Below are 113262 nucleotides of genomic sequence, written 5' to 3' on the forward strand. Positions count from 1 at the left end.
CCGCCCGAGTCAGCCCACAAGAGGAATACCCCATCATGAAGACATTCACCCTCCCCATGACTCATCTGATGGCCGCTGGTGTGGCTGGTCTATTCATCGCCGGCTGTGCCCAGGCGGAACACCACGGCATGAAGCAGAAGGACATCGTCGACACGGCCATCGAGGCAGGACAGTTCGAGACGCTGGTCGCCGCGGTGCAGGCGGCGGACCTGGCCGATACCCTGAAGGGCGAGGGTCCCTTTACCGTCTTCGCCCCCACCGACGAGGCATTTGCCGCCCTGCCGGAGGGCACCGTCGAGGAGCTGCTGAAGCCGGAGAACAAGGAGACCCTGCAGGATGTTCTTACCTATCATGTCGTGTCCGGCGAGATCATGGCCGCCGACGCCATGGCCGCCGATAGCGCCACCACCGTGCAAGGCCAGGACATCACCATCACCACCATGGATGGCAGTGTGATGATCGATGGTGCCACCGTGATCTCGGCCGATATCGAGGCCAGCAACGGCGTTATTCATGTCATCGACAGCGTGCTGATGCCCCAGTGAGGCTCAGCGAATTGACCTTGTATCAAGATTTGTTGTTGATCGTCTTATTGCAGCGTTGTGTATTGTCCCTGCTTGCCGCCCGCCCCGGGCGGCTTTTTTAGCGTGCGGTATCGAGGCTGGAGGTCGAGACGCGTTAGGCCAGCATGAAGGTGAGTGATCGCGACCTTTGAGTCGTCCTAGGTCGCTTGCAGGGCGAGGAAGCGTCGAATCGGCTCGACCTGGCTGGCGCGGTCGAGATAGGGGGCGTGGCCACAGCCGGCCGCTTCCAGAGTGATGAGCCGGGGCTGTGTTTCGGCCATGCGCTCGAGCGTGGTCGCGGCGAGCAGGGTAGAGTGCGTGCCGCGGACCACCATCAGCGGGCAGGTGAGGGCGCCCCAGTCGGCCCATAGGTCTCGCGGCGTGTCGTGGACAAACTGCGCGGTGATCTGCGGGTCGTAGTGAAAGCTCCAGCGCCCGTCGGGCAGGCGCCGTGCGCTCTCCAGCGCCAGTCGCCGCCAGCTGTCGTCGCCTTCGATGCCGAATCCTGCATAGTGGTGGCACAGCTCGGCCTCGAGGTCGTGGAAGCTCGCGAATTCATGGGTGCGCGAGAAGTAGTCGCCCAGCTCGGCTAGCCCATCGGGCGCCAGCTCGGGGCCGATATCGTTGAGTATCAGGCGCTCGATGCGCCCGGCGGTGTCGGGCTCGGCGGCCAGGCGCAGGCCCAGCAGGCCGCCCATGGAGGTGCCCAGCCAGGGCACCCGTTCCAGGTCGAAATGGTCGAGGATGCCCCGGGCGATGCCGGCGTAGGCGGCGTAGGTGTAGTCACGCTCGGGGTGGGGCGACCAGGTCGAGAGGCCGCGCCCGGGGGTGTCCGGTGCCAGCACCCGCCACTCAGGCCCCAGGCGATGGGCCAGCTCGGCGAAGTCACCCCCATGGCGAGCCAGACCATGCCAGGCAATCAGGGTGCGAGGGGCGTCGGGATGCCATACCCGCACTGCCACGTCGAGATCGTCTACGCTGACCCAATCAAGGTGTTGCATGCTTCGCCTCCGCCGCTGGGGTGACCACGATATGCCATATTGTTCCTCGATGATAAGGTGGAATCGAGGTCTGAACATGCGACAATGTATGTAAATATCCCATCGATCGAGGATGAGCCGATGACGTCTTCCTGCCCGTCGCGTTGTTCCCGCCCGTCGCGCGTCCTGCGCCGTGCCCTGTTGCCGATGATGGTGGCCACCATCATGTCGACACCCGCCCAGGCGGCGGACCTGCTGACCATCGCCAACGATGCCCTGATGAACAACGCCGAGCTGGCCTCGGCTCGTGCCCTGACCCGTAGTACCGAAGCCGGGCGTGATGTGGAGGGGGCGGATCTGCTGCCCCAGGTCACGGCCTCGGGCAATCTGACCCACAACCGTCAATATGAGGCGCAGTCGATTCCCGGTCAGCCCCAAGGGGATGACAACGTCAATCGTGTCGGCGTCACTCTCGAGGCCACTCAGGCCCTCTTCAATGCCATCGCCACACGGCAGGTAGAGCGCAGCGCACGTCAGGTCGATCAACAGCTTTATCAGCTGGCGGCTACCGAGCAGGGCGTATTGATCAGTGTATCGACCGCCTACTTCGAGATCCTGCGCGCCCATGAGGTGCTCGAGGCGCGTCGTGCCCAGGAGCGGGCCATCAACCGCCAGCTGGAGCAGGCCCGCGAGCAGTTCGAGGTGGGGTTGATCGCCATTACCGAGGTAGAAGAGGCCAAGGCGGCCTTCGACCAGGCCAGGGCGATCCGCATCGGCGCCGAGAGCGATCTGCAGGTGCGTTTCGAGGTGCTCGAACGGCTCACCGGTCAGCGTTACGAGAGTATCGATGCCCTGGGCGAGGAGCTGACCATCGCTCCGCCCATGCCGTTGGAGCGCAGCGCCTGGGTGGAGCTGGCCATGCAGAACAATCCCCGGGTACTGGCCAGCCAGGCCGGTGTCGAGGTGTCGCGCAGCGCGGTGGAGATCGCCCGCGCCGGCCGCCTCCCTCAGGTCAATGCCTTCGCCAGCTACAACTATGCCGATAGCGATGCCGATCGCATCGATGGCCATGACTCCAGCAGCCAGGTCGGGGTAGGCGTCAGCATGCCTCTCTATACCGGGGGGCGTACCAGCGCCTCGGTACGCCAGAACACCTACTTGCTGGAGGCCTCCCAGTACGACTTCGAGGACCAGCGTCGCAGCACCATCCAGGACGTACGCTCCAGCTATACCCGGGTGACCAACGATGTGGCGACGGTGGAGGCCCGTGCCCAAGCCGTAGTCTCCAACCAGAGCGCCCTGGATGCGACCCGCGCCGGTTACGAGGTCGGTACCCGCAATATCGTCGATGTGCTCAATGCCGAGCAGAATCTCTACAACGCCATCGCCGAGCTGGCCAGCGCGCGTTACGACTACGTGATCAACCTGCTGACCCTGCGTCAGCGTGCGGGCACCCTCGATGAGGAGGCCCTGGCCGAGATCAACGCCTGGCTGGACGGCGGCAGCGTCGACCTTCAGTTGCCGGATGCTGCGGGCAAGGATCCAGTAATGAACATCGGTGAGCGCCCTACGCCCCAGTGAGTCTTCTGGGCCCTGGACAGTCGCTCGATAGCCACTGCCCCTGAGCACTGGCTATTGATGCATGACTGGCCATCGCGAGCAGCTGATCAATGGCAGGTCAGCAATAACAGGTCAGCGATAACAGGTCAGCGCCAGCCGATTATCCAGGGCGGTGCCCCGAGCCTTGCTTAGGCAGCTAAGTTTTACATCCATACACTGGTGAATGTAAAATTCGTTCATCCGCTATTTCCCAAGGAAACCCCACGCGCATGAAAACTGCATACCGAATCGGCCGGGCGGGCCTTCTTGCCCTGGCCGCCGGCCTGATGCTGGCCGCCTGTGGTCAAGATGAGTCGCCTCAGCAGGCCCAGCAGGGCGGCGCCCAGGAGCGTCCCCCACACCCGGTGGAGGTCGCCGAGCTGGCCCGACAGGATCTCGACCTGGAGCGCTCCTATCCCTCGTTGCTGCGCAGCGATGATGAGGTGACGCTGGTGGCCCGCGTCACCGGCACCCTGGAGAAGCGTCACTTCGAGCCGGGTGAGATGGTCGAGAAGGGGCAGGTGCTCTACTCCATCGAGCCGGATGTGTATCAGGCGGCGGTCAGGCAGCGTGAGGCCGACCTGCAGAGTGCCCGCGCCCAGCTGGAGCGTGCCCAGCGCGATGCCAATCGTTTCGAACGGCTGTTGAGTCAGAACTCGGTGAGTCGCCAGCAGGTCGACCAGGCGCGCTCGGAGCTGAGCGTGGCACGCGCGTCGGTGGTCCAGGCAGAGGCGGCACTGGCCACCGCACGGATCGATCTCGACTATGCCGAAGTCACCGCCCCGGTATCGGGCATGATCAGCCTCAGCCGGATCAATGTCGGCAATGTGGTGGGCAATGGCACCGAACTTGCCACCATCACGCCGCTGGATCCGCTCGAGGTGCGTTTCCAGCTGCCCCAGCGCGACGCCTTCGAGCTGCGTCGCCAGATGGAGGAGCGTGACGGCACCGAGGAGATTCGTGCGGTCCTTCAGCTGCCCGGGCTCGAAGGAAGCGAGCGGCTCGTGGGTCGGCTGACCTTCCTCGGTTCGCGCGTGGAGGAGGGCACCAGCACGGTGCAGGCCAGCGCCACCTTCGACAATCCCGAGCACCGCGTGCTTCCCGGGCAGTTCGTGCGTGTCGAACTCGAGGGCCTCAAGCGCTTCGATGTGCTGGCAGTCCCCGAGATCGCCATCGGCCAGGGCCTGATGGGGCCCCAGGTATTCGTGCTCGACGAGGATAACGTCGCCCGCGCTCGGCCCGTTGGCCTGGGCGAGGTGGCCGGGTCCTGGAACATCCTGCGTGACGGGGTCGAGCCGGGTGAGCGTGTGGTGGTCGGGGATCTCGCCGGGATCGAGCCGGGCGTGACCATCAAGCCGTTGTCCTTCGATGGCGATGCCCAGGCGCTGGTCGAGCGCTCCATGCAGCAGGGCGCGGCGGCAGCGGGTGGCTCGGCTGCCCAGCCCGGCCAGGAGGGCCAGGCGGCCCAGGAGGCAGCGGCCGAGAGCGAGTCGGGGCCGGCCGAGGCCGGTGAGGGCGACGCCTGATGAACTTCTCCAACTTCTTTATCAAGCGGCCGATCTTCGCCACGGTACTGGCGATCATCCTGACCCTAGTCGGGGTGGTCAGCCTGCGTGTGCTGCCCGTGGAGCAGTATCCCAGTGTGGTGCCGCCCACCGTCTCGGTTAGCGCCCAGTTCCCCGGCGCCGATGCCGAAACGGTGGCGCAGACGGTGGCGGCTCCCCTGGCCGAGGCCATCAACGGTGTCGAGGACATGCTCTACATGACCTCGACCAGTGGCGACAACGGCTCCATGAGCCTCAACGTGGCCTTCAATATCGGCACCGAAGGCGATATCAACACCATCAACGTCAACAACCGGGTGCAAGGGGCGCTTTCTCAGCTGCCCGAGGCGGTGCAGGCCCAGGGCGTGACCGTGGAGCTGCGCTCCAGCTCGATTCTGATGCTGGTCGCGCTGATCTCGCCACAGGGCGACTACGACAACATCTTCATGCAGAACTACGCCACCCTCAATATTCTCGATGAGCTGCGTCAGCTCCCGGGGGTGGGGGATGCCTCGGTACTGGGTGGCGGCGAGTTTGCCATGCGCATCTGGATGGACCCGGACAAGCTGGCCCAGTACGATCTTACCCCAACCGAGGTGGCGACGGCGATTCGCACCCAGAACACCGAGGTCCCCGCGGGGGGGCTGGCCGCCACTCCGCAGAGCGACCCGAGGGCCTTCTCCTATACGATCACCGCCGGTGGGCGCCTCAACAGCGTCAACGATTTCCGTGAGATCCTGCTGCGCACCAACCCCGATGGCTCGTCGCTGCGTCTCAGCGACGTGGCACGCATCGAGCTGGGCGCCTCCTACTACGGGGTCAACGCCAAGCTGAACGGTGGCGCCATGACGCCCATCATCATCAACCAGCAGCCTGGTGCCAATGCCCTCGAGACCGCCCGACTGGTCCACGAGACCATGGCCGAACTGGAGGCGCGCTTCCCGCCGGGGCTCGAGCAGGTGGTGCCCTATGACACCACGCTGTTTATCGGCGCCTCCGTCGATACCGTGACCAAGGTGTTTATCGAGGCGTTTCTGATCGTCGGGGTGATCCTGTTCGTCTTCCTGCAGAACTGGCGCTTCACCCTGATCGCCATGTCGGTGGTGCCGGTGTCGGTACTGGCGACCTTCGCCGGCTTCTACCTGTTCGGCTTCTCGATCAACCTGCTGACGCTGTTCGCGCTGGTGCTCGCCATCGGCATCGTGGTGGACGACGCCATCCTGGTGGTGGAAAACGTCGAGCGGGTGCTGGGCGAGGATGAGGAGATCACGGTCCCCCAGGCGACCATCCAGGCCATGAAGGAGGTGGGTGGCCCGGTCATCGCCACCTCCTTGATCATGGCCGCGGTGTTCCTGCCGGTGGCCTTCCTGGGGGGCTTCACCGGCCAGATCTATCAGCAGTTTGCCCTGACCGTGGCGATCTCGGTGGCCTTCTCGGCGCTGATGGCGTTGACCTTCACGCCGGCCCTGTCGGCCGTGTTCATCAAGCACAAGCCGCAGATGGGGCAGTCGAAGCTGGCGCGCGCCCTTCACACCCCGCTGCGCCTGTTCGACAGCCTCTTTGCCGGTATCACCGCCGCCTACATGTGGGTGGTCAGGTCGCTGGTGCGTTTCTGGGGAGTGGCCCTGCTGCTGACCGGCCTGGTGGTCGGCGGCTCCTGGTGGCTCTACCAGATCACCCCCTCGACCCTGGTGCCCGAGACCGATCAGGGCCTGGTGCTGGCGGCGGTACAGCTACCCGACTCCGCCTCCCTGGACCGTACCCGGGCCTATATGGATGAGCTGAGCGCCCGTGTCGAGGAGATCGAGGGGGTCGAGTTCAGCTCCGCCGTGGCGGGATATGACATGCTCTCCAGTGCGGTCAACTCGGCCCGCGGCATCATGTTCATCAATATGCTGCCCTGGGATGAGCGGACGCTGACCGCGGATGAGCTGGTCGGCAGGATCATGCAGCTGGGCGCCCAGGTTCCGGGGGGCTCGGCGATGGCCTTCAACATGCCGCCGATCATGGGGCTCTCCACCACCGGTGGCTTCACGGGCTATCTGCAGTCCTTCGAGGGAGCCACGCCCAAGGAGCTGTTCCAGGCGTCGCTTAAGGTAATGCAGGCGGCGGGTGAGCACCCGGCACTGCAGCGTGTCTTTACCACCTTCAATGTCAATGTGCCGGGCTACCGCGCCGAGATCGATCAGCAGAAGGCGTTGAGCTACGGGGTGTCGTTGCAGCAGCTCAACGCGACGCTCTCCAATACCTTCGGTACCGGCTTCGTCAACTTCTTCAGTTATCAGAACCGCAACTTCCAGGTCTATCTGCAGAACGAGGATGAGTTCCGCAAGACACCCGATGATATCAGCAGTGTCTATGTGCGCGGTGGCAATGGGGAGCGTATTCCGTTGTCGGAGTTCGTGACCCTGGAGCGCCAGGCCAAGCCCGCGGTGGTGTCGCGCTTCGGTGTCTATCTGGGGGCGCAGTTCCAGGGTGGCCCGGCGCCTGGCTACAGTTCCGGCGAGGCGATCACCGCCATGGAGGAGGTCGTTGCCGAGACCCTGGGCAGCAACTGGGGGATGGGCTGGACCGGTACCGCCTATCAGGAGAGTCAGATGGGCAGTGCCGCCAGCCTGGCGATCATCTTCGGCCTGCTGATGGTGTTCTTGATTCTGGCGGCCCAGTACGAGAGCTGGTCGCTGCCGCTGGCGGTGTTGACCGCCACCCCCTTCGCCTTCCTGGGAGGGATCGGCGGCATCGCGCTGCGCGGGCTGGATTCCAGTGTCTATGTGGAGATCGGCATGCTGGTAGTGGTTGGCCTTGCGGCCAAGAACGCCATCCTGATCGTCGAGTTTGCCGAGCTGCAGCGCAAGGAGTTGGGCAAGACGATCCGCGAGGCGGCCATCAGCGCGGCGGAGCTGCGCTTCCGGCCGATCGTGATGACCTCGCTGGCCTTTATCTTCGGTACCCTGCCGCTGGCCCTGGCCAGTGGGGCGAGCGATGTCAGCAGCCACCATATCGGCACCACGGTGGCGGTGGGCATGGCGTCTGTCGCGGTGCTGGGAAGCTTCTTCATTCCCAGCTTCTACGCCATGATCGCCTCGGTCTCCGACTGGCTGGGACGCAAGCTGCGCGGCAAGGAGGCGCCGCGCCAGGTCGCAGGGTCCGAGCAGGGCTAGTCATCGCCTGACTCGGCCGGCTGTTACAAGGGGCGCCTCTTATGAGGCGCCCCTTGTCTTTCCGGGGAAACCGCTCCCGCCGACGAGGCTCACTGTGCTACCTGACCGTGCTGCCGGTCCTTGGCCTTCGTCCGGAAGGAGAGGCTATAGTGATTCTCAGGGTCCCATTCGTTGGCTAAGTAGTGTCGGGGAGGTGGCCATGGAGTTCGTCATGATGGTTGCGCTGAGCTTTCCGGTGGTGGTGTTCAGTGTGCTGATGCCGCTGCTGCTGCTCTACTGGGTGCTGGTGGCGCTGCGCCTGGCACCGCTGGAGCTGTTCGAGCATGACAGCCTGAAGGGTGACTATCTGGCCAGCTCGCTGGTCGCCCTTGGCTTTGTGGGTGTGCCGGCCAGCGTCTCGCTCTCGGTGCTGCTGGGGCTGGCGGCGGCCATCACCCTGACGGTGGAGCTCGTGGCGCTGCGCTGGATGGAACTTGGCCTGTTCCGGGTCCCGCTGGGGATCGTGGTGCTGTGGGGGGCCTTCGCGGTCGCCTCGCCGCTCGCCGCCACGCTCTGCGCGGCGATGAGGCGCTGGTTTCACCGCCATTCGCACAGCCATCGGCGCTGTCTGCTGGGTGAGCGTGTCGAGGTGCGCTCGGCGCCGGATGCCGAGGGGGTGGCCAGTGCGATCCTGCTCGATGATCCCCAGTGCGAAGTGCGCCTGCAGGGCAAGCCTGACAGCATGCCCCGGGCCGGCGAGCGGCGGGTGCTGGTGAAGTATCTGGTGGAGGAGGGCGCCTATCGCAGCGTCGAGGATGGAGAGTTTCGCGAGGCCCGCGCTCACCTCAGGCGGCTGCGGCTGGGTGGGCGACGCTCGACCACGGCGGCCTAGGGCCGGCGCATCAGCTCGAGCTGGAGAGCCACCAGCTCGCTGCCCTTGATCGCGATCGAGAAGCGCTCGTGGTTGCGCAGCCAGTCATGGAAGAGTCCACCGAGCAGCGCCTGCATCAGTTCGGCGGCGTTCTCGGGGGAGAGGTCTTCACGCAACTGCCCCAGGCGCGCCGCACAGGTGAAGTGGTCGGTCAGGGCCCCACAGGCCTCATTGGCCATCTCGTTCTGCATGGCCAGCGGGTCGATATCGCCGAACACCTCGCAGTGATGGACCAGGATGGCATGTACGCGCCGATGGCGGGGTTGCTCCAGGCGTTCGAAGCCGTTCTGGATGGCCAGGCGGATGGCCTCCAGGGGACGCTCCATCAGGCTCGGCTCGGCAATCTCCGCGATCAGCTCCTGGAAGGGCATGCGCACCCGGCACAGCATGGCCTGGAAGAGGTCCGCCTTGTTCTTGAAGTGCCAGTAGACGGCGCCCCGGGTCATTCCGGCGTGACGGGCAATCTGCTCCAGGGAGGTGCGTGCGACACCCTTTTCGAGGAAGACCTCTTCGGCAGCGTCGAGCAGGGCCTCGCGAGTCGCGGCGGCCTCGGCCTTGGTGCGTCGAGCCATGGTCAGGTCTCGTGAGAAGTGGATACCTTCATTCTACCCGATGCGTCCGAGATTTACATTCATTCCTGTATGTCACGAGGCTCGTCTTTCGCCGCGCACTGCCGTATAAAAGGGCGCCAGGATCGGCACCTCTGCCGCAGGAGTTCCCATGCCTCGAGCCCCCTTCGACCTTGCCGGTGTCGCCATCGCGCCGGGCAGTCGTACCCAGGTCGACGTGCCCGCCGCGCGCCTGTACACCCACGCCCCGCTCTCCATCCCCGTGGAGGTGGTCCATGGCCGCCAGGCGGGACCGACCCTGCTGGTATGCGGCGGCATCCACGGCGACGAGATCAACGGCGTGGAGATCGTGCGTCGTCTGCTGCGTTCCAGGCAGCTGCAGGGCCTGCGTGGGACCCTGGTCGCCGTGCCGATCGTCAATGTCTTCGGGTTCGTGCAGAACAGCCGTTATCTGCCTGACCGCCGCGACCTCAACCGCTGCTTTCCGGGCAGTGAGTCGGGCTCCCTGGGAGGCCGCATGGCGGCGCTGTTTCGCGAGGCGATCGTCGATCAGGCGACACATATCGTCGATCTGCATACCGGTGCGATCCATCGTACCAACCTGCCCCAGATCCGCGCCCAGCTGGTGACGGGCGGGGAGACCGAGCGCATGGCCAATGCCTTCGGGGCGCCGGTGATTCTCAATGCCGAGCTGCGCGAGGGGAGCCTGCGACACTATGCCCAGAACCGCGGGATACCGGTGCTGACCTATGAGGCCGGGGAGGCGCTGCGCTTCGACGAATGGGCGATCACCCCCGGGGTGCGCGGGGTGCTCCGGGTGATGCGTCGCCTGGGCATGCTGAGCGGGGAGCATCGCCGCCGTGAGCCCCCGGCCGCCGAGGTGGCCAATGGCTCAAGCTGGGCGCGGGCGCCCATCGATGGCATCCTGCGCCCCAGGGTACGCCTGGGGGCGCGGGTGGCCAGGGGCGAAGTGCTGGGCCGGGTGGCCGACCCCTTCGGCAACGCGGAAGGGGAGGTGCTGGCCATGGCGGACGGTATCGTGATCGGCATGAGTCGCCTGCCACTGGCCAACGAGGGCGAGGCGCTGTTTCATATCGCCCGCTTCGATGCCATCGAGGAGGCCCAGAGCGCGATCGAAGGCTTTCACTCCAGCCTGGAACCGCCCCCCGACCCGCTGTACTGAAGAGTGTGCCGAGCGGCCTCAGGCCACGGCGGGCGTCTCGCGCTCGGCGACCAGGCCCAGGGCATCATCGAACACTGCCAGGCCGGCCCCCTCGCGATGGGCATTCTCCGACAGGTGGCGGCGGAACTTGCGCCCGCCAGGCTGGCCCTGGAAGAGTCCCAGCAGGTGGCGGGTCAGGTGGTTGAGCCTGGCCCCCTCAGCGAGGCGGCGAGCGATATAGGGGCGCAGGGCGCGGGCCGCGGCATGGCGGCTGGCTGCCGGTCCGGGGACGCCATAGAGCGCCTGGTCGACGCCGGCCAGCAGCCAGGGGTTCTGGTAGGCCTCGCGACCCACCATCACGCTGTCGACGAACTCGAGCTGCTCCTGGCAGGCGTCGAGCGTCTTGAGGCCGCCGTTGATGCCGATATGCAGCTCGGGGCGGCTCGCCTTGAGACGATGCACCCGGGGGTAGTTGAGCGGCGGCACGTCACGATTCTCCTTCGGGGAGAGGCCCTCCAGCCATGCCTTGCGCGCATGCACGATAAAGGTGTCACAGCCGGCGTCGGCAACGGTATCGATAAAGCGCGAGAGGTCGGCATCCTCGTCCTGGTCGTCGATGCCGATGCGGCACTTGACCGTGACCGGAATGGATACCGCCTCGCGCATCGCCTTGACCGCCGCGGCGACCTTCTGGGGGTGCCCCATCAGGCAGGCGCCGATCAGGTTGTTCTGGACCCGGTCGCTGGGGCAGCCGACGTTGAGGTTGACCTCATCATAGCCCCACGCCTCGGCGATGGCAGCACACTCGGCGAGCGCTCCGGGGTCGCTGCCGCCCAGCTGCAGGGCCAGTGGATGCTCGACCTCGTCGAACCCCAGGAAGCGCTCCCGGGGACTGCCATGGAGAATGGCGCCGGTCGTGACCATCTCGGTATAAAGCAGGGCGTGACGGGTGAGGGTCCTGGCGAACGCGCGGTAGTCGCGGGTCGTCCATTCCATCATGGGGGCCACGGAGAAGGTGCGGTCAAGCTGAGGCATCGGCATCACGGAGGTCGGGCGGGGAGGAGGACGCATTCTACCAGCCCGCAGGCGTCAGGCCGAGGGGTGGACGACGCAGACACCGAGCGGTGGTAGCCTGAAGGCTGATGATGCTGTCTGGAGAGAGTGGATGACAAGGGCACTGTGTAAGGCAGTCCCGTTGGTGCTGGCGATCATGCTGGCCGGCTGTGGTGGCGAGGAGACGTCGTCGCCGGACTCTACCGAGACGGACGCCGACAGGACGACGGCCGCTGAGGTGAGTTCGGCCAGCGACAGCCGTGAGATGGCCTCCACCGAGGAGGCGCCCGAGGTGCCGCCCTTCGATGAGCCGGTGATGTTCGAACTGAGCTCTCGGCTGGGAAGCGACCGGCGCCTGACGGTGGAGGGCGAGACCAACCTGCCCCAGGCGACCCGCCTGCAGGTGATCGTGGAGCGCGAGCTTAGCGGGGTGCGCTGGCGGGAGCGTGTGTCGGTGGCGGAGGGGGGCTTCGTGGCAGGCCCCTTCGGCCCCGGCAGTGGACTGCCGGATGGTGGCTATCGCGTTACGGTCGATGTTCAGGAGGGCAGCGTCCAGCCGCGTTCGGTGCGTGAGCGCCTGGGTGAGGAGAATGAGCACCTCAGCGGGCCTCTGGTTCAGCAGTCGCGGCACGGCCTGGGGCAGGTGGCCCGCTACAGTCAGCGTTTCCTGGTGGGGAGCGAGACACGGCGCACCCACGATCAGGTAGAGGTGATCCGGGTCGAGTAGCCCCGTCGGTAGTTACCAGGGGACGGGCTTGCCTGCCCAGTCGAGAAAACTGCCGCTGGACTCCGGGCCGCACTCGCCCAGCACCGTCAGCAGGCGTGAGGCAACGAAGCGCGGAGAGAGTAGCTGTTCGGCGGGCACCCGGGCCTGGAAGGGGCGCGAGAGGCCGGTGTCGGTGGTGCCGGGGTGCAGGCAGACTACCGCCAGCTTAGGGTTCAGGCGCCTCAGCTCGATGGCGGCGGTTCGCATCAGCATATTGTGGGCCGCCTTGCTGGCACGGTAGGCGTACCAGCCTCCCAGCCGGTTGTCGCCGATGGAGCCCACCCGCGCCGAGAGGCTTGCCACCAGTGCGGTGTGCTTCCCCTTCAGGTTGGGCTGCAGGGCCTGGAGCAGAAGGGCCGGTGTCACGGCGTTGATGTGAAACAGATGTGTCAGGCTTGCAGGGTCCAGATCATCCAGCTTCTTTTCCGGGTGGATCCCCAGATTGGCATCGTGCAGGGTGCCGATGGCATTGAACAGCAGATGCAGTGGACCTTCCCCCATCCGCTCGGCCAGTGTCTGGTAGCCCTCCTCACGAGTGAGGTCGATGGCCAGCGCCTCATGGCGAGGGTTATCCATGGCGGGCGGGCAGCGGCCGACGGCGATCACTCGGCCCAGGCGTGGGTCTGCCAGCAGCGCCTCGACCAGTGCGCCACCGATGCCGCCGGAGGCGCCGGTGACCAGGGCAGTATAGTCTGGGGGAAGTGTGGGCAGCATGGGGGGCTCCTCGTCGGGTTGCCAGACATTGACCCCCGATCCCGCCGATGATTCCCGGGCCACGGCTGCCGAGGCGTCGGCAGGTGCGTATAATGCGGTCACTCACTCATCCATCCACCTCGGATCCGGGACACCGCAACGACATGACCGTACGCACGCGTATCGCGCCGTCACCGACCGGCGATCCTCACGTCGGCACCGCCTATATCGCCCTGTTCAATCTCTGCTTCGCTCGCCAGCACGGCGGGCAGTTCATCCTGCGAATCGAAGACACCGATCGCGTGCGCTCCACCGCAGAGTCGGAACAGATGATCCTCGACTCGTTGCGCTGGCTGGGCGTCGAGTGGGATGAGGGGCCCGATGTGGGAGGCCCCCATGGGCCCTATCGTCAGAGCGAGCGGGGGGAGATCTATGCCGAGTATGCCCGCCAGCTGATCGAGTCGGGTCATGCCTTCAAGTGCTACCGCACCAGCGAGGAGCTCGATGAGTTGCGTGAGTCGCGCAAGGCCGCCGGCATGCATCTGGCGCTCAAGCCAGCCGATCTCGCCCTGCCTGCCGACGAGCAGGCGCGTCGTGAGAGCGAGGGCTGGCCCCATGTCGTGCGCATGCAGGTGCCGGCGACCGGTACCTGTGTCATTCATGACATGCTGCGCGGCACCATCGAGGTGGACTGGGCCCAGGTCGATGCTCAGATTCTGCTCAAGTCCGATGGCATGCCCACCTACCACCTGGCCAACGTGGTCGACGACCATCTGATGGGCATCACTCATGTGCTGCGCGGCGAGGAGTGGATCAACTCGGCGCCCAAGCATCAGCTGCTCTACGAGTACTTCGGCTGGGAGATGCCGGAGCTGTGCCATATGCCGCTGCTGCGCAATCCGGACAAGTCGAAGCTCTCCAAACGCAAGAATCCAACATCGATCAATTACTATCGGCGCATGGGTTATCTGCCGCAGGCGGTGACCAACTACCTGGGTCGCATGGGCTGGTCGATGCCCGATGAGCGTGAGAAGTTCAGCCTTGATGAGATGATGGCCCACTTCGATATCCAGCGGGTCTCACTGGGCGGGCCGGTCTTTGACCTGGAAAAGCTGACCTGGCTCAACGGCCTCTATATTCGTGAGGAACTCGACGATGAGGGGTTCCTCAAGGCGCTGATGGAGTGGGCCTTCAACGAGCAGTACGTGAAGGAGATCCTGCCTCAGGTACGCCCGCGGGTCGAAACCTTCTCGGAGGTTGCCCCTCTGGCCGGCCACTTCTTCTCCGGCGTGCCGGCGATCAGCGAGACCAGCTTCGACGCCGTCAAGCTGGGGCGCGAGGACCTGGTCAAGCTGCTGCAGTTCCTGGTATGGCGATTCGAGGTCCTGCCTGCCTGGCACAAGGAGGCGCTGCTTGGTGAGGTGAAGGCGCTCTCCGCACACTTCGAGCTGAAGATGAAGGATCTACTGGCGCCTGTCTTCATTGCCATCACGGGCTCCAGTGCCAGCACATCGGTCATGGACGCCATGGCGATACTGGGCTCCGACATGACCCGGGCGCGATTGCGTCACGCCATCGCGGTGCTGGGAGGCGTTTCCAAGAAGCAGGCCAAGCGCTTCGAGAAGGAGTTCCGGGAGCTGTAAGCTTGAAGTGCTCGGCTTCGCCGAGAACTGGGAGAGCGTCGCTTCGCTCCAGGAAGCGAGAAGCTTGAAGAAAGGGCTTGAGATTCGAGTCGGCGAACTCTCAAGCTGCTTTTAGCTTCCAGCTTAAATATCTCGTGCAAAGCACGAGGGGGTTGACGAAGGGGAGGGGAATCAGTACTATACGTCTCGTCTTCACGGCACACGGGGCCTTAGCTCAGCTGGGAGAGCGCAACACTGGCAGTGTTGAGGTCAGCGGTTCGATCCCGCTAGGCTCCACCAAACGTGCCATGCGTGAAGATAACGTCCCATTCGTCTAGTGGCCTAGGACACCGCCCTTTCACGGCGGGAACAGGGGTTCGAACCCCCTATGGGACGCCACCTTCCTTCGAGAAAGGGCATCCAGCAGGATGCCCTTTCTTGTTCTCCGATGTCTATCCCCGGCGGCGATCACTCTTCGAGGCTGCCTGCCATCGATCGCGATTCCACGACGATTTTCACTTGACTTGTCCACTTTGCGGCGTTCCGGCCGGCTGTCTGTGTGCAGCCGACCGGAAATGCCCATGTCGCCGGGCTTTGTCTAAAAAGCCTTATAAAACAACAATTTAAATTAGGTCAAAAAATGATCAATCTAAGCTCAGGCCGCTTCCCATGGCGATTGTGCGACCTTTTGGAGGGGTTTTGAACAGGGTTATCCACAGAAAGTGTGGAAAACGCCAGGGCGGTGGGAAAGTCATGCTGCGGCGGCCGTGACGGACCGCCGCGAAGGGGTCAATCGAGCTTCATGGAGCGCAGGCGGCGCAGCAGGGAGGAGGTGTCCCAGCGACCGCCGCCCAGCACCTGGAGGTCGGCATAGAACTGGTCGACCAGCGCGGTCACCGGCAGGCGAGCCTGTAGCCGACGTGCCTGTTCCAGACAGATGCCGAGATCCTTGCGCATCCAGTCCACGGCGAAGCCGTGCTCGTACTCATCGGCGATCATGGTGGCGTGGCGGTTTTCCATCTGCCATGAGCCGGCCGCGCCCTTGGCGATGACGTCCACCACGCGTTGCCTGTCGAGGCCGGCCTGCTCGGCGAAGTGCAGTCCCTCGGCCAGTCCCTGGACCAGACCGGCGATGCAGATCTGGTTGACCATCTTGGTCAGCTGGCCGCTGCCGACAGGCCCCATCAGTGTCACCGCGCGGCCGAAGTGGCCGAGCAGTGACTCGACGCGAGTGAAGTCGGCCTCGTCGGCGCCGCACATGATGGTCAGGGCGCCATTCTCGGCGCCCTGCTGGCCGCCGGAGACCGGGGCGTCGATAAAGCCGATACCCTGCTCACGGCAGGCGGCATCGAGCTCCTCGGCGAGGTCGGCCGAAGCGGTGGTGTGGTCCACCAGCAGGCTGCCTGGGGCCATGCCGTGCAGGGCGCCATCCTCGCCGCGGATAACCTGGCGGACATCATCATCATTGCCGACGCAGACCAGCACCAGGTCGGCTCCGCTGGCGGCTTCACGCGGTGTGGTGTGGTGGCTGCCACCGTACTCCTCGCTCCAGGCCTCGGCCTTGGCCGGGGTCCGGTTGTAGACGCGCACGTCGAGGCCGGCACGGGCCAGGTGGCCGGCCATGGGATAGCCCATGACGCCCAGGCCGATAAAGGCGACTGTCGAGATAGTATTGCTCATGGCTCTCTCTTCATGTGGGTGGTCGAACGCTGTCAGGATGCAGAAAGCCGCCCGAAGGCGGCTCTCTGCAGCATAACGTGTGCGGCAACGGGGCGCGCGCAACCGGGCTTACTTGCCAGGGTAGTCGCGCTGGTCGTGGCCGGTGTAGAGCTGGCGGGGGCGACCGATCTTGTAGCTGTCGCTGAGCATCTCGTTCCAGTGGGAGATCCAGCCGATGGTCCGGGAGACCGCGAAGATCACCGTGAACATGTTGGTGGGGATGCCCATCGCCTTGAGGATGATGCCGGAGTAGAAGTCGACATTGGGGTAGAGCTGGCGCTCGACGAAGTACTCGTCCTCGAGAGCGATCTGCTCCAGACGCTTGGCGATCTTCAGCTGAGGATCGTCGATGCCGAGCTCCGCCAGAACTTCGTCGCAGGTCTCCTTCATCACCTTGGCGCGCGGGTCGAAGTTGCGATAGACGCGGTGACCGAAGCCCATCAGCTTGAACGGATCGTCCTTATCCTTGGCCTTGTCGATAAAGCGCTGGATGTTCTCCTCGGAGTCATCTCCGATCTCGTCAAGCATCTTCAGCACGGCCTCGTTGGCGCCGCCGTGGGCCGGTCCCCACAGCGCGGCGATACCGGCGCTGATGCAGGCGAAGGGGTTGGCACCGGTGGAGCCCGCCAGACGCACCGTGGAGGTGGAGGCGTTCTGCTCGTGATCGGCGTGAAGCATGAAGATGCGGTCCATGGCACGCGCATAGACCGGGTTGATCTTGTAGTCCTCGCACGGGGTGCTGAACATCATGTAGAGGAAGTTCTCTGCATAGTTCAGATCGTTGCGCGGGTAGTTGAACGGCTGGCCAACATTGTACTTGTAGGACATCGCCGCGATGGTCGGCATCTTGGCGATCAGGCGGATAGCGCTGATGGTGCGATCCTGCTCGACGTTGATGTCCATATGGTCGTGATAGAAGGCAGCCAGGCCTCCAACCACACCGCAGAGGATCGACATCGGGTGGGCGTCGCGGCGGAAGCCCTTGAAGAAGTTGATGATCTGGTCGTGGACCATGGTGTGGTTACGCACACGGGACTCGAAGTCCGCGTACTTGTCATCATCGGGCAGCTCCCCGAACAGCAGCAGATAGCACAGCTCGACGAAGTTGGACTGCTTGGCCAGCTGATCGATCGGGTAGCCGCGGTGCAGAAGTACACCTTTGCCGCCATCGATGTAGGTAATGGCGGACTGGCACGAGGAGGTGGCCATGAAGCCGGGGTCATAGGTGAACAGACCCTCGGCGCCGAGTCCGCGGACATCGATAACGTCGGGGCCTAGAGAACCCGAATAGACGGGCAGTTCGATCGTCTTTTCCAGGCCGTCAACCGTAAGCGTCGCTTTCCTGTCAGCCATGGAAGGCCTCCTCTCGAGTTCGTGTTAGGGCGATAAGTCATTCATTCTTGGGCATCTTCGCTGGGGGAGCCGGCGAAAAAGGTTTGCCCACTATAGAAGCGTCCCAGCGATTGTCAATTGGTCAATGGTGCGCTGCCGCATGTGCAAGGGTCCTGCTCCTGTCCAGGAGTTGTCTAGGAATTGGTGCATAGCACCATGTTGGGCTGCGGGGCGCCAACGGCGCAATAAAACCTGCGCTAAAGGGAGAGCAGCAGGCTTTGCACCATTGTCTAGTCAAGGCGCTCCCGGTTTGTCATGGGGCGGTCGGGCCCCTATAATCCACCCCGCGCGACTGGCAGGTAAAGCCGGTCTTGCCGCCCCCCGGCAACGGCCGATGCCTTCCCGAAACCACCGCCCGCCCGGAGCCACCCGAAGCTTACCGTGTGGGCCATAGAGAGTGTGTAGAGAGCCGTGAATAGCAAACGACCCGTAAATCTGGATCTGTCCACGATACAGTTTCCGCTACCCGCCCTGACGTCGATCGCTCACCGCATCACCGGCGTCATCCTCTTCATCGGTACCATCTTTGCCTTCTGGGCACTGAGCGAGTCGCTCTCATCGCCGGCAGGCTTTGCCGCGGTAAGCGATGCGCTGGCCGGCAATTTCCTGGCCAAGCTGATCGCCTGGGGCCTGCTGTCGGCTCTGGCCTTTCACTTCGTGGCCGGCATCAAGCACCTGGTCATGGATATGGATATCGGTGTGACCCTCGAGGGCGGCCACAAGAAGGCGCAGATCACCGTGGTGGCCAGCGCCGTACTGATCATTCTGGCGGGAGTCTGGGTATGGTAACCAACATCACGAACCTCGGCCGCAGTGGCCTCTCCGACTGGCTGATCCAGCGGGTCTCCGCCGTTATCCTGGCGGCCTATACGCTCTTCATCGTTCTCTATCTGCTGTTCAATCCGGATCTCGACTACCTGACCTGGAGCGGCCTGTTCGCCCAGACCTGGATGCGCATCTTCTCGCTGCTGGCCTTTATCTCTCTGGCTGGCCACGCCTGGGTTGGGCTGTGGACCGTGACGACCGACTACCTCAAGTCGACCGCCACTCGCCTGACCGTTCAACTTCTTGTCATCCTGGCCATCTTCGCCTTCCTGGTCTGGGGCATTCAGATTCTGTGGGGAGCTTGATTCATGTCCAACATGCGTAGCCTGTCCTTCGACGCGATCATCATCGGCGGTGGTGGTGCCGGCCTGCGAGCCGCCCTCGAGCTGGCCAAGTCCGGCAAGAAGACCGCGGTGCTCTCCAAGGTCTTCCCGACGCGCTCGCACACCGTGTCTGCCCAGGGTGGCATCACCTGTGCCATCGCATCGGCCGACCCCAATGACGACTGGCGGTGGCACATGTACGACACCGTCAAGGGCGGCGACTATATCGCCGACCAGGATGCCGCCGAGTACATGTGCTCCGAGGGCCCCAAGGCCGTCTTCGAGCTCGAGCACATGGGTCTGCCGTTCTCGCGTTTCGACAATGGCCGCATCTATCAGCGCCCCTTCGGCGGTCAGTCCAAGGACTTCGGTGCCGGCGGCCAGGCCGCGCGTACCTGTGCCGCGGCCGACCGTACCGGACACGCCCTGCTGCACACGCTTTATCAGAACAACCTGAAGAACAATACCACCTTCCTCAACGAGTGGTACGCCGTCGATCTGGTCAAGAATGCCAATGGCGACGTGGTGGGCTGCATCGCCATGGATATCGAGACCGGCGAAGTGGTGCACGTCAAGTCCAAGGCCACCGTCCTGGCGACCGGCGGTTCCGGTCGCATCTATGCCTCCACCACCAATGCCCTGATCAATACCGGTGACGGCGTCGGCATGGCGCTGCGTGCCGGCTTCCCGATGCAGGACATGGAGATGTGGCAGTTCCACCCGACCGGTATCTACGGTGCGGGTACCCTGGTGACCGAAGGCTGCCGCGGTGAGGGTGGCTACCTGGTCAACAAGGATGGCGAGCGCTTCATGGAGCGTTACGCTCCCAACGCCAAGGACCTGGCCGGTCGTGACGTGGTGGCCCGCTCCATGGTCATGGAGATCCTCGAGGGGCGTGGCTGCGGCGAGAACGGCGATCACGTCTACCTCAAGCTGGATCACCTGGGCGAGGAGGTCCTCGGCAAGCGTCTGCCCGGCATCGTCGAACTCTCCAAGACCTTTGCCCATGTGGATCCGGCCAAGGAGCCGATCCCGGTGGTGCCGACCTGTCACTACATGATGGGTGGCGTGCCGACCAACGTGCATGGCCAGGCCATCATGCGGGGTGAGGATGGCAAGGATCAGATCGTCAACGGCCTGTTCGCCTGCGGCGAAGTGGCCTGTGTGTCGGTTCACGGTGCCAACCGTCTGGGCGGCAACTCGCTGCTCGACCTGGTGGTGTTCGGTCGCGCGGCCGGCATGTTCATCGAAGGGGCGCTCAACGAGGGTATCGACTACCTCGATGCCTCCGAGTCCGATATCGAGACGGCGATGAAGCGCATCACCCGCTGGAACGAGTCCGAGAGCGGCGAGACGGTGCCGGAGCTCAAGCGTGAGCTGCAGGCCATCATGCAGAACTCCTTCGGCGTGTTCCGCGAAGAGGAGAACATGCAGAAGGGCGTCAAGCAGCTGGCCGAGCTGCGTGGGCGTATCGACAATGCCTACCTGCCCGACAAGTCCAACGCCTTCAACACCGCTCGTGTCGAGGCTCTCGAGCTCGATAACCTGATGGAAGTTGCCGAGGCGACCGCCATCGCGGCACTGGAGCGCAAGGAGAGCCGTGGCGCACACTCTCGCTACGACTACCCGGACCGTGACGATGTCAACTGGCTGAAGCACTCGCTCTACTTCCCGGCCGACAAGACGATTGGCAAGCGCGACGTCAACTTCGCGCCGAAGACCGTCGACACCTTCGAGCCGAAAGTCCGTACCTACTAATTCAGCTAACACGAGGGTGAGTCACGATGCTTCAGGTATCCATCTACCGCTATAACCCGGAGACCGACTCCGCGCCGTACATGCAGGAGTTTCAGGTCGACACCCAGGGCCGCGACATCATGGTGCTCGATGTCCTGCACATGATGAAGGAGCAGGACAACGGCCTGGCCTACCGTCGCAGCTGCCGCGAAGGCGTGTGTGGCTCCGATGGCATGAACATGAACGGCAAGAATGGCCTGGCCTGCATCACCCCGATCTCCGAGGTGGCGAAGGGCAACAAGCTGGTGCTGCGCCCGCTGCCGGGTCTGCCGGTCATCCGTGACCTGGTGGTCGACATGGGGCTGTTCTACCAGCAGTACGAGCGTATTCAGCCGTACCTCCAGAATGACGAGCCGGCGCCGGCCATCGAGCGCCTGCAGTCGCCGGAGGATCGCGACAAGCTCGACGGCCTCTACGAGTGTATCCTGTGCGCCTGCTGCTCCACGTCCTGCCCGTCGTTCTGGTGGAACCCGGACAAGTTCGTGGGGCCGGCGGGGCTGCTGCAGTCCTATCGCTTCCTGGTGGACTCCCGCGACACGGCTACCCGCGAGCGTCTGTCCGAGCTCGAGGATCCGTTCAGCGTGTTCCGCTGCCGCGGCATCATGAACTGTGTGGCGGTGTGTCCCAAGGGGCTCAACCCCACGCGCGCGATCGGCAAGATCCGCGAGATGCTGCTGGCCGACAGTACCTGAGCCGATGGCACTTAAATCGAGCTCCGTGGCTTGTTATCATATGCCGCAGCTCACCCCCTGTGACCCCGTGTCGCAGCGGGTGATGACATAGTGTCGGAAGCCGGTGCCCTGGGCGCCGGCTTTTGACCATGGGTTCAGTGACCACAGGTTCAGTGACCACAGGTTCCGTAACCACAGATTCAAGGTTTCCGGCCCATGATGGCCGGAGATGCCGGAAACGCATGGGCCCCAGCCGGCAGGGCACCACCGATGTCGCCGTGGCCGCGTCGCGGTGACGCCGATCACACCCCATCAGTGCAGGGTGACCGAGAGATGCAACAAGGCATAATGGAGTTGATGTGGCGCTCCTCGCACGTCAGTGGCAGCAATGTCCACTACGTGGAAGCGCTATACGAGCAGTACCTCGATGATCCCTCCGCCGTTCCCGACGAGTGGCGCCAATACTTTGACGAGCTGCCGCGCCCCGATGACGGCCCCCACCATGATGTTCCCCTGACCCCCGTCCGCGAACAGTTCCATCAGCTGGCCAGGCAGCGCCGTACGGCACTCGCGCCCGCTGCCGCCGATGGCGAGGAGAACCGTAAGCAAGTCAGGGTTCTGCAGCTGATTAACGCCTACCGCTTCCGCGGTCACCAGAAGGCTGATATCGATCCCCTCAAGCTGCGTAGCGAGACGCCGGTCCCCGACCTCGACCTCTCCTTCCACCAGCTGACGAAGGCCGATCTCGATACCGAGTTCCAGACCGGTTCGTTCTTTCTGGGCATGGACAAGGCACCGCTCAAGGAGATCGTCGACGCCCTGGAGAAGACCTACTGCCGCTCCATCGGCTGCGAGATCATGCACATCGTCGATACCGAGGAGAAGCGTTGGCTGCAGCAGCGCTTCGAGTCGGTACGCAGTGCGCCCGCCTTCAGCAACGACGTGCGTCAGCACGTGCTGGAGAGGCTGACCGCCGCCGAAGGCCTGGAGAACTATCTGGCCTCCAAGTATCCGGGGACCAAGCGCTTCGGCCTGGAGGGGGGCGAGTCCTTCATTCCGATGATGGATGAGTTGATCCAGCGTGGCGGTGGCTATGGCATCAAGGAGGTGGTGATCGGCATGGCCCACCGCGGGCGCCTCAACCTGCTGGTCAACATCCTTGGCAAGAACCCCGGCGAGCTGATCGACGAGTTCGACGGCAAGAAGGTCATAGAGCGTGGCTCCGGCGACGTCAAGTACCACCAGGGGTTCAGTTCCAACGTCATGACGCCGGGTGGCGAGGTGCACCTCGCACTGGGCTTCAACCCCTCTCATCTCGAGATCGTCGCCCCGGTGGTCGTGGGCTCGGTGCGCGCCCGTCAGGATCGCCGTGACGATAGTGAAGGCAACAAGGTACTGCCGATCAACATCCATGGTGATGCCTCGTTCGCCGGACAGGGCGTGGTCATGGAGACCTTCCAGATGTCCCAGACCCGTGCCTACAAGACCGGCGGCACGGTGCACATCGTCATCAACAACCAGATAGGCTTTACCACCTCGCATCCCGAGGACTCGCGTTCCACGGAGTACTGCACGGATATCGCCAAGATGGTTCAGGCGCCGGTCTTCCACGTCAATGGTGATGATCCCGACGCCGTGCTGCACGCGACCCAGGTGGCCTTGGATTATCGCCAGCAGTTCAAGAAGGATGTGGTGATCGATCTGGTCTGCTACCGCCGTCGTGGCCACAACGAGGCCGACGAGCCCAGCGGCACCCAGCCGATGATGTACCGCAAGATCAAGGATCATCCCACCTCGCGGGCGATCTATGCAGAGCGACTGGTGGCACAGGGCGTCCTCACCGAGGAGGAAGCCAAGGCCATGGTCGAGACCTATCGCGAGGACTTGATCGCCGGCAACCATGTGGCCAACGCCCTGGTGCAGCAGCCTAATACTTCGCTGTTCGTCGACTGGAAACCCTATCTGGGACATGAGTGGACGGGCTACGCCGACACCACGGTGCCGATGAAGAAGCTGCAGCGCCTGGCGGCGAAGATGTGCGAGATTCCCGATGGCATCGAGGTACAGCGCCAGGTGGCCAAGATCTACGCCGATCGGCGCAAGATGCAGGCCGGTGGCCTGGCCCTCAACTGGGGCTTCGCCGAGACCCTGGCCTACGCCACGCTGATCGACCAGGGGCACCCGGTGCGCATCACCGGCCAGGACGTGGGACGCGGTACCTTCTCACATCGCCACGCGGTGGTGCATAACCAGAAGGATGGCAGCGCCTATGTGCCGCTGCAGCACATGGCTGATGGTCAGCCACGCTTCACCATTCACGACTCCTTCCTCTCCGAGGAGGCGGTGCTGGCCTTCGAGTATGGCTATGCCACCACCGCGCCCAACGATCTGGTGATCTGGGAGGCGCAGTTCGGCGACTTCTTCAACGGCGCCCAGGTCGTGGTCGACCAGTTCATCTCCTCTGGCGAGACCAAGTGGGGACGCCTGTGCGGGCTGACCATGCTGCTGCCCCATGGCTATGAGGGGCAGGGGCCTGAGCACTCCTCGGCACGCCTGGAGCGCTTCCTGCAGCTGTGTGCCGAGCACAACATGCAGGTCTGTGTGCCGACCACCCCGGCGCAGATCTTCCATCTGCTGCGCCGTCAGGTGATTCGCAAGGTCAGGAAGCCACTGGTGGTGATGTCGCCCAAGAGCCTGCTGCGCCACAAGGATGCGACATCGAGCCTGGATGAGCTGGCCGATGGCGGGTTCCAGATGGTGCTGGCCGACCAGGCCAGACTGGAGGCCGAGAAGGTCGAGCGCATCATCCTGTGTGCCGGCAAGGTTTACTATGACCTGGCCGCCTGGCGGGAGGAGAATGCCCGTGATGATGTCGCCATCCTGCGTGTCGAACAGCTCTACCCCTTCCCCAAGGAGGAGCTCTTCGAGGCGATCAAGGCGTACACCAACGTCACCGACATCGTGTGGTGCCAGGAGGAGCCGCTCAACCAGGGCGCCTGGTACCCGAGTCAGCACCATATGCGTGCCGTAGCGGAAATGCTCAAGGACGGTCTGGGTGGCAAGCTCAAGTTTGCCGGTCGTCCGGCATCGGCGGCACCCGCGGCCGGTTACATGTCCGTGCACACCGAACAGCAGCGCCAGCTGGTGGAAGACGCCTTCAATCTGTAATGGCGCCCACCGGGACGAGAGAGAACTTACAAGGGATACGACATGGCTACCGAGATCAAGGCCCCAACCTTTCCGGAATCCGTTGCCGAAGGCAGCGTCGCTGCCTGGCACAAGAAGCCGGGTGACAGCGTCGAGCGTGACGAGCTGATCGTCGAGATCGAGACCGACAAGGTGGTGCTCGAAGTGCTGGCCCCTGAGGCGGGCGTTCTCTCCGAGACACTGGTCGAGGAGGGCGACACCGTGGAGTCCGAGCAGGTGCTGGGACGTATCGGTGAAGGCGAGGCCAAGGGCGGCAAGGCGTCGGCAGAGAGCGGCGACAAGCAAGACGCCAAGGCCGAGAAGTCGTCCGAGGCCAAGGCCGAGAAGCCGGCTGCCGGCGGCGGCGAGAAGCATGAGGTGAAGGCGCCGACCTTCCCCGAGTCGATCCAGGAAGGCACCGTGGCCAGCTGGAACAAGCAGGTCGGTGAAGCGGTCAAGCGCGACGAGGTGCTGGCCGAGATCGAGACCGACAAGGTGGTGCTGGAAGTCGTGGCGCCCGCCGATGGCGCCCTCGTCGAGATCAAGGCCGAGGAGGGCAGTCAGGTCGAGTCCGAGGCGGTGCTTGGCATCTTCGCCGAGGGTGCCGGCGGTGAGGGAGCCACGGCCGCCGATGTCGAGCCGGCTGCCTCCGCCGATGATGGCGCCAGCGACGAGCAGGTGGGGGACAAGATCCTGGCCCCGGCCGCACGCAAGCTGGTGGCCGAACATGACCTCGATGTCAGCAAGATCGAAGGGACCGGCAAGGGCGGTCGCATCCTCAAGGAGGATGTGCAGCGCGCCGTCAAGGAGGGCTCTGCCGCCAAGGGCGCCAAGGCGTCCACCGGTGCCGCCAAGGCAGCCTCTCCGGCGCCTGCCGTCGAGGGCGAGCGCCCCGAGAAGCGTGTGCCGATGAGTCGCCTGCGCCAGACCATCGCCAAGCGTCTGGTTCAGGCCCAGCAGACCGCCGCCATGCTGACCACCTACAACGAGGTGGACATGGGCGCGGTGATGGCGCTGCGTGCCCAGTACAAGGACACCTTCGTCAAGACTCACGACGTCAAGCTCGGTTTCATGGGCTTCTTCGTCAAGGCGGCCAGCGAGGCTCTCAAGCGCTTCCCTGACGTCAATGCCTCCATCGACGGTACCGACATCGTCTATCACGGCTACCAGGATATCGGCGTGGCGGTCTCCACTGATCGTGGCCTGGTGGTGCCGGTACTGCGTGATACCGACAGCATGAAGATCGCCGATGTCGAGAAGGGCATCGTCGACTTCGGCAAGCGGGCGCGTGACGGCAAGCTCGGCATCGACGAGATGCAGGGTGGTACCTTCACCATCACCAACGGCGGTATCTTCGGGTCGCTGATGTCCACGCCGATCATCAACCCCCCGCAGACGGCGATTCTGGGCATGCACAAGATCCAGGAACGCCCCATGGCGGTGAACGGCAAGGTCGAGATCCGTCCGATGATGTACCTTGCGGTCTCCTACGATCACCGCATGATCGACGGCAAGGACGCGGTGCAGTTCCTCGTCACCATCAAGGAGCTGCTGGAAGATCCGGCACGCCTGCTGCTGGATATCTGAGCGGCACGAGCCGCCGGCTGATCCCGGCGGCGCCTGAACCCAAGACATGCAACAGGAGCCAATATGGCCGACAAGTTTGATGTGATCGTGATCGGTGCGGGCCCCGGTGGCTACGTGGCCGCCATTCGTGCCGCCCAGATGGGTCTCAAGACGGCCTGTGTCGAGAAGTGGATCGGCAAGGAAGGCAAGGTCGTGTTCGGTGGCACCTGCCTGAACGTGGGCTGCATCCCGTCCAAGGCGCTGCTCGAGGCCTCCCACAAGTTCGTCGAAGCCAAGCACGACTTCGATGATCTGGGTATCCAGGCCAGCGACGTCCAGATGGACGTCGAGAAGATGATCGCCCGCAAGGACAAGATCGTGAAAAACCTCACCGGTGGCATCGCCGGCCTGTTCAAGGCCAATGGCGTGACCGGCATCGAGGGAACCGGCAAGGTGACCGGTGGCAAGCAGGTCGAGGTCACCGACCAGGATGGCAAGGCCACCACCTACGAGGCCGATAACATCATCATCGCCGCTGGCTCCGTGCCGGTGGAGATCCCGCCGACTCCGCTGACCGACGACATCATCGTCGACTCCACCGGTGCCCTGGAGTTCACCGAGACGCCCAAGCGCCTGGGTGTGATCGGCGCCGGCGTGATCGGTCTCGAGCTGGGCAGCGTCTGGAACCGCCTGGGCTCCGAGGTCACCGTGCTTGAGGCCATGGACAGCTTCCTGCCGATGGTCGACGGTGCCATCGCCAAGGAGACCCAGAAGCTGCTCAAGAAGCAGGGGCTGGATATCAAGCTGGGCGCCCGCGTCACCGGCTCCGAGGTCAAGGATGGCGAGGTCACCGTCAAGTACAGCGACGGCGACAACGACCAGGAGATGACCTTCGACAAGCTGATCGTCTGCGTCGGCCGCAAGCCCTACACCCAGGGTGTGGTTGGCGACGGCGTTGGCGTGGAGACCGACGAGCGCGGCTTTATCCAGGTCGATGACCAGTGCCGCACCAGCGTGCCGAACGTCTACGCCATCGGCGACTGCGTGCGCGGCCCGATGCTGGCTCACAAGGCGTCCGAAGAGGGCATCATGGTGGCCGACATCATCGCCGGCCATAAGGCCGAGATGAACTACGACGCCATCCCCAACGTCATCTACACCTTCCCCGAGGTGGCCTGGGTCGGCATGACCGAGCAGGATGCCAAGGCCAAGGGCATCGAGGTCAAGACGGGCGCCTTCCCGTTTGCCGCCAGCGGTCGCGCCATGGCTAACAATGCCACCGAGGGCCAGGCCAAGATCATCGCCGATGCCGAGACCGACCGCGTGCTGGGTGTGCATATCGTCGGCCAGCATGCCGGCGAGATGATTGCCCAGGGGGTCATCGCCCTGGAGTTCGGTTCAAGCGCCGAGGATCTGGCGCTGACCTGCTATGCCCACCCGACCATGTCGGAGGCGGTGCATGAGGCCGCGTTGGCCGTGGAGGGCCATGCCATCCACATGGCCAATCGCAAGAAGAAAAAGAAGTAAGGATAACAAGCGCCGCCCACCGGGCGGCGTGCCCCTTCCGGCGATGCATCGGAGGGGACGGTGGTGCCTCCTGAGTCAGACCGCCGAGGTCGAGCCGGGGGTGCCGTTCGAGTCACATGCAACCAATGGCATGAATCGATGAACCTTCACGAGTATCAAGGCAAGCAGCTGTTTGCCGACTATGGTCTGCCGGTGTCCAAGGGCTTTGCCGTGGATACCCCCGAAGAAGCCGCGGAAGCCTGCAAGAAGATCGGCGGCGACATGTGGGTTGTCAAGGCCCAGGTCCACGCTGGCGGTCGCGGCAAGGCCGGTGGTGTCAAGCTGGTCAAGAGCGCGGAGGAGGCCAAGGCCTTCGCCGAGCAGTGGCTGGGCAAGAACCTGGTGACCTTCCAGACCGACGCCAATGGTCAGCCGGTCGCCAAGATCCTGGTCGAGACCTGCACCGATATCGCCGACGAGCTGTATCTGGGTGCCGTGGTCGACCGTGGCACCCGCCGCGTGGTCTTCATGGCCTCCACCGAGGGCGGTGTCGAGATCGAGAAGGTCGCCGAGGAGACCCCCGAGAAGATTCTCAAGGCCGAGATCGATCCGCTGGTGGGTGCACAGCCCTACCAGGCGCGTGAGCTGGCCTTTGCCCTGGGCCTGAAGGGTGACCAGGTCAAGCAGTTCACCAAGATCTTCCTGGGCCTCTCCAAGATGTTCCACGACAAGGATCTGGCGCTGCTCGAGATCAACCCGCTGGTGATCACCGACGAGGGCAACCTGCACTGCCTCGACGCCAAGATCGGCCTGGACGGCAACGCCCTCTACCGCCATCCGGACCTGCAGGCCATGCGTGACCCCTCCCAGGAGGACGAGCGTGAGGCCGAGGCCGCGGCGTGGGAACTCAACTACGTGGCCCTCGACGGCAATATCGGCTGCATGGTCAACGGTGCCGGCCTGGCGATGGGTACCATGGACATCGTCAACCTGCACGGCGGCAGCCCGGCCAACTTCCTTGACGTTGGCGGCGGCGCCACCAAGGAGCGCGTGGCCGAGGCCTTCAAGCTGATCCTCTCCGACGACAACGTCAAGGCCGTGCTGGTCAACATCTTCGGCGGCATCGTGCGCTGCGACATGATCGCCGAGGGCATCATCGGTGCCGTCGAGCAGGTCGGTGTCAATGTGCCGGTCGTGGTGCGTCTGGAAGGTACCAACGCCGAACTGGGCGCCGAGAAGCTGGCATCCAGCGGACTCAACATCATCGCTGCCGAGAGCCTCACCGATGCGGCTCAGCAGGTAGTCAAGGCAGCGGAGGGCAAGTAATGAGCATCCTGATCGACAAGAGCACCAAGGTCATCTGCCAGGGCTTCACCGGTGGCCAGGGGACCTTCCACTCCGAACAGGCCATCGCCTACGGTACCCAGATGGTCGGTGGCGTGACCCCGGGCAAGGGCGGCCAGGAGCACCTCGGTCTGCCGGTGTTCAACACCGTCAAGGAAGCCGTGGAGAAGACCGGCGCCGAGGCCAGCGTGATCTACGTGCCGGCCCCGTTCTGCAAGGACTCGATCCTCGAGGCTGCCAACGCCGGCATCAAGCTGATCGTGTGCATCACCGAAGGCATCCCGACCCTCGACATGCTCGATGTCAAGGTCAAGTGTGATGAGCTGGGCGTGCGCCTGATCGGCCCCAACTGCCCGGGCGTTATCACTCCCGGCGAGACCAAGATCGGCATCATGCCGGGCCATATCCACAAGCCCGGTCGGGTCGGCATCGTGTCGCGTTCCGGCACCCTGACCTACGAGGCGGTCAAGCAGACCACCGATCACGGCTTCGGCCAGTCCACCTGCGTGGGCATCGGCGGCGACCCGATCCCGGGCTCCAGCTTCATCGACATCCTCGAGATGTTCGAGAAGGACCCGGCCACCGAGGCGATCGTGATGATCGGCGAGATCGGCGGCACCGCCGAGGAAGAGGCGGCCGCCTACATCAAGGCCAACGTCTCCAAGCCGGTGGTCTCCTACATCGCCGGCGTCACCGCGCCTCCCGGCAAGCGCATGGGCCACGCCGGTGCCATCATCTCCGGTGGCACGGGTACCGCGGACGAGAAGTTCGCCGCCCTGGAAGATGCCGGTGTGAAGACCGTGCGCTCCCTGGCTCAGATCGGCGACGCGCTGAAGGAAGTGACCGGCTGGTAAGTCAGTTGCTGCTCATGTAGAGCGATAGCCAAAGGGCACCTTCGGGTGCCCTTTTTCGTAGGCCTTTTTCGGGGCGAGGGGCAGGGGATCTATGCCTCGGCGAGGCAGCAGCGGTCGCGCCCCTGGCGCTTGGCGGCCAGCAGGGCCCGGTCGGCGCGCTCGATGGTGGCCTGATACCCCTCGCCGGGCTGCCATTCGGCGATGCCGGCGCTGGCGGTGATAAAGACCGAGAGGGTATCGCCATCGGCTGGTATTCTGAGGTCTCGTAACTGATCGGTCAGTCGCTGCACCAGGAGGTGGGCCTTGTCGAGTGGCGTCTCTGGCAGCACCAGCAGGAACTCTTCCCCGCCCCAGCGCCCGCACATGTCATGCTGTCGCAGCGACCCCATCAGGTGCTTGGCGAGGGTCACCAGGACCCGGTCGCCGGTGACGTGCCCATGGCAGTCGTTGACGGCCTTGAAGTGGTCGATGTCCAGCATCACCAGGCTCAGCGTACCGCTCTGGCGAGCGGTACCGACGGTCAGCCCTTCCAGCCGTTCATGCAGACAGCGTCGGTTGGCCAGGCCGGTCAGGGGGTCCTGGCGCGAAACATCCCGGAGCGCCTGGTTGCGCTCGTGCAGGAGGTCTTGAAACCCGTCGGCGATGCGCGATAGCTTGTGCTGGCGTCGGTGTTGACGCTCGAGCTGCTGCCGTGTCTCCTGCAGGTCCTGCTGGGCCCCCTTCTGAAAGCCGTCGGCGATGGTGACCAACCGTTCCAGCCGCTCCTGCTGCGACAGGTGATGCCGATAGAGGCGCTGCAGCGCCGAGTGCAGCCTGTGGCCCCGGTACTCCTCCGTCGCCAGCAGGTCCGCCACCTCCTCCAGCAGCTCCCGCTCGCGTTGGCTCACGTGGACACTTCCAGGGCACGAATGGTGAAGGGGTAGCTGCAGTCCTCCTTGAACTCCTCGGCCAGCTCGGCGATGCGGTCGTTGCGGACATCGTAGTGCCACACGACCTCGACCCGGCGGCCCCCCTGGTAGGCCTCCTCGAGGAGGTCGAAGATATCCATCATGACCTTTACCGAACTGGTGTTGAGATAGACCAGCTCGAGGCGGAGTTCGAGAGGGCGTGACTCCTGGGTAAGATAGCTCTCGACCCAGTCGATCACCGGGCCGAACAGCTCATAGGAGTTCTCCGGATAGGAGTCTCCCTGCATGCAGAGGCGTCCCGCCTGCCAGTCACTCTGGATGGCGGGGGTGGACACGCTACCCGCCAGGTTCAGGTCCTGGTTCATGATCACTCTCCCTTTAGATGGTCGCCGTCAGGTTGAAGAAGCTTCGGCCTGAGGATAGTGGCTGCAGAGACGCCACCAGCGGGCGGGTCGACTTGCGCGCCATGTCGATCAGCCCCAGGCCCGCGCCGCTGTCGGCCGACTCGTCGCGGGGGCGTCGCAGCTGCTGCTTGTAGGCACGCTTGAGAGCCGCCGCATCCAGGGGGGCCAGGCTCTCCACGGCCTCGACCAGGCGTTGGCCGTCGGCGTCTTCCACCAGGTTGCCGGCCGATACCTGATAGTGCCCTTCGCTGTCTCGCGCCACGGCGATGGTCGCGGTCGCATCCTCCTCCCCATACTCGCGGCGGGTCGCATAGTGACGGATATTCTGGGTCATCTCGATATAGACGGCGAAGACATCCATGGCCGCCGATGGCGCCGCAGACTGATGGTTCAGGTAGTTGCGCAGCGCGTGCCCGATCTCCTCGATCAGGCTGCGTGAGATGGGGCCGTTGAAGCACAGCATGATGCGCTGCTGGAGATAGGTGTTACGCAAGGTCAGAAGGTCCATGGCCTCTCCGCGTATGAGGTTGGTGATGGCGCCGTGATCAGGTATCCGCTGACGCGGCCGGCGTGAAGCGAAAGCATAGCAGGGTAATGTCGTCGCGCTGGGGATGCTGGCCACGATAGGCATCGAGCTCCGCTTCGTAGCGGGCGATCTGCTGATCAAGCGGGGCGGTGGCATGGCGCTTGAGCATCTGCTCGAAGCGGGCATTGCCGAAGCCGAAGCCGTGTTCGCCCCCCGCCTGGTCGAGGAAGCCATCGGAGCAGAGGGAGTAGGTCCAGTGACCATGCAGCGGCAGGGTGCGATTCTCGTAGGTCATGGCGCGCCTCTGGCCCAGGGCGCGGCGGCCGCCGGGGTAGATCGCCAGCTCCTCACCGTCGCTGGCATAGAGCGACATCTTGGCGCCGGCGAACGTCAGCTGTTCGCCGTCGCGCTCTATCCAGACCAGGCCGATATCCATATTGGTGGCGATGGAGGCGGGCAGGCTCTCGTGATGCAGCGTCTCGCGACTCTGGCGGTGGGTCTCGTTGAGGATGCCCGCCGGGTCGTCGGCTCCCACCTTGAGGATGGCGTGGTCGATGATCGCTCGAGCCAGCATGGTCATCAGCGACCCCGGCACACCATGCCCGGCACAGTCGACCACCCCCATCAGATAGCCACCGTCGGTGGCGTGAAAGATGTAGAAGTCACCGCCGACCTGGTCTCGCGGGCGCCACAGAAGCGCATGGCGGTCGGCCAGGTGGCGTGCCAGTTGTCGGTCGGGAAGGATGGCGCGCTGGATGATGCTGGCATACTCCAGAGAGGCGTCGATCTGGCGGCGGGCCGCGGTCATCCTCGCGTTGCTGGACTCCAGGGCCTGGGTCCGCCGGCGAACCTTCTCTTCCAGTTCGCGAGTGTGACGCTGTACCTGACCCGCCATATGCGAGAAGGCCCTCGACAGCTCGCCGATTTCGTCACGGCGCTCGGTCGGCAGACGGCTGTCGTAGTCGCCGCTGGCGATGGCCTGGGCCGAATGCTGCAGCCGGCGCAGGGGGGCGAGAACCAGGCGTTCGATACCGTAGGCGAATCCCGCCATCAGGATCAGGAATACCAGCAGCAGGGCACTCGCCAGGGGCAGAAGCCAGCGGCTGTCGATAAGCGGGGCGCTCTTCAGGTCCAGGGCCGTCACCACCAGCCACTTGAGCTCGGGGATATAGCCCAACGTGACCAGGCGCGGTGCACCCTCGAGCTCCGCTTCCAGGGTGACTACCGTGCCGGGATGTCGCTGCACATCGGCGATTGACGCCTCCAGCCGGTTGCGCTGGGCATCGTTGCCGAGCAGCGCCTGCAGACGGGGGGCGTCATCGTTGAGGTCGGTCAGTGCGCCGGAACTCAGCGCCAGCTGGCTGCGGTCGGGGTGGGCCTGAATGGCACCCCGGGCATCGATGATAAGCGGCGTCAGACCGGGGGCGCTGCTGCGCATGAAGTCGTCGAGGAAGCGGCTCAGGTCGAGGCCGCCGCCGGCCAGACCCAGGGGGCGGTCGCCGTCCATGATCTTGACGTTGAACCAGACCTTGGCCAGCTCCAGCTTGGCGTCGAGGTTGACGTTGATGTTGTAGCCGTCGCCGCCGGCCATGGTCGCGAAGTACCAGGCGTTGTCGGGATCGTCGGGAACGACCCGGTAGCGAGGAAGACGGCTCTGAGGGGCAAGGCCGTCATTGTAGTAGTAGTTGCCGGTCTCGTGATTGACGATGAAGTAGGCGTCACCACTGAACTGCTGGCGAAACCCTCTGGCCTCGCGGAAGAAGCGGTCACGGCGTGCCGCGTGATCCGGCTCGCCGAGCCATTCGCGGGTCACTACCGAGTCGGCGAAGCGTCGGGAGAGAGCCAGCTCACGGGAAACGGGGGTCAGAATCTTCTGCATGTGCAGAAGGGTGTACTGCTCGGCGTAGCGTGTGGCGAAGTGGTGACGGACATTGTCGAGGGCCAGCCAGCCGATCAGAAGGGCTGGAATCAGGGCCAGCAGACAGGCCAGCAGCAGGCTCAGGGTGGACTGTCCGCGCAGTCCCCAGCGATAGGCCATGGGGTTTCCCTTGCGTCGATCCCGAAGCGGCCTGGCATGACCGGCCTATTCGGAACCCTTGTTCTTCATTGTTGAATAAACAATGCCACAATTGCCGTCGTTCGACGACCCTCGACGCGGGGGCGGGAGGGAGCAGGGCGATCGCCATGGCGGGATCGGCATGGCAATCGCCTGCGAGCTTGCGTGCTTCTTGGGGGAGAGGCGAGATTACTCGGCGGGGCGCGCCACCAGCGAGCGGGTCTCCTCGCGGGCCTCGATCAGCGCCACGCGAACGTGATCGCCGAGCTTGTAGCGCTCCTCGCTCTCGATCTGGATACGTCCTTCCTTGTCGTCGATGGCGACCTTGGTGCGCTCACTGTGCATCATCGGTGCCGGCACGAAGGCGGTGGCACCGTTGGCCGTCAGACGCACGCGCATGCCGCCGCGGTTGATCTGGATGATCTCGGCGTCGAAGGTCTCCTGGGATTCGGCGGCCGGCGTCAGGTAGCGCACGTAGAGCCAGTCCTTGACGTCACGCTCGGCCATCCGGTTGAGGCGGCGCCGCTCGGTGAGCTGCTCGGTGAGCTCGAGGCTCGCCTCGGCCGGTGCCTGCTCCCCCTTGAGCACTCGCTTGATCAGGCGATGGTTGACCATGTCGCCATACTTGCGGATCGGCGAGGTCCAGGTGGCATAAGCGGGGAGGCCCAGGCCGAAGTGCGGGCCGGGCTTGGCCGACATGCTGGTGAAGCCCTGGAAGCGGCGCAGGCGGGCGTCGAGCCAGGCGTCATCGCGGCCTTCCAGCTCACGCTTGAGCTCCTTGTAGCGGGGCAGCTCGGTAAGCGCCTCGCGCTCCACGGCGATTTCCTGGCTGGCCAGGAACTCCTGGGCGGCCTCGGCCTTGTCATCCTCGAAGGCGCGGTGCACGTTGAAGATACCGTGGCCGATATGCTCCGACAGCAGGTCGGCACAGCAGGCGTTGGCGGCGATCATCGACTCCTCGATCATGCGATTGGCGATACGCCGCTCCTCGGTGCGGATATCCAGCACATTGCCGGCACTGTCCAGATCGAAGACGAAGTCGGGACGATCCTTGAACACCAGGGCGTGCTCGGCACGCCAGGCACTGCGTGCCTCAGTGAGGTCGCGCAGCGCCTTGAGCTGCTCGCCGATCGCGTCTGCCGGCGCCCAGTCGCCCTGGCCCTCGAGCCAGTCGGATACCCGGTCGTAGGCCAGACGAGCATGCGACATCGCGGTGGCGGCGAAGAAACGGTAGTCGCCCAGGCTGCCATCGGCGTGCACGGTCAGCGTGCAGGCCAGCACGGGGCGCTCCTTCTCCTCCCACAGCGAGCAGAGGTCGTCGGCCAGCTGCTCGGGCAGCATGGTGACGTTCTGGCCCGGCAGATAGACGGTGAAGGCACGGGTGCGCGCCTCGAGGTCGGCGGCATGCCCCTCCTCGACGTAGGCGGTGGGGTCGGCGATGGCCACGCTGAGGTCCCAGCCGCCCTCCGCACGCGGCACGATGCGCAGTGCATCGTCCATGTCGCGGGTCTTCTCGCCGTCGATGGTGAAGAACGGCTCGGCGGTCAGGTCCACCCGCTCGAGGCCCTCGTCACGCAGCGGCCAGTCGTCACCAGCGTCCGGGCACTCCTGCTCCAGGGCGTGGCGGGCGAGGGTCACGCGCCACGGCACGGCCGGGTCATCAGCCTTGGCCACCAGCTCGTCGATCTGGGTGAAGAAGCCGCGGTCGTCGGCCTTCAGGGGGTGGCGTACCAGGCGTGCCACCACCCAGTCGGCATCGCCGATGGTGCTCTCATCGAGGCTGCGCTTGATGCGGGCCTTGAGGACATTCTTGATGGAGGGGTGGTCCGGCACCACGGCCAGCCGGCCATCGCGCTTCTGGACCCGGGCGATAAAGCGCTCCAGTCCCTGTTCGATGAGGGTGTCGGGCTCGACGCTCTTCTTCTCGCCCTCCTCATGAAGCACCGCTGCCACGCGATCGCCATGCAGCACCTGCTTCATGGCGGGGGGCGGTACGAAGTAGGAGTCGCCCTCATCGGTTTCGAGAAAGCCGAAGCCCTTCTCGGTGGCCTTGATCACGCCCTCGACACGAGGGGTGGTGGAGCGAATCTGTTGCTTGAGCTGAGCAAGCAAGGCGTTGTTCTGCAGCATGATCACGAACGTGTGGCGGGGGTAGGCTGGCCACTATACGGATTCCCGCTCGCCGCGCCAAACACGTCGCGAGGGCGCGCCATGAATCAGTGGCTTGGCGCGGAACGCAGGTGCCGGTAACGCAAGACGACGCCTGCCGGGGCCGGCACCAAGCGTGTCTTGTGGGCTCAGCTCACCGTAATGACCGAGCATTCGGCGGCGTGTGCCACCTTGTGGGAGACGCTGCCCACCACGAACCCTTTGAGATCGCCCAGGCCGCGGCTGCCCATGACGATGGCGTCGACGCCTCGCCTGTGTGACTCGCTGAGGATGGTCCGTGCCGGATCGCCCTGGGCGATCACTGTCTCGACGTTGGAGATTCCGGCGTCGCGGGCGGCCTGCTCGGCGCGCGCCACGATCTTGCGACCGGCTGCCTCGAGCTCCTCTTCCGAGGCCTTGAGGTCGACAGCGCCGATGCCCCACACCAGCAGCGTATCGTGGGCGAGCTTTTCGGGGATATGCAGCAGGGTCAGCCTGGTCTCACTCTGCTGTGCCAGCTGGCAGGCCACGGCGAGCGCCTGCTGGGCGTGCTTGGAGCCATCGACGGGAACCAGAATGGAGGTATACACGGTGAGACTCCTTATCGGTTGGGGCCTAACTCGAGCCTAGCCGCTTTCCCAGCACGGGTCATGTGCCATGGCGCCCGGTGGGCCTAAGCTTGACCTGCATCAGGTCCGCCACGCTCCCCCTCCGCCTCGAGGCGACGCAGCTGCTGCCATAGCTCCCGGCGCAGATCCGCCAGGCGCGGGGCCTGCTCCTCCTCGAAGGACAACGGGCGAGTCAGACGCTGGGTGCGCAGCCCCAGCCGCGCACTGGTCAGGCCGATGCCGAGCCCCTGGGCGGCCCGTGTGGAGAGGCGCCCGGCCAGGTTCATCGAGAGCATCTCCATGCCGGCCTCGCCGGCCATCTCGGTGGCGCCGGCGAAGGCCATCTGGCGCAGCACTTCCCGCAGCAGGCGCAGGCGGGCGGCATAGCCCAGTTCCAGCCCGTAGAGGCGACACAGACGGTCGACCATCGCCAGGCTGCGCCAGGCCACCAGCGACATGTCCACCAGGGTGAGCGGGCTGACCGCCACCATGACCGCGGTCTCTCCGGACATCCGAGAGATCAGACGGCGGGCCGCCCGATCGCGTGGGGCCAGCAGGTGATGGTCGAGCAGAGTATATAGTTCGGCCGCGCCGTGATGGGGTTGTCGCGCGGTCAGGAAGGCCTGCCAGTGCGGATGGTCGGTATCCAGGTCAAGGGCACGGCGCAGGGTATCGGCGGTGGCGTCGGCCTCGCCGCGGGTGGCCGTGGAGAGGTCTCCCAGACGCTTGCGTAGCCGGTCATGGCGGCGCAGTCGGCGCAACCGCCAGAGTTCGCGGCCGAGGGCGCTTGCGCCGAGGGCCAGGGCGATCAGCAACAGCAGGCTCCAGGCGCCGGCCAGCCAGTCGCCGCCAAGACCAGCAGCATACAGGGTGGTGCCGGCCTCGATGGTCCCCAGCCCCAGGGTGCCGCCAAGCAGCATCAGCAATCCCCAGCGGCGCTTGCGGGGGCGCCCCAGGCTGGCCTCTATCGCCACTTCGGCTGGCTCATGGCTCGTAGCCAGTGCCTGGCTCGGCAGGTCGTGGGCATAGGCCTCGGGTGGGCGCGGATCCCTTGGTGCGGGGGAGGGGGGCGGCTCCTCCAGGGAGAAACGCCGTCCGGGGCGGGGGTCATGGGGCGTGCTCACGTCAGCTTGTCTCCGATCAGCCAGTCGAGGGCGGCATCCATGCGGATATGGGGCAGGGCGCCATCTTCCATGGGCAGCGGGCGGAAGGCCGGAAAGTCGAAGCCCTGACGTGTCCAGAAGGCGTCGTCGGGAAGTCGCTCCGGCACCTCGCCGGGATAGATCAGCAGCGGCTCGCCATCCAGTCCGGTGCCGCGCAGCGCCGGGGTGCGCCGCCCCTGGCTCTCGACCTCGCGTGACTCGCTGGCGCGGATCGCCGCCAGTGACAGGGCGCGTACGGGGACATCGGCATAGCGCAGGTCCTTGAGGGGCTCGGTCAGCAGGGCCTCGAGCAGCGCCACCAGGCGAGGGTGCTGTTCGGGCGTTACATGATCGGCCTTGGTGGCGGCGATGGCCAGGCGATCGATACGCGGGGCGAATAGCCGCGAGAGCAGGCTGCGCTGGCCGTAATCGAAGCTCTGCATCAGGTTGGCAAGTGCCCGGGAAAGGTCCTGAAAACGCTCGGGACCCGCATTCAGCGCTCCCAGCAGATCGACCAGCACGATCTGACGATCGAAACGCCGGAAATGGTCGCGATAGAAGGGGCGCACCACATGTTGCTGATAGTAACGAAAGCGCCGCGCCAGGGTAGCGTAGTTGCTCGACTCGGATAGGCCGGCCAGGACAGAGGGGTCCGTGTCGTCCACTCCGGGCAGCGGGAAGAACTGCAGGACCGGCGCGCCAGACAGGTCCCCGGGAAGCAGGAAGCGACCGGGCTGCAGATCGGCGAAGCCCGCCTCCCGGGCGCTGCGAAGCCCGGCGGCGAAGTGCTCACTGATCTCGGCCAGCTGCGCCTCGTCGGCCTCGGCGGCGAGGTCGAGCCTGGCCACCGCGGCCTGCCAGTCGGCGAAGTGGGCCGCGCGCTGGCTGCCTTCCAGGGTATGTTGTCGCGCACACCAGCCCGGATAGTCCAGGCCCAGCAGCGGCAGATCGAGGAGCCATTCGCCCGGATAGTCGAAGAGGTCCAGAGTCAGCTGGCGGGAGTCGCCCCCCAGCAGGCCGGGGCGTGCCGGACGGTAGCGGATGGTCAGGCGCAGTTCGCTGATGCCGCGGGTCGGTTCCGGCCAGCGCGGCGGGGTCGCCGAGAGTGCCGCCATGGCCTGGTCGTAAGGGAAGCGTGGCACCCCCAGGTCCTGCTGGCTGATACGTCGGGCACCCAGCAGGCGGCCCTCCCTGGCGGCAGGCAGCAGGTCCAGGCGCGCCTCCAGGCCGGCATGACGCAGCTGATTGACCAGGGAGGTGAGAAAGGCGGTCTTGCCGGCGCGGGAGAGGCCGGTGACCGCCAGCCGCAGCTGGCGGTCGCGGCCGCGCTCCAGTAGATCCTGTAGCTCACGGGTGAAGGGCTGGCGCATGCGGGGGCTCCGTCAGCCGGCAACAAGGCCGTAGAGGGTCGGTGAGGCGGCCAGCAAGAATCCCGCGCCGGCGATGAGGCGTCCCGGCCACAGGTGGCGGCTGTAGTGGGCCAGGCTCAAGCCCCCCAGGCAGATCAGCATGCCGAGGATATTGAACAGATAGGTGATCATCGACCAGAGCGGGTCGGGATTCATGCGCTGACGCTCCTCGCTTGTGGTGTCAGATCGGGGATGGTATCAGGAGAGCCATGCATGCGGCAGTGACATCCACCGTTCAAGCTCTCTGGCGGAGCCTTTCCGAATGGTATGTTGTTGATCACTGATGATTGACCAGCTATGGAAAACTCGAAATGCACTCGAGAGCGTTGCGCTACTTCGACACCGTGGCCCGGTGTCGGTCGTTGCGGCAGGCGGCCTCGCGGCTACATATAGCGCCTACCGCGATCAGTCGACAGATCGATCTGCTGGAGCATCAGCTCGGCGCGCCGCTCCTGGAGCGCGGTCCGGAGGGCATCCGGCTAACCCCGGCCGGCGAGCTGCTGGCCGAGCAGGCACGCCGCACGCTGCGGGATCTGGAGAGAGTCGAGGCGCGCATTGCCGACCTGAAAGGATTGCATACCGGTCGAGTGGCGCTACTCGCTGCCGAGGGCACCGTGGCCGGGCTGCTGGTACCGGTGCTGGCCGAGCTGAATCGCGACCACCCCCGGCTAACCTTCGAGATCAGCACCGCCAGCGCCGGCGGTGTGCTCGCCGGGCTGCGCGCAGGGGATGCCGACATTGGACTGGGATTCTTCATGCCGCCGCGGGAAGATATCGAGTGCGTGGCCAGCGCCGAACTCGAACACTGCGCGGTGATGGCGCCCGCTCATCCGCTGGCTGGGCGCAAGCGCCTAACCCTGGCGGAGCTGGTTGGCGTGCCCCTGGCGCTACCCGATGAGCGGTTCGGGTTACGCCAGGCGCTGGAGCGGTCGGCCAAGGCCCGAAAGCTGAACCTTACACCGACCTTCGCTACCGCCTCGCTGGAGACTCAGAAGGCGTTGGCCATGGAGGGCAGTGCTCTGCTGCTGCTGCCGGCCATGGCGGTGGCTCGTGAGTGTCGACAGGGCCTGCTGGTGGCGGTGCCGTTGCTCGCGGGGGAGCTGGAGCGTGCCCGGGTCGATCTTTGCGTCTACCGTCATCGAACACCCAGCTTCGCCATGCAAGCGTGCCTGGAGCGACTGGTAGCGTCGATGAATAGCGCCTAGCTGCTGGCGGCCTGCGCCTGTTGCAGGTCCGCCTTCAATGCATTAGCGCCCCTTGGGTGAACACATTTTGTGGACACCCGGGCGCCAAGATTGCAATAGCGGTGGATGTTGTGGCCGGCCATGATGAGACGACAACCCGCAACTGATAAAAAAAGGAGAGGGGCATGGCGGAGTGTCTGGCCTGGACGGCGACCGAACTGCTGGCCGCCTACCGCGACAAGCGGCTGTCGCCCAGCGAGTACGTGGAGGCGCTGATCGCGCATATTGCCCGTTGGGAGCCGCAGCTGAATGCACTGTACGCCTATGCGCCAGAGGCGCTTCGCGAGGCGGCTCGGGCGTCCAGTGTCCGCTGGGCCAAGGGTGAGCCGCGGGGCGCACTGGATGGCGTGCCGGTCACGATCAAGGAGCTGATCGCCACCAAGGGCACGCCGATTCCTCACGGTACCCTGGCCGGAGAGCATCCGCCCGCCACCGAAGATGCTCCGCCCACCGCGCGGCTCGCCGAGGATGGTGCCCTGCTGATCGCCAAGACCACCTGTCCGGACTACGGCATGCTGTCGTCGGGGCGTTCCTCCTTTCACGGCCTGACCCGCAACCCCTGGGATCTCTCCTGTAATCCGGGCGGCTCCAGCTCCGGTGCCGCGGCGGCGGCGGGGGCTGGCTACGGGCCGCTGCATGTCGGGACCGACATCGGCGGCTCGATTCGCCTGCCGGCGGCATGGTGCGGCGTGGTGGGCTTTAAACCTACCCTGGGCCGGGTGCCCATCGATCCGTATTATGTTGGACGCTGCGCGGGCCCCATGACCCGCAGCGTGGCCGACGTGGCGCTGATGATGGGTAGCCTGTCGCGCACCGACCGTCGCGATGCCATGCGCCTGCCGCCCGAAAGCATCGACTGGCAGTCGTTGGAGCAGCCGATGCGCGGCCTGCGCATCGGCGTGATGTTGGAGGCGGGCTGTGGACTGGGGCTGAATGATGAGATCGCCACCTGCGTCGAGGCGGCGGCAAATCACTTCGAGGCGGCCGGGGCCACCCTGGTGCCGCTGGCACCGGTGATGACGCGGACCATGCTCGATGGGCTCGATCGCTTCTGGCGGGCGCGTCAGTGGAGCGAGCTCGAGGCGCTGCCGCCGGAAGAGCGTTCCAAGGTGCTGCCGGAGATCCTGGCCTGGGCGGATGATGGTGCCCGGCTGAGCGGCACCGAGGTGGTGCAGGGCTTCGAGCAGACGTTGGCCATGCGGCGTGCCACCGAAGGGGTGTTCGCCGAAGTCGATGCGGTGCTGTCGCCGACAACGCCGATGATCGCCTTCCCCGCCGAGTGGCCGTCGCCGACCAATGACCCCCAACGTCCCTTCGAGCACATCGTCTACACCGTGCCGTGGAACATGGGCGAGCAGCCGGCGATCTCGCTCAACGGCGGCTTCAGCCGCGACGGCATGCCGTTGGGTGTGCAGCTGATCGCCGCGCGCTTCAACGATGCGTTGGTGCTGCGCCTGGCGCACGCTCTGGAGCGTTGGGTCGGGCCGGTCACCCAGTGGCCGGCGCCGCCGGCCTGAGGCCGCCGCCGAACTCGGCGGCATTCGACAGGCGCGCTCGGCAACAAGGCCATGGCAAGAACAAGAGCACGACAAGAACAAGAGCACGACAAGAACAAGGAGAGAGACCGATGTCGCAACGCTTCGTTCGACCCGCCAGCTGGCGCGGCTGGCTGGTGCTGGCCGGCTTCGTGGCGGTGATTGTCGCCGGCATCTGGCCGGTGATCGGCTGGATCAACCGCCCGACGCTGGTGGCGGGGCTGCCGGCGGTGGCGGCCTGGAGCTATCTGATCATCTTCGCCTGCTGCGCCGTGATGGCGCTGGGCAACCGGCTGGTGGCCGAGGAGGACGGTGACGATGACTAGTTCACTGCCGCTGATCATTACCCTCGGCTACGTGGCCATCGCCATGGTGATCGGCCTGCGCGCCCGGGGCGGACGCTCCATGAGCAGCCTGGAGGAGTGGGGCGTGGCCGGGCGCAGCATGGGGCCGGTGACCCTCTACCTGCTGATCGCCGCCGGCAGCGTCAGCGCCTACACCTTCATGGGGGCGCCGGGCTGGGCCTATGCCAAGGGCATTCCGGTGTTCTATGTGGCGATCTATCTGGCCTACCTGGCGCTGGTCGCCTGGTACTTCGGGCCCAAGGTGTGGGCCTTCGGCGAGCGCTTCGGCCATGTGACCCAGGCCAGCGCCATCGCCGACCGCTACCAGAGCCCGGCGCTGGGCGCCCTGGCGGCGCTGGTGATGTCGGTGGGCTCGGTGGCCTATGCGGTGCTGCAGACCATCGGCTCGGCCTACATCCTGTTCGTGATGAGCGGCGGGCGGATTCCGATCTGGGCCGGGGTGATACTGGTGCTGAGCTGCATCGCCGTCTACCTCTACGCCAGTGGCCAGCGGGCGATCGGCAAGACCAACGCCTTCCAGGGCGTACTGATGCTGTTCGTCGCCTGGTGCATCGGGCTGTGGGCCACCCACAGCGCCACCGGCAGCTGGAGTTTCGGCGCGGTGTTCGCGCGGCTGCAGCGCGAGCATCCCGAGTTTCTGACCCTGCCCGGCGCGAGCGGCGACATGAGCTTCGCCTTCTGGACCACCTCGATCCTGGTCTCCATGGTGTCGTTCATGCCGCCGGTCTGGACCCAGTGGATGAGCGCCTCCTCGGCGCGCACCATTCGGCGCAGCGCCACCTGGCTGCCCACCTACTACCTGGTGATCCTGCCCATGGTGGTGGTGGGCTTTATCGGCATCTTCTCGCTGCCCGAGCTGGCGCGCGCCGACACCGTGGCCCTGGAGTACGCCATGCAGCATCTGCCGGCGCTGCTGGTGGGCCTGCTGGGCGCCGGTACCCTGGCGGCGTCGATGTCCTCCTGCGAGCCGTTCCTGCACTCCGTGGCGCTGACCTGCAGTCGCGATGTGCTGCAGCCGGCACTCAAGCTGTCGGACCGTCAGGCCGGCCGACTGGCGCGCTGGCTGCTGTTCCCCCTGATGGCGCTGGTGGTGGCGCCGCTGGCGATCGCCGAACCGGGCAATCTGGTGATGATCCTGCTGATTGGACTGGGCTTTGCCTCCCAGGTGCTGCCGGCCTTCGTCGGCATGTTCCTGTGGCCGCGGGCCACCCGGGCCGGGGTGGCGGCCGGCATCCTGGCCGGCTTCGTGATCACCGTTGCCTTCACCACCCTGTGGCCCCATCCGCTGGGCATCCACGCCGGCTTCTGGGGGCTGCTGGTCAACCTGCCGCTGTTCGTGCTGGTGTCGCGGGTCACCACCCCCACCGAGGCCGCCGTGGTCGAGCGCTTCTTCCGCATCGCCGCCCCCTGGCGCTACCGCTCGGTGGCGCGCCGTAGTTCATCGCTGACGCCGGCCACCGCCGGTGCCGCCCCCGTCTCCGCCCGTCGTGAGGAACCCTGAGCATGCCATCATCGATTCTGCCCCCGGATACCCTGCCCCCCGTCGCTGCGCTGATCGGTGGGCGCTGGATCGAGACGCCCCAGCGACTGGCCGTCGAGGCGCCGGCCTATGGCACCGAGCTGGGCCATATCGCCCGCTGTCAGCCGGCGGACGTGGACGCCGCGGTGCGTGCCGCCCGCCGGGCGCTGACCGGAGAGCTGGGAGAGTGGGTCCACTGGACGGCCCGCCGCCGTGGCGAGTGGCTGGCGGCCTTTGCCGCGGCCATCGAGGCCGACCAGGCGCGCCTGGCGGCGCTGGAGTGCGCCGACACCGGCAAGCCGTTGAGCCAGGCACGTGGCGATATCGCCGCCTGTGCACGCTACTTCCGCTTCTACGCCGGCGGTGCCGACAAGCTGCACGGCGAGACCATCCCCTTCGAGCACGACTTCGCCGTCATGACCCTGCGCGAGCCCTACGGCGTCTGCGCACAGATCATTCCCTGGAACTACCCGGCGCAGATCTTCGGCCGCTGCGTGGCCGCGGCGTTGGCCACCGGCAACACGGTGGTGCTCAAGCCCGCCGAGCAGGCCTGTCTGAGCGTGCTGCGCCTGGCCGAGCTGGCCGTCGAGCAGGGGCTGCCCCCCGGAGTGCTCAATCTGGTGCCGGGGTTGGGCGGCGAGGCGGGGGCGGCCCTGGCGGCCCACCCGGACATCGACCACCTCTCCTTCACCGGCTCGCCGGAGACCGGCACCCGGGTGGCCCAGGCCGCCGCCGAGCGGCATGTGCCCACCACCATGGAGTTGGGTGGCAAGTCCCCCCAGCTGCTGTTCGCGGATGCCGACCTCGACGCGGCGCTGCCCGCGGTGGTGCGCGGCATCGTCCAGAATGCTGGCCAGACCTGCTCTGCGGGTAGTCGGCTACTGGTGCAGGAGGAGATCGCCGATCAGGTGCTGCGTGAGCTGGCGGCCCGTTTCGAGACGCTGCGCTGCGACGTGGGCGAGGCAGATGCCGACTGCGGACCGCTGATCAGCGCCGCACAGAAGGCCCGGCTGGAGGCGCGGTTGGCCGAGGCCGAGTCCAGCGGCGTCCGGGTGCTGGCCCGAGGACACCTGGCCGATGGGGCACCGGCCCGGGGCCACTTCGTGGTGCCGCAGCTGCTCACCGAGATTCCTGAGGGCCATATGGTGTTGCGCGAGGAACTGTTCGGCCCGGTGCTGGCGGTGCAGCGTTTCCGTGACGAGGGCGAGGCGCTGCGCCTGGCCAATGCCACCGACTTCGGGCTGTGCGCCGGGGTCTGGACTCGTGACGGCGGGCGTCAGCTGCGCCTGGCGCGGGGCATCCGCAGCGGCCAGGTGTTTATCAACAACTACGGTGCGGCCGGCGGCGTCGAGCTGCCGTTCGGCGGGGTGGGGCGCTCGGGGCACGGGCGCGAGAAGGGCTTCGAGGGGTTGCGCAGCTACACCCGGCTCAAGACCGTCGCCCTGCGCCACGGCTGAACGTCGCTAACCATCAGCAAGGAGAGAACGATGACGCAGATCCGGCGAGTGGGCCTGGTGGGTGCCGGCCTGATGGGCCACGGCATCGCCCGCAACATCCTCAAGGCGGGCTATCCGCTGACCCTGCTCGATCATCCCGGTAACCAGCCGGTGGCCGACCTGCAGGCTGCCGGGGCCCAGGTGGTGGCCAGCGGGCGTGAGGTGGCCGCGGTCAGCGATGTGGTGCTGCTGTGTGTGACCGGCTCGCCCCAGGTCGAGGCGGTGCTGTTCGAACCCGAAGGCGTGTTATCCGGGCTGGCCGAGGGCGGGGTGGTGATCGACTGCTCCACGGCGCTACCCGGCTCGACCACGGCGGTGGCGCGGCGCGTGGCCGAGGCCGGCGGTCGTTTCATGGATGCCGCCATGACCCGCACCCCCCGCGAGGCGGAAGCGGGGCGGCTCAATCTGATCGTGGGGGCACCGGTATCGCTGTTCAGCGCCATGCGCCCGCTGCTGGCCAGCTTCGCCGAGACCATCACCCATGCCGGCGAGGTAGGCGCGGGGCACACCCTCAAGCTGCTGCACAACTACGTGTCGCTGGGTTTCTCGGCGGTGTTGCTGGAGGCAGCGGCGGCCTCGCGCCGGGCTGGCATCGACGATGCCGCGCTGCTCGAGGTGCTGGGTAGCGGCGGTGGCGCCGGCGTGGTGCTGGAGCGGCTACGGCCCTATATCGAGGCCAGCGACCCGGCGGGCTTTCGCTTCAGCGTGGCCAATGCCAGCAAGGATCTCGAATACTACTGTCGAATGGCCGACGAGCTGGCGGCGCAGGACGACGTGGCTCGGTCGGTGGCGGCACTCTACCGTAATGGCACGGCGCCGGAGCGGTTGGTGCCCGAGCTGCTCGAGGTGCTGGCCCAGGAAACCGAGCATGCTACGCTGCTCGATAACCACATCCCGGTGAGCCACCAGGGCGCGGTGAAGGGAGCGTAAGACGCTCGCAGGAGCAAGAGAAGACCGCTTGAGAAGGCGGCGAGAGCGCGAGGCGAGTTGTAACGAGGAGGGGGAGGAGAGAGGGAGGAGAGGACGGCATGGTGTCATCGGATGAGGTGCTGACATTCTGGTTTGATGAGCTCAAGCCGGCCCAGTGGTTCCGCAAGGATCCACGCCTGGATGCCGAGATCGCCAGACGCTTCGGTGCCTGTCTGGCCGCGGCCTGTCGTGGCGAGCTGTGGCGCTGGCGAGAGACGCCGGCGGGTCGACTTGGCGAGATCATCGTGCTCGACCAGTTCTCGCGCAATATTCATCGCGACACCCCGGCGGCTTTCGCTGCCGATCCCATGGCGCTGGTACTCGCGCAGGAAGCGGTGGCTTGCGGCGACGATGCCGAGCTGCCACCCAAGAGGCGAGCCTTCCTGTATATGCCCTTCATGCATAGCGAATCGGCGGTGATCCACGAGCAGGCAGCATGGCTGTTCGATCAGCCGGGCCTCGAGAGGCACCTGGGTGTCGAGCATCGCCATCGCGAGATCATTCTGCGCTTCGGGCGTTATCCCCACCGCAATGCCATCCTGGGCCGTGACTCTACCCCCGAGGAGCTGGAGTTTCTGGCACAACCGGGCTCTTCCTTCTAGCGTCTTTATACTGGCGCCACATCACACTCTCCATTTACTACTCACCACTCACTATTCGTCACGACACATACGGGAGGCATCATGGGAATTATCGCCTGGTTGATTATTGGTGGCCTGGCCGGCTGGATCGCCGGCCATATCATGCGGGGAGGGGGCTTCGGCATCCTCGGCAATATCGGCGTCGGTGTGGTCGGCGCGGTGATCGGCGGCTTTATCTTCAAGCAGATCCTCGGCATGGGTACCGGCGGGTTTCTGGGGTCGCTGTTCAGTGCCGTGGTCGGCGCGCTGATCCTGCTGTGGATCATCAGCAAGGTGAAGAGGGGGTAGCCTGCTTGAGGTTACCCGATGACCATGGGCCGCCTCTGTGCGGCCCGTGGTCGTTGAGGGAGCGGGTCAGGGAAGGTGATCGATAAAGCGATCAGGGACATCGCTGATCGCCGCATCGACACCCCATTGCCACTGATGGGTGAAGGCGGTTGGGTCGTTGGGGGTATAGCAGAGCAGGGCGTAGCCATTCTCCTTGATCGCCTTGGCCGCCCGACGGCTCAGCCGACGCCAGTCGGCATGGATGCTGTAGGCCTCGAGCCCGGCGCAGCGCTTCTGCCAGCCGCGACCGACCCCCTCGAAGAGGACACCCAGCGCCAGCCGCGAAGCGGGCGCCAGCCGGCGCGCCTGGCTCAGGGCCTGGTCATTGAAGGAGGAGACGATCAGTCGCTCCGGGGGCAGGGCCTCGAGGGCGGCCGGAAGCGACGCCTCGACCAGCGCTTCGGCATTGCGCCCACGGTTGACCTTGAGCTCCAGGTTGAGCCCCATCCCCAGCTCGTCGATCAGCGTCAGCATCTCGTCCAGGGTGGCGATACGCTCGCCACGGAAGGCATCGGAGAACCAGCCCCCCACGTCGAGCCGCCGAGCGGCGGGCAGGTCAAGATCGGCGAGCCTGCCGCGGGCATCGGAGCAGCGCCGGACCCCGGCGTCATGCCAGATCACCGGGGTGCCATCGCCCAGCAACTGAACGTCAAGCTCGACCCAGCTGCAGCCGGCGTCATGGGCGGCGCGTACGGCGGCCAGCGTGTTCTCGGGGGCTTGGGAGGAGAGGCCCCGGTGGGCCATCAGGCGGGGAAGAGAGATATCGGGGTGGGGCATCAGCCATCGTCCTGGTCAGCGAAGCGCCGTCACCGGCGGTGAATAGCCGCTCTAGCGTATCGCCATCCACCTGTTCTGGATATGGCCTGGTCTGGATATGGTAGGCTGCGCCACTTTCGATGCAGCCAGATTCGATGCAGCCAGAGCGCCGCCGCCGGTGCAGGAGAGTGAGATGAGAGTCGTGAATATCAACAACCCCCACCAGCGCGAGGCGTGCCTGGCCCGGCTCTGCGCCGAGGCCTATGGCCATGAGGCTGGCCTTCGCCCCCTGGCCACCTTTGCCGGCACCCTGGCGGTGCTGGTCGAACAGGAGGCGGCCAGGGTGCTGGCGCTGGTGGATGATCAGGCGCGCCCCGTCGCACTGGCCCTGCTGGTACTTGACGAGCATGGCAGCAGCATGACCGTCATGCTGCTGGCTGAGCTCGACGAGCAAAGCGTGGCGCGACCTGCCGAACGACTGGTCGCCGAGCTGGCGCTCAAGGCGCCCCTGCGCGTCGATACCCAGGACGATGAGCAGAAGAGACGCTTCAGCGAAGCAGGGGTCTCACGCTGGCTGGAAGGCAGGGCCGGTGTGCATATCGGCCTGGGCCCTAAGCACCCGGCTGCTTCGCTGGAGGACCTGCCGCAGGCGCTGACCTTTGACGAGGCGGCGGTGATCCAGTCCTTCAAGCAGGACCGTCAACAGTTCGATGACTACAAGGCGCGCTTTATCCGCGGCCTGGAAGCCTTTCCCGCCACCCTTTGAAGGGGCACGACTTGACCGCAGGAGGCCTTGGCGCTTGACTGGTGGGTTCATCCAGTAGCCAGCAAAGGAAAACAGCGACATGGCCAAGCGTATCCAGTTGTCCCGTACCGGCGGCTCCGAGGTCCTCGAGCTTGTCGACGTCGCCCCGGCGGACCCCGGTCCCGGCGAGGTAAGAGTCGCCAACCGGGCCGTCGGCCTGAACTTCATCGACATCTACTTCCGTACCGGCCTCTATCCGGCACCCGCGCTACCCACCGGCCTCGGCACCGAGGCGGCCGGGGTGGTTGACGCGGTGGGCGAGGGCGTGACGCACCTTCGGGAGGGCGATCGCGTCGCCTACGCTCAGGGCCCCCTGGGCGCCTATGCCGAGCGGCATACGCTGCCTGCCGACAAGGTGGTGGTGTTGCCCGAGGGCGTCGACTTCGAAACCGCCGCGGCCAGCATGCTGAAGGGGCTGACCGTGCAGTACCTGATGCGTCAGACCCACCGCCTCGAGGCCGGTGAGACCGTGCTCTGGCACGCCGCCGCCGGCGGGGTGGGCTCCATCGCCTGTCAGTGGGCCAGGGCGCTAGGGGTGAAGCTGATCGGCACGGTGAGCTCGCCGGAGAAGGCGGCACTTGCCGAGCGGAATGGTGCCTGGGCGACCATCGACTACACCAGGGAGAACGTGGTCGAACGGGTTCGTGAGCTGACCAATGGTGCCATGTGTGATGTGGTCTACGACTCGGTGGGCAAGGACACCTGGGAGACATCGCTGGACTGCCTCAAGCCGCGCTCGCTGATGGTCAGCTTCGGCAACGCCTCGGGGGCCGTGGAGGGCGTCAATCTCGGCATCCTCAACCAGAAGGGGTCGCTCTTCACCACGCGTCCAAGTCTCAACGGCTACGCCGATACCCGCGAGCGTCTGGAGATGATGGCCGCCGAGCTGTTCGAGATGCTCAAGAGCGACAAGGTCAAGGTCGATATCGCCCAGCGCTACCCGCTGGCCGAGGCCGGCAAGGCCCAGGACGCCCTGCAGGGGCGCCAGACCACCGGTTCCACCATCCTGATTCCCTGAACGGCTTCCTGCCTAAGGCGCGAGCTGCACCTACAGCGACTCGCTGAGCTCGCCGATCAACTGCTCGCGCCGCTTCAGCGAGGCGAGCCCCGCATCGCCGAGTCGGTTCGCCACCTCGCAGAGCAGCCCCTCGGCCAGCAGCATGAAGGCGCACATGCTGTTGCTGAAGAAGAGGCTGTGGTCGGGCACCGGAAAGACGTGGTGCGCCACCCGGGCGAGCGGTGAGCCCCGAGAGTCGGTCAGGGCGATGACGCGCACGCCCTGGCGCGCCGCTACCTCCGCCGTTGCCAGCACGCTGGGGGTGTAGGGAAAGCAGCTTGCCACCACCAGCACGTCCCCCGCCTCGAGCTGGGCCAGGGCGTCCGCCACACCGTGGCGAACGGCGTCCAGCGGTGCGGCATCGGCGCGCAGCATGCCCAGGCCATAGGCCAGGAAGGAGGCCAGCGAGGCGAACTGGCGCATGCCGTGAACCCGCACGCGCTTCGCTTCCACCAGCAGCCCTGCCGCCTCGGTGAAGGCCTCGCCATCGATCCCCGCCACCGTGTCGGCGATATTGGCGCTCTCCTGGCGGCCCAGGCGGGCCAGCCGGGCGAGGGCATCGTCATCTCCCTCGCTGTCCAGCAGGCGCGAGACCTGATCGCTATAGAAGCTCTTGCCCTCGGTGATGTGGCGGCGAAACACCGCCTGCAGGCCGGCGAAGCCGTCGAACCCCAGCCGCTGGGCCAGTCGCGACAGGGTCGAGGGGCTGACGCCCAGCCGTTCGGCCAGTTCGCTGATCGACGAGACCGCGGCCTGCTGGGGTGCTGTGACCATGGCTGCGAGTACCCGACGCGAGCGCTTGCCCAGCCGCACCGGTCCCTCGCCCTGTTCGAGGGTGGCGAGCAGCTGCTCGAGATCATCGAGGGTGTCCGGTCGTGGGGAGGAGGGGGAGCTCATGAGGGGGCATCGGCCTGCAGGGATTGAGGCGCGCATTGTAGCCTTCGTCGTTTCCGGCGTCAGGATAGAGTCGAATCCATTTGCAAATATATTTCCGTTTTATCAGAATGGATCATGAATTTGCATATCCTACGAGAGGATCGCATGAGCCACGTCTTCCACCGCCACCTTAAGCACGCCTACCCGACCGCCGTGGGCGGCGAGGGCCCCTACCTGATCGACGCCCAGGGCAAGCGCTACCTGGACGCCTGCGGCGGCGCCGCGGTCTCCTGCCTGGGCCACAGCGATGCCGAGGTGATCGAGGCGGTGCGTGACCAGGTGGGCCGGCTCGCCTATGCCCACAGCTCCTTCTTCACCACCGAGCCGATGGAGGAGTTGGCCGACTTCCTGGTCGAGCGGGCGCCGGCGGGCCTCTCCTCGGTATACTTCGTCTCCGGCGGCTCCGAGGCGGTGGAAGCGGCCCTGAAGCTTGCCCGCCAGTACTTCATCGAGCGCGGCGAACCCCAGCGCAAGCACCTGATTGCCCGTCGCCAGAGCTATCACGGCAACACCCTGGGCGCGCTCGCCACCGGCGGCAACGCCTGGCGCCGGCAGCAGTTCGAGCCGCTGCTGGTGGAGGTGAGCCACGTCAGCCCCTGCTACGCCTATCGCGACCAGGCTCCCGGCGAGACTCCGGAGGCCTACGGCGAGCGCCTGGCCACGGAGCTCGAGGCCGAGATCCAGCGCCTGGGTCCGGAGAACGTGATGGCCTTCGTCGCCGAGCCGGTGGTCGGCGCGACGCTGGGCGCGGTGCCGGCGGTACCCGGCTACTTCAGGCGGGTGCGCGAGATCTGCGATCGCCACGGCATCCTGTTGGTCCTCGACGAGGTGATGTGCGGCATGGGCCGCACCGGCACCCTCTTCGCCGCCGAGCAGGAGGGCGTGACGGCGGACCTGGTCACTATCGCCAAGGGCCTCGGGGCCGGCTACCAGCCGATCGGCGCTACCCTGGTCAGCGAGCGGATCCGCGCGGCCATCGCCGAGGGCTCGGGCTTCTTCCAGCACGGCCACACCTACATCGGCCACGCCACCGCCTGCGCCGCCGCCCTGGCGGTGCAGCGCACCATCGAGGCGCGCGGCCTGCTCGAGCGGGTCGTGAGTCTGGGCGAGGGGCTCCAGCAGCGCCTCGAGGCGCGCTTCGGCGACCATCCCCACGTCGGCGATATCCGCGGCCGGGGGCTCTTCCGCGGCCTTGAGCTGGTCGCCGAGCGTGACGCCAAGACGCCCTTCGACCCCGAACGCAAGCTGCACGCGGCGGTCAAGCGCGCCGCCATGGACGAGGGCCTGATGTGCTACCCGATGGGCGGCACCCTGGACGGCCGCCGGGGCGATCATATCCTGCTGGCGCCGCCCTTCATCCTCGACGACGCCCAGCTGGACGAGATCGTCGACAAGCTCGACGCCTCGCTTACGCGCGTCCTCACCCACTCGTAACGGAGCCCCGCCCGATGTCGATCGACTCCCGCCTCTCTCCCCTGGACGAGGCCGCCATGGCCCCCGAGCAGCGCCGCGTTCTGGACGCCATCCTGAGCGGCCCGCGCGGCAATCTGGATGGCCCCTTCCTGGCCTGGATCCACAGCCCGGAGCTGGCCGACCACGCCCAGCGCCTCGGCGCCTTCTGCCGCTACGGCACGCGCCTGGAGCTGCGGCTCACCGAGCTCGCGATCCTCGTCACCGCGGCCTGGTGGCGGTCCCAGGCCGAGTGGCAGATCCACGCGCCCATCGCCCGCGACGCGGGGCTCGATGAGGCGGTGATCGAGGCCCTGCGGGCGGGCCGCGAGCCCGCCTTCGAGCGCGACGACGAGGCGCTGGTGTATCGCCTCGGCACGACCCTCTACACCACTCGGCGCGTCGACGAGGCGCTCTACGCCGAGGCGGTGGCCGCCTTCGGCGAGCCGGCGGTGGTCGAGCTGGTGGGGGTCTTCGGCTACTACGCCCTGGTAGCCATGACCCTCAACGTCTTCGAGGTGCGCCGGGGCAGTGAGCCTCTGCCGTTCGCCGAGCCGTAATGGGCGACCGTCATCCCGGAGGACGTGATCCTTCGCAAGAACAAGGACAAGAATCCGACCCTGCCCGCACCGACTGATGCCCGTCTCTCCTTGGTAGCCAGGCGAGAGGCGATGGGGCGGCCTCGAACGGTAGAAAACACTTGTCGCCAGGGCGCCTGACTGGCGATGCTGTGGACATCCGATCTCACAGGGAGGTGCACCGATGGCCGACAGCACCCTGATCTTCCTCGTCCTCGGCGCGACCCTGGCAGCCTTTGTCTGGGGGCGCTTTCGCTATGATCTGGTGGCGATGGCCGCGCTGCTGGGCTCGGTGGTGCTGGGCCTGGTTCCCGGCGATCAGGCCTTCCAGGGCTTCGGCCATCCGGCGGTGATTACGGTTGCCGCTGTCCTCGTCCTCAGCCGGGGGTTCGAACGTTCTGGCGTGGTGGACCTGATTGCCAAGCAGCTCCTCAAGGTGGGCGAGCGCCTCTTCCTGCAGTTGCTGGTGCTGGTGGGCACGGTCGTGGTGCTTTCCGGCGTCATGAACAACGTGGGAGCGCTCGCACTGCTGCTGCCGGTGGCCATGCGCATGGCGCGCGAACACGATATTTCCCCCTCGCTGTTGCTGATGCCCCTGGCGTTCGGGTCGCTGCTGGGCGGACTGACCACCCTGATCGGCACCCCGCCCAATATCATTATCGCCAGCTACCGTGGCGGCGTGACCGGCGAGAGCTTCGGCATGTTCTCCTTCTCGTCGGTAGGCGTGGCGGTGGCCCTGGCGGGATTGATCTTCATTCTCCTGGTCGGCTGGCGCCTGGTGCCCCAGCGCGCGGGCAAGGCCTCCACGGAGGCCATGTTCGACACCGCCAACTATCTGGTCGAACTGCGTGTCGGTGAAGACTCCCAGGCCAGGGGGCTGACCCTGCGTGAGCTTCAGCAGAAGCTGAAGGAGGCGGTGCCGGTGCTGGCGGTGGTGCGCGATGAGAAGCGCCGCGCCGGCCATGCCTTCTTCGGGGTGTTGAGAGAGGGGGATATCCTGCTGATGGAGGCGGGGCCCGAGGAGATGAAGCTGCTGGAGGACAAGGCTGGCCTACATCTGGGCAAGGAAGTCGAAGAGGAGCAGGACGAAGAAGCGGGGCACGATAGCGAGGAAGATGAGGAGAAGGGCACTGGGGAGGCCGCGCCGGAGCATGCCCCTGCTGTCGTGGAGGATGACAGCAAGCGCAACAGTGTGGACAGGAAGGCCAGCGGAAAACCAGATAGGGAGAGCAAGGGCGTTGATACCGAAGGGTTGCAGCTGGTCGAGGCCGTCGTGCGCAACGACTCGAAGATGATCAACCGCACGGTGGCCCAGCTGCGACTGCAGAACCAGTTCAGCCTGCATCTGGTCGCCGTCGCCCGGGATGGTGGTCGCCTCAGGCAGCGTCTGCACGAGATCCGCTTTCGTGCCGGGGATGTGCTGTTGCTGCAGGGCGATGAGAGCGAGCTGGCCGAGAGTCTGTCGACCCTGGGCTGCCTGCCGCTGGCCAGCCGCAATCTGACCCTGGGGCAGCCGCGCATGCTGCTGGTATCCCTCGCCATCTTCGCCGCCGCCATCCTGGCCATGCTGCTTGATCTTCTGCCGGCGGCGGTGGCGCTCTCCACGGCGGCCCTGGTCTCACTGCTGGTCGGCGTGCTGCCGCTGCGCGAGGGCTATCAGGCCATCGACGGGCCGGTGATCGTGCTGCTCGGGGCGATGATCCCGGTGGGCGAGGCGCTGGAGACCAGCGGCGGGGCGACCCTCATCGCCGAGGCGATGCTCGCCTGGGGCAGCGACTGGCCGGTGGTGGTCACGCTGGTGGTGCTGTTCCTTCTCTCCATGGTGCTTTCCAATATCGTCAACAATGCCGCCGCGGCGCTGTTGATGGCACCGATCGCCGCGAGCCTGGCGTCGGGGTTTGATACCTCGGTGGACCCCTTTCTGATGGTGGTGGCGGTAAGTGCCTCCTGTGCCTTCCTGACCCCCATCGGCCACCAGTCCAATACTCTGGTGATGGGACCCGGTGGTTACCGCTTCAGTGACTACTGGCGGCTGGGGTTGCCGCTTTCGCTGGTGGTGATGGCCGTGACCGTGCCGATGATCCTGCTGGTCTGGCCCTTGTAGGAACGGGGTGCAAGGAACGAGGGGCGAGGTGCGAGGTGCGAGAGAAGCAAGGAGTGGGGGGGGAAACAGGAAGCCGGGGGCGTGGTACAGGCAGCGGTAGGCGAACAACCAAGGAGAGACGGACCGCTGCCCGAGGCCGAACGAAAATGCCCCGGCATTGGCCGGGGCATGCGACGGAGAGGTAGATGAACGTCAGGACGCGTTATGGCGCAGTACCTTGGACTTGTCGGTCACGAAGGCGTCGTATTCGAAGTCGTCCACGGTCAGCAGCTCCAGTACCCGGGCCTCGCGCTCGCGCATAAAGGCGCCATCCTCCTGTGAAATGATCCCCTGGGCCAGGCCGGCCTCGACCCGCTGCTCCGGATGCAGGGCATCGGCGGCAAGCTCGCCCTTGGCGTAGGCCTTGTTGAGCGTGCGGTAGAGCCCCTCGGCGCGCTCCTGGGTGGCCAGCAGGGCGTTGTAGCGGGCCAGGAAGTTGGCCTCGGGACCATCGTCGCTGCTCCAGGTATTGGCCAGCAGTTTCGTGCGCAGGGCGCTGTCGTGGGAAACCGCCTGGGCGATGCGGCGTGCCAGGTCATCGTGGGGGCGCTTGAAGCGCTTGCCCCGTGGCATCACCACCCGCCGCAGTACACCGGCGAGGGCACGGTTGGGCAGGTTGTCGAACAGCTCATCCAGGGCCTGCTCGGCACGGCCCAACAGTAGCTGACAGCTATAGTGAAGCAGGGCCTCCTCGCCCTCGACCCTGTCACCCTCGTGCCACTGCTTGATCACCATGGAGGCGAGGTAGAGGTTGGAGAGCACATCGCCCAGTCGTGCGGAGAGCATTTCACGCAGCTTGAGGGTTGCACCGAGGCTGGCCATGGCGGCATCGGCGCAGAGTCCGAAGCCGGCCGAGAGTCGGGCGATCTCCTGGGCGTAGCGGGCGGCTTCGCCATCGAAGGGCACCACCGGCTTGCCGATGCCCAGCCCCTGGGTGAAGGCGCGGGCGGCGTTGCCGAAGATCAGGCCGGCATGGCCGAAGAAGGCGCGATCGAAGGCCTGGATATCATCGGCATCCTTGGCGGCCAGCTCCTCGAGGACATAAGGATGGCAGCGGATGGCGCCCTGGCCGAAGATCATCAGGTTGCGGGTCATGATATTGGCGCCCTCCACGGTGATCGCCACCGGGTTGGCGCTATAGCCGATCCCCAGATAGTTGCGCGGGCCCAGGGTCACCGCCTTGCCGCCATGGATATCCATGGCATCGCCGAGGATCACCCGCTGAAACTCGGTGAGCTGGCTCTTGAGGATCGCCGAGGGGACCGCCGGCTTCTCGCCACGATCGATGGTGTTGGCGGTCTGGTAGACCGCGGCCTGGGCGATATAGCCCAGTGCCGTCATGCGGGCCAGCGGCTCCTGAACGCCCTCCATCTCGGCCACTGGCACGTTGAACTGACGACGGATGCGGGCGAAGCCGCCGCTCCAGCCGATGGCGTAACGCGCGGTGCCGGTGGCGCCGGAGGGCAGGGTGATACAGCGACCCACCGAGAGGCACTCCACCAGCATGCGCCAGCCCTGGCCGATCATCGCCTCGCCGCCGATGATGGTATCCAGGGGCACGAAGACATCCTTGCCGCGGATCGGACCATTCAGGAAGGGGCTGCCGATGGGGTGATGCCGGCGGCCGATCTCCATGCCCTCGGTATCGCGAGGGATCAGTGCCAGGGTGATGCCGCGATCCTCTTCCTCGCCAAGCAGATGGTCCGGGTCGAAGAGGCGGAAGGCCAGGCCCACCACGGTGGCGATGGGTGCCAGGGTGATCCAGCGCTTCTCGAAGTTGAGGCGCAGGCCGATCACCTCCTCGCCATCGATCACCTGCTTGCAGACCACGCCGGTATCGGGCAGCGAGGTCGCATCACTGCCGGCGCGAGGGCCGGTCAGGCCGAAGCAGGGTATCTCACGGCCGTCGGCCAGGCGGGGCAGGTAGTGGTTCTTCTGCTCGTCGGTGCCGTACTTCAGCAGCAGCTCACCCGGCCCCAGGGAGTTGGGCACGCCAACGGTGACCATCAGGGTCTCGTTGATCGACAGCTTCTGCAGCACCAACGACTGGGCCTTGGCCGAGAAGCCGAGGCCGCCGTACTCCTTGGGAATGATCATCCCGAAGTAGCGCTCCTGCTTGAGGTGATCCCACAGCTCCTGGGGCAGGTCGGCCCGCTCCTTGGCGATATCCCAGGCATTGCACATGCCGGCCGCCACCGAGCACTGCTTGTCGAGGAAGGCCTGCTCCTCCTCGCTCAGCCCCTCGTCGGTGTAGTCGAGCAGGGCCTGCCAGTTCGGCTTGCCGGTGAAGAGCTCGCCGTCCCAGGCGACGCTGCCGGCCTCCAGCGCCACGCGCTCGGTCTCGGAGACCCTGGGCGAGACCTTCTTGAACATGGTAAACAGGCGAGGGGTCAACCACTTGCCGCGCAGGGCCGGCAGCCCGGCGGCGGCCACGCCTGCGGCGCCAAGCAGCAGCAGGATGCCGAGCACGGGGGAGGCGACGAGCAGGCTGGTCAGGCCGGTGATGGCGAGTACCGCCAGGGCGGGCAGGGCGCCCGCCTCGCGGCGCATCACCGCCAGCAGGCCGACGATGGCCACGATCAGCAGGATCAGGGTGAGCATAGAGTGACTCCGATGAGGGTAGGCGATGAAAGATCGAACAGACGTTTGAATTCTTCCAGATTAGCGTAGATGTGTGCAACCGGCCAGCGGCACGACTCTTGGCCAGGGCCTTGAAGAGGCGTGAGAGGGACCGTCGCCGGACAAGCTTCGAACGTGGTGGTCATCCGGGAATGTGTTCATCCAAAAAAACGCCCCGCGCTGCAGTTGCAGGGCGGGGCGCAGTGGTGCGGCAGCGGTATCCTCAGTCGAGTCGGCGCTGGGGCTCGCCGCGTGCTGGGGTGTCGCCCGCCACGTAGTAGGGGGCATCGCTGCGCGGCAACGGCTCGCGGCCGCGGATGCGATCGGCGATCTTCTCGGCGAGCATGATGGTCGGCGCATTGAGGTTGCCGGTCGGGATCTGCGGGAAGAGCGAGGCATCCACGACGCGTAGGCCCTCGACCCCATGCACCCGGCCCTGGCCGTCCACCACGGCGTCGTCGCCATCGCCCATGCGGCAGCTGCCGCAGGGGTGGTAGGCGGTCTCGGCATTGGCGCGCACGAAGGCATCCAGCTCGGCATCGCTTTGCACCTCTGGGCCGGGTGAGATCTCGCGGCCACGATAGGCGTCGAAGGCGGGCTGAGCGATGATCTCGCGGGTCAGGCGAATGGCGTCGCGAAACTCCTGCCAGTCCTCCTCCTTCGACATGTAGTTGAACAGGATGCTCGGCGCGGCCTTGGGGTCACGGGAGGTCAGGCGGATGCGTCCGCGACTCTTGGAGCGCATGGAGCCCACATGGGCCTGGAAACCATGGGCCTGTACCGCACTCTTGCCGTTGTAGCTGATGGCAATCGGCAGGAAGTGGTACTGCAGGTTGGGCCAGGCCTGCTGGTCATTGCTGCGGATGAAGCCGGCGGCCTCGAACTGGTTGCTGGCGCCGACCCCGCGGCCGAGGAACAGCCACTCGGCGCCGATCTTCGGCTGGTTCCACCACTTCAGGGCCGGGTAGAGAGAGATTGGCTGAGTGCACTCGTACTGGATATACATCTCCAGATGATCCTGGAGATGGGCGCCGACATTGTCGTTGATATGCACCGGGGCAATGCCGAACTCCTCCAGAACATCGGCGGGGCCGACGCCCGAGCGCTGCAGGATCTGTGGCGAGGCGATGGCGCCGCCACACAGCAATACCTCGCGGCGGGCGCGCACCCGCTGTTCCTGGCCACGCCTGCGGTAGCGCACGCCGACCGCACGCTTGCTCTCGAATTCGATGATGTCGGTCATGGCGCGGGTCTCGATGGTCAGGTTCGAGCGTCCCTTGGCCTGGTCAAGATAGCCCCGGGCGGTGGAGGCACGTCGCCCCCTGGGCGTGACGAAGCGGTCCATGGGGCCGAAGCCCTCCTGCTGGTAGCCGTTGACGTCGTCGGTCTCGGGGTAGCCGGCCTGCTTGCCCGCCTCGATAAAGGTGCGATAGAGCGGGTTGTTGTCCGCTTTCGGAGTCGTGACACTCACCGGCCCGTCGCCGCCATGGTAGTCATTGGGGCCGATATCGCGACTCTCGGACTTGCGGAAGTAGGGCAGGCAGTCCGCATAGGTCCAGTCATCGAGTCCCGGCGTCTTGGCCCAATGGTCGTAGTCCAGGGCGTTGCCACGGATATAGCACATGCCATTGATCAGTGATGAGCCTCCCAGACCCTTGCCACGGCCGCACTCCATGCGCCGGCCGTCCATATGGGGCTCGGGGTCGGTCTCGAAGGCCCAGTTGTTGAGCGTGCCCTGGAGAGGGTAGGCCAGGGCCGCCGGCATCTGGGTACGGAAGTCGAGGCGATAGTCGGGCCCGCCGGCCTCGAGCAGCAGCACCGAGACGTCGGCGTCCTCGGTCAGGCGGGTGGCCAGCACATTGCCGGCGGAACCGGCGCCGATGATGACGTAGTCGAATTCGCGGATCTGGGTCATGGGGTCTCCTTAGAACACCGACTCGAAGGGGCCCATCTCCACCTGTACCGACTTGGTCTGGGTGTAGTGAGCCAGGGTCTCGAGGCCGTTCTCGCGGCCCACGCCGGACTGCTTGACGCCGCCCACCGGCATCTCGGCGGGGGAGTCGCCCCAGGTGTTGATCCAGCAGATACCCGCCTCCAGGCGATGGATCACCCGGTGGGCACGGTTGAGGCTCTCGGTGAAGAGCCCGGCTGCCAGCCCATAGTGGGTATCGTTGGCGCGGCGAATGACCTCCTCCTCGTCATCGAAGGTGAGGAGCGCCATCACCGGGCCGAAGATCTCCTCACGCACGAGGCGCATCTCGTCGGTGCAGTCGGTGAATACCGTGGGAGCCGCCCAGGCGCCCCTGGACCAAGCGACACCGGCCTGCTCGTCCTTGTCCCAGCGCTCCCCGCCGGCCAGCAGGGTGGCACCCTCCTGCTGACCCAGCTCGATATAGGAGAGCACCTTGGCCTGGTGCTCGAAGCTCACCAGCGGGCCGAAGTTGATGCTTGGGTCCAGCGGGTCGCCGGCCTTGATGCGTGCCACCCGTGCCTTGAGCTTCGCCTCGAAGTCGGCCTTCACCGAGCGCTCGACGAAGACCCGGGTACCGTTGGTGCAGACCTGACCGCTGGAGTAGAAGTTGGCCATCATGGCGGCATCGGCGGCGCGGTCGAGGTCGGCATCGGCGAACACGATCAGCGGCGACTTGCCGCCCAGCTCCATGGTCACCTCCTTGAGGGTCGAGCCACCGGCGGCCGCCATCACCTTCTTGCCGGTGCCCACCTCGCCGGTAAAGGAGACCTTGGCGATCTCCGGATGCTCGGTGAGCATGGCGCCCACCCGGCCGTCGCCGTGCACCACATTGAAGACTCCGTCGGGCAGCCCGGCCTCGGTCAGGATCTCGGCCAGCTTCATGGCGGTGAGTGGGGTCACCTCGCTGGGCTTGAAGACCACGGCATTGCCGGCGGCCAGGGCCGGTGCGGCCTTCCAGCAGGCGATCTGGATGGGGTAGTTCCAGGCACCGATGGCGCCGATCACCCCCAGCGGCTCGCGGCGGGTATAGACGAAGGAGTCCTCGCGCAGCGGGATCTGGGTGCCCTCGATGGCGGCGGCCAGGCCGGCGTAGTACTCCAGGGCGTCGGCACCGGTGACGATGTCCACCGCCGCGGTTTCGCTGATCGGCTTGCCGGTATTGCGGGTCTCGAGCTCGGCGAGCTCATCATTCCGCTCCCTTAACAGCGCCACGGCGCGCTGCAGGATGCGGCCTCGCTGCATGCCGCTCATCGCCGCCCACTCGCGCTGACCGCGCTTTGCGGCGGCCACGGCGGCATCGACATCGGCGCTGGCGGCCTGCTGCACTCGGGCCAGCAGGCTGCCGTCGAAGGGATTGTGCACCTCGAAGCTGGCGCCTGAGGTGGCATCGGCGGTATGCCCGTCGATATAGAGGGGCAGGGCAGTTGAATCGGTCATGAGTCTCTCCTCAGCGAGCGTCGATGGCGGTGGCAGAGTCGGAAGCGGCAACTGAGTCGGAAGCGGCAAGTAGCCTGTCGAGGGTGGCGAGTGCCGCACGGCGGGCGCCTTCGGCATCCAGGCCCTCCGGTGTGAGTGCCCCGCGCAGCCAGAGGCCGTCGATCACCGCCGCCAGGGTACGCGATGCCAGACGCGCCTCGTCGAGCGGCATCAGACGGCGGAACTGGGCGCACAGGTTCGAGTATAGGCGTCGGTCGTTGACCTGCTGCAGGCGCGCAAGGCGTGGCTTGTGCATGCTGCTGGCCCAGAAGGCCAGCCAGGTCTTGGCCACCGGGTCGGTTACCTGGCTGCGGTCGAAATTGCCCTCGATGATGGCTTCCAGTCGGGCTCGAGGGGTGTCGTTGCGCAGCTTGCGCCGGCAGGCGGCCACGGCCTCGCCCAGGTCACTGAGGATCTGTCGCATGGTGGCCTCGAGCAGGCCATCCTTGCCACCGAAGTAATGGCTGATGATGCCGGCCGATACCCCGGCGTGTCGCGCAATACGCGCCACGGTGGCGTCGGCAAGGCCGACCTCATCGATGGCCGCCATGGTTGCCTTGATCAGCTGCTGGCGGCGGATGGGTTCCATTCCGACCTTGGGCATTCTCGAGCCCTCCCTTGTCCGGATGACTTGCCACCACACCGGTATGTGCGGTTAGGATAGTGCCAGCTTGCCAGTTTTTTATTGAACGTTCAATCAATAAAGGGTTGGCAGACGCCGACTATACTCAAGTCCCTTCACGGAGGTAATTTCATGAACGTATCTCGCATTTCCCGCCGTTCCAGTCGCCATATGAGCCTTGGTCTGGGTGCCGCCGCGCTGGTGATGGGCGCCACCCCGGTGCTTGCTCAGGAATCCGAAAGCTGCGAGACGCTGCGCTTCGCCGAAGTGGGCTGGACCGACATTACCGCTACCACCGCTCTGGCCACCGAGGTGTTCGAGGCGCTGGACTATGAGACCCGTATCGACACCGTTTCCGTGCCCATCGCCTATCAGGGCATGAAGAATGGTGACTTCGATATCTTCCTGGGCAACTGGATGCCCTCCATGGCATCGATCAGCAATCCCTATGTCGAGGAGGGTAGCGTCGACCGTCTGCGTGCCAACCTCGAAGGCGCCAAGTACACCCTGGCGGTGCCGCAATATGTGTACGATGCCGGCGTCACCTCGCTGGCCGACCTGGACCAGCATGCCGACAAGTTCGACAGCAGCATCCATGGCATCGAGGCCGGCAACGACGGCAATCAGATGATCCAGCAGATGATCGATGACGACGCCTTCGGCCTGGGTGACTGGCAACTTATCGATTCCAGCGAGGCGGGCATGCTCTCCGAGTTGGGCGCCCGGGTGCCGGACGAGAACTGGATGGTGTTCCTGGGCTGGGAGCCGCACCCGATGAACACCAACTTTGATATGGCCTACCTGGAGGGAGCCGACGATTACTTCGGTCCCGACCTGGGAGGGGCCACGATCTATACCAACACTCGTGATGGTCTCGTCGAGGAGTGTGGCAATGTGGCGACCCTGCTGGACAATCTCGTGTTCACCCTCGAGATGGAGAGCCAGCTGATGGGGGAGATCATGGAGGAGGGCAAGGACCCCCGTGACGCCGCCCGTGACTATCTGCAGGCCAACCCGGAAGTGCTCGACGCCTGGCTCGAGGGTGTCGAGACCCGCGACGGCGAGGACGGCCTGGCCGCCGTTCGCGAAGCGCTCGAGATCGAGTCCTGAAATGTCGCCGCTGGACTTGCCAAACGGCGAGTCCATGTGCATAATGCGTCTCCATTGCGCGGCCGAGGTCGCGCAATCTAGTGGAAAGGCTACGTAGCTCAGCTGGTTAGAGCACATCACTCATAATGATGGGGTCCCCTGTTCGAATCAGGGCGTAGCCACCAGGACATTTCAGCGCCCGCCCGACATTCGTCGGGCGGGCGCTGTGCGTTAGAACGGGTTGCCACAGGAATCCTCGCGGAGGTCCTTGACCTTGCTGGGGGAATCCGTATACTACGCACCGTGTTCGACGCCGTTCCCCGATAGCTCAGTTGGTAGAGCAAATGACTGTTAATCATTGGGTCGCAGGTTCGAGTCCTGCTCGGGGAGCCAACACGGCAACACAGCGATGCGACACGATTCCTCGATAGCTCAGTTGGTAGAGCAAGTGACTGTTAATCACTGGGTCGCAGGTTCGAGTCCTGCTCGAGGAGCCAATCGCTCGGCATCGCCACCTCAGGTTATTCCCGGATAGCTCAGTTGGTAGAGCAAGTGACTGTTAATCACTGGGTCGCAGGTTCGAGTCCTGCTCCGGGAGCCATCTCGTCTCTCCAGCGTCATCCTCTCCAGCGTCACCCTTTTCAATTTCGCCCTCTCTAGCTTCACCCTCTCTAGCTTCGTTTTCTCTAGCTTTACCTGATTTCTGCGTACGGTAATGATCACCGGGTTTTATACCGGTGCTTCTGCATGTCTATAAGTCTCTGTGCCAGTTTCTGGGTGAGTTTCTGGGTGAGTTACTGAGTGAGTTTACGTGCGCCTGTACGGCGCTCATCATGGGGGTTGTCACGGCGGGTCGCATGCAATGAAAGAAGCCGTCGCCCCGGGGCGACGGCCTCTTTCATGGTGGGGAAAGGCTCACTCTCGGTGGGCGAAGCGGTAGTTGTTCTCGAGCTGGGAATGGTCGAGCAGGATGTGCGCGGCCTCCAGCACTTGAACCTGCTCCACCGGCTCTTCCTCTTCCTTTTCCTGGTCGCTGTCGTCCTCTTCGCCGCGGGCGTCGATCCACTCCTCCAGGGGCTCCAGGCCGAGTGCCTCGCGACGCTGATTCTCCAGGGCGAGCTGCTCGGCCTCGAGTGCCTCGGTCTCTGCCTGGCGGAGTTCGCGGTTGAGGCTGACGCTGGTCGTCTCCTCGCGCATCCGGCGGTTCAGTTCGGCCTGCTGCTCGAGGTAGACGAAGTTGGGGTGGGTGTCGGCGCGCTCGCGATGGCGGGCCCGCAGCGTCTCCAGGAAGCGCCATGGCTCGCCGTATTCGCGGTACTGCACCGAGCGGACGGTATCCCAGTCCAGGGCGTTGTCGAGGCTGCTCTCGCCGATCAACTCGGGGTCGACCAGGCTCGGGAAGATGATATCGGGTTCCACGCCGCGGTGCTGGGTGCTCTCGCCGGAGATGCGATAGAACTTGGCACGGGTCAGCTTGATCTCGCCATGACTGAGCTCATTGAGGGTCTGTACCGTGCCCTTGCCGAAGGTGGGGGTGCCGACGACCAGGCCGCGCCCATAGTCCTGGATGGCGCCGGCGAAGATCTCCGAGGCGGAGGCCGATAGCCGGTTGACCAGCACCGTCAGGGGCCCATCGTAGACGGCACCGGTTTCGGTATCGCCGTAGAGACTGATGCGTCCGCGTGCATCCCGTACCTGAACGGTCGGGCCGCGATCGATAAATAGCCCGATCAGGGAGTTGGCCTCCTGCAGGGCGCCGCCACCATTGTTGCGCAGGTCGAGGACGATACCTTCGACGCCCTGGTTCTGCAGTGTCTCGATCTCCTTGGCCACGTCGCGGGTGGTGCTGCGATAGTTATCTTCGCCAGCCTGCCAGGCGTCGAAGTCGACATAGAAGGTAGGCACGGTGATCACGCCAACTCGATGCACGCCATCATCACGCTCAAGCTCCAGCACTTCGCTTTGGGCCGCCTGGTCCTCGAGCTTCACGGTATCCCGGGTGATCCGGACTTCCCTGGAGCGTGTCATGTCCACCGCCTGGGCGGGTACCACGTCGAGGCGCACCACCGAGCCCTTGGGGCCGCGGATCAGCTCCACCACCGAGTCGAGGCGCATGCCCACTACGTTGACCATGTCACCATCTTCCTGGCCGACTCCCACGATGCGGTCGGCGGGCTCAAGCACACCGGCGCGCTCCGCCGGGCCGCCGGGCACCAGGCTTGCGACCTTGACGTATTCGCCGTCGGCCTGGAGCAGTGCGCCGATGCCCTCCAGCGAGAGGCGCATCTGGATATCGAAGGACTCACCCTGGCGGGGGGAGAGGTAGCCGGTGTGGGGGTCGATGCTGCCGGTGACCGCGGCCATCAGCAGGCCGAAGATATCCTCCTCGTTGGTCTGCCGCAGGCGATTGAGCTGGCCCTCATAGCGCTGGCGAAGGTTGCTCTCAACCTGTTCGTCGTCCTGGCCACTGATTACCAGGGTCAGGGCGGCGTTCTTGAGGCGGCGCGTCCACAGTTCATCCAGAGCCTGGGTACTCTCCGCCCAGGGGACATCCTCGCGGTCCAGCTCCAGGCGCTGATCTCCTTCATAGGTGAAGTCGAGGCCCTGGTCGAGGTGCTCGAGTAGCCACTCGAAGCGTGCTTCGGCGCGCTCATGGTAGCGCTGATAGAGTGCGAAGAAGGGGGCCAGCTCGCCATCGAGCAGGGCATCATCGAGCTGCTTCTCCAGTGGTAGAAATTCAGCCACATCCTGCTCGGTCAGGAAGGCGCGCTGACTGTCGAGCACATCGAGATAGCGCTCGAAGGCTCGGCGTGACCAGTTGTCATCCAGGCTGATGTCGGCGTAGTGACCATAACGCAGCGCTTCGGCCATCTCGGTGGCAGCCCGGCGTTGGTCGTCGGTGGGTTCTGGCTGTGCCAGGGCGACGCCAGTGGCCAGCAGCAGCGCTGCCAACAAGGCCATGGTTCGTCCCATATGGGCAAGCGGGCTCATCAATGAAGCACTCCCGGTTTGATGTACACTCAATTCCCTTGACCGTAATCCGGCTCGCGAGTTGCGCGGGGCGGTCGTCCATTGTAGCAGCTTACCCGCTGTGCCCATCATCTACACTTTTGCCCAACCCTAGAGGAACCCATGCTCTCTCAGGATGAACTGCTTACGCGGCTTCTCGACTTCCTGCACCGCTCGCCGTCCCCCTGGCATGCTACTGCCAATATGGCGGCCCGCCTCGAATCCGCCGGTTTCCGCCGCCTGGACGAGCGAGAGGCCTGGTCGTTGACGCCGGGCGATCGGGTCTATGTGACGCGCAACGACTCCTCCATCATCGCCCTGCAGTTGCCGGAGACGCGGCTCGAGGCGCTGCGCATGATCGGTGCCCATACCGATAGCCCCGGGTTGCGGCTCAAGCCCAATGCCGCCCAGACCGCAGCCGGCTGGTTGCAGCTCGGCGTCGAGGTCTATGGGGGAGCCCTGTTGGCGCCCTGGTTCGACCGCGAACTGGGGCTCGCCGGCCGGGTGCATGTCCGCTATCCCGATGGCCGTCTCGAGGGGCGCCTGCTGCATGTCGACCGACCAGTGGCGATCATTCCCAGTCTGGCCATCCATCTCGATCGCGAGGCCAACAGCGGTCGTGCGCTGAACGCTCAGACCCAGATGGCGCCGGTGCTGTTGCAGGGCGGTGAGGAGGGCGACCTGCCGCGGCTGCTCAAGGAGTGGATCTCAGAGCAGCATGCCATCGAGGCATTCGAGCTGCTCGACTTCGAGCTGGGCTTTCATGACATGCAGCCGCCTGCGCGGGTGGGGGTCAAGGGCGAGCTGATTGCCAGTGCTCGGCTCGATAACCTGCTCTCCTGCTTTATCGGCCTGGAGGCGCTGCTGGCCAGTGACGGCAAACAGGGTGTCGTGCTGGTAGCCAACGACCATGAGGAGGTCGGCAGCGCCAGCGCCTGTGGCGCCCAGGGGCCTTTTCTGGGAGATGTGCTGCGCCGGGTTCACGAGCGGCTCGGCGACGGCAGCGAGGAGGGCTTCATTCGGCTGATCCAGGCCTCGCGGATGATCTCCTGCGACAACGCGCATGCTCTGCATCCCAACTTCCAGGACAAGCACGATGCGGCCCATGGTCCCGCGCTCAACGGCGGACCGGTGATCAAGGTCAATGCCAGTCAGCGCTATGCCACCAACAGTGCGACGGCGGCGCTGTTTCGCGACCTCTGTCGCGAGGCCGAGGTGCCCGTACAGAGCTTCGTGACGCGTGCCGACATGGGGTGTGGCAGCACCATCGGGCCGATCACCGCCACCGAGCTCGGTGTGCCGACCCTCGATGTGGGGGTGCCGCAGTGGGCCATGCACTCGATCCGCGAGACCGCGGGAAGCGAAGATGTGGCCTATCTGGCGCGGGTGCTGGCTGCCTTCTGCAACCGCCTCGAGCTGGCTTGAGCACACAAAAAACCCGGCGCCGATGGCGCCGGGTTGCGTGATTCTGGTGGCTACGCCCTGACTCGAACAGGGGACCCCATCATTATGAGTGATGTGCTCTAACCAACTGAGCTACGTAGCCAGCGGCGCGTAATCTATCCATCGCCGGACGGACTGTCAAGCGTTTGATGTGGATCCTGATCCCGCATTATCCCGCACGGCCTCTTCGGGGTGTCGCATCTACCGGCGAGAGGCTGGCGATTAAAGCGGATTGGCCGCGGGCCAGATCGTCCGGTCCGCGGCCAGCTCTGTCGGATTACTCCGACTTGACATCGATACGCTTCACCCTTGACTTGGCCTCTTCGGTCTTGGGTAGCGTGACGGTCAACACGCCGCGCTTGAACTCCGCCTCGGCCTTTTCGGGGTCCACGCCCGGTGGCACCGGGATCATCCGATGGAAGCTGCGCCGCGATTGCGAGGTGAAGTCGCCTTCGTTGCTCTTCTCCTCGCGCTCGCCACGAATCGTCAGCATGTCATCGGTGACGTTCACCTCGATGTCCTTGTCATCGAGCCCCGGCAGGTCAACCGAGACCAGCATCGCCTCATCGGTCTCCGAGATGTTGGTGCGCGGCCCGGCGGCGAGATTGTCCCCGAAGGGGCTGTCGAAGCGTGCCCAGAAATCCTCGAACACACGGTTCAGGTCACGCTGCAGCGTGACCATCGGGTTCTCGTCCGCCTCGCGGCGGGCCGGCGCCCGGTTTCGCTCCCGGCTCCAGGGAATAAGATCACTGAATGCCATCTTGATCCTCCTTTCGTGTTTGCCACGTGGTTGCCAAGGTGGGTCGAGGCCGCTTCAGGTAGCCTTGACTTCGATCCGCTTCGGCTTGGCGGCCTCGCTCTTCGTTAGCCTGAGCGTGAGCACACCGTCGCGGTGGCTGGCCTCGATGCCGTTCGCATCGATTGTTTCGGGCAGGCTGAAGGCCCGCTCGAAGGTGCCTGGCGCATATTCGGCATAGATGCGCCGGTAACCTTCAGGCGCAGGCGCGTCGATGACTCCCCGCACCGTCAGTGCGCGGTTCTCGACCGAGACATCGACGCTGTCGGGCGTCACCCCCGGCATGTCGATGGCCAGCGTCACAACGCCATCCTTCTCGACGATATCAGTGGCCGGTCGGAACACGGGGCCGCTGATGCTCTCTTCGTTACGCTCGCTGGTCGTTGCGACGTCACCGCCTGTCTTCTTGAGCTCCTGTACCATGTCACGCCTCCTTATTTTCCCGTTCGTCAACTGGCCTTGACCGAGATCTTGCGCGGCTGTTCCGCATCGGGGCGGCCCATCTCGATCTCCAGAACGCCGTTCTTCGCCCGCGCCTCGACCTTGTCGGGATCCACCCTCAGGGGCAGGCGGATCGAGCGTGAGAATTCGCCCGTTGGGCGCTCGCGGCGGTGCCAGGACGCACTCTCGTCTTCGGTGGGGGAGCTGCGCTTGCCGGCGATGATCAGGGTGTTTTCACGCACGGTCAGATCGATGTCGTCGGTGCCGACACCCGGTATCTCGGCGGTGACCACGACACTGTTATCGCTTAGCCACATATTCACCGGCGGCCAGGCGCCATCGCCGACGGTGCGCGCGCCGCCGGCGAACAGGCGGTTCATCTGCGATTGAAGTTGCCTCAGCTCGGCAAAAGGATCCCATTGTGCCGATGGCAATCCGAAATTCAGCATTGTCTTCTCCTCTTCTCACGGTTTTCAGACACTGCACGTTCTCACCAGGGGTGCGAACGAGTCTTATTGGTGGAAGTGTCGCAAACGTCGCAAAAGAAGAAGCAGAACCGTCGTCGGTCCGGCAGGAAGAGGCATGTCGGCCCCATGTTGCGGCATTCCACGCAATCTATAGATGGGAGCGCGGTGGGTAATTATCAAGTCGTCCCCGATTGCGTCGCGTGAGTATCACTGATGTTGCTATCGGCTTGCTGATGCCACGGCCCACTCCCATGGCGTAAAGTTCGAATCAGTCGCCGAGCGGCGAGACGCTGGGCGGTTGGCCGCGGACAGCACAGCCGGGGTTGTTGGGTGTCTAGTCGTGCTTGACACTCCGCCAGGCGGTCGTTAATATGCGCGCCATCTCGACGAGACGAGACATTGCGTCCCATTCGTCTAGTGGTCCAGGACACCGCCCTTTCACGGCGGGAACAGGGGTTCGAACCCCCTATGGGACGCCACTCGACTCGTCAGGTAACCGGAGTGCGGGAATAGCTCAGTGGTAGAGCATCGCCTTGCCAAGGCGAGGGTCGGGAGTTCGAATCTCCTTTCCCGCTCCATGCGTCCCATTCGTCTAGTGGTCCAGGACACCGCCCTTTCACGGCGGGAACAGGGGTTCGAACCCCCTATGGGACGCCACTTCTTCGGCAGCAGCAGTGAGTCGTCGAGGTAGAAGTAGAACGAGAAGTGCGAGACAGGCGGGAATAGCTCAGTGGTAGAGCATCGCCTTGCCAAGGCGAGGGTCGGGAGTTCGAATCTCCTTTCCCGCTCCAATGTTGCGGTAAGAGAGCCAAGGCTCGGGTCAGGATCTGGTACACCAGCCCGGTTGAATCTCCTATCCCGCTCCATGCGTCCCATTCGTCTAGTGGTCCAGGACACCGCCCTTTCACGGCGGGAACAGGGGTTCGAACCCCCTATGGGACGCCAACTCGCTCTCGTTGCACCGACAGTAGTACCGATATGATGCGGGAATAGCTCAGTGGTAGAGCATCGCCTTGCCAAGGCGAGGGTCGGGAGTTCGAATCTCCTTTCCCGCTCCAATCGGTTTCATGCTACTGGCCAAGGCTCGCGTCAGGAGCTGGAGCGCCAGCCCGGCTGAAGGCAGCCCCGTCAAATCTCCTTCCCGCTCCAGTCGGTTTCATGCTATTGGCCAAGGCTCGGGTCATGAGCTGGAACGCCAGTCCGATCGAATCTCCTTCCCGCTCCAGTCGGTTCCCCCCCCCCTGAATTCTGATTATAAGCTTCTGAGCATAAGCCAAGGCGCCAGCCTGGCTGATGATGTCTTGCCGTTTTTCGTATTTCACTCCAGAAGATTCCCTTGTTTACCCGGTCAGGCCAGGGCTCACTGCATGAGCCGGAATGCCGGCCCGGCTGTTGCTGTCCGTCCGAATGCGCTATGGTGCCCCACTAGACACGGGGTGCGGTCGTGGCCGCTGAGAAAATACCCGTCGAACCTGATCCAGTTCACACTGGCGAAGGGATGTCGGCCGGCTCCAGCGCGGCGCCCTTTGCCGCGTACCAAGGAGTCGTCATGGCCGTTTCCTCTCTATCCATCGACCAGCAAGCCATCGACCAGCAGGCCATCGACCGGCAGGTCGTGCTTGTCACCGGCGGTGCTCGTGGGCTCGGCGCTCATCTGACCCGAGCCTTTCTCGGTCAGGGCGCCCGGGTGGTGGTGAACTATTTCCAGAGTCGCGATGCCGCCGAGGCACTGGTGAAGGAGGCGCCGCAGCGGGTGCTGGCCGTCCAGGCCGACGTGCGTGACGCCGAGGCGATCAAGTCGCTGTTCGAGCAGGCTCGTGAGCATTTCGGCACGCCGATTACCACCGTGGTCAATAATGCCCTGCCCGCGTTCACCTTCAACGGCGACGCGCGTCCCGACGCCGATGCCCTGGACTGGTCGCAGCTTCAGCAGCAGCTCGAGGGTGTCAACCGGGGAGCGCTGAACACCATCCAGGCGGCGCTGGCCGGCATGCGCGAGCAGGGAGGTGGGCGCATCGTCAATATCGGCACCAATCTGTTCCAGAACCCCGTCGTGCCGTACCACGACTATACCGCCGGCAAGGCCGCGCTGCTCTCGCTGACCCGCACGCTCGCCAACGACCTGGGGCCCGACAACATCACCGTGAACATGATCTCCGGTGGGTTGCTGCGCACGACCGATGCGTCCAGTGCGACCCCGGAGGCGGTCTTCGACCTGATCGCGCAGAACACCCCCCTGCGGCGGGTGACCACCCCGGAGGAGTTTGCCGACGCGGCGCTGTTCTTCGCCTCACCCTGGGCCAGGGCAGTCACCGGTCAGAACCTGATCGTCGACGGTGGACTGGTGAAAGGGTGATGAAGGCACGCAATCCCGACGAGAAGCTGCACCTCAATCTGTTCGTGATGGGCAATGGCCACCATCGCGCGGCATGGCGCCATCCCGACTCCTGCGCCGAGCGCCTCGGCGACATCGCCTACTATGAGTCCCTGGCCCTCACCGCCGAGCGTGGCAAGCTGGATGCGCTGTTCTTCGCCGACGGCATGAGTGCCGGCAGCGTGGAAGATGGCTTCCACTGGCACCTCGAGCCGCTGACCGCACTCTCCGCCATGAGTCGGGCCACTCGGCGGATCGGGCTGATCAGCACGATCTCGAGCACCTTCTACACTCCCTTCCACGCCGCCAGGCTGGTGGGCTCGCTGGACCACATCTCCGGTGGGCGAGTGGGCTGGAATGTGGTGACCTCGATGTTCGACAGCGAGGCGCGCAACCACGGCTATGCGGCCATGCCACCGCATGCCGAGCGCTATGCGCGTGCCGAGGAGTTTGTGCAGACGGTATTGGCGCTGTGGGACAGCTGGTCCGACGACGCCATCGAACGCGATCGTCAGGGCCGTTATGCCGATCCCGACAAGGTGCGCCAGATTGACCATCATGGCGAGCACTTCCTGGTCGATGGGCCCCTCAACCTGCCGCGTCCTCCCCAGGGCAACCCGGTACTGATACAGGCGGGTGCTTCTTCCCAGGGGCGCGATCTGGCGGCGCGCTACGCCGAGGCGATCTATGCGGTCGCCTACGACCTGGAGGCCGCTCAGGCCTATTATCGGGATATCAAGTCGCGGGTGGCGGCGGCCGGGCGCACCGCGCCGGTGCCGATCCTGCCGGGGCTCGTCACCTATGTGGGCGCTACCATGGAGGAGGCTCGTGCCAAGCAGCGCGAGCTGGACGACTGTCTGCCGGTGGAGGCCTCGCTGCGTCAGCTGGGGCTGTTTATCGAGCAGGACTGCAGTGACTGGGAGCTGGATGCCCCGGTGCCGCCACTACCGCCGCTGGCCGAGTTTCGTGGTCCCCAGGGGCGCTATGCCACCATCCTGCGCATCATCGAGACCGAGCAGCCCACCCTGCGCGAGCTGCTGGGGCGGCTCGCCGCGGGCGGCGGCCACTGCACCATGATCGGTACCCCGGAGAGCATTGCCGATGAGATGGAGCGCTGGTTCCACGGCCGCGGGGCGGACGGCTTCAACCTGATGCCGCCGTCGCTACCCTCCGGGATCGAGGACTTCGTGGATCAGGTGGTGCCGGAGCTTCAGCGTCGCGGACTCTTCCGGGAAGAGTACGAAGCGGCGACGCTGCGGGGGCACTTCGGCCTCGAGAGGCCGGCGGGCTGAACCTCCTGGTGATCCGTTCACGTTAGCGGTTCCCCACAATAAACAACGCCCCTTTCGAGGGGCGTTGTGCGTTCTGGTGCGAAAGGCGCTTACCCCTCGAAGCGTCGGGTGCCGGCGCTCAGTGCCGCAAAGTCGAAGCGTTGCTTCGCCGGCAGCAGCGCCAGGAGCGCCAGGCCCGTCACGACCGGCACGAAGGTGGCGAGCAGGAAGGACTCCATCAGGGTGTTCAAGGCGTCGCCCGGGGCCGGGAAGAGGAAGAGTCCGGCGACCAGACCGCTGAGCGTGGCCAGTACCGCGGCGCGGCCGTCGAAGCGGCGATTGAACAGCCCGAAGAATACCGGGAAGGCCGCCGCGCAGCAGAGCAGGTCGGCCAGCAGGAACAGGTAGAGCACGCTGTAGCCCTGGGCGGCCACGAAGGTCACCGGCAGTGCCAGCAGCAGGATCAGCCAGCGCGACAGCCGCATCAGCCGCTGGCCGCTGGCGTCAGGCAGCAGCCGTCCGCCATCCACGGCGATCATGCTCGAGGCGGCGCTGATGGTGGTGTCGGCGCTGCTCATGACCAGCGCCAGGCCCAGGAAGATCAGGCCCACGGCGAACCAGCCGGGAATATCGGCGAGCAGCACACTGAACAGCGCGACCGAGCCGTCACCGGGCAGACCCAGCCCCACGAACGCCAGGCCGAACAGGCCCATCACGAAGATCATCGGGGCGCTCAACAGGCCGCCGAGCAGAAAGCCAAGGCCCACGGCGCGGTTGCTCTGCGCCGCGTAGACCCGCTGCCAGTTGCCTTGATAGAAGAGTCCGGTCAGCATCACGGCCAGGAAGAAGGTAAGGCCGGCCTTGAGCCCCCCCAGGTCGGTGATATCCAGCAGTTGCGGCGCCGCCGCCTCGAGTCCGGCGAGGGTGGGGTCGACGCCGCCGGCGGCCTGCCAGCCGACGATCAGCAGCACGGCGAGCAGCGGCATGATCACGATCATCTGCACCTTGTCGGTAAAGATCGAGGCACGCAGTCCGCCATACAGGGTGTAGAGCAGGGTGGCCGCCATTACCACCGAGCTGGTCGCCCACAGCGGGACCGGCGCCAGTAGCCCGACCATCTTGGCGATGGCGGTGATTCCCGCGGCCAGGGAGATGAACAGGTAGAACAGCATGATGACCAGGGTGAAGGCGTACATGGGGCGCCCGTAGCGGCTCATCACGAACTCGGTCAGCGAGTGGCCGCCCGGCGAGAGCTCGCGCAGGCGCCGCCCCAGGGGAATCATCACCAGCCGGGGCGCCAGCGAGCCCAGCGCATAGCCGGCAATGGCACCCAGGCCGCCCCAGGTGGCCGCCTGGGCGGGGCCGAACAGGATCCAGGTGCCCAGCGTCGAGGCCATCAGGGTCAGCACCGTGGCGGTGGCCCCCTGGCTGTTGCGGGCGATAATGAAGTCCTCGAGGCTCTCGTTGTGGCGGCGTGCATAGAGCAGGCCCGGCACGGCGAACAGCACGGAGAAGGCGATGAGCCACCAGAAGGCGTGGGCGGTCGACAGCATGACGTACTCCCTAGCGTGGATAGGCCCGGTACGATGCCGAGCGTCGCTACGAGAGGACGCAGTTGCGTTGGGTGAGAAGCATGGCCGGATGGCACTTCCTTCCCTTCGCCGGCATTATCCGGATCAGGTTCGAAGGGTCACCGGGCGTATCATCTGCGCACGCTGCCGGAATCTCAGTCCACAAGGACTCCCCCAGGAATGCGACCCAGCTTAGGGGGCCGGTGTCACGGGGTCAACATGGCGCGAATACCCGCTTGAATCGGTAAGGTATCGCCCTCATATCGTTAGCAGCATATTTTTTGCGGAATCCCAGTTATCGAACACCGAATCGTTTCAAGGATTGCACATGGCCGAACCGGCTCTGTCCATCCGTGGCCTGACCAAGGTTTACGGCAATGGCTTCCAGGCCCTGAAGGGCATCGACCTCGATGTCGCGGAAGGGGACTTCTTTGCGCTGCTCGGACCCAATGGGGCCGGCAAGTCCACCACACTGGGCGTGGTCTGCTCGCTGGTGCAGAAGAGCGACGGCAAGGTGTCGATCTTCGGCATCGATATCGACCGTGACTTCGCTCGCGCCAAGTACCACCTGGGCGTGGTGCCCCAGGAGTTCAACTTCAACCAGTTCGAGAAGGTCATCGATATCGTGCTGGCCCAGGCCGGCTACTACGGCATGTCGCGGCGCGAGGCCCTGCCGCGGGCCGAGGAGCTGCTGCGTGACCTGGGCCTGTGGGACAAGCGCAACGGCAATGCCCGCATGCTCTCCGGCGGCATGAAGCGGCGCCTGATGATCGCCCGTGCCCTGATGCATCGCCCCAGGCTGCTGATCCTCGATGAGCCTACCGCCGGCGTGGATATCGAGCTGCGCCGCAGCATGTGGGAGTACATGCGCCGCATCAATCGAGAGGAGGGCACCACCATCATCCTCACCACCCACTACCTGGAGGAGGCCGAGAGCCTGTGTCGCAACGTGGCGATCATCAACCACGGTGAGATCATTCGCAATACCAGCGTGCGCGACCTGCTGATGGAGCTGGATACCGAGACCTTCCTGTTCGACCTGGCCCATGCGCTGGATGAGGTGCCGGAGGTGCCCGGCTTCGAGGTCAGCCAGTCGGAGCCCGCCCAGCTCGCCGTGGCGGTCCATCGTGGCCAGCGCCTCAATGACATCTTCGAGGCGCTCTCCGAGCGTGGCATTCAGGTGGTCTCCATGCGCAACCGCGCCAACCGCCTGGAGGAGATGTTCGTCTCCATGGTGGAGCAGGGCAACGAGGCCCTGGACCAGAAAGCCGCCGCCAAGGACAAGGAGGCCAGCGCATGAACCCCTATCAGATCGCGATCGCCCTGTGGACTCTGGTGATCAAGGAGATCAAGCGCTTCACGCGTATCTGGCCGCAGACCCTGTTGCCGCCCTCGATCACCATGACCATGTACTTCATCATCTTCGGCAACCTGATCGGTTCGCGCATCGGCGAGATGGATGGCTACAGCTACATGGACTTCATCGTCCCCGGACTGATCATGATGGCGGTGATCACCAACAGCTACTCCAACGTCGCCTCCTCCTTCTTCTCCAACAAGTTTCAGCGCAGCGTGGAGGAGATGATGGTGTCGCCGATGCCCAACTGGGTGATTCTCTCCGGCTTCGTGCTCGGCGGAATGGCCCGGGGCCTTGGGGTCGGCCTGATCGTCACGGTCGTGTCACTGTTCTTCACCCGCCTGAGCGTGGCGCACCCGGTGCTGACCGTGCTGGTGGTGGTGCTGACCGCGGCGCTGTTCGCCATCGGCGGTTTTATCAACGCCCTGCTGGGCAAGAAGTTCGATGATATCTCCATCGTGCCGACCTTTATCCTGACGCCGCTGACCTATCTGGGCGGGGTCTTCTACTCCATCTCGCTGCTGCCGGAGTTCTGGCAGGGCGTGTCGATGCTCAATCCCATCCTCTACATGGTCAACGTCTTCCGCTACGGCTTCCTCGGTGTCTCGGATATCCCGGTGGGCTGGGCCCTGGCCGCGATCTTCACCTTTATCGTGGTGCTGTTTGGCGTGGCCCTGTGGATGCTGGAGCGTGGCAAGGGGATCCGTTCATGAACCATCGTCCCGAAACCCTCGCGGATGCCCCGCTGGGGCGTGAGTCCGCCTATCCCGAGCACTACGATGCCTCGCTGCTCTATGCCATACCGCGTGCCGCCAATCGGGCGCCGCTGGGGATCGAGGAGGGGGCTCTGCCTTTCGTCGGCGAGGACGAGTGGCACGCCTTCGAGGTCAGCTGGCTGAACGCGCGCGGCAAGCCGATGGTGGCCGTGGCACGTTTTCGTCTGCCCGCGGACTCTCCCCATCTGATCGAGTCCAAGTCCTGGAAGCTCTACCTCAACGGCTTCAACCAGAGCCGCTTCGAGAGTCGTGAGGCGGTCATCGAGACGCTGGAGCGCGACCTGGCGCATGTCGCCGGGGCCGCGGTCTGTGTCGAGCTGTTTGGCGTCGACGACGAGGCGCTGATGCCGCGCCGCCTTCCCGGCGAGTGCCTGGACGAGCTGGATATCGAGATCGACGACTACACGCCCAGTGCCGAGCACCTGGTGGTGGGGGAGGAGGTCGTCGAGGAGACCCTGCACTCGCACCTGCTCAAGTCCAACTGCCCGGTTACCGGCCAGCCCGACTGGGGCAGTGTGCTGATCCGCTACCGCGGCCCCAGGCTCGACCGCGAGGAGCTGTTGCGCTACCTGATCGGCTATCGCCAGCACCAGGACTTCCACGAGCACTGCGTGGAGCACATCTTCACCGACCTGATGGCCCGCGCCCGGCCGGAGCGGCTGCTGGTATTGGCGCGCTATGTACGCCGAGGCGGGCTCGATATCAGCCCCTGGCGCGCCACACAAGGTGAGCGCCCCCCGGAGCCGCTGCGGCTCGCGCGTCAATAGGTGCCGCCGCCCACTCGCACGACAGGCGAGCGGGGCGCTGCTAGAGTGGCGAGAACCATTTAGAGTAGCGAGAACTGTTCTCGTATCAAGATTGCCAAGGGAGAGTTAATGATGGACGCGATATCGCTGCTGCATGAACGCAGCTCCATGGGCAAGCTGATGGGGCCACCGCCCAATGCCGAGCAGCTCGAGGCCATCTACCGGGCGGCCCTGCGGGCACCGGACCACAAGGAGCTGCGTCCCTGGCGCTTTATCGAGTTCTCCGGCGAGGGTCTGGAGCGGCTGGGCGAGCTGTTCGCCGAGGCGGAGTATCGTGAGGACCCTCATGTCGGAGATACCGCCCTGAACGCCGCCCGCAAGAAGCCGCTGCGTGCTCCCATGGTGATTGCGGTGATCGCCAAGGTCACCCCGGAGGTGCCCAAGGTACCCAAGGTGGAGCAGGTGATCTCGGCCGGCTGTGCCGCCCACGCCATCCTGCTTGCCGCCCATGCCCAGGGCCTTGGCGCCATGTGGCGCAGCGGCAAGTACGCCTTCGACCCCGTGGTACGCAAGGGGCTGGGGCTGAACGAGGACGACGAGGTGGTGGCCTTCATCTATCTCGGCACCCTGGGCGGCCGCCACAAGCCCATCGCCCAGCATGATATCGACGACTTCGTCGAGCACTGGCGCTGAGATGCGTGACATCGGCGTTCCCCACCCGCGACTCCCCCTGCCGCCCCAGGGCGGCGAGGATGACCCCGGCGAATTCCTCGCCTGGCTAGGCGAGGCGATTCCGCTGGTTCGACAGCTGGGCATCCGCGAGATGCGCCGCGAGGGCGACCGGCTCGACTGGGAGCTGGCGCTTATTCCCAACCTCAATGACAAGGGCACCGGTTTCGGTGGTTCCCTCGCCGCCCAGACCACCCTGCTGGGCTGGTGCTGGACCACCCTCTGGTTGCGGCGTCGCGGCCTGGCTCGGGATGTGGTGGTGGCCGAGGCCACCCAGCGATTCCTGGCACCGGTGACCGGCGATTATCGTCTGGAGTGTCTGCCCGAGGCGGAGGAGGGGCCCGAGCGCCTCGCCGCAAGGCTCGATGAGAAGGGGCGCGGGCGTATCGCCCTGGTGCAGCGACTCTGGTGCGGTGAGACCTTGTGCCTGGAGGCACGCGGCGACTACGCGGTGCTGGCCGAACGCGCCTGAGGTAGCGCTCGGCGAGAACGACATGATCGGCCTTCGTTATGAAGGCCGATCATTTTTGGTCTAGAGCTTGACCAGCATCTTACCCTGATTGCGCCCGGTGAACAGGGCCAGGAAGGCATCCGGGGTGCTCTCCAGGCCATCCATCACGGTTTCCTGGTAGTCGATCTCGCCGCTGGCGACCCGGGGGGCGAATTCGCTCAGGAAGTCGCCGTGATGCTCCCAGTGATCGAAGACGATAAAGCCCTGCATGCGCGCGCGGCGAATCAGCAGCATCGCCAGGTTGGCCGGTCCGGCGGCGGGGCCTTCGGCGTTGTAGCGTGAGATCATGCCGCAGATGGCGATGCGGGCGCCGACCCTGAGGTTATCCAGCGCCGCTTCCAGGCAGTCTCCACCGACGTTCTCGTAGTAGACGTCGAAGCCCTCCGGGCAGGCGTCCTTGAGCGCCTCGCTCAGCTGGCGAGCATCCTTGCCACGGTAGCTGATCGCCTTGATACCGTGGGATTCGAGCCACTCCAGCTTCTTGGGATCCCCGGCGATGCCGACCACGGTGCCGCCCTTGGCCTTGGCCAGCTGCACCGCGAGAGAGCCCACCGCGCCGCCGGCGGCGCTGACCAGCACGTTGTCCCCCTCCTGCATGTCGGCGATCACGTTGAGCCCGACCCAGGCGGTAGTGCCCGGCATGCCCAGCACACCCAGGTAGGCCTGGGGGGGCACATCGAAGGTGGGCAGCGGCTCGACCTGGTCACCGGGAAGCTGGGCGATATCGCGCCAGCCGCCCATATGCCGAACCCTGTCGCCCTCCTTGAAGCGCGAATCCCGTGACTCGATGACCTCGCCCACGGCGGCGCCTTCAAGCGGCTTGCCGAGCGTGAAGGGCTCGATATAGGTGGTGACACCATCCATGCGGCCACGCATATAGGGATCGACGGAGAGCCAGGTGTTGCGAATGCGCACCTCGCCCTCCTGCAGGGCGGGTAGCTCCGCCGCCTCGAGCTGGAACAGCTCGCGGTCGGGCATGCCCTCGGGGTGTTCGTGAATGGTGAAATAGCGGCTGTGCATGGAGCCTCCTTCGAGTTCAGTGATCTCTGCAGGCATCGGAGCGTTCGGTTCGACGCCCGTCGCCTGGCAGCGATGCGTTTGGTTGTCAACGGTGAGCCTAGGCTACGCCATCCGAGTGATATCACGCCAATGCAAGTTGCTTAAATGCAATATGCGTTAAGCTGATATCATTGCCATTGAAAATCTGGTTTCCATCACCAAGGCATGCGCTCCCATGCACCTCGCCGATCTCGCTCGTCACGACCTGAATGCCCTGGTGACCCTTCATGCGCTGCTGGACTCCCGCAGTGTCACCCGGGCCGCCCAGCGTCTCAACCTGAGCCAGCCTGCGGTCTCGCGGACCCTGTCGCGGCTGCGCCTGGCCTTCGATGACCCACTGTTCGTGCGCACTCACCGTGGGCTGCGCCCCACGGCGAGGGCCGAGGCGCTGGGGCCGCCCCTGGCGCGTTTGCTGGAAGAGCTGGGGGCCCTGCTGGCGCCACCGGAGTTCGACCCGGCCAGCACCACTCGACGCTTTCAGCTGGCGACCACCGACTATGGCATGCACGCCTTCCTGGCGCCTCAGTGGCAGGCCCTGAAGCGGCAGGCGCCCCATCTGCGGCTGGATATCCAGGCCTATAGCGGCAGCATCGAGCAGCGGCTCGACGAGGGCGGCCCCGAGCTTGCGCTCTGCGTGCTCGGTGACCAGGTGCCGGTCAATGTGCATGGCCGCGAGCTCGGTCGCGACCATTTCGTCTGCGTGATGCGCGAGGCGCATCCGCTGGCCCGGGAGCCGGAAGCAGCCTTTACGCTTGAGGCGTTTCTGGAAGCGGATCACCAACTGATCAGCATGGGCGGTGATGATCGTGGGGCGGTGGACCTGGCGCTGGCCCGACAAGGCCTGAGCCGACACGTGAGCCTGCGTCAGCCGCACTTCCTGGCGAGTTTCTCGGCCACCCAGCACAGTGACCTGCTGCTGTGCGTGCCGGGCTGCCTCGCCGCCAGCGTGCTCGAGCACTGGCCGCTGGCACTGCGGCGGCTGCCCCTCGAGGTGGCGTCCTTCTCCTACTGGCTGGTGTGGCATGAGCGCCACCATGGGGATGCCGGCCATGCCTGGCTGCGACAGACCCTGTTCGAGGGTCTCGAGACCCGCTATCACGCGCTTCGCCGCCGGCTGCTGGCGATGTGAGTCGGCGCCGTCCGGTATGGGGGAGGGGAGTTACAAGCGGTTCTTGAGCCACTCGATGGCGTGAGTGGCGCGAGCCGTGAGCGGCCATTCGGCGCGATGCAGAAGCCATAGCGAATCCATCACCCTGGGCAGGTCCTCGACGACCCGGATCGCCTCGGGGCGCGCGAATGCCTGACGCGCGAAGCGAGGCAGGACGCTGAATCCCAGCCCTGCGGCGACCGGGTCGAGAATCAGCCCGATCTGATTGGTAAACCCCCGGCAGGGCAGTTGGCCGATTCCCGGGTTACCCGGGAAGCAGCGACTCAGGAGCCGAGTGGCCATGTCGTGTCCATCGGGGTGATCGATGAAGCCAAGCCGCACCAGATCCGCCCAGCCCTCGACTCGCTCCCCGGCCGGGACCACCAGCTCGAGGGCTTCCCGCGCGAAGAGCGACACCGACAGGCGAGAGTCCTCGGGCTGCTGGGTGGCGAGCCCGAACTCGGCACGCTTGTCGAGCACGCTCGCGATGACCTCGCCGGTCGGACCGAAGCGATGGCGAATGGTGAGGCCGGGCGCTTCGCCCTGCAGGGCCAGCAGATGGGGGTAGATCGCCAGGCCGATGCTGCCGGGCGTGATAAGGCTGAGATCGCCCTGGGTGGCGTCATCACCGGCCAGGCGCTGTTGCAGGCGCTGGTCGGCGGCGTGCATCTCTCGCTGGTAGTCGAGCAGGGCATGGCCGGCGGGGGTCAGCTCCAGCTGCCTCGGCTGGCGCAGTAGTAGCGGCCCGAGTCGCGTTTCCAGGTGCTTGATATGTTGGCTGACCGCGGCCTGGGTCAGGTCCAGTCGTTCGGCCGCACGGGTGAAGTTGCCAAGCTCGACCACGGTTTCGAAGGTGCGAAGCCACTGAGGTTGAAGCATAAGTATCTTTTATCGCGAGGATAAGAGGATGATGGTTTTTATTATGATCTGCGCCACCTAGCATGGCCAACGTCATATTCCGGACGACCAACAGGAGTCTTCGTCATGAGTCAGCCCTATCCCCGCACCTTCTCGCATATCGGCATTTCGGTACCCGATGTCGAGGCGGCCGTCGCGTTCTACACCGAGGTTCTCGGCTGGTACGTGATCATGGAGCCCACCACCATCGTCGAGGACGACTCCGCCATCGGCACGATGTGCAGTGATGTCTTCGGGCCGGGCTGGGAGTCGTTCCGTATCGCGCACCTCTCGACCGGGGACCGGGTCGGCGTCGAGCTGTTCGAGTTCAAGGATCAGCAAGCTCCCGAGAACAACTTCGAGTACTGGAAGACCGGCATCTTCCACTTCTGTATCCAGGACCCCGACGTGGAAGGGCTCGCCGAACGCATCTTCGCGGCCGGTGGCAAGCAGCGCATGCCGGTCAGGGAGTACTTCCCTGGCGAGAAACCGTTTCGCATGGTCTATATGGAAGACCCCTTCGGCAATATTCTCGAGATCTATAGCCACAGCTATGAGCTGACCTACTCCGCCGGGGCCTACGCCTCCTGAGGCTGGCCGAACCGGCAGCCGGGCTGTCGCCCAGCCCCGTGGCCGCCGGTGAGACGCCGGCAGGGCCAATTCCCGGCTACTCTGGAGGTACGGCATCGTCCCCGCGGCGAGTCGCCAAGCCATAGAGGGTGTCCGGGCCATGGAGCAGATTCAGTTCGTGCCGCTGCTGATGGGGGAGGTCGAACAGTACCTTCGGGGGCTGGTCGAGGCCGGCCCCCGACTGTTGGGCGCCGTGGTGCTGATCCTGGTGACCTGGGGGATGGCGCGGCTGCTTGGCGCCCTCGTGAGTCGACTGGCGCGAAGGGCGCGTCTGCGCCGCAACCTGATCGATGTGCTGGCCATGCTGACCCATCTGGCGGTCTGGCTGATCGGGCTGCTGGTCGCGATCACCCTGGTCTTTCCCACGGTCACCCCGGCCAAGGCGTTAACCACGCTGGGCCTGGGCTCCCTGGCCGTGGGCTTCGCCTTCAAGGATATCTTCGAGAACTTCCTGGCAGGGCTGCTGATCCTGTGGCGCGAACCCTTCAAGATCGGCGATCACATCGCCGTGGAGGAGCATGAGGTCGAGGGGCTGGTCGAGCTGATCACCGTGCGCGACAGCCATATTCGGCGCACCGACGGCCAGCGCATCGTGGTGCCCAATGCCCTGCTGTTCGAGAACCCGGTCATCGTGCGCACCGACCGCGATGTGAGGCGCACCTCGATCATCGTCGGCATCGCCTACGATGAGGACGTCGATACCGCCCGGGAGGTGATCGGGGACGCGGTGCGCCATGTCGACTCGGTGCGTGATGATGTGCGCGATATCCAGGTCTTCGCCAAGGCCTTTGGCGAGAGCTCGATCGACTTCGAGGTGACCTGGTGGACCGGCTCCAGGCCGGTGGATATTCGCTCCTCTCGAGACCAGGTGGTCGCCGCGATCAAGCGTGCTCTCGACGAGCACGGCATCGAGATCCCATTTCCCTACCGTACCCTGGTGTTCAAGTCGGGCTCACCGTTACCACTCGCCTCCGCCCAGCCCGAGGAGGGGGAGTGATAGCGCCTGTTTGGCGAGACAGCAAGGGTGACTAGGGAGCCTTATCACTATTCAGTGAGCCTCATTACCATTCGTTCGAAGCCATGTAGATGAAATCATCAAGGTCAGAGCTTTGACGTTAAAAACTGTAAAATCTCATGGTTTTCCCGAATGGAGGGTAGAGACTCACGCGGATCTAGAAGTTTTCTCCGCGAGGGCAGTGTCCTTGGGTGAGGGGCAGAGAATGTCATTATTCCCTATAATCAGAAGGATAGTGCCGCTGCCCCAGCTTGAGGCCTAGTTCAGAGGCACTGGATAATTACTCACCGCGCTCAACGATGGTCTTGGCAGTTGTGAAAATATCGGCGCGCCAAGTTTCAGGCGCCAAGACTTCCACATTAGCTCCCATGGCCATCAGCCACCACAGGGTCTGCTGGTCGTTGGGCACCTTGGCCTCCAGGCGTTGCCAGTCACTGTCCGGGAGCGGTGTGAGTCGCTGCTCTTCGGCCAGTGGTGTTTCGCTGAGTAGCCAGGCCACCTGGGGGGCGACATTGGCTACCAGGGTCACAGGAGCCTTGCTCTCCAAATAGCCGAAGGCACCGCCCGCAATATAGTCGTCCAGATCGAAGTCGCCGGCGTCATGCCAGCTGGCATCACTGAGACGCGCCTCCCGGATGCGGTGCAAGGCAAACTGACGAACATCCTCGTAGTCGTTCACGGTGGCCAGCAGGTAGGTCACGCTGTGGCGGCTGACCAGGCCCTGGGGGTGCAGGGTGAATTGCTTCACCTCTTCGGCGCTGCGTGACAGATAAGTGACGTCGATGGCCCGCTGGCTGAGCAGGGCCTCGGACACCGTCTGCCACGTCTCCGCGCTGAGTGGTGCCGGAATCAGTGCCTTCCCATTGGGAATGGCGCGAACCCGCCTAGCCCACTGGCTCAGTCCATTCTGTTCCAGGTTATCCAGCAGTTGGCGGGCGTCACGGAATTGCGGGGTGAGCTGGCCGACTACCACCGGGGGTAGCAGGCCCTTCAGGTACTCCTCGGCCAACACCAGAGTCAGGGCGCTGGGGATGTCGAGGGCGGGCAGGCTGCAGTGGAAGTCGCGGTCGAAATACCACCGGTAGGGTTTCTGGCTGTCGTCGCATACCAGCGGAAAGTGCAGGGAGAGGCGGTCGCGAAGGTCGCGCTGCAGCGAGCGTCGATCGATCTGAAAGCCGCGTTCCTGGAGTTTATCCAGCAGCACAGGCGTGCTGATGCGCCCCGGACTACGCGGGATCAGCTGCAGCATGGCTAGATAACGGAATAGGGTATCGCGAATCTCTGACATGGACGTTCCTTGTCGGGGTGCTGAACCTACTCTCTCAGCCTACGGATCACGAGTCGACAAACCACGCGTTCTTGAGTAGCCAGGCCGTCACCTGCTCGGCGGCGACAACCGTAGTCGCTCCGTGGTGTGTACCGAGCCTCCTGTCCTTTCGCATGTCTCTTCCCCCTGGATCGAGGATGCCCATGCTCACACAGCAAGGCGACATGCTGTGTCGCACCCTGATGTCAGACTTTGGTTATCACGCAGAACAGGAGATGGTGGCAATGGACACACCCGATTTTAGCGCATGGACTCCCGCGCGATTGAACGCCCTGGAGGTGCAAATCTCGCATTGGCTCTTCACAAAGGACCCCATGCACACCTGTTGTGTGGAGAACGACGCCTTCGATGAATATGACGCCGTCGCCATGAGCCTGGTCGAGCAACTGGCAAACGGTGTCGATCCTCATGCGGCACTTCAGGAAGTTTTGACGACCTCGTTTGGTGATGAGTTGGTGAACAGAGTTCCGCTGAGACGCTTGGCTTTCTCATTGTGCGAGCTTCTGGCCGCCGAGGCTTCCAGGAGAGGAGAGGGTGCATGAGCGAACTGCAGCGTCAGATTCGGCAGCGGACCCGGTTTCGGCCGGAGAGCGACCTGCTACGCCAGATGGGTTATGCCAACCCGAATCATCGACATCGCAAGCGCCTGACTCAGGTATTGGCCGACCCCGAGCTAGGGCTGGGAAAGCCCGAGTACGACTTCGTCCATGACTGCCGAAGTTTCTTGCATGCCCTCTGCCGGGCCTTGGGCATCCCTGAAAACAATTGCCAGGCCTTCATCGCAAAGCGCGATGCCAACGACAAGGCAGAGCGTCAGGCCTTCAAGCCTTGGCTGTTTGTCGATACCGGGTTTCGCCGCTGTGATCGGCCGGGCATGCCGCTGTTTGCCCTGGCTCTGATGGAGCGGCATCGTCGTTTGGTTCTGGCAGAAGATACCTGGCGTATGCCCTGGCATGAGCAGCTGACCCGAGCCCAGTCTCGAGTGCGCGAGCACATGGCTGAGAGCGGGGGAGAGTTGCAAGCCTGGGGACGCATCCAGCGTTATCTGTTCTGTTACGCTGAGGGGCGAAAGCTGGCGATCGCACCGAGTGGCGAGGTGCTCGGGGATGCCTCGGAAAGGAAGCTGCCTCAGGCCAGTTTCACTCTAAAAGGCAAGCCAGTTTCAGTGCTGCTCAATAATGGAGACTCTCCGACATGAGATGTCGCATTACGCCGTGATATTGAAAGTAATGACCTTCACGGGACTCACGACACGACAAGGAGTCACTCCATGTCTTCGATATTGACCCTTCAGGAACGTTTCACCGGCTGCCTGCTCGGGGGTGCCGTCGGTGATGCTCTGGGTGCGCCAGTCGAGTTTATGAGCCGCCAGCGAATTTTCCAGCAATTTGGCTCGCAGGGCATTGGTGAGTATGCGCCAGCCCTTGGCGGGCTCGGCGTGATCACTGATGACACCCAGATGACATTGTTTGCTGCCGAGGGACTCTTGCGTGCCGATGTATGCGGCAGCCTGCGTGGTATATACCACCCGCCCTGACTGGGTGTGGGAGAAGTATCCGGGGTTCTAAGCACAGTCTTATTGGCGAATAGCTCGCCAATCCATGGTTCACCGGGTGACATGCTCTGCTGACACCGCCACAGTGGGGCATAAGGACGTTCAACAATAGGCACAGGAGGCCTTGCATGTATGACCTCATCGGCGATATTCATGGGTATTCCATTCCGCTGAAGCGACTGCTTGAGACGCTCGGCTACCGGGAATCCAGCGGCATCTGGTCACATCCTGACCAGCGCCAGGTGATCTTTCTCGGCGACTTTGTCGACCGGGGGCCGCATCAGGTTGAGACGGTGCAGATCGCTCGTGCCATGGTCGATGCCGGTACGGCGCTCGCCGTGATGGGTAATCACGAGTTCAATGCGGTGGCCTGGGCCACACCGGATCCTGACAACCCCGGTGACCACCTGCGTTCTCACAGCGACAAGAATCGTGGGCAGCACCAGGCCTATCTGGAGCAGGTGGGAGAAGGCAGCGAGCTACATCGCGAGCATATCGCCTGGTTCAAGACGCTGCCGCTCTACCTCGACCTGGAGGGCCTGCGCGTGGTGCACGCCTGTTGGCATCCCTCCTCCATTGCTGCGCTGGAAGGCTTTCTCGATGAGCGGCAGCGTATCCTGCCTCATGCCTGGCCCGACCTGGCACGCAAGAAAGGTTCAGGCTTCGAGGCGTTGGAGACCTTGCTGAAGGGGCTGGAGATTCCACTGCCTGAAGGACATAAGTTTCACGACAAGGATGGCAATCCGCGCCACCATATTCGCACCCAATGGTGGGAGCTTGAGCGGCTGACCTATCGCGATTTGGCCATGGTACCGGCTGAGGCCATCAATGATATCCCTCACACCACTATTCCCGAGGATGTGCTGCCGGGCTACTCCGGCGACAAGCCGTTGTTCGTCGGCCACTACTGGCTGACTGGCACGCCAAAGCCGCTCAATCGTCATATCGCCTGCCTGGACTACAGCATCGCCGGTGGTCACCATCGACGTAACGATCCGAACAAGCTGTGCGCCTATCGCTGGGATGGCGAGCAAGAGCTGACAGCCGACAACATGGTATGGGTAGAGTAATAGTAATGAAGAAAGTGGCTAAGATTTCCCCGTGTGAGCGCTATCGCTATACTCTGGGACGAATTTGGGACTCTGAACTGCCTTATGTGGCTTTTATCGGACTCAACCCCTCGACGGCAGATGCGGTAGAGGACGATCCCACCCTGAACCGCTGTATTCAGTACGCCAAGGCCTGGGGCTATGGTGGGGTGTGGATGGTCAACCTGTTTGCCTTTCGCGCGACCAGCCCGGTCGACATGAAGGCGGCTGATGATCCGGTTGGCCCTGATAATGACCTGTCGTTGAAATCGGTCTGTGAGGCCGCTGATCTGGTGGTCGCGGCATGGGGCAACCATGGTAGCTTTCGCAACCGCTCTCGGCAGGTGAGAGTCATGCTGGATGGTCTGCATTGCCTCAAGTTGAACAAGAGCGGTGAGCCGGCCCACCCGCTGTACCAGCGTAAGACGGCGAGACCTGAGGTCTTGCCTTCGTCATGACGCTTAGAGCAGTTGGTGATAGCAGGCGACGATCACATCAAGAGGGTGAAGCAGTCCGTACCTTTTGAGGGGGCATCTAAGCTTGGACCGGGTCATCATCGGCATCTGGCCGCCTGCTCGACATGATGTGAGAAGACGCTTCGTCCGAGGAGGGAGCCGGGCAATACCCCGGGAACTACTCCAAGTTCGGGATATTGCGACGAGCAGCTGCCTGGATTAGGCGGACCCTACAGTGGTGTTGGGGGCGCCAAAACCGCGAGTGAAGTGATCGTTCGATTATATCCAGCAACTTCCAACGAAGGTCGACATTCTGGATGTGAGTCAACTTGTTGGCCAGGAAAACACAGAAAAAGAAAAAGCCGCTGATTTCTCAGCGGCTTTTTCAATATTCGGTGGCGGAGGGGGAGGGATTCGAACCCTCGAAGCCTTTCGACTTACACACTTTCCAGGCGTGCTCCTTCGACCACTCGGACACCCCTCCGTATTGTGGTTCTCACGCCGGGGCGGTGGCCCTTTCGCGTCAGAACGGCGCACATAGTATCGACCTAAGTGCGCGAATGCAAGCGGTTTCCTGTGATTTGCCTGAACCCCCTCCGGTGATGGGTCCGTGTGCTGCCCCGGGGTACGCCTGAGGGCGAGGCTTCGTTATGCTGGGGGCGAATCCATGACAGGAAAGTCCCATGACCTTACGCCCCGTGCTCGCCGGCCTGCTGCTGGCACTGCCTTTGTCCGCCCTGGCCGAGACCCCCAATATCGTGCCGGGGGAGTGGGAGTTCACCAGTACCACCTCGGTCTCCGGTGATCTGCCGTTCCCCGACCAGACCGAGACGTCCCGCGAGTGCATCGCCCAGGGCGATCTCAATGATCCCGACTTCCAGATGATCGAGGAGGAGGAGAACTGCGAGCTGATAGAACACAATGTGGGCGTCGATGGCATGGACTACCGCATGATCTGCCAGGCCGAGGGTGGCCAGGCGGATATCGTCGGCCATATGGATTTTTTGGGTGAGACCACCGAGGGCCGAGTCGAAGTGACCGTTCAGTCGCCGCAGATGGGCGAGATGGAGATGGTCACCGAGGTCGAGGGGCAGCGTATCGGCGAGTGCTGATTCTCTGGCCGCCTAATTGAATGTAGAGCGGTCTAACGCAGAGTGGCCACCCTCGGGTGGCCGTTCCGCATTCTCTTATGTCGTTTTAATGTCGTCCTATGGTGTGCAGTGGGTTCACGGTCCCTCCGGGGCGGCCTCCATTTCACGCTCCAGGCGCTTGGTGACGTCGCCGGGGGAGCCGGTGTGCCGCGCCAGCAGGTCGTAGGCCACCGGTACCACGAACAGGGTGAACAGGGTGGCGGCGGCGAGGCCACAGAGGATGACGATGCCGATCACCAGGCGTGTCTCGGCACCGGCACCGCTGGAGATGATCAGCGGTACCGCTCCTGCCATGGTGGTAACGGCGGTCATCACGATGGGGCGCAGGCGGGTCACCGAGGCCTCCACCAGTGCCTCATGGAAGGCCCAGCCCTGGTCGCGCAGCTGGTTGGCGAACTCCACGATCAGGATCCCGTTCTTGGCGGCGAGACCCACCAGCATCACCAACCCCACCTGGCTGTAGATGTTCAGTGACTGGCCGGTGACGTAGAGCCCCAGCAGGGCACCGCAGATCGCCAGGGGCACGCTGAGCATGATCACGAAGGGGTGCACGAAGCTCTCGAACTGGCCGGCAAGCACCAGGAAGACCACCACCAGGCCCAGGCCCAGCAGGAAGCCCGTGGCGTCACTCGCCTCCAGAAAGTCGCGAGAGGCCCCCTTGACGTCGGTCTGGGCCTCGGGGGGCAGCAGCTCGCGAACCGTCTCCTCCAGATAGCTCAGCGCCTCGCCCAGCGGGTAGCCGTCGGCGAGGTCCGCCTCGAGGGTGATGGCACGCAGCCGGTTGAAGCGATTCAGGGTGCTGGGACCGGCGAAGTCGGTCAGGCTCACCAGGCTGGCAAGGGGGATCAGCTCGCCGCTGCGCTGGGAGCGTACCCGCAGGCTCTCCAGGCTTTGCGGACTGGGGCGCGCGCCGGGCTCACCCTCCAGAATGACGTCGTACTCCTCGCCGTCATCGATATAGCGAGTGGCGGTACGCCCGCCCAGCAGGGTCTCCAGGGTGCGCCCGATCTCGGTGACGGTGACCCCGAGCTCGGCGGCCCGCTGGTAGTCGATATCGACCTGGAGCTGGGGCTGAGTCTCTTCATAGTCGCTGTCCAGGCCGGTGAGGCGTGGGTTGTCCTCGCGGATATGGGCGAAGAGGGTGTCGCGCCAGGCCTCGAGCTCCGCGTAGCTGCCGCCGCCGAGCACGAACTGCACCGGCTTCTCGACGCTGACGCCGAAGCCCTGTCGCATCACCGGGAAGGCGCGCACGCCGGGCAGGTCGGCGAGCTTGCCTCGAATCTCGGCCATGATCGCCCAGGCGGAACGGCGGTTGCCCCAGTCGGCCAGGTTGATGATGACGAAGCCGCTGTTGAAGTTCTCGATATTGCCCCAGCCGAGTGGCGCGCGCACCAGCACGCGATCGACCTCGCCGCCCTCGACCATCGGCAGCAGCCGCGCCTCGATCTCGTCCATATAGTCGAGCATGTAGTCGTAGGTGGCACCGGGGGGGCCGTTGACCAGCACCCAGAAGTTGCCGCGGTCCTCCCTGGGGGTGTACTCGTTGGGTAGCTCGGCGTTGAGCCAGAACATGCCGCCGATCACCGCGACAAGCAGCGCCATCACCAGCAGGCGCAGCTTGAGGGCGCGCTCGAGCAGGCGGCGATAGATGCAGCGGGAGTGCTCCAGCGCCCACTGCACGCCACGGGCGAGGCGGCCTTCGTGCATATTCGTCTTAAGGAGCTTGGATGCCATCATTGGCGTCAGGGTCAACGCCAGCAGGCTGGAGATGGCCACGGCGGCGGCAAGGGTCAGGGCGAACTCCGAGAAGAGCCGGCCGATATCGCCCTGCAGAAAGCTCAGCGGCACGAATACCGCAATCAGTACCAGGGTGGTGGCGATCACGGCGAAGGCGATCTGGCGGGTACCGCGAAACGCCGCCACCAGCGGGGTCTCGCCATGATCGTGCATGCGCCGATGGATATTCTCCAGCACCACGATGGCGTCATCGACGATCAGGCCGATGGCCAGCACCAGGGCCAGCAGGGTGAGCAGATTGATGGTGAAGCCCATCACGGCCAGGGCACCGAAGGTGCCGATCAGGGCGATGGGCACGGTCACCGCGGGGATCAGGGTGGTACGCAGATTGCCCAGGAACAGGAAGATCGCCACCACCACCAGGCCCATGGCGATAAACAGGGTCTGCACCACCTGGGAGATGGCGCCCTCGACGAACACCGAGGCGTCGAAGTTGAGCGCCAGGGTCATGCCCTCGGGCAGTTTCGGCTGCTGGCGCGCCATCTCGGCCTGTACCTCGCGGGAGATCTCCAGCACGTTGGCGGTGGACTGCTTGACCATGCCCAGTCCCACCAGTGGCGTGCCATTGCCGCGGAAGATGGTGCGCTCCTCCACGGCGCCGATCTCCACCCGGGCCACGTCACCCAGGCGCACCAGATAGCCGTTGTCGGCCTTGTCCAGCACCAGACTGCGGAAATCCTCCGGCGTCGCGAAGCCGCGTGGCAGACGAACGATGAACTGTCGCTCGCTGGACTCGAGAGAGCCGCCGGGGAGCTCGACGTTATCGGCACGCAGCGCATCCTCGATGTCACCGGCGGTGAGGCCACGGGCGGCCATGGCATCCGCATCCAGCCACACGCGCATGGCGTACTCGCGGCCGCCGCCGATGATGACGCGCGAGACCCCTGGCTGGATGGAGAAGCGGTCCACCAGGTAGCGGTTGGCGTAATCGGTGAGCTCGGCCATGGTGTAGCCCTCACCGGAGAGCGATAGCCAGATCACGACCTGGGAGCTGGAGTCGGCCTTCTCCACCTCGGGTGGATCGGCCTCGTCGGGCAGGTTGCCGGCGGCGTCGGAGATTCGGTCGCGGATATCGTTGGCGGCCGAGTCGATATCCCGGTCGAGACCGAACTCGATGTTGATGCTGGAGCGCCCATCCCGGCTCGAGGATGAGATCACCTCGATACCGGAGACCCCGGCGATACGATCCTCCAGCACCTGGGTGATGCGCGCCTCCACCACGCTGGCCGAGGCACCGGGGTAGCCGGTATTGACGCTGACGATGGGCGGGTCGATGGTGGGGTACTCCTGCAGCGGCAGGCGCTGAAGGGCGAGCAGGCCAAAGGCCACGATCAGGGCGGCCAGCACCGTGGCCAGTACCGGCCGCTGAACGGAGAGATCGGAGAGGCGCATCAGCCGCTGGCCTCCGCGGCCTCACGGTCCCGGCGCAGCAGCTCGGAGACGCTGGTAGTGTCGTCGAGGATGCCCAGCAGGCGGGTCGGCTGGCCGTCGCGTACCCGCTCGGTCCCGTGGGCCACCACCAGTTGCCCCGCCTCCAGGCCGGTGAGGATCTCGACCTCCCCCTTGCGGCGGGCGCCGATGGAGACCTCGCGACGCGTCACGCGATGCTCGTCATCCGGGGTCAGGGTCAGCACGAACTGACGGCGCCCCTCGGGGATCAGCGCCGACTCGGGGATCACCAGGGCCCGGCGAGCCTCACGCTGTACCACCACATTCATCAACATGCCGGGGCGAAGCTTGCCCTCGGGGTTGTCGATCAACGCCCGCACGCTCACGCTGCGGCTCACCGGGTCGATCCGGGTGCCGATGCTTGCGATCTCGGCGCCGAAGACGGTGTCCGGATAGGCGGCGCTGGTGGCACTCAGGGCCAGCCCCGGGGAGATCTCGCCCAGCGTCAGCTCCGGCAGGGTGAAGTCGAGCTTCATCACATCGAGCTTGTCCAGAGTCACAAGCTCGGTGCCCGGGGTGACCAGGGTCCCCACGCTGACGTTGCGAAAGCCGACACGACCGCCGAAGGGGGCCCGCAGGCGGTAGTCGTTGAGCCGCGCCTCCAGGGCCTGGATCTCGGCCTCGACCTGGCGCAGCCGCGAGCGAGCATCCTCCAGATCTCCCCGAGGGGCCAGATTGCGTTGCTGCAGCTGGGTCAGGCGATTGACGGCATTGCGGCGCTCCTCACGCAACGCCTGGGCGGCAAGCAGGTCGGCCTGGGCCTCGTCGTCGGCCAGGCGAATCAGCAGCTGACCCGCCTCGACCTCCTCGCCATCGCGGAAGTTGAGCTCGGCCACGGTGTCGGTCACCGTCGCCGAGAGCGTCACGCTTTCATCGGCGCGCAGGGTTCCCAGCGACGCCAGTGGGTCTGACCAGGCCTCCAGATGCGCTTCGGCGGCGATCACCGCCGTGGGCTGCTGCGCCTGTAGCGGTGAGGCCACCGCCAGCAGCAGGCCCGACAGCAGAAGCAGTAAACGAGGAAGGGAGCGTAGTGGCATGGGGGCAATCTTGTCGGTAGGCGGTGGTCGGGTAACGATCAACGGCGTTATCGAATAGCTTACTCGGGCGTGGCCATGAGAGTGTGGCAACTTTTCACAACTCGCTTTTCACAAGCCGACGTGTCGCCCAAGGGAGTCAGATGTACAAGGCTTGTACACGACTGGCCACTCTCGGCGCCCGGCGATGGGGCTGCTAGAATGCGCGCCTCGCCGCAGGCGGTACAAACAATGGCCGGGAGGAGAGCAGGGTGACATACGATGTCGTGGTGATCGGCGCCGGCGCCGCTGGGCTGATGTGTGCCCTGAACGCCGGCTATGCGGGGCGGCGGGTGCTGGTGGTGGACCATGCCAACAAGGCCGGCAAGAAGATCCTGATGTCCGGTGGCGGGCGTTGCAACTTCACCAACCTCAACTCCACACCGGCCAACTTCTTTTCGGGCAATCCCCACTTCTGCATCTCGGCGCTCAAGCGTTATCGGCCCGAGCACTTTCTGGAGTTGGTCGAGCGCCATGGGGTCGAGTATGTCGAGAAGGCCCCGGGGCAGCTGTTCTGCGCCGATTCCGCCAAGGAGATCCTGCGCGTGCTGCTGACCGAGTGCGACTGGGCGGGAGTGGAGATCCGCCTGAAGACGCGTATCGACTCGGTCGAGCGCCTGGGGGAGGGCGTTCGCCTGGCGACCTCCGCCGGCACGTTCGATGCCGGGGCGCTGGTGGTGGCCAGCGGTGGTCTCTCGATTCCCACCATGGGGGCCAGCGGCTTCGGCTACGAGATCGCCCGCCAGTTCGGGCTGGAGGTGACCGATACGCGCCCCGCGCTGGTACCCTTCACCCTGACATCCCAGTGGAAGGCGCGAGCCGAGGCGCTGGCCGGGGTGAGCTGCGAGGTAGAGGCCCGTTGCCGTGAAGGGCGCTATCGCGAGCCCATGCTGTTTACCCACCGCGGCCTGTCGGGCCCGGCCATGCTGCAGGTCTCCAGTCACTGGCAGCCCGGTGACGAGATCGTGATCGATCTGCTGCCCGGCCAGGACGCCTTCGCTGCGCTGTGTGCGGCGCGTCAGCAGACGCCGAAGCGGCGCCTCTCTACCTGGCTGGGCGAGCGCCTGCCCAGGCGTCTCGCCCAGGCGCTGGTGGAGTGGCAGAACGATGACGGCGTGCTGGCCGAGTGTGGCAATGCGCGTCTGCAGGGGTGGGCCGAGGCGCTTAATCGCTGGCGCCTCAAGCCCGCCGGCACCGAAGGGTGGCGCACCGCCGAGGTGACCCTGGGTGGGGTGGATACCAGTGCGGTATCGTCCCGTGACTTTGCCGTGGCAGGGTTGCCACAGCTGCGTTTCATCGGGGAAGTGCTGGATGTGACCGGCGAGCTGGGGGGCCACAACTTCCAGTGGGCCTGGGCCAGCGGTGTGGCCTGCGGCCAGAGCCTGTAAGTCCTGGCTCGTCTTCAGCCGAGGTAACGGCCGCCGGCGGCGATGGCGCTGGTCAGCAGGCCGAGGAGCAGGTTGAGGCCGACCAGTCGACGGATTATCGCCAACTGCTGGCCGCCTTCCGGCCAGGCCTCGGCCACCACGGCGCGTTGCAGACGCTGCCAGGGCACGAACCACAGGTGCAGATAGATGGCCATCATGGCCAGGCCCAGCGCCAGCATCAGATGGATATGCCAGCGGGCTCCGCCCATGCCACCGAATACCGCGAAGAGCATCCACAGGCCGGTGGTCAGCAGGACTGCCACGGCGGCCCACACCCAGGGGAAGAAACGCGTGAACACGCCGCGCCACAGGGTCAGCCGAGCGGGTGGCTCCAGCTGGCTGGCGGCCACGGGGCGCAGCACGACCCAGGCAAAGAACATGCCGCCAACCCAGACCACGGCGGCGAGAATGTGCAGGGTGATGGCGAGCGTCATGCCAGACTCCTCGGGCGACATCGGGTGAACGGGGGATTACCCTGTCGGCAGCTTATCTCAGCCTGGGGTGCCTGCCCAGCGGGGCAGTCGAGCGCGCTGGCCGCCGTCGGCATCCCGCGGCATCATGGTCGACGCCTGGCTTGACGGAGACCCGGACGATGAAGAAAGTGCTGTTGGTGGCCCTGCTGGCCCTGGCGGGGCTCACCTGGCTCGAGGGGCAGTGGGAGGGGCGCGGCAGTGCGGAGCTCCCTGCCGTGGAGCAGCGTCTGCCGGGGCAGGCGCAGATCGAGGCGACCCTGCGGCTGATCGAGCGTGGCGGTCCCTTTCCCCACGACCAGGATGGCACGACCTTCTTCAACCGCGAGGGCAGGCTGCCGAAGGAGCCGCGGGGCTACTATCGCGAATACACAGTGGAGACGCCCGGCCTCTCCCACCGTGGAGCACGGCGTATCGTGACCGGCGGCAAGCCTCCCGAGCTCTTCTACTACACCGATGACCACTATGACTCGTTTCGGGTACTGGAGGATCGACGTTGAGCACAACGAGCGAGAGCGAGGCCCTGGCACGCTATTTGAGCGATCCGGCCCACGCCGGGGTGTACCGTCTGGAAGCGGCGCGGATCGAGGCGCTTGTACCGTCAGTGAGCGAGAAGAGGGGATCTGCCGTTGCAGGGGCTGAGTGGCGTCGGCTTCCGGCGGCGTCGTACTGGAGCCGCGAGGCGCTGCTCGATGGCCTGGCAGCGAGCCTGGCCTTTCCCGACCACTTCGGGCGTAACTGGGATGCCGCCTGGGACTGTCTGACGGAGCTTGGCTGGGGCGAGGAGCGGGCCCTGGTGGTGCTGGTGCCCGCGGCACCCGCCGATGAGGCCGCCATGGCGGCCTTCGTCGAGTTGATGCAGGATGCCGCCGAGCACTGGGCGGCCCGCGGTCATGCACTGGTTACGCTGATGCTCAGCGAGGCTCAGGTGGCAGGCGCGCTGCAGGCCGTGCCCCTGTTACCGCGGGGAGCAAGCGAGGTGTGACTCGCCGGATGAAGATGTCGATGCCTAATGAGGATGTCGCCGAGAAGCCTCAGCGCAACAGTCGACGCAGGCGGTTGAACATGAGTGCGCTTGCCGTTGCACGGCGACCATAGCGTATCAGCCGACTATGGTTCTTGCCGATCCCCAGCATCAGCACTCCCCCCATGGCATAGAGGGGAACCTTGAAGCGCATCAGTGCATGCCAGCCGCTGTCGATCGATTCGCCGGCGGTGTGCCAGCGGTTTGCCGCGACCAGGATATCCACCCGCTGCTGTTCGATGCGTGACTCCAGCTCGGCCTTGCGTTGCGCGCGGCTGAGTGGCGCTCCGTCTTTAGCCGCCATGCCTGGCCTCCCTGCGCTCCTGCTCCAGCAGCTCACGGTCGGTGGCGAGATGCTTGAGGGTGCTGGCCAGCAGGGTACGCCTGCGCGCCAGCTGCATGACGCGCAGACAGAGCAGCAGACCGCCGGAGAGCAGGACTCCCGCGCTGATGGCGATGGCGGTCAAGCGGTAGCTGTCCCAGAAGAACACGATCACCAGGGTGGTGAGCACCCCGATACCGAGCAGCAACAGGATCAGGGCCAGCCCCGCGAGCAGCAGCAGGCCGACCAGGCGGGCGCGTTCCTCTTCCAGCTCCAGCACGGCGAGACGCAGGCGCGTCTCGCCGCTGGCCACCAGGCTGCCGAGCAGGCGCCTGCCGGCGGTAAAGACACGCTGAGCCGGTCCCTGGCTGGATGCCATCAGCGCCGCCCGATCAGCATGCCGATCACGACTCCTACGCCGGCGCCGATACCGATGCTGGTCCAGGGGTTGTCGCGGACATAGCGGTCACAGGCATCGACCTGATGATCGATGGTTTCCCGGGCGTCACCATAGAGGCGCTCGCCGCGGGCCTCGAGGCGGTCGCGCGTCTCCTTGAGCCGCTTCTCGGCACGTTCGCGCAGCTCCTTGATATTGCCGCGTGAATCATCGGCGGTGGCGCTGACCATCTCCTCGATGGTCTGGGTGAGATGCTGCAGGTCTTCCTTGAGTTGCGCGTTGGTTACCTGATTACGATTGGCCATTCGAGTCTTCCTGTGACGGTGGGTGACAGGTCCAGCATAGCAGCCGGCATACGGCTTGGCAGTGTCCCCGCCCTGGCGCTGACAAGGACTACCGCAGCATGCCGCTATTGGGAGAAAACAGCGGATTGAGGCTGAATCCCAGGCTGAGGCGTTGAGTGTCCTGATCGTAGTCGATCAGGCTCTCGCCGTAGCCATGGTAGTACTGTACATGGGCACGGACTCTGCTGTCGAAGAGCGGCCAGGAGTAGTCGAGCTGCCCGCCCATATGGCCGGCGCCGGGGTTGCCGCGCAGCAGCAGGCTGAGCTCGTCCTCACCGAAGCGTCGGGCGAGGGTGATGTCGCCATAGCCCATGTAGCGCTCGATATCTGGATTGTCGTCGTCACCGGTGGTTTCCGGCAGGCGATAGTGCGGCGCCAGGCTTACCGCCCAGTTGCCACGCTGGAAGACTGTCTCCAGGTAGAGGCGGTTCCAGCTACGCGACAGCTCGTTGGAGCGACCGTTGGATTGATGATTGATGGCCACGCGGTTGCGTATATTGGCCCAGCCAAGCACCTGCCAGTCGTTGTCGAAGCTAAGGAACACCTCGGGCTCATAGTTGGTCTCGCGGAACGGCGAGGAGTCGTCGGTGTTATAGGCCTGCCACCAGCTGCGCTGGGTATAGGCAAAGTAGAGATCGCCGGTATCGCCGAACAACCCCTCGGCAAGGGCGACCTTGGCGCTGAACTGAAATTTCAGCTCGCTGCGCTCCATCCCACCCTCACCCGTCAGGCTCGCGTAGGCAGCGTGGTTGGGCTTGCGATTGTAGGTGAGTGGAAACAGATAGTTGCGCCGATAGGCGGTGATGGCATACGGATTGCGATTCGAGGCCTGCTCCAGCTGGCGCCGGCCTGCGGCCTCGGCCACGGCAACGTCGCCCGGAGCGAGCTGTGTCTCCGGGGGCCAGGCGAACTCCCCGGCGCCCGGTATGGTACCGGCTGGCTGGGCATCCATGGCGTCTAGTCTGGCCTTTACCGCGGCGGCCTCGGTGTGCAGCTCGGCCAGGCGCGCCTCCAGCTCGGCGCGGCTGGCTGCGTCCGGTGCTGCCTGGGCCGTGCCGACGATCAATAGAGCTTGTAAGGCAAGGGCTGCGGGGCGAATCGGCAGGCGCATGGTGGCTTTCCAAGGGTGAAAGAGGTGGATGATCGTTCTACCACGCCCTGATGACAAGTCAACCGACCGGGAAAATCACGATTGCCTTGCCGAGGGTCGGAGCACAGAATCGACAGCCATGAAAACGCAACGGGAGAGGGGCGTGAGGACGGCAACAGCGGGAAGTGCCAGGCAGGACAGAGGATACTCAGCGGCCTGCTGGTTACTGAGATGGGGCGTGTTGGGGTGGCTGCTGCTGGCCATGGCATGGCCGGCTCTGGCCCAGCAGACGCCGTTGCCCGAACGGGCCGCCGTAGAGGAAAGGCTGACGGCCCTGGAGGAGAGCGCCGGTGAGGCTGCCCCTTCCGGTGAGGAGCAGGCCACGATCGAGCTTCTCAACGCGACACTCGCCGACCTTGATGCCCTGGGCGAGGTCGAGAAGCGCCGAGAAGCGCTAGAGACGCGAGTGGATCAGGCGCCCGAAGTGCTGCTGCGTCTGGAGCGTGAGCTGGAAGATGAAGCCGCCACCGATCGTGCGACTGCCACCGAGCTGGATGAGCTCACCCTCGAAGCACTGGAAGCACGCCAGCAGCGAGCGGTTGTGGAGCTGCAGCGTCTTCAGGATCGCCTCGCCGAGGTCAACGCGCAGCTGCTGACGGCTCAGACCCTGCCCGAACGCGCTCAGCAGGCCATCGCCGAATCGATGCGTCGGGTCGAGCAGGCGAGGCGCGATCTCGACGAGTTGGATGTCAACGATATTCCCGCGGATGACCCCAGGCGCTGGCGACGCCAGGTGGCTCGTGCCCTGGCCGAAGCGCGGCTGCTCTATCATCAGCGCGAACTGGGCACCAATACCCGCCTGCGCGATCTGGATCAGCAGCGTCAGGAGCTGCTGTCGCGGCAGCAGTCACGCCATGAGGCGAAGCTTGCGTTGTTGCAGAATGTCATCGAGCGCAAGCGACGGCTGGCCTCCGAGCAGGCCATTGCCGATGCGGTAAGAGACGATCCGCTCCTGGAAGAGGGACACCCGGTGCTGGCGAGTGCTCAGCAGGTGAACCGTGCCCTTAGTCAGGAGCTGCTGCGCGCCAATGATCGCAGCAGTGTACTGGTGCGTGACAACCTCACGCTGCGTAGCCAGCTTGATCAGGTGCGCCAGCTGGAACGTAGTCTCAACGAGCAGATCGAGGCGATCCGTGGCTCGACGCTGCTGGCGCGCATCCTGCGTGAACAGCGGCGCGCACTGCCCCAGGTCACCACGCGACGCGATCTGCAGGATGAGATCGCCGATCTGCGTCTTCGCCAGTTCGATCTGGCGAATCAGCGTGATCAGCTGCGCGATGGAGAGCGTCTGGCGAGGCAGCGTCTGCAGGAGGCCGGGGTGGCGAGCAGCGAAGCACTGATCGACTCCCTGAAACGGCTGTACCAGTCGCGGCGTGAGCTGGTCGATCGTCTCGAGCAGATCTACGGAAGCTTGCTGAGCTCGGCCATCGAGTTGCAGCTCAATCAGCAGCAGCTTAGGGAGACGACACAGGGCCTGCGCGCCACCATCGACGAGCAGCTGTTCTGGGTCGCCAGCACGCGCCCGCTGGGGCTCGCCTGGCTGCGCCAGCTACCCGACAATCTTGCCCTGGAGTGGCGTGAAGGCGAGTGGCGGCAGGCCTTGCCCACCACCTGGAGTCTTCCCACGACGGGCGCCTTCACGGGACTGCTGCCCCTCCTGCTGGCAATTGGCCTGCTATGGAAGCGTCGGCGCATCCAGGCGCGCCTGGCCGAGCTGCATGAGCAGATCGGGCGACTGCGCAGTGATACCCAACTGCATACGCCGCTGGCGATATTGCTCAATGCGCTGATGGCCGCACCGGGTCCCCTGCTGCTGACGGCGGCCAGCCTGGCGCTGCTTGTCGGTGGGGATAGCACCGCCCAGGCGTTGGGCAAGGCCGGGCTGGAGATCTCCCTGGCCTGGGGGGTGGTGGCCTGGTCGCGTCGATTGCTGGTCTCCGATGGGGTGGCCACGACCCACTTCCACTGGCCAGCAGACTACGCCCTGCGCCTCTATCGACAACTGGGTTGGCTGGGTATCACCCTGGTGCCGGTGCTGGGGATCGCCACTCTGGCCCGTGAGTCGGAGTTCGGCCTAAGCAACCGCCCGCTGGCGCTGGGCCTTCTATTGCTGGGCCTGCTGGTGATGAGCGTGAAGATGGCGCGGCTGATCATGGCCCATGCGCCGTTCTTCGGGATCAAGCTGTTTCGCTTGGTGCTTGGGCTGGCGATGGCGGCTGTGCCACTGGTCCTGATCGGGCTGGTGGTGAGCGGGTTCGAATATACTGCGCTGAGCCTGGTTGGCCGCTTCGTGATCACGCTCTATCTGTTGGGTCTATGGATCCTGGTCGAGGCGGCGGTAGTGCGAGGACTGGCGGTAGCGGCGCGTCGTCTGGCGTTTCGTCGGGCACTGGCGCGGCGGCGAGCAGAGGGGAAGGAGGGGGCCGAAGGCGGTCCCGAGGTTGTCGAGGAACCACCACTCGACATGGAGCAGATCAATCAGCAGTCGTTACGCCTCTCAAAGCTGATCCTGTTGATCGGCTTCGTGTTGCTGTTCTACCTGGTGTGGGCCGACCTGCTGACCGTGCTGGGTTATCTGGAGACGGTGGCGATCTGGGGCGAGGAAGGCGACGACCTGGTTACCGACGCCTTGACGGTGGCGGACGTCTTCACGGCGCTGCTGATCGTGGCGCTGACCATGATGCTGGCACGCAACCTGCCGGGATTGCTGGAGGTCAGTGTATTGTCGCGTCTGGAGCTCAAGCAGGGTAGCGCCTACGCCATCACCTCGCTGCTCACCTATACCATTATCGGCACCGGCCTGGTGTCATTCCTGGGAACCCTGGGGGTGTCGTGGGACAAGCTGCAGTGGCTGGTGGCGGCGTTGGGCGTGGGGCTAGGCTTCGGGCTGCAGGAGATCTTCGCCAACTTCGTCTCGGGGTTGATCATTCTCTTCGAACGCCCCGTGCGTATCGGCGATACCGTAACCCTGGGCAACCTTACCGGTACGGTGAGTCGTATCCGCATTCGCGCCACCACGGTGACCGACTTCGATAACAAGGAGATCATCATTCCCAATCGGACCTTCGTCACCGATCAACTGATCAACTGGTCGCTCTCGGATACCGTGACTCGAGTGGTGCTTAGCTATGGGGTGGCCTACGGCTCCGCACCTCAGTTGGTGCATCGCCTGCTGCGCCAGGCGGCCGAGGAGAATGCACGAGTGTTGGCCGACCCGGAGCCCCAGGTCTTTTTCGTCGCGTATGGGGCGAGCACCCTAAACTTCGAGCTGCGTATCTTCGTCAATGCCCTGGGGGACCGACTATTTGCCACCGACGAGATCAACTCGCGGGTCGGCGAGCTGTTTGCCGAGCATGGCGTCGAGATCGCCTTCAATCAGCTCGATGTACGACTGCACCGTGCCGTCGATGGCGTGGAGCGCAGGGTCGAGCGCCGAGATTCCGCCCGGCTGGTTGAACGCCACCCGCCCCCCGGGGCCTACGGTGATCCGGGAGACATCGAGACGGGGGATGCCGATGATGCGGGCGAGGGCGGCCTGGATGGGGAAGCGGATAGCGGTGGGCGCTGAGTCGCATGGCCTTGGCACTCAGCCGCGTACGGCGTAAAGCAGGAACTCGCGGTTGCCGTCGCCGCCCCGTATCGGGCTCTCCTGCCAGTGCTGGATGAGCAGATTGGCGTCCTGGCAGCACTGGCGAATGCGTGCCTCCACCTCGGCATAGCGAGCGGCGTCACGAACCACTCCCTGGGAGTCGACCCCGCCGGGCCCGACCTCGAACTGTGGCTTGACCAGGCTGATCAGGCGTCCGCCAGTGGCCAGCAGGGAGGCGAGCTCGGGCAGGATCAGTGTCTGGGAGATAAAGGAGACATCCATCACGGCCAGGTCAGGGGCACCTGCCCGCTGGGCGGCCAGGACCTTCGTCAGTCGTGCATCCGAGGCCATGGCGCGGGCGTTCAGCCCCTCCAGGCAGGTGACGCGGGAGTCATCGCGCAGGCTAGGGTCGAGCTGGTCATGCCCCACCTCGATACCGATCACGTGTCGAGCGCCATGGGCCAGGGCGCAGTCGGTGAAACCGCCGGTGGATTGCCCCACATCCAGCACCAGCTGATCCTCCAGATAGAGCCCCAGCGCCTGGATGACCGCTTCCAGCTTTAGCCCCGCCCGGGACACATAGCGCTCCTCCGGATCATCCGCCACCGTTAGCCGGGTATCTTCCGGCAGCTTCTCTCCCGGCTTGGTCAGTATTCGACCGGTCCCGGCGAGGCTCACCCGGCCATGGCGAATCAGTCGCTGGGCGCGGGTGCGTGAACGGGCCAGGCCCTGGGTAACGAGCAGCAGGTCGAGGCGAGGCATGGGGGCTCCGGGCGGGAAAAGGGCGCCATTATAGCCAGCGGAGAGTCTCCGTTGCAGCCTCGGGAGAGCCGCCGTTTTTAGGCGGCTGCTGGGTGAGCGACCCCCACGGCGCCGGCATCACGGCGAGTTGCCCGGCCCCTCGGCGGCTTGCAGATCGGTGGATGAGATGCGGTCGGCCCCCCAGCTGCGATAGAGGTAGTCGGCGACCCGGTCCAGCTCGCTCTGACTGACCTCGGCCAGCTCACCGCGCTCCAGCGGGTCGTAATGGAAAATATAGAGCCGCGAGGCGAACTGATCGAAGGGCAGGGAGGACTCGCCGAAGCGCTCGCCATGGTCGGCGGTGCTGACCTGGATGCCGTCACCCCAGTCCTGGCCGCTGTCATTGTTGGGGTTGAAGAAGTAGACGCGCATCACCTCGGAGGGGTCGAGGTTGACCCGCAGTATGGTGATGGCATGCCAGCCGATAAAGCGGGCGGCGCTGTCGGTGACCGCAATGCCGACGGGCTGAGGGTGAATCAGCGGCTGATTGCCGTTGTAGTAGGGGTGATAGCTGGCATAGAAGTGCCGCAGGAAGGCGTCCAGGTCCTGGATCTGGCCGGTGGCCACGTCGACATTGATGCGAAAGCCGCGTCCCGACCACCAGCCGTGGAACTCCGGGTTGACCCAGCGGTGAGGGTCTCCCTCGCGGCCGATGCAGCGTCGACCCATCTCGGCATAGATGCGGTCCAGATGGGGCACCACGATCAGCGATACCGGATCGAGGTCCATGGGCAGGCTCTGGGCCACCCCCGATAGGCTGGCCATCGAGGAGAGCGGCATGCCTTCGAAGTGCATGATGATCTCGTCGTCCCGGGCCGCCCAGGCTACCATCTGCAGCAGGTAGTCGGGGTCGTTGTAGGCCCAGATCGAGAGCGCACGGGCGGATTGACAGGTCGGGTTGTTGCCTTGGCCGATACCCAGCGGCTGACCGAGCATGCACAGTACGCCCTCGAGCAGTCGAGCGCGCGGCGAGACGGCCTCGCCGAAGGCCAGGTTGAGTCTCGCCTTGGACCACTCCGAAAGCGACAGGCTCAACTGGCGCCACATGGCCGGTGCGACCGGGGGTTGATAGAGGATGCCGCGCTCGAGCATCAAGGCCAGGCCGTAGGCGGCCTGGGGGGTGGCAGAGTGTACGCCACCACGAATCAGCGCCGACACCAGCTCGCGATAGCAGAGCAGGCAGTCTCGGCCGGTGGAGGAGAGGCCCAGCGCCTCTGCCAGCAGGTGGTCGTTGTGCTCCAGCAGGTGGCGCAGCAGCACGGGATGGTAAGGGGAGACCAGGCCGGTGTCGTGCATCGCACGGGCGAAGCCGGTGGCTTCACCCTGCAAGGCGGTCGCATCCATGCTGGCCAGTCGCTCGCGGTAGACCTCCAGGCCGGGGTCCTCGCGACTGGCGCGGGTAGGGCCGAACAGCGAGCTGACCAGGCGGTCGGCTCCCTGGCCGCTGGCGCCCAGATCGATCGTCGGGTCGGCCTGACAGATGGCGATCTGGGTGATCATCTGCTTGACCGGCCCGACCTGGATCGGGCGCTGTTCGAGGATTCGCCAGATCTCGGCGATCAGGCGATCGATGATATGTTCATAGCCGATACGCTCGGCCAGATGGCGAAATAGGTGACGGGGCACCTGGGCGAGCCGGCCCTGGGTTTCGCGTTCGGCTTCGCTGGGGGCGCCGAACAGCAGCCACAGGTTGATGGCCATCGTCTGGGTCAGATAATGGTGTGCCTGTTCCGCGGAGACCACGGGATGAAGATACTCACCCTTGGCGATCGCCAGAAGGCGCAGCTCACTGAGTGTCTCGATCACCACGACGTTGGGATCGGCACTCTTCAGTGCATGGGTGGTGAGGGTAGGAACCAGATACTGGGGGGTCTCCCAGTCGGAGCCGGTGAAGACGCCGGCCTGTTCCAGCCGCTGGGCGCGCGCCTCGACGGCGGCGGCACCGCCCTCCTGAAGCAGCACGCGGCGCGCGGTATCGAGTACCCGGGGTAGTTTGCCGGGCTTGGCGAAGTCGCGCGCCTCTTCCAGCAGAGTGATCGCCGCGTCGAATTTTTCCAGCAGAAGCTGAAGCTTGGTATCGTCGGGTGGCGTGGTACCGCCACCCGCTTGAGTGTCGTCATGCGTTGTCACGCTGACTCCTTGTCGTTAGGTCGTCATGGCTTCCCATGACGCCTAGATCGTGCGAGGAAATCAAGCTAACGCCCTGGTTGAGGCATTGGTTGAGACCTCAGTTCACACATAGAAGTCGAGCTCTTCCAGGTGCTTGAGCAGCTCCTTCATGCGTGCCGCTTCGTCACCCTTGAAGTAGACCAGCCCCCAGTGCGTGCCGAAGGCGGTACGCTTGGTGACCGTTTCCTCCAGCGGCGGCGTGAGCTCGTGGGATTCGAAGTAGGGGTCATCCTCGACCTCTTCTGGAATCTCCAGCTTGCTGACCACGCGAAGCCGCGGGTATACCCCGAAGCAGCCGGCGTAGCCATCGGCGTCCTCGACCTCCCTGGGGAAGAACTCGGCGACCTCGTCCGGCGTGCTCTTGGGATCGAACACCAGCATCGAGGCCTGGTAGGCATTGAAGCCGTAGACCCGCTCGAGCAGCTCGAAGACCTTGAAGCCCGGCGGACGGTAGGCCACCTCGCCGAAGTACATCTCGCCGTCATTGGTGACGAAGTACTCGGGGTGGATCAGGCCAAACTCGATGTCGAAGGCCTTGATCAGCTTTTCGATCTGGGCGGTGATCTGGGGGCGGTACTTCTCCAGTTCCGGCGAGGCCGGCACGAACACCGAATACCCCAGGGTCACGTACTCGGAGATATTGAGGAAGACGATCTTGCCGTCATGGATCCACGCCTCGACCGCAAACTCCCAACCATCAAGGTGAGACTCCATCAGCACCGGGAACTCCTCCTCGGGGATGGTATCGACCTCGTCAGGGGTACGGATGACCCGATGACCGAGGCAGCCGGCCTTGTCGAACGCCTTGAGGTGAATGGGATCGTTGGGGTCGCCGTCGAGCTTGAGCAGGGTCTGGTTGACCCGCTTCAAAAAGCGGATGACGTCGTCCTTGTCGTGGGCCTCCTCAAAGATGCCGACGCGGATGCCACCGAGCTGGGCGCGGCGTTTCATCAGCGCCTTGTCGCGCAGCAGTAGCGACTGCCCATAGAGACGCGGGTTGTCGAGCAGCACCGAGTTGATTGCCCCCGCCCACTCCACGGTCTCTTCGAAGAGCGGGATGGCCACGTTGACGCCCATCTCCTTGAGTGTCTCGGCGATCTCCATGGAGCGATCATTCAGACGCTCGAAGTTCCAAGGCACATAGGGGATATCATGTTTTTGGCAATACTCCTCTGCCCAGTCGGGCGCCACCACGACATAGCGTCGGTCGAAATTCTCGGCGGCTTCGATGGCGTTCAGGCTCCAGCCCAGCAGAGCGATATAGCCCTTGTTTGGATCCTTCTTCATGCGGCGCCTCCTGTTATTGGCGATGGAGTAAGCCTCCCCCAACGTTTGCTTGTAGAGATGATGACGTAAGGAAGGTGTACCCTCATCCTACATCACCGGGCGCTGACCGACATCCGTGCGGAATTAACGCCTTGTCACGACCGTGACCCTTGCTTGCCTCGTAGCACGCTGCTATAGTGCGCCCGCACTCGAACGAGGCGCTGGTGGTAACACATGCCTATCGCCTCCGACCGAGCCGACATCCTCGCGATGTTACGCTGTGGTGGCCCCGTCGGTCCTCCCGCAACGCTAAGCCGCAAACCCCGCCAGGCCCGGAAGGGAGCAACGGTAGTGGTGGACGCGTGTGCCGGGATGTGGCTGTCGGGGCCGCCTCCATTTCAGACGGACCGGTGGCTGGATCTGCGCCTGAGCCTCTTCTTCTCCCCTCGTTTTTTCTCCTGTCTCCTTTTTCTACCTCTCGCGATCCTTGGTCTCGTCAACACCTACGTTGTGGGATAGTAACCTGTTGTGTGATTGCCAAACGGCCGTTCGTTGGAAGGTCGTATTGGCCCTGGCCGCGAAGCGCGCTAAGGTGCAGCCTCGGCCTTGCCAAGGCCGCTCAATCGCGTCTCGAACGCAACAATTTATCAATACGAATAACTCATCAATACCAAGAAGAGGGAACATCATGATGCGGCGTCGAATTCTCTCCGCGGTGCTGGGCTCCATGCTGGTGGCAGGGGTAGCACAGGCCGAGACCGTCAACCTGGGCATCACCCAGATCGTCGAACATCCGGCCCTGGATGCCAGCCGTCAGGGAGCGCTGGATGAGCTCGCCGAGCGCGGCTATGTGGAGGGCGATAACCTCGAGGTCGACTTCCAGAACGCCCAGGGCGACACCTCTATCGCCGCGCAGATCGCACGCAAGTTCGCCGGTGATCGCCCGGACCTGGTGCTGGCGATCAGCACGCCTTCGGCCCAGGCCGCGGCGTCGGCCCTGCAGGATGATACCCCCATCGTCTTCACCGCCGTCACCGACCCGCTGATCGCCAAGCTGGTAAGCGACATGGAGGCTCCCGGTGCCAACATCACCGGGGTGGTGGATGCCCCCCCCCTGCAGGCGCAGCTGCAGCTGATCCGCGACATGTTCCCCGAGGCCAAGCGGCTGGGGGTGGTCTATAACCCCGGTGAGGCAAACTCCGTCTCCCAGGCCGAGAAGCTCAATGCGATGGCGCCGGAGCTGGGATTCGAACTGGTCGAGGTGACCGCCTCGCGCACCTCCGAGGTGATGGGGGCCGCACGTAGCCTGGCCGGGCGTGCCGATGCCATCTACGTACCGGTGGACAACACCGTGGTCTCGGCCCTGGAGAGCGTACTCAAGGTCGGCTACGACGCCGATATCCCGGTATTTACCGGCGACAACTCCTCCGTCGAGCGTGGCGCCCTGGCCTCGCTGGGCTTCAGCTACTACGACATGGGACGCCAGACCGGCGCGATGATCGCTGACATCCTGGGTGGCGAGAAGGCCGGTGATCTGCCGGTAGGCACCGTCGAGAAGCTCGAGCTGATCCTGAACCGAGATGCCGCCGAGCAGATCGGCTACGAGATCCCGGCCGAGTTCGAGGAACAGGCGGTCGAGATCTTCGAGTAATGAGTCTTATAGCCTTTCTGGGGGCCATCGAACTTGGCCTCATCTTCGGTTTCGTGGCGTTAGGTGTCTATCTCTCCTTCCGCGTTCTGGACTTTCCCGACCTGACCGTCGACGGCAGCTTCCCACTGGGGGCTGCCGTGGCGGCGGTATGGATCGTGGGCGGCGGCAACCCCTGGGTGGGAACCGCCCTGGCGGTGGTCGCCGGTGCCATGGCCGGCACGGTGACCGCCTGGATGGCGGTGAAGCTCAAGATCCTCAATCTGCTGGCCTCGATCCTGTCGATGATCGCGCTCTATTCGATCAACCTGCGGGTGATGGGGCGACCCAATATCGCGCTGCTGACCGATGACACCATCTTCACGCCGCTGGAGTCGCTGCCGTTCAGTCGCTATGTCGTCTTTCCGCTGGCGATCCTCGTCGGCCTGGCGGTGGTGACGGTCCTGCTCAACCGCTTCCTCAACAGCGAGGTGGGGCTCGCCATGCGTGCCACCGGAGAGAACGCGCGCATGGCCTCGGGCAACGGCATCAACACCTCGGTGATGGTGCTCTCCGGCATGGCACTCTCCAACGCCCTGGTGGCGTTGGGAGGTGCGCTGTTTGCCCAGAGCCAGGGCAGCGCCGACGTGACCATGGGGGTGGGTACCATCGTGGTGGGTCTGGCGGCGGTCATCGGGGGGCAGTCGCTGATCCCCGGGCGCACCATCCTGATGGCTACCCTGGCATGCATCTTCGGCTCCATCCTCTATCGCCTGATGGTGGCGGTGGCGCTCAATGCCGACTTCATCGGCCTCAAGGCCCAGGATCTCAACCTGGTGACGGCCCTGCTGGTCGGCTTCGCGCTGGTGCTGCCGCGGTTCAAACGCAAGAGGCGTGTCGCATGATCGAACTTCAGGATATCCACGTCACCTTCAACCCCGGCACGCCGCTCGAGAATCATGTGCTCAAGGGGATCGATCTGGTCATCGACGAGGGCGAGTTCGTCACCGTGATCGGTGGCAATGGCGCGGGCAAGTCGACGCTGCTCAATGTACTGGCCGGGGAGGTCATCGCCCAACCGGGGCGGGTGCTGATCGGCGGACGCGACGTCACGCGGTTGTCGGCCTTCAAGCGTGCCGACCTGGTGGCGCGCGTCTACCAGGATCCGCTGGCCGGTACCTGCGGCACCCTGACCCTCGAGGAGAACATGGCGCTGGCCTTCGCTCGTGGGCGGCGCCGGCGACTGGGGCGTGCCCTGGACGGAGGCCTGCGCAGCCGCCTGCGCGACAACCTGGCGCGCCTGGGACTGGGGCTGGAGGATCGCCTCCACGACAGCATCGGCCTGCTCTCCGGCGGGCAGCGTCAGGCGGTCAGCCTGCTGATGGCGGCTCTGCAGCCCATGGAGATTCTGCTTCTCGACGAGCACACCGCGGCCCTGGATCCGAGAATCGCCAGCTTCGTGCTGGAGCTCTCCGCCGACATCATCCGCGAGCAGCGACTCACCGCGCTGATGGTCACCCACAGCATGCGCCAGGCGCTGGATGTAGGACACCGTACCATCATGATGGATCAGGGCGAGGTAGCCTTCGACGTCAAGGGCGAACAGCGGGCCGGGCTTCAGGTGCCCGACCTGCTCAAACTATTCGAGCGTGCCCGCGGTGAGCAGGTCGACGACGACTCGCTGCTGCTGGGGTGAGGGGAGGTGACATGCGTATCTATCACTCTGAAATGAGCAAGGCGCGTCGCGCCCGGACCGAGCTCGATGGCGGCCAGCTGGTGCCGCCCTGGGAGTGCCCTGAGCGGGTCGACATGATCCTCGCGGGCCTGCGCAAGGCGGGGTTCACCGAGATAGTCGAGCCGGCCGAGCATGGCCTGGCACCGGTGCTGGCGGTTCACGATGCCGACTATGTCGACTTTCTGGCGACCTGCTGGGACGACTGGCAGGCGCTGGGGCGCGAAGGGGAGGCGATCGCCTGGATCTGGCCGACTCGCACCATGCCGGGGCGGCGAATCCCCAGCTGTGTCGACGGGCGCCTGGGCCACTATGCCCTGGGGGCGGACACTTCGATCTGTGGCGGTACCTTCGAGGCGGCCCAGGCCAGCAAGGATGTGGCGCTCTCGGCCCTTGACCATGTGCTGGCCACAGGCGAGCCGGCCTTCGGCCTGTGTCGTCCGCCGGGGCATCATGCCGCCGTCGATCAGTTCGGTGGCTACTGCTTCTTCAACAATGCCGCGGTGGCCGCCCAGCGGGCGCTGGATGCGGGGTTGTCGCGAGTCGCCATTCTCGATGTGGACTTCCACCACGGCAACGGCACCCAGCAGATCTTCGAGCAGCGCAGCGATGTGCTGTTCGTGTCGATCCACGGCGACCCCATGACCTGCTTCCCCTACTTCATGGGCCACGCAGACGAAGTGGGGGAGGGTGAGGGGGCGGGCTATACCGTCAACTATCCTCTGCCGGAGGGCACGGGTGCCGAGGTATGGTTCCATGTGCTCGAGGCCGCCAAGGAGCGCATCCGTGAAACGGGCTGTGAGCTGCTGATCGTGTCGCTCGGGGTGGACACCTTCGAGGACGACCCGATCAGCGCCTTCAAGCTGAGCAGCGACGACTTCACCGAGATGGGACGCCGCCTGGGGGCCCTGGGATTGCCGACCCTGTTGTTGATGGAGGGCGGTTATGCGGTGGAGGAGATCGGTGTCAATGTGGCCAATGTGCTGAGTGGCATGACGTCCGGGGTTGTCGAGCGGGGTTAAGCCCGCTCGGTCTGTGTCTGCCGGCCGTGCTGGCGCTGCTGGACCTGCATGGCGTCCATGCGTGACTTGAGGGCGCTCTGGGTGGCCTGCAGCGCCTCGGCCCGTATTTCCGCCTTGGTGGCGCGTTGCAGGGCCTCCTGGGCATGCTTCTGGGCCTCCTGCCTGGAGCGCTCCACGGCATCCAGGCGCGCCTTCTGCTCGGCGCGCATCTCGGTGATCTCCTGGCGCTGGCGGGCACGCTCCTCCTGCATCTCCTGCTTGAGCTGCACGATCTGTTCAGTCTTTTCACGTGCCTGCTCGAGGGCGCCATCGCGCTGGCTTTCGGCCACCGCCTGGGCGCGCTCTGCCTTGATGCACTCTTCCTCGCTGGCGCGGGCCCCGCGTTCGGTGGTCAGGCGTGCCTGCTGTGCCTCCTCCAGCTGTTCACGCAGCAGGGCCACCTGCTGGCGCTGCTCGGCGAGTGTCTGCTGGGCCTTATGGGCCAGCTGCCGTTCACGTTCCAGCTCGTCGCGCAGGCGGTCACGCTCGGCCAGCAGGGTGTTGGCGCGCTCATCGGCCATCTGCCTGGCGCGCTCGGTGGCCTCGAGTTGTTGCGTCAGTTCGTAGTTACGCCTTTCGATGGCCTCGCCGGCCTCGGCCAGGGTCGTGGCGTCGGCGCGTGCCTCATCGGCCAGGCGTCGACCCTCGCTCAGCCCGGTGTTGGCATGGGTCGCCAACTCGCGCTCCAGGGCGTCGATCAATGCCGCGGGGAGACGTGGCACCGAGGGTTCGGGCACGCTACGGGTATCACGCCAGGCGCTGAGGTGGCGCTGGACGATATTGGGCGAGCCGGTGCCGAGCAGCTCCAGCACCCGTTGCAGGGTGGGGTCGGCGCCGCGATGCTCGAGGTTTTCGGCCGCGGCGGCGACCTGCTCGTAGGTAAGCGATGAGGTGGTGTGTACGCTATCGCGAGATGGGTTCATGGCATCGTCGTCCCTGTAATGATCCATGAGGGCCACACTAGCACAGCCCCACGGCTCCGGGCAGCCCGGCTCGCTTTCCGCGACGCCCCCTGGGCGCTAGAATGAGCGCTTCATGCCGGCGCTGCCGGCCTCCGTTTTCCCGCAAGGATATCGCGCCGCATGAGCTATCAGGTTCTGGCCCGCAAGTGGCGACCGCGCACCTTCCATGAACTGGTCGGTCAGGAACATGTCCAGCGTGCGCTGGTCAATGCGCTGGATCAGGGACGGCTGCACCACGCCTACCTGTTTACCGGCACCCGCGGTGTGGGCAAGACCACCCTGGCGCGAATACTCGCCAAGTGTCTCAACTGTACCGCCGGCGGTCGAGGTGACGAGGGGGTGACGTCCACCCCCTGTGGCGAGTGCGACAGCTGTCTGGCCATCGACGAGGGTCGCTTCGTCGACCTGATCGAGGTGGATGCCGCCTCGCGTACCAAGGTGGAGGACACCCGCGAGCTGCTCGATAACGTGCAGTATGCGCCGACTCAGGGACGCTACAAGGTCTACCTGATCGATGAGGTGCACATGCTCTCCACCAGCAGTTTCAACGCACTGCTCAAGACGCTGGAGGAGCCGCCGCCCCATGTGAAGTTCCTGCTGGCCACCACCGATCCGCAGAAGCTGCCTCCCACGGTGCTGTCACGCTGCCTGCAGTTTACCCTCAAGCATATGCCCCCGGAGCGAATCGTCGACCACCTCGGCAAGGTGCTCGCGGCCGAGTCGGTGCCTTTCGAGGAGAGCGCCCTGTGGTTGCTCGGGCGGGCCGCCGAGGGGTCCATGCGTGATGCCATGAGCCTGACCGACCAGGCCATCGCCTTCGGTCAGGGGCGGGTCGAGCATGCCGACGTGGCAGCCATGCTGGGCACCCTGGATCAGCATCATGTGCTGGCCCTGGTCGAGGCGCTGGCCGATGTGGATGCCGCTCGACTGCTCGCCGAAGTGGGCAACCTGGCCGAGCATGCCCCGGACTTCGCCGGCGTGCTCGACGAGGTGACCGGCGTGCTGCATCGGCTGGCCATCGCCCAGATGGTGCCCGAGGCCCTGGACAATGCCCAGGGCGATCGCGAGGCGCTGCTGGCTCTCGCCTCGCGGTTTACCGCCGAGGATGTGCAGCTCTATTACCAGATCGGCATCCAGGGGCGTGGCGACATGGCCAGTGCGCCTGATCTACGCACCGCGCTGGAGATGACCCTGCTGCGCATGCTGGCCTTCCGTCCCCAGGGCGTGCCGAGGCCGGCGACGACGCCCCTGCCGCTGCGTGGCAACTCCGAGGGTGGCACGCCCCAGGGGAGCGACGCCCCACCTGCCGGTAGTCAGGAGGGCGGGGGCAAGTCCGAGGCGCCTCGCCATCCCTCGCCATCGAGTGAGCCTCCTGCCGAGTCGACGGCGCCACCGCCGCCATGGGTCGAGGCAGAGCCCGCGCCTGAACCGGAATTCCCTGCTGCATCGCAGGCGCCGTCACCGGCTGAGTTCGCAGCGACACCTCACTCCTTGGGGGAGGAAAGGCCGTCTGAGGTCTCGCGGCCGGCCGAATCCCACTCGATGGCACAGGAAGCGCCCCCATCAGGCGATGCGGAGCCGGAACCGGAGCCGGTCTCGGTTCCCGTTGCCGAGAAACCCGACTCGGTAGCGGTGTCAAACGAGGAACCCGCCCCGGCAGTGGTGTCAGACGAGACGAATGGTCATTTCAGCCACTCGGACTGGTTGGCGTGCTTCGAGACGCTGGGTCTGGGGGGGCTGACACGCAATCTGGCCGCTGGCTGTGTGGTGGAGAAGGATGATGGCGAGCGGCTGTGGCTGCGCCTCGATCCGACGCTCTCCGCCATGCGCGCCGAGATCCATATCGAGCGTATGCAGCAGGCCCTGGCCGAGTACGGCATCACGCGGCGGCTGGAGGTCGAGGAGGGCGAGATCCCGGCGAGTGTCGAGACTCCTCGTCAGCAGGCCGAGCGTCTGGCCGCGCAGCGCCACGCCAGGGCGGTTGAGGCGCTGGGGAGTGATCCCCATGTACAGCAGCTGCAGCGGGTCTTCGGAGCCCGCCTGATCGAGTCCACGGTGAAACCCGCCGGCGACCTAAACTAGACGACTATTTACATCACTAGATGACAAGAGAGGACACACCATGTTCAACAAGGGTGGAATGGGCAACATCATGAAGCAGGCCCAGGAGATGCAGGAGAAGA

Annotated in this window: 98 protein-coding genes, 14 tRNA genes, 1 other RNA gene and 2 riboswitches (1 of these 115 cut by a window edge); of the genes, 71 read left to right on the forward strand and 42 right to left on the reverse strand. The window is 65.1% G+C overall.

Annotated elements, in window-relative coordinates:
- Positions 1–35: 35 nt before the first annotated feature.
- Positions 36–545 (forward strand): fasciclin domain-containing protein, encoded by a 510-nt coding sequence (locus E0702_RS02280; protein ID WP_205741861.1) that lies wholly within the window; start codon positions 36–38, stop codon positions 543–545.
- A 176-nt stretch (positions 546–721) separates the two neighbouring features.
- Here the strand turns inward: E0702_RS02280 and E0702_RS02285 are convergent, their stop codons facing one another.
- Positions 722–1564, reverse strand: coding sequence for an alpha/beta fold hydrolase (locus tag E0702_RS02285; RefSeq protein ID WP_132041353.1), 843 nt, complete (start codon positions 1562–1564; stop codon positions 722–724).
- A gap of 120 nt (positions 1565–1684) precedes the next feature.
- Between E0702_RS02285 and E0702_RS02290 the strand changes: the two genes are divergently transcribed.
- The 4 genes from E0702_RS02290 to E0702_RS02305 all read left to right on the forward strand — a co-directional run bounded on the left by E0702_RS02290 (position 1685) and on the right by E0702_RS02305 (position 8718).
- Positions 1685–3124: a TolC family outer membrane protein gene (locus E0702_RS02290; protein ID WP_132041354.1), complete on the forward strand. Its 1440-nt coding sequence runs from the start codon at positions 1685–1687 to the stop codon at positions 3122–3124.
- A gap of 248 nt (positions 3125–3372) precedes the next feature.
- Positions 3373–4668: an efflux RND transporter periplasmic adaptor subunit gene (locus E0702_RS02295; RefSeq protein WP_240721649.1), complete on the forward strand. Its 1296-nt coding sequence runs from the start codon at positions 3373–3375 to the stop codon at positions 4666–4668.
- A complete protein-coding gene (locus E0702_RS02300; protein WP_132041355.1) occupies positions 4668–7847 on the forward strand; it encodes an efflux RND transporter permease subunit in 3180 nt (1059 codons plus the stop codon). The genes E0702_RS02295 and E0702_RS02300 overlap by 1 nt, the downstream gene beginning before the upstream one ends.
- Positions 7848–8058: 211 nt before the next feature.
- A complete protein-coding gene (locus E0702_RS02305) occupies positions 8059–8718 on the forward strand; it encodes a hypothetical protein (RefSeq protein ID WP_240721650.1) in 660 nt (219 codons plus the stop codon).
- On the opposite strand, the gene E0702_RS02310 is transcribed toward E0702_RS02305, so the two are convergent.
- Entirely contained in the window at positions 8715–9329 is a 615-nt protein-coding gene (locus tag E0702_RS02310) for a TetR family transcriptional regulator (RefSeq protein WP_132041357.1), read from the reverse strand. The two genes, E0702_RS02305 and E0702_RS02310, sit on opposite strands and share 4 nt — an antisense overlap.
- 148 nt (positions 9330–9477) lie before the next feature.
- Here E0702_RS02310 and E0702_RS02315 point away from each other — a divergent pair, with 148 nt between their 5' ends.
- A complete protein-coding gene (locus tag E0702_RS02315) occupies positions 9478–10509 on the forward strand; it encodes a succinylglutamate desuccinylase/aspartoacylase family protein (protein WP_132041358.1) in 1032 nt (343 codons plus the stop codon).
- An 18-nt stretch (positions 10510–10527) separates the two neighbouring features.
- Here the strand turns inward: E0702_RS02315 and dusA are convergent, their stop codons facing one another.
- Positions 10528–11523, reverse strand: a complete 996-nt coding sequence (dusA, locus tag E0702_RS02320) for a tRNA dihydrouridine(20/20a) synthase DusA (RefSeq protein ID WP_132041359.1) — start codon at positions 11521–11523, stop codon at positions 10528–10530.
- 130 nt (positions 11524–11653) lie between these two features.
- Between dusA and E0702_RS02325 the strand changes: the two genes are divergently transcribed.
- Positions 11654–12268 (forward strand): hypothetical protein, encoded by a 615-nt coding sequence (locus tag E0702_RS02325; RefSeq protein WP_132041360.1) that lies wholly within the window; start codon positions 11654–11656, stop codon positions 12266–12268.
- A 12-nt stretch (positions 12269–12280) separates the two neighbouring features.
- Here E0702_RS02325 and E0702_RS02330 read toward each other — a convergent pair whose 3' ends face one another.
- The gene (locus tag E0702_RS02330) at positions 12281–13123 is read right to left on the reverse strand and encodes an SDR family NAD(P)-dependent oxidoreductase (RefSeq protein ID WP_306766897.1); all 843 of its coding nucleotides are present in this window, start codon (positions 13121–13123) and stop codon (positions 12281–12283) included.
- A 41-nt stretch (positions 13124–13164) separates the two neighbouring features.
- Here E0702_RS02330 and gltX point away from each other — a divergent pair, with 41 nt between their 5' ends.
- The 3 genes from gltX (at position 13165) to E0702_RS02345 (ending at position 15021) form a co-directional block, all read left to right on the forward strand.
- Positions 13165–14643 carry a glutamate--tRNA ligase gene (gltX, locus tag E0702_RS02335; RefSeq protein ID WP_132041361.1) on the forward strand — a complete coding sequence of 493 codons (1479 nt, stop codon included), beginning with the start codon at positions 13165–13167 and terminating at the stop codon, positions 14641–14643.
- Between the two features lie 203 nt (positions 14644–14846).
- Positions 14847–14922: transfer RNA gene (locus E0702_RS02340), tRNA-Ala, on the forward strand.
- Between the two features lie 23 nt (positions 14923–14945).
- Positions 14946–15021 (forward strand) — tRNA-Glu (locus E0702_RS02345).
- 390 nt (positions 15022–15411) lie between these two features.
- On the opposite strand, the gene E0702_RS02350 is transcribed toward E0702_RS02345, so the two are convergent.
- Both E0702_RS02350 and gltA read right to left on the reverse strand, forming a co-directional pair.
- Positions 15412–16302 carry an NAD(P)-dependent oxidoreductase gene (locus E0702_RS02350; RefSeq protein ID WP_205741862.1) on the reverse strand — a complete coding sequence of 297 codons (891 nt, stop codon included), beginning with the start codon at positions 16300–16302 and terminating at the stop codon, positions 15412–15414.
- Positions 16303–16410: 108 nt separating this feature from the next.
- The gene (gene gltA, locus E0702_RS02355; protein WP_132041362.1) at positions 16411–17694 is read right to left on the reverse strand and encodes a citrate synthase; all 1284 of its coding nucleotides are present in this window, start codon (positions 17692–17694) and stop codon (positions 16411–16413) included.
- Positions 17695–18144: 450 nt separating this feature from the next.
- Between gltA and sdhC the strand changes: the two genes are divergently transcribed.
- The 9 genes from sdhC (at position 18145) to sucD (ending at position 29805) form a co-directional block, all read left to right on the forward strand.
- Entirely contained in the window at positions 18145–18522 is a 378-nt protein-coding gene (gene sdhC, locus E0702_RS02360) for a succinate dehydrogenase, cytochrome b556 subunit (protein WP_132041363.1), read from the forward strand.
- Positions 18516–18863, forward strand: coding sequence for a succinate dehydrogenase, hydrophobic membrane anchor protein (gene sdhD / locus E0702_RS02365; protein WP_132041364.1), 348 nt, complete (start codon positions 18516–18518; stop codon positions 18861–18863). The genes sdhC and sdhD overlap by 7 nt, the downstream gene beginning before the upstream one ends.
- Before the next feature lie 3 nt (positions 18864–18866).
- Positions 18867–20639: a succinate dehydrogenase flavoprotein subunit gene (gene sdhA / locus E0702_RS02370; RefSeq protein WP_132041365.1), complete on the forward strand. Its 1773-nt coding sequence runs from the start codon at positions 18867–18869 to the stop codon at positions 20637–20639.
- Positions 20640–20665: 26 nt separating this feature from the next.
- Positions 20666–21370 (forward strand): succinate dehydrogenase iron-sulfur subunit, encoded by a 705-nt coding sequence (locus tag E0702_RS02375; protein WP_132041366.1) that lies wholly within the window; start codon positions 20666–20668, stop codon positions 21368–21370.
- A 312-nt stretch (positions 21371–21682) separates the two neighbouring features.
- Positions 21683–24517: a 2-oxoglutarate dehydrogenase E1 component gene (locus E0702_RS02380; RefSeq protein ID WP_132041367.1), complete on the forward strand. Its 2835-nt coding sequence runs from the start codon at positions 21683–21685 to the stop codon at positions 24515–24517.
- Positions 24518–24559: 42 nt separating this feature from the next.
- Entirely contained in the window at positions 24560–26122 is a 1563-nt protein-coding gene (gene odhB, locus E0702_RS02385) for a 2-oxoglutarate dehydrogenase complex dihydrolipoyllysine-residue succinyltransferase (protein WP_132041368.1), read from the forward strand.
- A 63-nt stretch (positions 26123–26185) separates the two neighbouring features.
- A complete protein-coding gene (gene lpdA, locus E0702_RS02390) occupies positions 26186–27628 on the forward strand; it encodes a dihydrolipoyl dehydrogenase (protein WP_132041369.1) in 1443 nt (480 codons plus the stop codon).
- A gap of 138 nt (positions 27629–27766) precedes the next feature.
- A complete protein-coding gene (gene sucC, locus E0702_RS02395; RefSeq protein WP_132041370.1) occupies positions 27767–28933 on the forward strand; it encodes an ADP-forming succinate--CoA ligase subunit beta in 1167 nt (388 codons plus the stop codon).
- A complete protein-coding gene (gene sucD / locus E0702_RS02400) occupies positions 28933–29805 on the forward strand; it encodes a succinate--CoA ligase subunit alpha (protein WP_132041371.1) in 873 nt (290 codons plus the stop codon). Before sucC ends, sucD begins: the two co-directional genes overlap by 1 nt.
- Before the next feature lie 89 nt (positions 29806–29894).
- Here sucD and siaD read toward each other — a convergent pair whose 3' ends face one another.
- From siaD to E0702_RS02445, 9 genes are all read right to left on the reverse strand, one after another.
- Entirely contained in the window at positions 29895–30692 is a 798-nt protein-coding gene (gene siaD, locus E0702_RS02405; RefSeq protein WP_132041372.1) for a biofilm regulation diguanylate cyclase SiaD, read from the reverse strand.
- On the reverse strand, positions 30689–31078 hold the full coding sequence (siaC, locus tag E0702_RS02410) for a biofilm regulation phosphoprotein SiaC (RefSeq protein ID WP_132041373.1): 390 nt from the start codon (positions 31076–31078) through the stop codon (positions 30689–30691). Before siaC ends, siaD begins: the two co-directional genes overlap by 4 nt.
- A 13-nt stretch (positions 31079–31091) precedes the next feature.
- Positions 31092–31625, reverse strand: coding sequence for a biofilm regulation protein kinase SiaB (gene siaB / locus E0702_RS02415; RefSeq protein WP_132041374.1), 534 nt, complete (start codon positions 31623–31625; stop codon positions 31092–31094).
- Between the two features lie 37 nt (positions 31626–31662).
- Complete coding sequence (siaA, locus tag E0702_RS02420; protein ID WP_132041375.1) at positions 31663–33681, reverse strand: biofilm regulation protein phosphatase SiaA; 2019 nt, start codon at positions 33679–33681, stop codon at positions 31663–31665.
- A gap of 207 nt (positions 33682–33888) precedes the next feature.
- Positions 33889–35829: an exoribonuclease II gene (locus tag E0702_RS02425; protein ID WP_132041376.1), complete on the reverse strand. Its 1941-nt coding sequence runs from the start codon at positions 35827–35829 to the stop codon at positions 33889–33891.
- Between the two features lie 167 nt (positions 35830–35996).
- Positions 35997–36437 (reverse strand): universal stress protein, encoded by a 441-nt coding sequence (locus tag E0702_RS02430; RefSeq protein WP_132041377.1) that lies wholly within the window; start codon positions 36435–36437, stop codon positions 35997–35999.
- Positions 36438–36520: 83 nt separating this feature from the next.
- Positions 36521–37579 carry a YcjF family protein gene (locus E0702_RS02435; protein WP_240721651.1) on the reverse strand — a complete coding sequence of 353 codons (1059 nt, stop codon included), beginning with the start codon at positions 37577–37579 and terminating at the stop codon, positions 36521–36523.
- Positions 37576–38967, reverse strand: a complete 1392-nt coding sequence (locus E0702_RS02440; protein WP_132041378.1) for a YcjX family protein — start codon at positions 38965–38967, stop codon at positions 37576–37578. Before E0702_RS02440 ends, E0702_RS02435 begins: the two co-directional genes overlap by 4 nt.
- A gap of 12 nt (positions 38968–38979) precedes the next feature.
- Positions 38980–39162 (reverse strand): hypothetical protein, encoded by a 183-nt coding sequence (locus E0702_RS02445; RefSeq protein WP_132041379.1) that lies wholly within the window; start codon positions 39160–39162, stop codon positions 38980–38982.
- Between the two features lie 155 nt (positions 39163–39317).
- Between E0702_RS02445 and E0702_RS02450 the strand changes: the two genes are divergently transcribed.
- The 8 genes from E0702_RS02450 to E0702_RS02485 all read left to right on the forward strand — a co-directional run bounded on the left by E0702_RS02450 (position 39318) and on the right by E0702_RS02485 (position 47063).
- The gene (locus E0702_RS02450; RefSeq protein ID WP_132041380.1) at positions 39318–40211 is read left to right on the forward strand and encodes a LysR family transcriptional regulator; all 894 of its coding nucleotides are present in this window, start codon (positions 39318–39320) and stop codon (positions 40209–40211) included.
- 164 nt (positions 40212–40375) lie between these two features.
- The gene (locus E0702_RS02455; RefSeq protein WP_132041381.1) at positions 40376–41767 is read left to right on the forward strand and encodes an amidase; all 1392 of its coding nucleotides are present in this window, start codon (positions 40376–40378) and stop codon (positions 41765–41767) included.
- Between the two features lie 110 nt (positions 41768–41877).
- Positions 41878–42111, forward strand: a complete 234-nt coding sequence (locus E0702_RS02460) for a hypothetical protein (RefSeq protein WP_132041382.1) — start codon at positions 41878–41880, stop codon at positions 42109–42111.
- Positions 42104–43651 (forward strand): sodium:solute symporter family protein, encoded by a 1548-nt coding sequence (locus E0702_RS02465; protein WP_132041383.1) that lies wholly within the window; start codon positions 42104–42106, stop codon positions 43649–43651. Before E0702_RS02460 ends, E0702_RS02465 begins: the two co-directional genes overlap by 8 nt.
- Before the next feature lie 2 nt (positions 43652–43653).
- Positions 43654–45126, forward strand: a complete 1473-nt coding sequence (locus tag E0702_RS02470; RefSeq protein WP_132041384.1) for an aldehyde dehydrogenase family protein — start codon at positions 43654–43656, stop codon at positions 45124–45126.
- A 30-nt stretch (positions 45127–45156) separates the two neighbouring features.
- On the forward strand, positions 45157–46095 hold the full coding sequence (locus E0702_RS02475; RefSeq protein WP_132041385.1) for an NAD(P)-dependent oxidoreductase: 939 nt from the start codon (positions 45157–45159) through the stop codon (positions 46093–46095).
- A 98-nt stretch (positions 46096–46193) separates the two neighbouring features.
- On the forward strand, positions 46194–46736 hold the full coding sequence (locus E0702_RS02480; protein ID WP_132041386.1) for a DUF924 family protein: 543 nt from the start codon (positions 46194–46196) through the stop codon (positions 46734–46736).
- Positions 46737–46817: 81 nt separating this feature from the next.
- Complete coding sequence (locus E0702_RS02485) at positions 46818–47063, forward strand: GlsB/YeaQ/YmgE family stress response membrane protein (RefSeq protein WP_132041387.1); 246 nt, start codon at positions 46818–46820, stop codon at positions 47061–47063.
- Positions 47064–47129: 66 nt separating this feature from the next.
- Here the strand turns inward: E0702_RS02485 and E0702_RS02490 are convergent, their stop codons facing one another.
- Positions 47130–47879 (reverse strand): glycerophosphodiester phosphodiesterase family protein, encoded by a 750-nt coding sequence (locus tag E0702_RS02490; RefSeq protein ID WP_132041388.1) that lies wholly within the window; start codon positions 47877–47879, stop codon positions 47130–47132.
- A gap of 172 nt (positions 47880–48051) precedes the next feature.
- Here E0702_RS02490 and E0702_RS02495 point away from each other — a divergent pair, with 172 nt between their 5' ends.
- Positions 48052–48624: a hypothetical protein gene (locus E0702_RS02495; RefSeq protein WP_132041389.1), complete on the forward strand. Its 573-nt coding sequence runs from the start codon at positions 48052–48054 to the stop codon at positions 48622–48624.
- A 79-nt stretch (positions 48625–48703) separates the two neighbouring features.
- On the forward strand, positions 48704–49681 hold the full coding sequence (locus E0702_RS02500; RefSeq protein ID WP_132041390.1) for an NADPH:quinone reductase: 978 nt from the start codon (positions 48704–48706) through the stop codon (positions 49679–49681).
- Positions 49682–49711: 30 nt separating this feature from the next.
- Here E0702_RS02500 and E0702_RS02505 read toward each other — a convergent pair whose 3' ends face one another.
- On the reverse strand, positions 49712–50617 hold the full coding sequence (locus tag E0702_RS02505; protein WP_132041391.1) for a MurR/RpiR family transcriptional regulator: 906 nt from the start codon (positions 50615–50617) through the stop codon (positions 49712–49714).
- Positions 50618–50761: 144 nt separating this feature from the next.
- Here E0702_RS02505 and E0702_RS02510 point away from each other — a divergent pair, with 144 nt between their 5' ends.
- The 3 genes from E0702_RS02510 to E0702_RS02520 all read left to right on the forward strand — a co-directional run bounded on the left by E0702_RS02510 (position 50762) and on the right by E0702_RS02520 (position 54787).
- Entirely contained in the window at positions 50762–52090 is a 1329-nt protein-coding gene (locus tag E0702_RS02510; protein ID WP_132041392.1) for an aspartate aminotransferase family protein, read from the forward strand.
- 14 nt (positions 52091–52104) lie between these two features.
- A complete protein-coding gene (locus tag E0702_RS02515) occupies positions 52105–52665 on the forward strand; it encodes a carboxymuconolactone decarboxylase family protein (RefSeq protein ID WP_132041393.1) in 561 nt (186 codons plus the stop codon).
- Between the two features lie 202 nt (positions 52666–52867).
- Positions 52868–54787: an SLC13 family permease gene (locus tag E0702_RS02520; protein ID WP_132041394.1), complete on the forward strand. Its 1920-nt coding sequence runs from the start codon at positions 52868–52870 to the stop codon at positions 54785–54787.
- A gap of 192 nt (positions 54788–54979) precedes the next feature.
- Here E0702_RS02520 and E0702_RS02525 read toward each other — a convergent pair whose 3' ends face one another.
- From E0702_RS02525 to betI, 4 genes are all read right to left on the reverse strand, one after another.
- Positions 54980–57427, reverse strand: a complete 2448-nt coding sequence (locus E0702_RS02525) for an acyl-CoA dehydrogenase (RefSeq protein WP_132041395.1) — start codon at positions 57425–57427, stop codon at positions 54980–54982.
- Positions 57428–57668: 241 nt separating this feature from the next.
- On the reverse strand, positions 57669–59360 hold the full coding sequence (betA, locus tag E0702_RS02530; RefSeq protein ID WP_132041396.1) for a choline dehydrogenase: 1692 nt from the start codon (positions 59358–59360) through the stop codon (positions 57669–57671).
- A 9-nt stretch (positions 59361–59369) separates the two neighbouring features.
- Positions 59370–60854 carry a betaine-aldehyde dehydrogenase gene (gene betB / locus E0702_RS02535; RefSeq protein WP_132041397.1) on the reverse strand — a complete coding sequence of 495 codons (1485 nt, stop codon included), beginning with the start codon at positions 60852–60854 and terminating at the stop codon, positions 59370–59372.
- 10 nt (positions 60855–60864) lie between these two features.
- Positions 60865–61497 (reverse strand): transcriptional regulator BetI, encoded by a 633-nt coding sequence (betI, locus tag E0702_RS02540; RefSeq protein WP_205741863.1) that lies wholly within the window; start codon positions 61495–61497, stop codon positions 60865–60867.
- Between the two features lie 222 nt (positions 61498–61719).
- Between betI and E0702_RS02545 the strand changes: the two genes are divergently transcribed.
- The 5 genes from E0702_RS02545 to E0702_RS02565 all read left to right on the forward strand — a co-directional run bounded on the left by E0702_RS02545 (position 61720) and on the right by E0702_RS02565 (position 63205).
- A complete protein-coding gene (locus E0702_RS02545; RefSeq protein WP_240721658.1) occupies positions 61720–62625 on the forward strand; it encodes a choline ABC transporter substrate-binding protein in 906 nt (301 codons plus the stop codon).
- 87 nt (positions 62626–62712) lie between these two features.
- Positions 62713–62789 (forward strand) — tRNA-Met (locus E0702_RS02550).
- Between the two features lie 132 nt (positions 62790–62921).
- Positions 62922–62997, forward strand: a tRNA-Asn gene (locus tag E0702_RS02555).
- A 28-nt stretch (positions 62998–63025) separates the two neighbouring features.
- Positions 63026–63101 (forward strand) — tRNA-Asn (locus tag E0702_RS02560).
- A 28-nt stretch (positions 63102–63129) separates the two neighbouring features.
- Positions 63130–63205, forward strand: a tRNA-Asn gene (locus tag E0702_RS02565).
- Between the two features lie 314 nt (positions 63206–63519).
- On the opposite strand, the gene E0702_RS02570 is transcribed toward E0702_RS02565, so the two are convergent.
- Positions 63520–65595, reverse strand: coding sequence for a carboxy terminal-processing peptidase (locus E0702_RS02570; RefSeq protein WP_132041398.1), 2076 nt, complete (start codon positions 65593–65595; stop codon positions 63520–63522).
- A 141-nt stretch (positions 65596–65736) separates the two neighbouring features.
- Between E0702_RS02570 and E0702_RS02575 the strand changes: the two genes are divergently transcribed.
- Entirely contained in the window at positions 65737–67038 is a 1302-nt protein-coding gene (locus E0702_RS02575) for a M18 family aminopeptidase (protein WP_132041399.1), read from the forward strand.
- Between the two features lie 44 nt (positions 67039–67082).
- On the opposite strand, the gene E0702_RS02580 is transcribed toward E0702_RS02575, so the two are convergent.
- The 4 genes from E0702_RS02580 to E0702_RS02595 form a co-directional block, all read right to left on the reverse strand.
- A tRNA-Met gene (locus tag E0702_RS02580) sits at positions 67083–67159 on the reverse strand.
- 174 nt (positions 67160–67333) lie between these two features.
- On the reverse strand, positions 67334–67816 hold the full coding sequence (locus tag E0702_RS02585; RefSeq protein WP_132041400.1) for an Hsp20/alpha crystallin family protein: 483 nt from the start codon (positions 67814–67816) through the stop codon (positions 67334–67336).
- Positions 67817–67870: 54 nt separating this feature from the next.
- Positions 67871–68275, reverse strand: a complete 405-nt coding sequence (locus E0702_RS02590) for an Hsp20/alpha crystallin family protein (RefSeq protein ID WP_132041401.1) — start codon at positions 68273–68275, stop codon at positions 67871–67873.
- A 26-nt stretch (positions 68276–68301) separates the two neighbouring features.
- Positions 68302–68742: an Hsp20/alpha crystallin family protein gene (locus E0702_RS02595; RefSeq protein WP_132041402.1), complete on the reverse strand. Its 441-nt coding sequence runs from the start codon at positions 68740–68742 to the stop codon at positions 68302–68304.
- Positions 68743–69163: 421 nt separating this feature from the next.
- Here E0702_RS02595 and E0702_RS02600 point away from each other — a divergent pair.
- The 8 genes from E0702_RS02600 to E0702_RS02635 all read left to right on the forward strand — a co-directional run bounded on the left by E0702_RS02600 (position 69164) and on the right by E0702_RS02635 (position 72426).
- Positions 69164–69239: transfer RNA gene (locus tag E0702_RS02600), tRNA-Glu, on the forward strand.
- A gap of 24 nt (positions 69240–69263) precedes the next feature.
- Positions 69264–69338: transfer RNA gene (locus E0702_RS02605), tRNA-Gly, on the forward strand.
- 3 nt (positions 69339–69341) lie between these two features.
- A tRNA-Glu gene (locus E0702_RS02610) sits at positions 69342–69417 on the forward strand.
- A gap of 59 nt (positions 69418–69476) precedes the next feature.
- A tRNA-Gly gene (locus E0702_RS02615) sits at positions 69477–69551 on the forward strand.
- Positions 69552–69629: 78 nt separating this feature from the next.
- Positions 69630–69705 (forward strand) — tRNA-Glu (locus E0702_RS02620).
- A 38-nt stretch (positions 69706–69743) separates the two neighbouring features.
- Positions 69744–69818, forward strand: a tRNA-Gly gene (locus E0702_RS02625).
- Between the two features lie 364 nt (positions 69819–70182).
- Positions 70183–70276, forward strand: a riboswitch (TPP riboswitch).
- Positions 70277–70309: 33 nt separating this feature from the next.
- Positions 70310–71116, forward strand: coding sequence for a 3-oxoacyl-ACP reductase (locus E0702_RS02630; RefSeq protein WP_132041403.1), 807 nt, complete (start codon positions 70310–70312; stop codon positions 71114–71116).
- A complete protein-coding gene (locus E0702_RS02635; RefSeq protein WP_132041404.1) occupies positions 71116–72426 on the forward strand; it encodes an LLM class flavin-dependent oxidoreductase in 1311 nt (436 codons plus the stop codon). The genes E0702_RS02630 and E0702_RS02635 overlap by 1 nt, the downstream gene beginning before the upstream one ends.
- A gap of 89 nt (positions 72427–72515) precedes the next feature.
- Here E0702_RS02635 and E0702_RS02640 read toward each other — a convergent pair whose 3' ends face one another.
- Positions 72516–73958 carry a sodium:solute symporter family transporter gene (locus E0702_RS02640; RefSeq protein ID WP_132041405.1) on the reverse strand — a complete coding sequence of 481 codons (1443 nt, stop codon included), beginning with the start codon at positions 73956–73958 and terminating at the stop codon, positions 72516–72518.
- An 83-nt stretch (positions 73959–74041) separates the two neighbouring features.
- A riboswitch (TPP riboswitch) is annotated at positions 74042–74162 on the reverse strand.
- Between the two features lie 142 nt (positions 74163–74304).
- Here E0702_RS02640 and E0702_RS02645 point away from each other — a divergent pair.
- The 5 genes from E0702_RS02645 (at position 74305) to E0702_RS02665 (ending at position 78056) form a co-directional block, all read left to right on the forward strand.
- Positions 74305–75276, forward strand: a complete 972-nt coding sequence (locus E0702_RS02645) for an ABC transporter ATP-binding protein (RefSeq protein WP_132041406.1) — start codon at positions 74305–74307, stop codon at positions 75274–75276.
- Positions 75273–76046 carry an ABC transporter permease gene (locus E0702_RS02650; protein ID WP_132041407.1) on the forward strand — a complete coding sequence of 258 codons (774 nt, stop codon included), beginning with the start codon at positions 75273–75275 and terminating at the stop codon, positions 76044–76046. The genes E0702_RS02645 and E0702_RS02650 overlap by 4 nt, the downstream gene beginning before the upstream one ends.
- On the forward strand, positions 76043–76876 hold the full coding sequence (gene queF / locus E0702_RS02655; protein ID WP_132041408.1) for an NADPH-dependent 7-cyano-7-deazaguanine reductase QueF: 834 nt from the start codon (positions 76043–76045) through the stop codon (positions 76874–76876). The genes E0702_RS02650 and queF overlap by 4 nt, the downstream gene beginning before the upstream one ends.
- Before the next feature lie 111 nt (positions 76877–76987).
- A complete protein-coding gene (locus E0702_RS02660) occupies positions 76988–77548 on the forward strand; it encodes a nitroreductase family protein (RefSeq protein WP_132041544.1) in 561 nt (186 codons plus the stop codon).
- 1 nt (position 77549) lies between these two features.
- On the forward strand, positions 77550–78056 hold the full coding sequence (locus E0702_RS02665; protein ID WP_132041409.1) for a YiiD C-terminal domain-containing protein: 507 nt from the start codon (positions 77550–77552) through the stop codon (positions 78054–78056).
- A 60-nt stretch (positions 78057–78116) separates the two neighbouring features.
- Here the strand turns inward: E0702_RS02665 and E0702_RS02670 are convergent, their stop codons facing one another.
- A complete protein-coding gene (locus E0702_RS02670) occupies positions 78117–79115 on the reverse strand; it encodes an NADP-dependent oxidoreductase (protein ID WP_132041410.1) in 999 nt (332 codons plus the stop codon).
- Positions 79116–79329: 214 nt separating this feature from the next.
- Here E0702_RS02670 and E0702_RS02675 point away from each other — a divergent pair, with 214 nt between their 5' ends.
- Positions 79330–80283: a LysR family transcriptional regulator gene (locus tag E0702_RS02675; RefSeq protein ID WP_132041411.1), complete on the forward strand. Its 954-nt coding sequence runs from the start codon at positions 79330–79332 to the stop codon at positions 80281–80283.
- Positions 80284–80313: 30 nt separating this feature from the next.
- Here E0702_RS02675 and E0702_RS02680 read toward each other — a convergent pair whose 3' ends face one another.
- Complete coding sequence (locus tag E0702_RS02680) at positions 80314–81180, reverse strand: LysR family transcriptional regulator (RefSeq protein WP_132041412.1); 867 nt, start codon at positions 81178–81180, stop codon at positions 80314–80316.
- A gap of 105 nt (positions 81181–81285) precedes the next feature.
- Between E0702_RS02680 and E0702_RS02685 the strand changes: the two genes are divergently transcribed.
- Together E0702_RS02685 and E0702_RS02690 are read left to right on the forward strand one after the other, a co-directional pair.
- Positions 81286–81789: a lactoylglutathione lyase family protein gene (locus tag E0702_RS02685; protein WP_132041413.1), complete on the forward strand. Its 504-nt coding sequence runs from the start codon at positions 81286–81288 to the stop codon at positions 81787–81789.
- Between the two features lie 139 nt (positions 81790–81928).
- Positions 81929–82825, forward strand: coding sequence for a mechanosensitive ion channel family protein (locus E0702_RS02690; protein ID WP_132041414.1), 897 nt, complete (start codon positions 81929–81931; stop codon positions 82823–82825).
- 298 nt (positions 82826–83123) lie between these two features.
- Here E0702_RS02690 and E0702_RS02695 read toward each other — a convergent pair whose 3' ends face one another.
- A complete protein-coding gene (locus E0702_RS02695; protein ID WP_132041415.1) occupies positions 83124–84131 on the reverse strand; it encodes a helix-turn-helix transcriptional regulator in 1008 nt (335 codons plus the stop codon).
- Positions 84132–84313: 182 nt separating this feature from the next.
- On the opposite strand from E0702_RS02695, the gene E0702_RS02700 reads away from it, so the two are divergent.
- The 5 genes from E0702_RS02700 to E0702_RS02720 all read left to right on the forward strand — a co-directional run bounded on the left by E0702_RS02700 (position 84314) and on the right by E0702_RS02720 (position 87271).
- Positions 84314–84712 (forward strand): hypothetical protein, encoded by a 399-nt coding sequence (locus tag E0702_RS02700; RefSeq protein WP_132041416.1) that lies wholly within the window; start codon positions 84314–84316, stop codon positions 84710–84712.
- Positions 84709–85368 carry a hypothetical protein gene (locus tag E0702_RS02705; RefSeq protein WP_132041417.1) on the forward strand — a complete coding sequence of 220 codons (660 nt, stop codon included), beginning with the start codon at positions 84709–84711 and terminating at the stop codon, positions 85366–85368. The genes E0702_RS02700 and E0702_RS02705 overlap by 4 nt, the downstream gene beginning before the upstream one ends.
- 72 nt (positions 85369–85440) lie before the next feature.
- Positions 85441–85707, forward strand: a complete 267-nt coding sequence (locus E0702_RS02710) for an ADP-ribosylglycohydrolase family protein (RefSeq protein WP_132041418.1) — start codon at positions 85441–85443, stop codon at positions 85705–85707.
- Between the two features lie 146 nt (positions 85708–85853).
- Complete coding sequence (locus E0702_RS02715; protein WP_132041419.1) at positions 85854–86795, forward strand: metallophosphoesterase; 942 nt, start codon at positions 85854–85856, stop codon at positions 86793–86795.
- 5 nt (positions 86796–86800) lie between these two features.
- Positions 86801–87271 (forward strand): DUF1643 domain-containing protein, encoded by a 471-nt coding sequence (locus tag E0702_RS02720; RefSeq protein WP_132041420.1) that lies wholly within the window; start codon positions 86801–86803, stop codon positions 87269–87271.
- Between the two features lie 393 nt (positions 87272–87664).
- On the opposite strand, the gene E0702_RS02725 is transcribed toward E0702_RS02720, so the two are convergent.
- Positions 87665–87752, reverse strand: a tRNA-Ser gene (locus tag E0702_RS02725).
- Positions 87753–87951: 199 nt separating this feature from the next.
- Here E0702_RS02725 and E0702_RS02730 point away from each other — a divergent pair.
- Positions 87952–88380: a DUF3617 domain-containing protein gene (locus tag E0702_RS02730; protein WP_132041421.1), complete on the forward strand. Its 429-nt coding sequence runs from the start codon at positions 87952–87954 to the stop codon at positions 88378–88380.
- Positions 88381–88494: 114 nt separating this feature from the next.
- Here E0702_RS02730 and E0702_RS02735 read toward each other — a convergent pair whose 3' ends face one another.
- Positions 88495–91608: an efflux RND transporter permease subunit gene (locus tag E0702_RS02735; protein ID WP_132041422.1), complete on the reverse strand. Its 3114-nt coding sequence runs from the start codon at positions 91606–91608 to the stop codon at positions 88495–88497.
- Complete coding sequence (locus E0702_RS02740; protein WP_132041423.1) at positions 91608–92702, reverse strand: efflux RND transporter periplasmic adaptor subunit; 1095 nt, start codon at positions 92700–92702, stop codon at positions 91608–91610. The genes E0702_RS02735 and E0702_RS02740 overlap by 1 nt, the downstream gene beginning before the upstream one ends.
- A gap of 248 nt (positions 92703–92950) precedes the next feature.
- Between E0702_RS02740 and E0702_RS02745 the strand changes: the two genes are divergently transcribed.
- Positions 92951–94126, forward strand: coding sequence for an NAD(P)/FAD-dependent oxidoreductase (locus E0702_RS02745; protein ID WP_132041424.1), 1176 nt, complete (start codon positions 92951–92953; stop codon positions 94124–94126).
- A 14-nt stretch (positions 94127–94140) separates the two neighbouring features.
- Here E0702_RS02745 and E0702_RS02750 read toward each other — a convergent pair whose 3' ends face one another.
- On the reverse strand, positions 94141–94599 hold the full coding sequence (locus tag E0702_RS02750; RefSeq protein ID WP_132041425.1) for a CopD family protein: 459 nt from the start codon (positions 94597–94599) through the stop codon (positions 94141–94143).
- 158 nt (positions 94600–94757) lie between these two features.
- Between E0702_RS02750 and E0702_RS02755 the strand changes: the two genes are divergently transcribed.
- Both E0702_RS02755 and E0702_RS02760 read left to right on the forward strand, forming a co-directional pair.
- Positions 94758–95135, forward strand: a complete 378-nt coding sequence (locus E0702_RS02755) for a ribonuclease domain-containing protein (protein WP_132041426.1) — start codon at positions 94758–94760, stop codon at positions 95133–95135.
- Positions 95132–95620 (forward strand): barstar family protein, encoded by a 489-nt coding sequence (locus E0702_RS02760; RefSeq protein ID WP_132041427.1) that lies wholly within the window; start codon positions 95132–95134, stop codon positions 95618–95620. The genes E0702_RS02755 and E0702_RS02760 overlap by 4 nt, the downstream gene beginning before the upstream one ends.
- Positions 95621–95669: 49 nt before the next feature.
- Here the strand turns inward: E0702_RS02760 and E0702_RS02765 are convergent, their stop codons facing one another.
- The 4 genes from E0702_RS02765 to E0702_RS02780 all read right to left on the reverse strand — a co-directional run bounded on the left by E0702_RS02765 (position 95670) and on the right by E0702_RS02780 (position 97833).
- The gene (locus E0702_RS02765) at positions 95670–95963 is read right to left on the reverse strand and encodes a YqjK family protein (RefSeq protein WP_132041428.1); all 294 of its coding nucleotides are present in this window, start codon (positions 95961–95963) and stop codon (positions 95670–95672) included.
- Positions 95953–96360: a phage holin family protein gene (locus E0702_RS02770; RefSeq protein ID WP_132041429.1), complete on the reverse strand. Its 408-nt coding sequence runs from the start codon at positions 96358–96360 to the stop codon at positions 95953–95955. The genes E0702_RS02765 and E0702_RS02770 overlap by 11 nt, the downstream gene beginning before the upstream one ends.
- Positions 96360–96683 (reverse strand): DUF883 family protein, encoded by a 324-nt coding sequence (locus E0702_RS02775; RefSeq protein WP_132041430.1) that lies wholly within the window; start codon positions 96681–96683, stop codon positions 96360–96362. The genes E0702_RS02770 and E0702_RS02775 overlap by 1 nt, the downstream gene beginning before the upstream one ends.
- Positions 96684–96771: 88 nt before the next feature.
- Positions 96772–97833: a phospholipase A gene (locus E0702_RS02780; RefSeq protein ID WP_132041431.1), complete on the reverse strand. Its 1062-nt coding sequence runs from the start codon at positions 97831–97833 to the stop codon at positions 96772–96774.
- Between the two features lie 118 nt (positions 97834–97951).
- On the opposite strand from E0702_RS02780, the gene mscK reads away from it, so the two are divergent.
- Complete coding sequence (mscK, locus tag E0702_RS02785) at positions 97952–101440, forward strand: mechanosensitive channel MscK (protein WP_439952320.1); 3489 nt, start codon at positions 97952–97954, stop codon at positions 101438–101440.
- Positions 101441–101458: 18 nt separating this feature from the next.
- Here mscK and E0702_RS02790 read toward each other — a convergent pair whose 3' ends face one another.
- The 3 genes from E0702_RS02790 to E0702_RS02800 all read right to left on the reverse strand — a co-directional run bounded on the left by E0702_RS02790 (position 101459) and on the right by E0702_RS02800 (position 105718).
- Positions 101459–102223 carry a TlyA family RNA methyltransferase gene (locus E0702_RS02790; protein ID WP_132041432.1) on the reverse strand — a complete coding sequence of 255 codons (765 nt, stop codon included), beginning with the start codon at positions 102221–102223 and terminating at the stop codon, positions 101459–101461.
- A gap of 117 nt (positions 102224–102340) precedes the next feature.
- Complete coding sequence (locus E0702_RS02795) at positions 102341–104392, reverse strand: hypothetical protein (protein ID WP_132041433.1); 2052 nt, start codon at positions 104390–104392, stop codon at positions 102341–102343.
- A gap of 102 nt (positions 104393–104494) precedes the next feature.
- Positions 104495–105718 (reverse strand): ATP-grasp domain-containing protein, encoded by a 1224-nt coding sequence (locus E0702_RS02800; protein WP_132041434.1) that lies wholly within the window; start codon positions 105716–105718, stop codon positions 104495–104497.
- Positions 105719–105987: 269 nt separating this feature from the next.
- Between E0702_RS02800 and ffs the strand changes: the two genes are divergently transcribed.
- The 5 genes from ffs (at position 105988) to E0702_RS02825 (ending at position 110078) form a co-directional block, all read left to right on the forward strand.
- Positions 105988–106084, forward strand: an RNA gene (gene ffs / locus E0702_RS02805) — signal recognition particle sRNA small type.
- 301 nt (positions 106085–106385) lie between these two features.
- Positions 106386–107348, forward strand: coding sequence for an ABC transporter substrate-binding protein (locus E0702_RS02810; protein ID WP_237561895.1), 963 nt, complete (start codon positions 106386–106388; stop codon positions 107346–107348).
- The gene (locus E0702_RS02815) at positions 107348–108229 is read left to right on the forward strand and encodes an ABC transporter permease (RefSeq protein ID WP_132041435.1); all 882 of its coding nucleotides are present in this window, start codon (positions 107348–107350) and stop codon (positions 108227–108229) included. Before E0702_RS02810 ends, E0702_RS02815 begins: the two co-directional genes overlap by 1 nt.
- On the forward strand, positions 108226–109020 hold the full coding sequence (locus tag E0702_RS02820; protein ID WP_132041436.1) for an ABC transporter ATP-binding protein: 795 nt from the start codon (positions 108226–108228) through the stop codon (positions 109018–109020). Before E0702_RS02815 ends, E0702_RS02820 begins: the two co-directional genes overlap by 4 nt.
- Before the next feature lie 11 nt (positions 109021–109031).
- Complete coding sequence (locus tag E0702_RS02825; RefSeq protein WP_132041437.1) at positions 109032–110078, forward strand: histone deacetylase family protein; 1047 nt, start codon at positions 109032–109034, stop codon at positions 110076–110078.
- Here the strand turns inward: E0702_RS02825 and E0702_RS02830 are convergent.
- Positions 110075–111040 carry a DNA-binding protein gene (locus E0702_RS02830; RefSeq protein ID WP_165927465.1) on the reverse strand — a complete coding sequence of 322 codons (966 nt, stop codon included), beginning with the start codon at positions 111038–111040 and terminating at the stop codon, positions 110075–110077. The two genes, E0702_RS02825 and E0702_RS02830, sit on opposite strands and share 4 nt — an antisense overlap.
- A gap of 159 nt (positions 111041–111199) precedes the next feature.
- On the opposite strand from E0702_RS02830, the gene dnaX reads away from it, so the two are divergent.
- Entirely contained in the window at positions 111200–113161 is a 1962-nt protein-coding gene (gene dnaX / locus E0702_RS02835) for a DNA polymerase III subunit gamma/tau (RefSeq protein ID WP_132041439.1), read from the forward strand.
- Positions 113162–113201: 40 nt separating this feature from the next.
- Positions 113202–113262: the beginning of a YbaB/EbfC family nucleoid-associated protein gene (locus E0702_RS02840; RefSeq protein ID WP_132041440.1), read on the forward strand. It continues 269 nt past the right edge of the window; the window shows 61 of its 330 coding nt (coding positions 1–61); its start codon is at positions 113202–113204; the stop codon falls past the right edge of the window.

Origin of the sequence: Halomonas marinisediminis (assembly GCF_004347715.1) — a bacterium.
GTDB lineage: Bacteria > Pseudomonadota > Gammaproteobacteria > Pseudomonadales > Halomonadaceae > Halomonas > Halomonas icarae.

Coding starts and splice junctions, on each gene's coding strand:
- E0702_RS02295 (WP_240721649.1), top strand. CDS start 3,373: ATGAAAACTGCATACCGAATCGGCCGGGCGGGCCTTCTTGCCCTGGCC.
- E0702_RS02490 (WP_132041388.1), bottom strand. CDS start 47,879: ATGCCCCACCCCGATATCTCTCTTCCCCGCCTGATGGCCCACCGGGGC.
- E0702_RS02695 (WP_132041415.1), bottom strand. CDS start 84,131: ATGTCAGAGATTCGCGATACCCTATTCCGTTATCTAGCCATGCTGCAG.
- E0702_RS02310 (WP_132041357.1), bottom strand. CDS start 9,329: ATGGCTCGACGCACCAAGGCCGAGGCCGCCGCGACTCGCGAGGCCCTG.
- betI (WP_205741863.1), bottom strand. CDS start 61,497: ATGCCCAAGGTCGGAATGGAACCCATCCGCCGCCAGCAGCTGATCAAG.
- siaC (WP_132041373.1), bottom strand. CDS start 31,078: ATGAACCAGGACCTGAACCTGGCGGGTAGCGTGTCCACCCCCGCCATC.
- queF (WP_132041408.1), top strand. CDS start 76,043: ATGAACCATCGTCCCGAAACCCTCGCGGATGCCCCGCTGGGGCGTGAG.
- E0702_RS02350 (WP_205741862.1), bottom strand. CDS start 16,302: ATGAGCAATACTATCTCGACAGTCGCCTTTATCGGCCTGGGCGTCATG.
- E0702_RS02585 (WP_132041400.1), bottom strand. CDS start 67,816: ATGGCATTCAGTGATCTTATTCCCTGGAGCCGGGAGCGAAACCGGGCG.
- E0702_RS02790 (WP_132041432.1), bottom strand. CDS start 102,223: ATGCCTCGCCTCGACCTGCTGCTCGTTACCCAGGGCCTGGCCCGTTCA.
- E0702_RS02445 (WP_132041379.1), bottom strand. CDS start 39,162: ATGAATCCCGACCCGCTCTGGTCGATGATCACCTATCTGTTCAATATC.
- E0702_RS02465 (WP_132041383.1), top strand. CDS start 42,104: ATGACTAGTTCACTGCCGCTGATCATTACCCTCGGCTACGTGGCCATC.
- E0702_RS02475 (WP_132041385.1), top strand. CDS start 45,157: ATGACGCAGATCCGGCGAGTGGGCCTGGTGGGTGCCGGCCTGATGGGC.
- E0702_RS02710 (WP_132041418.1), top strand. CDS start 85,441: ATGTCTTCGATATTGACCCTTCAGGAACGTTTCACCGGCTGCCTGCTC.
- E0702_RS02800 (WP_132041434.1), bottom strand. CDS start 105,718: ATGAAGAAGGATCCAAACAAGGGCTATATCGCTCTGCTGGGCTGGAGC.
- E0702_RS02830 (WP_165927465.1), bottom strand. CDS start 111,040: ATGAACCCATCTCGCGATAGCGTACACACCACCTCATCGCTTACCTAC.
- E0702_RS02525 (WP_132041395.1), bottom strand. CDS start 57,427: ATGCTCACCCTGATCCTGCTGATCGTGGCCATCGTCGGCCTGCTGGCG.
- E0702_RS02575 (WP_132041399.1), top strand. CDS start 65,737: ATGCTCTCTCAGGATGAACTGCTTACGCGGCTTCTCGACTTCCTGCAC.
- E0702_RS02280 (WP_205741861.1), top strand. CDS start 36: ATGAAGACATTCACCCTCCCCATGACTCATCTGATGGCCGCTGGTGTG.
- gltX (WP_132041361.1), top strand. CDS start 13,165: ATGACCGTACGCACGCGTATCGCGCCGTCACCGACCGGCGATCCTCAC.
- E0702_RS02635 (WP_132041404.1), top strand. CDS start 71,116: ATGAAGGCACGCAATCCCGACGAGAAGCTGCACCTCAATCTGTTCGTG.
- E0702_RS02705 (WP_132041417.1), top strand. CDS start 84,709: ATGAGCGAACTGCAGCGTCAGATTCGGCAGCGGACCCGGTTTCGGCCG.
- E0702_RS02380 (WP_132041367.1), top strand. CDS start 21,683: ATGCAACAAGGCATAATGGAGTTGATGTGGCGCTCCTCGCACGTCAGT.
- betA (WP_132041396.1), bottom strand. CDS start 59,360: ATGACCCAGATCCGCGAATTCGACTACGTCATCATCGGCGCCGGTTCC.
- E0702_RS02460 (WP_132041382.1), top strand. CDS start 41,878: ATGTCGCAACGCTTCGTTCGACCCGCCAGCTGGCGCGGCTGGCTGGTG.
- E0702_RS02735 (WP_132041422.1), bottom strand. CDS start 91,608: ATGCGCCTCTCCGATCTCTCCGTTCAGCGGCCGGTACTGGCCACGGTG.
- E0702_RS02690 (WP_132041414.1), top strand. CDS start 81,929: ATGGAGCAGATTCAGTTCGTGCCGCTGCTGATGGGGGAGGTCGAACAG.
- E0702_RS02720 (WP_132041420.1), top strand. CDS start 86,801: ATGAAGAAAGTGGCTAAGATTTCCCCGTGTGAGCGCTATCGCTATACT.
- gltA (WP_132041362.1), bottom strand. CDS start 17,694: ATGGCTGACAGGAAAGCGACGCTTACGGTTGACGGCCTGGAAAAGACG.
- odhB (WP_132041368.1), top strand. CDS start 24,560: ATGGCTACCGAGATCAAGGCCCCAACCTTTCCGGAATCCGTTGCCGAA.
- E0702_RS02285 (WP_132041353.1), bottom strand. CDS start 1,564: ATGCAACACCTTGATTGGGTCAGCGTAGACGATCTCGACGTGGCAGTG.
- lpdA (WP_132041369.1), top strand. CDS start 26,186: ATGGCCGACAAGTTTGATGTGATCGTGATCGGTGCGGGCCCCGGTGGC.
- mscK (WP_439952320.1), top strand. CDS start 97,952: ATGAAAACGCAACGGGAGAGGGGCGTGAGGACGGCAACAGCGGGAAGT.
- E0702_RS02505 (WP_132041391.1), bottom strand. CDS start 50,617: ATGAGCTCCCCCTCCTCCCCACGACCGGACACCCTCGATGATCTCGAG.
- E0702_RS02780 (WP_132041431.1), bottom strand. CDS start 97,833: ATGCGCCTGCCGATTCGCCCCGCAGCCCTTGCCTTACAAGCTCTATTG.
- E0702_RS02825 (WP_132041437.1), top strand. CDS start 109,032: ATGCGTATCTATCACTCTGAAATGAGCAAGGCGCGTCGCGCCCGGACC.
- E0702_RS02640 (WP_132041405.1), bottom strand. CDS start 73,958: ATGCTGTCGACCGCCCACGCCTTCTGGTGGCTCATCGCCTTCTCCGTG.
- E0702_RS02510 (WP_132041392.1), top strand. CDS start 50,762: ATGAGCCACGTCTTCCACCGCCACCTTAAGCACGCCTACCCGACCGCC.
- E0702_RS02480 (WP_132041386.1), top strand. CDS start 46,194: ATGGTGTCATCGGATGAGGTGCTGACATTCTGGTTTGATGAGCTCAAG.
- E0702_RS02325 (WP_132041360.1), top strand. CDS start 11,654: ATGACAAGGGCACTGTGTAAGGCAGTCCCGTTGGTGCTGGCGATCATG.
- E0702_RS02665 (WP_132041409.1), top strand. CDS start 77,550: ATGCGTGACATCGGCGTTCCCCACCCGCGACTCCCCCTGCCGCCCCAG.
- E0702_RS02305 (WP_240721650.1), top strand. CDS start 8,059: ATGATGGTTGCGCTGAGCTTTCCGGTGGTGGTGTTCAGTGTGCTGATG.
- E0702_RS02290 (WP_132041354.1), top strand. CDS start 1,685: ATGACGTCTTCCTGCCCGTCGCGTTGTTCCCGCCCGTCGCGCGTCCTG.
- E0702_RS02440 (WP_132041378.1), bottom strand. CDS start 38,967: ATGCGCCAGCCCTTCACCCGTGAGCTACAGGATCTACTGGAGCGCGGC.
- E0702_RS02715 (WP_132041419.1), top strand. CDS start 85,854: ATGTATGACCTCATCGGCGATATTCATGGGTATTCCATTCCGCTGAAG.
- E0702_RS02300 (WP_132041355.1), top strand. CDS start 4,668: ATGAACTTCTCCAACTTCTTTATCAAGCGGCCGATCTTCGCCACGGTA.
- E0702_RS02315 (WP_132041358.1), top strand. CDS start 9,478: ATGCCTCGAGCCCCCTTCGACCTTGCCGGTGTCGCCATCGCGCCGGGC.
- E0702_RS02775 (WP_132041430.1), bottom strand. CDS start 96,683: ATGGCCAATCGTAATCAGGTAACCAACGCGCAACTCAAGGAAGACCTG.
- E0702_RS02815 (WP_132041435.1), top strand. CDS start 107,348: ATGAGTCTTATAGCCTTTCTGGGGGCCATCGAACTTGGCCTCATCTTC.
- E0702_RS02455 (WP_132041381.1), top strand. CDS start 40,376: ATGGCGGAGTGTCTGGCCTGGACGGCGACCGAACTGCTGGCCGCCTAC.
- sdhD (WP_132041364.1), top strand. CDS start 18,516: ATGGTAACCAACATCACGAACCTCGGCCGCAGTGGCCTCTCCGACTGG.
- E0702_RS02570 (WP_132041398.1), bottom strand. CDS start 65,595: ATGAGCCCGCTTGCCCATATGGGACGAACCATGGCCTTGTTGGCAGCG.
- E0702_RS02685 (WP_132041413.1), top strand. CDS start 81,286: ATGAGTCAGCCCTATCCCCGCACCTTCTCGCATATCGGCATTTCGGTA.
- sucC (WP_132041370.1), top strand. CDS start 27,767: ATGAACCTTCACGAGTATCAAGGCAAGCAGCTGTTTGCCGACTATGGT.
- sdhA (WP_132041365.1), top strand. CDS start 18,867: ATGTCCAACATGCGTAGCCTGTCCTTCGACGCGATCATCATCGGCGGT.
- E0702_RS02810 (WP_237561895.1), top strand. CDS start 106,386: ATGATGCGGCGTCGAATTCTCTCCGCGGTGCTGGGCTCCATGCTGGTG.
- siaB (WP_132041374.1), bottom strand. CDS start 31,625: ATGGACCTTCTGACCTTGCGTAACACCTATCTCCAGCAGCGCATCATG.
- sucD (WP_132041371.1), top strand. CDS start 28,933: ATGAGCATCCTGATCGACAAGAGCACCAAGGTCATCTGCCAGGGCTTC.
- E0702_RS02630 (WP_132041403.1), top strand. CDS start 70,310: ATGGCCGTTTCCTCTCTATCCATCGACCAGCAAGCCATCGACCAGCAG.
- E0702_RS02375 (WP_132041366.1), top strand. CDS start 20,666: ATGCTTCAGGTATCCATCTACCGCTATAACCCGGAGACCGACTCCGCG.
- E0702_RS02675 (WP_132041411.1), top strand. CDS start 79,330: ATGCACCTCGCCGATCTCGCTCGTCACGACCTGAATGCCCTGGTGACC.
- E0702_RS02500 (WP_132041390.1), top strand. CDS start 48,704: ATGGCCAAGCGTATCCAGTTGTCCCGTACCGGCGGCTCCGAGGTCCTC.
- dnaX (WP_132041439.1), top strand. CDS start 111,200: ATGAGCTATCAGGTTCTGGCCCGCAAGTGGCGACCGCGCACCTTCCAT.
- E0702_RS02520 (WP_132041394.1), top strand. CDS start 52,868: ATGGCCGACAGCACCCTGATCTTCCTCGTCCTCGGCGCGACCCTGGCA.
- E0702_RS02750 (WP_132041425.1), bottom strand. CDS start 94,599: ATGACGCTCGCCATCACCCTGCACATTCTCGCCGCCGTGGTCTGGGTT.
- siaA (WP_132041375.1), bottom strand. CDS start 33,681: ATGGCCTATCGCTGGGGACTGCGCGGACAGTCCACCCTGAGCCTGCTG.
- E0702_RS02660 (WP_132041544.1), top strand. CDS start 76,988: ATGGACGCGATATCGCTGCTGCATGAACGCAGCTCCATGGGCAAGCTG.
- E0702_RS02515 (WP_132041393.1), top strand. CDS start 52,105: ATGTCGATCGACTCCCGCCTCTCTCCCCTGGACGAGGCCGCCATGGCC.
- betB (WP_132041397.1), bottom strand. CDS start 60,854: ATGACCGATTCAACTGCCCTGCCCCTCTATATCGACGGGCATACCGCC.
- E0702_RS02670 (WP_132041410.1), bottom strand. CDS start 79,115: ATGCACAGCCGCTATTTCACCATTCACGAACACCCCGAGGGCATGCCC.
- E0702_RS02590 (WP_132041401.1), bottom strand. CDS start 68,275: ATGGTACAGGAGCTCAAGAAGACAGGCGGTGACGTCGCAACGACCAGC.
- E0702_RS02545 (WP_240721658.1), top strand. CDS start 61,720: ATGGGCGCCACCCCGGTGCTTGCTCAGGAATCCGAAAGCTGCGAGACG.
- dusA (WP_132041359.1), bottom strand. CDS start 11,523: ATGCCTCAGCTTGACCGCACCTTCTCCGTGGCCCCCATGATGGAATGG.
- E0702_RS02595 (WP_132041402.1), bottom strand. CDS start 68,742: ATGCTGAATTTCGGATTGCCATCGGCACAATGGGATCCTTTTGCCGAG.
- E0702_RS02495 (WP_132041389.1), top strand. CDS start 48,052: ATGAGAGTCGTGAATATCAACAACCCCCACCAGCGCGAGGCGTGCCTG.
- E0702_RS02755 (WP_132041426.1), top strand. CDS start 94,758: ATGAAGAAAGTGCTGTTGGTGGCCCTGCTGGCCCTGGCGGGGCTCACC.
- E0702_RS02485 (WP_132041387.1), top strand. CDS start 46,818: ATGGGAATTATCGCCTGGTTGATTATTGGTGGCCTGGCCGGCTGGATC.
- E0702_RS02730 (WP_132041421.1), top strand. CDS start 87,952: ATGACCTTACGCCCCGTGCTCGCCGGCCTGCTGCTGGCACTGCCTTTG.
- E0702_RS02680 (WP_132041412.1), bottom strand. CDS start 81,180: ATGCTTCAACCTCAGTGGCTTCGCACCTTCGAAACCGTGGTCGAGCTT.
- E0702_RS02650 (WP_132041407.1), top strand. CDS start 75,273: ATGAACCCCTATCAGATCGCGATCGCCCTGTGGACTCTGGTGATCAAG.
- E0702_RS02450 (WP_132041380.1), top strand. CDS start 39,318: ATGCACTCGAGAGCGTTGCGCTACTTCGACACCGTGGCCCGGTGTCGG.
- E0702_RS02645 (WP_132041406.1), top strand. CDS start 74,305: ATGGCCGAACCGGCTCTGTCCATCCGTGGCCTGACCAAGGTTTACGGC.
- E0702_RS02740 (WP_132041423.1), bottom strand. CDS start 92,702: ATGCCACTACGCTCCCTTCCTCGTTTACTGCTTCTGCTGTCGGGCCTG.
- E0702_RS02425 (WP_132041376.1), bottom strand. CDS start 35,829: ATGCTGCAGAACAACGCCTTGCTTGCTCAGCTCAAGCAACAGATTCGC.
- E0702_RS02820 (WP_132041436.1), top strand. CDS start 108,226: ATGATCGAACTTCAGGATATCCACGTCACCTTCAACCCCGGCACGCCG.
- E0702_RS02700 (WP_132041416.1), top strand. CDS start 84,314: ATGCTCACACAGCAAGGCGACATGCTGTGTCGCACCCTGATGTCAGAC.
- E0702_RS02770 (WP_132041429.1), bottom strand. CDS start 96,360: ATGGCATCCAGCCAGGGACCGGCTCAGCGTGTCTTTACCGCCGGCAGG.
- E0702_RS02765 (WP_132041428.1), bottom strand. CDS start 95,963: ATGGCGGCTAAAGACGGAGCGCCACTCAGCCGCGCGCAACGCAAGGCC.
- E0702_RS02470 (WP_132041384.1), top strand. CDS start 43,654: ATGCCATCATCGATTCTGCCCCCGGATACCCTGCCCCCCGTCGCTGCG.